Annotated in this window: 94 protein-coding genes and 1 pseudogene (2 of these 95 running past the window's edge); 53 read left to right on the plus strand and 42 right to left on the minus strand. The window is 51.7% G+C overall.

The window, feature by feature from the left end:
- Positions 1-345 carry the 5' portion of an RNA polymerase sigma factor gene (locus FH871_RS00475; protein ID WP_229316892.1) on the minus strand. Its footprint begins 261 nt before the window's first position, so only the first 345 of its 606 coding nucleotides appear in the window; the start codon lies at positions 343-345; its stop codon lies off the left edge, out of view.
- A gap of 441 nt (positions 346-786) precedes the next feature.
- Between FH871_RS00475 and FH871_RS00480 the strand changes: the two genes are divergently transcribed.
- From FH871_RS00480 to FH871_RS00500, 5 genes are all read left to right on the plus strand, one after another.
- Positions 787-1,365, plus strand: a complete 579-nt coding sequence (locus tag FH871_RS00480; protein WP_138989387.1) for a Crp/Fnr family transcriptional regulator — start codon at positions 787-789, stop codon at positions 1,363-1,365.
- A gap of 83 nt (positions 1,366-1,448) precedes the next feature.
- Positions 1,449-2,066 (plus strand): hypothetical protein, encoded by a 618-nt coding sequence (locus FH871_RS00485; protein ID WP_138989388.1) that lies wholly within the window; start codon positions 1,449-1,451, stop codon positions 2,064-2,066.
- A 201-nt stretch (positions 2,067-2,267) separates the two neighbouring features.
- Positions 2,268-2,639 carry a DUF6567 family protein gene (locus tag FH871_RS00490; RefSeq protein WP_138989389.1) on the plus strand — a complete coding sequence of 124 codons (372 nt, stop codon included), beginning with the start codon at positions 2,268-2,270 and terminating at the stop codon, positions 2,637-2,639.
- 129 nt (positions 2,640-2,768) lie between these two features.
- Positions 2,769-3,392 (plus strand): hypothetical protein, encoded by a 624-nt coding sequence (locus FH871_RS00495; protein WP_138989390.1) that lies wholly within the window; start codon positions 2,769-2,771, stop codon positions 3,390-3,392.
- A 10-nt stretch (positions 3,393-3,402) separates the two neighbouring features.
- The gene (locus FH871_RS00500; protein WP_138989391.1) at positions 3,403-3,834 is read left to right on the plus strand and encodes a DUF6326 family protein; all 432 of its coding nucleotides are present in this window, start codon (positions 3,403-3,405) and stop codon (positions 3,832-3,834) included.
- Between the two features lie 169 nt (positions 3,835-4,003).
- Here FH871_RS00500 and FH871_RS00505 read toward each other — a convergent pair whose 3' ends face one another.
- The 5 genes from FH871_RS00505 to FH871_RS00525 form a co-directional block, all read right to left on the minus strand.
- Positions 4,004-4,915 (minus strand): dienelactone hydrolase family protein, encoded by a 912-nt coding sequence (locus FH871_RS00505; RefSeq protein WP_171062720.1) that lies wholly within the window; start codon positions 4,913-4,915, stop codon positions 4,004-4,006.
- Positions 4,916-5,409: 494 nt separating this feature from the next.
- Positions 5,410-7,419, minus strand: a complete 2,010-nt coding sequence (locus tag FH871_RS00510) for a beta-L-arabinofuranosidase domain-containing protein (RefSeq protein WP_138989393.1) — start codon at positions 7,417-7,419, stop codon at positions 5,410-5,412.
- Positions 7,420-7,474: 55 nt separating this feature from the next.
- Positions 7,475-8,554, minus strand: a complete 1,080-nt coding sequence (locus FH871_RS00515; protein ID WP_138989394.1) for a glycosylase — start codon at positions 8,552-8,554, stop codon at positions 7,475-7,477.
- Between the two features lie 276 nt (positions 8,555-8,830).
- The gene (gene rhaM / locus FH871_RS00520; protein ID WP_138989395.1) at positions 8,831-9,145 is read right to left on the minus strand and encodes an L-rhamnose mutarotase; all 315 of its coding nucleotides are present in this window, start codon (positions 9,143-9,145) and stop codon (positions 8,831-8,833) included.
- Positions 9,146-9,230: 85 nt separating this feature from the next.
- The gene (locus FH871_RS00525) at positions 9,231-11,894 is read right to left on the minus strand and encodes a cation-transporting P-type ATPase (RefSeq protein WP_138989396.1); all 2,664 of its coding nucleotides are present in this window, start codon (positions 11,892-11,894) and stop codon (positions 9,231-9,233) included.
- A 198-nt stretch (positions 11,895-12,092) separates the two neighbouring features.
- Here FH871_RS00525 and FH871_RS00530 point away from each other — a divergent pair, with 198 nt between their 5' ends.
- Positions 12,093-13,994: a glycoside hydrolase family 88 protein gene (locus tag FH871_RS00530; RefSeq protein ID WP_138989397.1), complete on the plus strand. Its 1,902-nt coding sequence runs from the start codon at positions 12,093-12,095 to the stop codon at positions 13,992-13,994.
- A gap of 199 nt (positions 13,995-14,193) precedes the next feature.
- On the opposite strand, the gene FH871_RS00535 is transcribed toward FH871_RS00530, so the two are convergent.
- Complete coding sequence (locus FH871_RS00535) at positions 14,194-18,249, minus strand: two-component regulator propeller domain-containing protein (protein WP_138989398.1); 4,056 nt, start codon at positions 18,247-18,249, stop codon at positions 14,194-14,196.
- A gap of 259 nt (positions 18,250-18,508) precedes the next feature.
- On the opposite strand from FH871_RS00535, the gene FH871_RS00540 reads away from it, so the two are divergent.
- The 11 genes and pseudogenes from FH871_RS00540 to FH871_RS00585 all read left to right on the plus strand — a co-directional run bounded on the left by FH871_RS00540 (position 18,509) and on the right by FH871_RS00585 (position 32,257).
- A complete protein-coding gene (locus FH871_RS00540) occupies positions 18,509-19,126 on the plus strand; it encodes a TetR/AcrR family transcriptional regulator (protein ID WP_138989399.1) in 618 nt (205 codons plus the stop codon).
- Positions 19,127-19,195: 69 nt separating this feature from the next.
- Complete coding sequence (locus tag FH871_RS00545; RefSeq protein ID WP_138989400.1) at positions 19,196-20,461, plus strand: TolC family protein; 1,266 nt, start codon at positions 19,196-19,198, stop codon at positions 20,459-20,461.
- 20 nt (positions 20,462-20,481) lie between these two features.
- Positions 20,482-21,411 carry an HlyD family secretion protein gene (locus FH871_RS00550; protein WP_138989401.1) on the plus strand — a complete coding sequence of 310 codons (930 nt, stop codon included), beginning with the start codon at positions 20,482-20,484 and terminating at the stop codon, positions 21,409-21,411.
- A gap of 112 nt (positions 21,412-21,523) precedes the next feature.
- Positions 21,524-22,447: an ABC transporter ATP-binding protein gene (locus FH871_RS00555; protein ID WP_138989402.1), complete on the plus strand. Its 924-nt coding sequence runs from the start codon at positions 21,524-21,526 to the stop codon at positions 22,445-22,447.
- 5 nt (positions 22,448-22,452) lie between these two features.
- Positions 22,453-23,187 (plus strand): ABC transporter ATP-binding protein, encoded by a 735-nt coding sequence (locus tag FH871_RS00560; protein WP_138989403.1) that lies wholly within the window; start codon positions 22,453-22,455, stop codon positions 23,185-23,187.
- Positions 23,188-23,190: 3 nt separating this feature from the next.
- On the plus strand, positions 23,191-24,297 hold the full coding sequence (locus tag FH871_RS00565; protein ID WP_138989404.1) for an ABC transporter permease: 1,107 nt from the start codon (positions 23,191-23,193) through the stop codon (positions 24,295-24,297).
- A complete protein-coding gene (locus tag FH871_RS00570) occupies positions 24,294-25,409 on the plus strand; it encodes an ABC transporter permease (RefSeq protein ID WP_138989405.1) in 1,116 nt (371 codons plus the stop codon). Before FH871_RS00565 ends, FH871_RS00570 begins: the two co-directional genes overlap by 4 nt.
- A gap of 170 nt (positions 25,410-25,579) precedes the next feature.
- A complete protein-coding gene (locus tag FH871_RS00575) occupies positions 25,580-26,908 on the plus strand; it encodes an MFS transporter (protein WP_138989406.1) in 1,329 nt (442 codons plus the stop codon).
- A gap of 10 nt (positions 26,909-26,918) precedes the next feature.
- Positions 26,919-27,368 (plus strand): annotated as a pseudogene (locus FH871_RS33725) (polysaccharide deacetylase family protein); the annotation flags it as partial.
- 309 nt (positions 27,369-27,677) lie between these two features.
- The gene (locus tag FH871_RS00580; RefSeq protein WP_229317053.1) at positions 27,678-29,324 is read left to right on the plus strand and encodes a beta-xylosidase; all 1,647 of its coding nucleotides are present in this window, start codon (positions 27,678-27,680) and stop codon (positions 29,322-29,324) included.
- A 113-nt stretch (positions 29,325-29,437) separates the two neighbouring features.
- The gene (locus tag FH871_RS00585) at positions 29,438-32,257 is read left to right on the plus strand and encodes a glycosyl hydrolase (RefSeq protein WP_138989408.1); all 2,820 of its coding nucleotides are present in this window, start codon (positions 29,438-29,440) and stop codon (positions 32,255-32,257) included.
- 54 nt (positions 32,258-32,311) lie between these two features.
- Here the strand turns inward: FH871_RS00585 and FH871_RS00590 are convergent, their stop codons facing one another.
- The gene (locus tag FH871_RS00590) at positions 32,312-33,952 is read right to left on the minus strand and encodes a glycerol-3-phosphate dehydrogenase/oxidase (protein ID WP_138989409.1); all 1,641 of its coding nucleotides are present in this window, start codon (positions 33,950-33,952) and stop codon (positions 32,312-32,314) included.
- A 159-nt stretch (positions 33,953-34,111) separates the two neighbouring features.
- Between FH871_RS00590 and FH871_RS00595 the strand changes: the two genes are divergently transcribed.
- The 3 genes from FH871_RS00595 (at position 34,112) to FH871_RS00605 (ending at position 36,894) form a co-directional block, all read left to right on the plus strand.
- Positions 34,112-35,005 (plus strand): LysR substrate-binding domain-containing protein, encoded by an 894-nt coding sequence (locus FH871_RS00595; protein WP_138989410.1) that lies wholly within the window; start codon positions 34,112-34,114, stop codon positions 35,003-35,005.
- A 203-nt stretch (positions 35,006-35,208) separates the two neighbouring features.
- On the plus strand, positions 35,209-36,372 hold the full coding sequence (locus FH871_RS00600; RefSeq protein WP_138989411.1) for an acyltransferase: 1,164 nt from the start codon (positions 35,209-35,211) through the stop codon (positions 36,370-36,372).
- Between the two features lie 99 nt (positions 36,373-36,471).
- Positions 36,472-36,894, plus strand: coding sequence for a hypothetical protein (locus tag FH871_RS00605; RefSeq protein WP_138989412.1), 423 nt, complete (start codon positions 36,472-36,474; stop codon positions 36,892-36,894).
- 43 nt (positions 36,895-36,937) lie between these two features.
- On the opposite strand, the gene FH871_RS00610 is transcribed toward FH871_RS00605, so the two are convergent.
- Positions 36,938-38,005 (minus strand): DUF3500 domain-containing protein, encoded by a 1,068-nt coding sequence (locus FH871_RS00610; protein WP_138989413.1) that lies wholly within the window; start codon positions 38,003-38,005, stop codon positions 36,938-36,940.
- A gap of 346 nt (positions 38,006-38,351) precedes the next feature.
- Here FH871_RS00610 and FH871_RS00615 point away from each other — a divergent pair, with 346 nt between their 5' ends.
- The gene (locus tag FH871_RS00615) at positions 38,352-39,638 is read left to right on the plus strand and encodes a citrate synthase (RefSeq protein WP_138989414.1); all 1,287 of its coding nucleotides are present in this window, start codon (positions 38,352-38,354) and stop codon (positions 39,636-39,638) included.
- 181 nt (positions 39,639-39,819) lie between these two features.
- Here the strand turns inward: FH871_RS00615 and recA are convergent, their stop codons facing one another.
- Positions 39,820-40,890: a recombinase RecA gene (gene recA, locus FH871_RS00620; protein ID WP_138989415.1), complete on the minus strand. Its 1,071-nt coding sequence runs from the start codon at positions 40,888-40,890 to the stop codon at positions 39,820-39,822.
- 246 nt (positions 40,891-41,136) lie between these two features.
- Here recA and FH871_RS00625 point away from each other — a divergent pair, with 246 nt between their 5' ends.
- The 3 genes from FH871_RS00625 to FH871_RS00635 all read left to right on the plus strand — a co-directional run bounded on the left by FH871_RS00625 (position 41,137) and on the right by FH871_RS00635 (position 44,134).
- On the plus strand, positions 41,137-42,156 hold the full coding sequence (locus tag FH871_RS00625; RefSeq protein WP_138989416.1) for a hypothetical protein: 1,020 nt from the start codon (positions 41,137-41,139) through the stop codon (positions 42,154-42,156).
- Positions 42,157-42,184: 28 nt separating this feature from the next.
- On the plus strand, positions 42,185-43,228 hold the full coding sequence (locus FH871_RS00630; RefSeq protein WP_138989417.1) for an aminopeptidase: 1,044 nt from the start codon (positions 42,185-42,187) through the stop codon (positions 43,226-43,228).
- Positions 43,229-43,330: 102 nt separating this feature from the next.
- A complete protein-coding gene (locus tag FH871_RS00635) occupies positions 43,331-44,134 on the plus strand; it encodes a DUF3108 domain-containing protein (RefSeq protein ID WP_138989418.1) in 804 nt (267 codons plus the stop codon).
- 20 nt (positions 44,135-44,154) lie between these two features.
- On the opposite strand, the gene FH871_RS00640 is transcribed toward FH871_RS00635, so the two are convergent.
- From FH871_RS00640 to dnaA, 3 genes are all read right to left on the minus strand, one after another.
- The gene (locus FH871_RS00640; RefSeq protein WP_138989419.1) at positions 44,155-45,192 is read right to left on the minus strand and encodes a GNAT family N-acetyltransferase; all 1,038 of its coding nucleotides are present in this window, start codon (positions 45,190-45,192) and stop codon (positions 44,155-44,157) included.
- The gene (locus tag FH871_RS00645) at positions 45,162-46,121 is read right to left on the minus strand and encodes a GNAT family N-acetyltransferase (protein WP_138989420.1); all 960 of its coding nucleotides are present in this window, start codon (positions 46,119-46,121) and stop codon (positions 45,162-45,164) included. The genes FH871_RS00640 and FH871_RS00645 overlap by 31 nt, the downstream gene beginning before the upstream one ends.
- Positions 46,122-46,193: 72 nt before the next feature.
- Complete coding sequence (dnaA, locus tag FH871_RS00650) at positions 46,194-47,603, minus strand: chromosomal replication initiator protein DnaA (protein WP_138990207.1); 1,410 nt, start codon at positions 47,601-47,603, stop codon at positions 46,194-46,196.
- A gap of 464 nt (positions 47,604-48,067) precedes the next feature.
- Between dnaA and FH871_RS00655 the strand changes: the two genes are divergently transcribed.
- Genes FH871_RS00655 through FH871_RS00665 form a run of 3 tightly spaced genes read left to right on the plus strand, consistent with a single transcriptional unit; the run spans position 48,068 to position 52,336 of the window.
- Positions 48,068-49,423 (plus strand): methylmalonyl-CoA mutase family protein, encoded by a 1,356-nt coding sequence (locus tag FH871_RS00655; RefSeq protein WP_138989421.1) that lies wholly within the window; start codon positions 48,068-48,070, stop codon positions 49,421-49,423.
- Positions 49,424-49,444: 21 nt separating this feature from the next.
- Positions 49,445-51,625 carry a methylmalonyl-CoA mutase gene (gene scpA / locus FH871_RS00660; protein ID WP_138989422.1) on the plus strand — a complete coding sequence of 727 codons (2,181 nt, stop codon included), beginning with the start codon at positions 49,445-49,447 and terminating at the stop codon, positions 51,623-51,625.
- Positions 51,626-51,670: 45 nt separating this feature from the next.
- A complete protein-coding gene (locus FH871_RS00665) occupies positions 51,671-52,336 on the plus strand; it encodes a Uma2 family endonuclease (protein ID WP_138989423.1) in 666 nt (221 codons plus the stop codon).
- Between the two features lie 6 nt (positions 52,337-52,342).
- On the opposite strand, the gene FH871_RS00670 is transcribed toward FH871_RS00665, so the two are convergent.
- Positions 52,343-52,783, minus strand: coding sequence for a hypothetical protein (locus FH871_RS00670; RefSeq protein WP_138989424.1), 441 nt, complete (start codon positions 52,781-52,783; stop codon positions 52,343-52,345).
- A 392-nt stretch (positions 52,784-53,175) separates the two neighbouring features.
- Between FH871_RS00670 and FH871_RS00675 the strand changes: the two genes are divergently transcribed.
- Both FH871_RS00675 and FH871_RS00680 read left to right on the plus strand, forming a co-directional pair.
- Complete coding sequence (locus FH871_RS00675) at positions 53,176-53,553, plus strand: response regulator (protein WP_114405595.1); 378 nt, start codon at positions 53,176-53,178, stop codon at positions 53,551-53,553.
- Positions 53,554-53,616: 63 nt separating this feature from the next.
- Complete coding sequence (locus FH871_RS00680) at positions 53,617-54,378, plus strand: MBL fold metallo-hydrolase (RefSeq protein ID WP_138989425.1); 762 nt, start codon at positions 53,617-53,619, stop codon at positions 54,376-54,378.
- Positions 54,379-54,384: 6 nt separating this feature from the next.
- On the opposite strand, the gene FH871_RS00685 is transcribed toward FH871_RS00680, so the two are convergent.
- Positions 54,385-55,569 carry an AGE family epimerase/isomerase gene (locus tag FH871_RS00685; protein ID WP_306439221.1) on the minus strand — a complete coding sequence of 395 codons (1,185 nt, stop codon included), beginning with the start codon at positions 55,567-55,569 and terminating at the stop codon, positions 54,385-54,387.
- Positions 55,570-55,809: 240 nt separating this feature from the next.
- Here FH871_RS00685 and FH871_RS00690 point away from each other — a divergent pair, with 240 nt between their 5' ends.
- Complete coding sequence (locus FH871_RS00690; RefSeq protein ID WP_306439222.1) at positions 55,810-57,342, plus strand: NFACT RNA binding domain-containing protein; 1,533 nt, start codon at positions 55,810-55,812, stop codon at positions 57,340-57,342.
- Positions 57,343-57,346: 4 nt separating this feature from the next.
- Positions 57,347-58,807 carry a BNR-4 repeat-containing protein gene (locus FH871_RS00695; RefSeq protein WP_212768189.1) on the plus strand — a complete coding sequence of 487 codons (1,461 nt, stop codon included), beginning with the start codon at positions 57,347-57,349 and terminating at the stop codon, positions 58,805-58,807.
- A 102-nt stretch (positions 58,808-58,909) separates the two neighbouring features.
- Here the strand turns inward: FH871_RS00695 and FH871_RS00700 are convergent, their stop codons facing one another.
- Both FH871_RS00700 and FH871_RS00705 read right to left on the minus strand, forming a co-directional pair.
- Entirely contained in the window at positions 58,910-60,928 is a 2,019-nt protein-coding gene (locus FH871_RS00700; protein ID WP_229316893.1) for a M1 family metallopeptidase, read from the minus strand.
- Between the two features lies 1 nt (position 60,929).
- The gene (locus FH871_RS00705; protein WP_138989427.1) at positions 60,930-61,613 is read right to left on the minus strand and encodes a DUF4230 domain-containing protein; all 684 of its coding nucleotides are present in this window, start codon (positions 61,611-61,613) and stop codon (positions 60,930-60,932) included.
- Between the two features lie 102 nt (positions 61,614-61,715).
- Here FH871_RS00705 and miaA point away from each other — a divergent pair, with 102 nt between their 5' ends.
- Positions 61,716-62,636, plus strand: a complete 921-nt coding sequence (gene miaA, locus FH871_RS00710) for a tRNA (adenosine(37)-N6)-dimethylallyltransferase MiaA (protein ID WP_138989428.1) — start codon at positions 61,716-61,718, stop codon at positions 62,634-62,636.
- Between the two features lie 34 nt (positions 62,637-62,670).
- Here the strand turns inward: miaA and FH871_RS00715 are convergent, their stop codons facing one another.
- The 7 genes from FH871_RS00715 to FH871_RS00745 form a co-directional block, all read right to left on the minus strand.
- Positions 62,671-63,066 (minus strand): type II toxin-antitoxin system VapC family toxin, encoded by a 396-nt coding sequence (locus FH871_RS00715; protein WP_138989429.1) that lies wholly within the window; start codon positions 63,064-63,066, stop codon positions 62,671-62,673.
- Positions 63,048-63,248 (minus strand): hypothetical protein, encoded by a 201-nt coding sequence (locus tag FH871_RS00720; RefSeq protein ID WP_138989430.1) that lies wholly within the window; start codon positions 63,246-63,248, stop codon positions 63,048-63,050. The genes FH871_RS00715 and FH871_RS00720 overlap by 19 nt, the downstream gene beginning before the upstream one ends.
- A 195-nt stretch (positions 63,249-63,443) precedes the next feature.
- Entirely contained in the window at positions 63,444-63,752 is a 309-nt protein-coding gene (locus FH871_RS00725; protein WP_138989431.1) for a rhodanese-like domain-containing protein, read from the minus strand.
- A gap of 42 nt (positions 63,753-63,794) precedes the next feature.
- Positions 63,795-65,573 (minus strand): T9SS type A sorting domain-containing protein, encoded by a 1,779-nt coding sequence (locus tag FH871_RS00730; RefSeq protein WP_229316908.1) that lies wholly within the window; start codon positions 65,571-65,573, stop codon positions 63,795-63,797.
- Between the two features lie 128 nt (positions 65,574-65,701).
- Entirely contained in the window at positions 65,702-66,490 is a 789-nt protein-coding gene (locus tag FH871_RS00735) for a PASTA domain-containing protein (RefSeq protein ID WP_138989433.1), read from the minus strand.
- A 55-nt stretch (positions 66,491-66,545) separates the two neighbouring features.
- Positions 66,546-67,151, minus strand: a complete 606-nt coding sequence (locus tag FH871_RS00740) for a riboflavin synthase (protein WP_138989434.1) — start codon at positions 67,149-67,151, stop codon at positions 66,546-66,548.
- 75 nt (positions 67,152-67,226) lie between these two features.
- A complete protein-coding gene (locus tag FH871_RS00745) occupies positions 67,227-67,595 on the minus strand; it encodes an FdtA/QdtA family cupin domain-containing protein (RefSeq protein WP_138989435.1) in 369 nt (122 codons plus the stop codon).
- A gap of 242 nt (positions 67,596-67,837) precedes the next feature.
- Between FH871_RS00745 and FH871_RS00750 the strand changes: the two genes are divergently transcribed.
- On the plus strand, positions 67,838-68,464 hold the full coding sequence (locus FH871_RS00750; RefSeq protein ID WP_138989436.1) for a DUF1684 domain-containing protein: 627 nt from the start codon (positions 67,838-67,840) through the stop codon (positions 68,462-68,464).
- A gap of 18 nt (positions 68,465-68,482) precedes the next feature.
- Here the strand turns inward: FH871_RS00750 and FH871_RS00755 are convergent, their stop codons facing one another.
- Positions 68,483-69,340: a hypothetical protein gene (locus tag FH871_RS00755; protein ID WP_171062721.1), complete on the minus strand. Its 858-nt coding sequence runs from the start codon at positions 69,338-69,340 to the stop codon at positions 68,483-68,485.
- Positions 69,341-69,444: 104 nt separating this feature from the next.
- Between FH871_RS00755 and FH871_RS00760 the strand changes: the two genes are divergently transcribed.
- The 9 genes from FH871_RS00760 (at position 69,445) to rny (ending at position 78,752) form a co-directional block, all read left to right on the plus strand.
- The gene (locus tag FH871_RS00760; RefSeq protein ID WP_171062722.1) at positions 69,445-70,392 is read left to right on the plus strand and encodes a caspase family protein; all 948 of its coding nucleotides are present in this window, start codon (positions 69,445-69,447) and stop codon (positions 70,390-70,392) included.
- A gap of 33 nt (positions 70,393-70,425) precedes the next feature.
- On the plus strand, positions 70,426-71,253 hold the full coding sequence (locus FH871_RS00765; RefSeq protein WP_138989439.1) for a hypothetical protein: 828 nt from the start codon (positions 70,426-70,428) through the stop codon (positions 71,251-71,253).
- Between the two features lie 15 nt (positions 71,254-71,268).
- The gene (locus tag FH871_RS00770; RefSeq protein ID WP_138989440.1) at positions 71,269-72,156 is read left to right on the plus strand and encodes an outer membrane beta-barrel protein; all 888 of its coding nucleotides are present in this window, start codon (positions 71,269-71,271) and stop codon (positions 72,154-72,156) included.
- Positions 72,157-72,186: 30 nt separating this feature from the next.
- Positions 72,187-73,176, plus strand: a complete 990-nt coding sequence (locus tag FH871_RS00775; RefSeq protein ID WP_138989441.1) for a hypothetical protein — start codon at positions 72,187-72,189, stop codon at positions 73,174-73,176.
- Between the two features lie 5 nt (positions 73,177-73,181).
- Positions 73,182-73,634 (plus strand): hypothetical protein, encoded by a 453-nt coding sequence (locus FH871_RS00780; RefSeq protein ID WP_138989442.1) that lies wholly within the window; start codon positions 73,182-73,184, stop codon positions 73,632-73,634.
- A 175-nt stretch (positions 73,635-73,809) separates the two neighbouring features.
- Complete coding sequence (gene pheT / locus FH871_RS00785; RefSeq protein WP_138989443.1) at positions 73,810-76,242, plus strand: phenylalanine--tRNA ligase subunit beta; 2,433 nt, start codon at positions 73,810-73,812, stop codon at positions 76,240-76,242.
- A gap of 80 nt (positions 76,243-76,322) precedes the next feature.
- Complete coding sequence (locus FH871_RS00790; RefSeq protein ID WP_138989444.1) at positions 76,323-76,682, plus strand: hypothetical protein; 360 nt, start codon at positions 76,323-76,325, stop codon at positions 76,680-76,682.
- Between the two features lie 15 nt (positions 76,683-76,697).
- Positions 76,698-77,039 carry a cell division protein ZapA gene (locus FH871_RS00795; RefSeq protein WP_138989445.1) on the plus strand — a complete coding sequence of 114 codons (342 nt, stop codon included), beginning with the start codon at positions 76,698-76,700 and terminating at the stop codon, positions 77,037-77,039.
- A gap of 141 nt (positions 77,040-77,180) precedes the next feature.
- Entirely contained in the window at positions 77,181-78,752 is a 1,572-nt protein-coding gene (rny, locus tag FH871_RS00800; protein WP_138989446.1) for a ribonuclease Y, read from the plus strand.
- A 100-nt stretch (positions 78,753-78,852) separates the two neighbouring features.
- On the opposite strand, the gene FH871_RS00805 is transcribed toward rny, so the two are convergent.
- Entirely contained in the window at positions 78,853-80,775 is a 1,923-nt protein-coding gene (locus tag FH871_RS00805) for a tetratricopeptide repeat protein (RefSeq protein WP_212768190.1), read from the minus strand.
- Between the two features lie 169 nt (positions 80,776-80,944).
- Between FH871_RS00805 and FH871_RS00810 the strand changes: the two genes are divergently transcribed.
- Positions 80,945-81,502: a VOC family protein gene (locus tag FH871_RS00810; protein ID WP_229316912.1), complete on the plus strand. Its 558-nt coding sequence runs from the start codon at positions 80,945-80,947 to the stop codon at positions 81,500-81,502.
- Between the two features lie 149 nt (positions 81,503-81,651).
- Here the strand turns inward: FH871_RS00810 and FH871_RS00815 are convergent, their stop codons facing one another.
- Positions 81,652-82,497, minus strand: coding sequence for a hypothetical protein (locus tag FH871_RS00815; RefSeq protein ID WP_138989447.1), 846 nt, complete (start codon positions 82,495-82,497; stop codon positions 81,652-81,654).
- Between the two features lie 109 nt (positions 82,498-82,606).
- Positions 82,607-83,080 (minus strand): peptidoglycan-binding protein LysM, encoded by a 474-nt coding sequence (gene lysM, locus FH871_RS00820; protein WP_114405577.1) that lies wholly within the window; start codon positions 83,078-83,080, stop codon positions 82,607-82,609.
- 233 nt (positions 83,081-83,313) lie between these two features.
- Here lysM and FH871_RS00825 point away from each other — a divergent pair, with 233 nt between their 5' ends.
- Positions 83,314-84,099, plus strand: a complete 786-nt coding sequence (locus tag FH871_RS00825) for a porin family protein (protein WP_138989448.1) — start codon at positions 83,314-83,316, stop codon at positions 84,097-84,099.
- Between the two features lie 54 nt (positions 84,100-84,153).
- Here the strand turns inward: FH871_RS00825 and FH871_RS00830 are convergent, their stop codons facing one another.
- The 3 genes from FH871_RS00830 to FH871_RS00840 all read right to left on the minus strand — a co-directional run bounded on the left by FH871_RS00830 (position 84,154) and on the right by FH871_RS00840 (position 88,755).
- A complete protein-coding gene (locus tag FH871_RS00830; RefSeq protein WP_138989449.1) occupies positions 84,154-84,489 on the minus strand; it encodes a helix-turn-helix domain-containing protein in 336 nt (111 codons plus the stop codon).
- 133 nt (positions 84,490-84,622) lie between these two features.
- On the minus strand, positions 84,623-85,018 hold the full coding sequence (locus FH871_RS00835) for a RidA family protein (RefSeq protein ID WP_138989450.1): 396 nt from the start codon (positions 85,016-85,018) through the stop codon (positions 84,623-84,625).
- Between the two features lie 14 nt (positions 85,019-85,032).
- Entirely contained in the window at positions 85,033-88,755 is a 3,723-nt protein-coding gene (locus tag FH871_RS00840; RefSeq protein ID WP_138989451.1) for a PAS domain S-box protein, read from the minus strand.
- A 226-nt stretch (positions 88,756-88,981) separates the two neighbouring features.
- Here FH871_RS00840 and FH871_RS00845 point away from each other — a divergent pair, with 226 nt between their 5' ends.
- The 3 genes from FH871_RS00845 to FH871_RS00855 are packed head-to-tail and all read left to right on the plus strand — an operon-like array spanning position 88,982 to position 90,892.
- On the plus strand, positions 88,982-89,314 hold the full coding sequence (locus FH871_RS00845) for a PKD domain-containing protein (protein WP_138989452.1): 333 nt from the start codon (positions 88,982-88,984) through the stop codon (positions 89,312-89,314).
- Between the two features lie 41 nt (positions 89,315-89,355).
- The gene (locus FH871_RS00850; RefSeq protein ID WP_138989453.1) at positions 89,356-90,171 is read left to right on the plus strand and encodes a hypothetical protein; all 816 of its coding nucleotides are present in this window, start codon (positions 89,356-89,358) and stop codon (positions 90,169-90,171) included.
- A 10-nt stretch (positions 90,172-90,181) separates the two neighbouring features.
- A complete protein-coding gene (locus FH871_RS00855) occupies positions 90,182-90,892 on the plus strand; it encodes a hypothetical protein (RefSeq protein ID WP_138989454.1) in 711 nt (236 codons plus the stop codon).
- Here the strand turns inward: FH871_RS00855 and FH871_RS00860 are convergent.
- The 8 genes from FH871_RS00860 to FH871_RS00895 all read right to left on the minus strand — a co-directional run bounded on the left by FH871_RS00860 (position 90,889) and on the right by FH871_RS00895 (position 102,134).
- Positions 90,889-91,746 carry a WG repeat-containing protein gene (locus FH871_RS00860; RefSeq protein ID WP_138989455.1) on the minus strand — a complete coding sequence of 286 codons (858 nt, stop codon included), beginning with the start codon at positions 91,744-91,746 and terminating at the stop codon, positions 90,889-90,891. The two genes, FH871_RS00855 and FH871_RS00860, sit on opposite strands and share 4 nt — an antisense overlap.
- A 208-nt stretch (positions 91,747-91,954) precedes the next feature.
- Positions 91,955-93,004 carry a hypothetical protein gene (locus FH871_RS00865; RefSeq protein WP_138989456.1) on the minus strand — a complete coding sequence of 350 codons (1,050 nt, stop codon included), beginning with the start codon at positions 93,002-93,004 and terminating at the stop codon, positions 91,955-91,957.
- 117 nt (positions 93,005-93,121) lie between these two features.
- Complete coding sequence (locus FH871_RS00870; protein ID WP_138989457.1) at positions 93,122-94,396, minus strand: hypothetical protein; 1,275 nt, start codon at positions 94,394-94,396, stop codon at positions 93,122-93,124.
- Positions 94,397-94,423: 27 nt separating this feature from the next.
- Positions 94,424-98,008 carry a hypothetical protein gene (locus tag FH871_RS00875; RefSeq protein WP_138989458.1) on the minus strand — a complete coding sequence of 1,195 codons (3,585 nt, stop codon included), beginning with the start codon at positions 98,006-98,008 and terminating at the stop codon, positions 94,424-94,426.
- 130 nt (positions 98,009-98,138) lie between these two features.
- Positions 98,139-99,635 carry a hypothetical protein gene (locus tag FH871_RS00880; RefSeq protein ID WP_138989459.1) on the minus strand — a complete coding sequence of 499 codons (1,497 nt, stop codon included), beginning with the start codon at positions 99,633-99,635 and terminating at the stop codon, positions 98,139-98,141.
- 94 nt (positions 99,636-99,729) lie between these two features.
- The gene (locus FH871_RS00885; protein ID WP_114405564.1) at positions 99,730-100,104 is read right to left on the minus strand and encodes a hypothetical protein; all 375 of its coding nucleotides are present in this window, start codon (positions 100,102-100,104) and stop codon (positions 99,730-99,732) included.
- A 52-nt stretch (positions 100,105-100,156) separates the two neighbouring features.
- Positions 100,157-101,428: a hypothetical protein gene (locus FH871_RS00890; RefSeq protein WP_138989460.1), complete on the minus strand. Its 1,272-nt coding sequence runs from the start codon at positions 101,426-101,428 to the stop codon at positions 100,157-100,159.
- Positions 101,429-101,513: 85 nt separating this feature from the next.
- On the minus strand, positions 101,514-102,134 hold the full coding sequence (locus tag FH871_RS00895) for a hypothetical protein (protein ID WP_138989461.1): 621 nt from the start codon (positions 102,132-102,134) through the stop codon (positions 101,514-101,516).
- A 121-nt stretch (positions 102,135-102,255) separates the two neighbouring features.
- Here FH871_RS00895 and rsmA point away from each other — a divergent pair, with 121 nt between their 5' ends.
- The 6 genes from rsmA (at position 102,256) to FH871_RS00925 (ending at position 111,859) form a co-directional block, all read left to right on the plus strand.
- Positions 102,256-103,104 (plus strand): 16S rRNA (adenine(1518)-N(6)/adenine(1519)-N(6))-dimethyltransferase RsmA, encoded by an 849-nt coding sequence (gene rsmA / locus FH871_RS00900; RefSeq protein WP_138989462.1) that lies wholly within the window; start codon positions 102,256-102,258, stop codon positions 103,102-103,104.
- Positions 103,105-103,171: 67 nt separating this feature from the next.
- Positions 103,172-104,524 carry a magnesium transporter gene (mgtE, locus tag FH871_RS00905; RefSeq protein ID WP_138989463.1) on the plus strand — a complete coding sequence of 451 codons (1,353 nt, stop codon included), beginning with the start codon at positions 103,172-103,174 and terminating at the stop codon, positions 104,522-104,524.
- A gap of 137 nt (positions 104,525-104,661) precedes the next feature.
- Complete coding sequence (gene dtd, locus FH871_RS00910; RefSeq protein WP_138989464.1) at positions 104,662-105,114, plus strand: D-aminoacyl-tRNA deacylase; 453 nt, start codon at positions 104,662-104,664, stop codon at positions 105,112-105,114.
- Between the two features lie 697 nt (positions 105,115-105,811).
- A complete protein-coding gene (locus tag FH871_RS00915) occupies positions 105,812-109,108 on the plus strand; it encodes a TonB-dependent receptor (RefSeq protein WP_138989465.1) in 3,297 nt (1,098 codons plus the stop codon).
- 19 nt (positions 109,109-109,127) lie between these two features.
- Entirely contained in the window at positions 109,128-110,900 is a 1,773-nt protein-coding gene (locus tag FH871_RS00920) for a RagB/SusD family nutrient uptake outer membrane protein (protein WP_138989466.1), read from the plus strand.
- A gap of 116 nt (positions 110,901-111,016) precedes the next feature.
- Complete coding sequence (locus FH871_RS00925) at positions 111,017-111,859, plus strand: endonuclease/exonuclease/phosphatase family protein (RefSeq protein ID WP_138989467.1); 843 nt, start codon at positions 111,017-111,019, stop codon at positions 111,857-111,859.
- Between the two features lie 171 nt (positions 111,860-112,030).
- Here FH871_RS00925 and FH871_RS00930 read toward each other — a convergent pair whose 3' ends face one another.
- From FH871_RS00930 to FH871_RS00940, 3 genes are all read right to left on the minus strand, one after another.
- A complete protein-coding gene (locus FH871_RS00930; protein WP_138989468.1) occupies positions 112,031-113,299 on the minus strand; it encodes a twin-arginine translocation signal domain-containing protein in 1,269 nt (422 codons plus the stop codon).
- A gap of 146 nt (positions 113,300-113,445) precedes the next feature.
- Positions 113,446-114,888 (minus strand): RagB/SusD family nutrient uptake outer membrane protein, encoded by a 1,443-nt coding sequence (locus tag FH871_RS00935; protein ID WP_138989469.1) that lies wholly within the window; start codon positions 114,886-114,888, stop codon positions 113,446-113,448.
- Positions 114,889-114,900: 12 nt separating this feature from the next.
- Positions 114,901-115,343, minus strand: partial view of a SusC/RagA family TonB-linked outer membrane protein gene (locus FH871_RS00940; protein WP_229316917.1) — the 3' end only. It continues 3,157 nt past the right edge of the window; the window shows 443 of its 3,600 coding nt (coding positions 3,158-3,600); its start codon lies beyond the right edge, outside the window — the gene reads right to left on this strand; the stop codon is at positions 114,901-114,903.

A 115,343-nucleotide genomic window follows, 5' to 3' on the forward strand; every position in this document is an offset into this window, starting at 1 on the left:
CAGCACTTCGTTGTTCAGTCCAAACAAACTGGTCAGGACCGAAAACCGCTTTTGTGCCTTCCGTTTCCGGTGGTGCGCAAGGGCTTTGGTGGTGGTGATGCGATACAGCCAGGTCGTCAGTTTGGCCTCCTCCCGAAAGTGCTGAATGGTTTGGTACACTTCAATAAATACCTCCTGGGCAATATCCTCTGCTTCTTCGGGATGCTGCACGATCGCCAGCGCCAGGTTGTAGACCTTGTCCTGATGCCGTTCGACCAGCATCCGAAAAGCCGACGCACGGCCTGCTTTCAGCTCAGCAATCAGTTCGGACTCCTGCAAACGGGCGGTATCGTTAAAAGTGAACACATGGCATTAGGTACGAAAGATTGGAAAAACCTGCGGGAATGAGGTATTTTTTTTAGCTAACCCCAAAAAAGCCACCATGCCGGGCATCAAGCTTTCTTAAGGTCGTCCCGTTGCAGAAGCAAGTTTTGGTCTGGCGTTGATTCGCGGACGTAGTCGATCAGCCTAATTTGTCTCACCAACTCAGGCAAAAATACGATGATAAGACCTAGATTTGTGAGATGTCAATTGGAGACCTTTTCAGTCAATAGTTAACCGGCCTTGCTGGCTATTATTGCCGGCTCGGTAAACGGCCTTTGGTAAGATGACCAAATGGGCTGCATGGGTATATATTCCCAATAGGCTTACTATAACAATACCATACGCATTGCGTCTTTAGTGCGTCAATCGGCAAGTTGGTATCATGTGTAACAGAAGGCAATATCATAACAACCTATAAAAACTATGCAAGACATATTATTTGACTTTATATCAAAATACGTTTCTCTGACAGAAGATGAGAAGAACGTACTGCTTTCGTTGGACCTATTTCGCTCGGTAAAGAAAGGAACTACTTTACTCAAAGAAGGACAGAAATCACAAGATTTCTATTTTGTTTTAAAAGGCTGCATACGAAAATATTATATCATAGATGGTGACGAAAAAACAACCGCTTTCTACACAGAAATGGAAGCTTTAACACCCCATTGTGTAATAAGTAAAACGCCGTCCGAATATTTCATTGGTTGTGTTGAAGACAGTATTCTTTTAGTCTCAAATTCTGACATGAGCGAAGAAGTTAACAGTAAATTTCCAAAGTTTGACACAATGTGTAGACTATTGTCGGAAGAATTGTTAGCCAAACAACAAATCAATTTTGACGAGTTCAAGACTTCTTCACCAGAACAACGATACCTGAACTTACTGCAAAATAGACCAGACCTTATCCAACGTGTTCCACAACACCAATTAGCGAGCTATTTAGGGATCAAACCTCAATCATTAAGCAGACTACGGGCAAGAATCCTTGAAAAAAAGAGCTAAAGTGTATTTCTTAACTTAAGTGAACGAGTTATGGTAACTCGCCAATCTACTTTTGCAGTATCGTTTCACATAAAAAGAAAGCAATGCAAAAGAAAGTTTTATGGATTGGACTTGCTATAGCTTTGGCAGGCAATTTACAGGTGAATGCGCAATATGACAAGCAAGATAGTACTTATAAAAAGTGGTTTATTGGGAGTTCGCTCTTTATGTTAGGAAATCTTGACAAAAAAGACAACCCTGAGTATATACAATTAAATATTGGCTATAGGATCACACCTAAAGATGTTGTTTCCTTTGAATTTAAAAGGTCCGTTTATTCCTGGCCCATAGGTATCCCTTTTGGACCATCATTTCGTAAACCAGGAGGCAACTATCCCGGGCATGCGCGCATACTTGCACCTACATTAGGATACCAGCGTTTTTGGTGGAAAGGAGTCTACACATCCGTTTATGCATTGAATGCTTTTGAAAAATACTTGGATGAGAATAAAAATAAAATTGGAAATGGATACACGTTATATCTGAACTTTCATCTGGGTTACCAGTTTAAGTTTTTTAAAAACCGGTTCTTTTTTGAACCAGCTATTGGATGTAGTTATTGGCCGGTAAGAACGAATGTTCCAAATACTTTTAAATTAGTAGAACAAAAATGGCCCAACTACTTTATTCAACCTGGACTTCATTTTGGGTTTAACTTTTAGCTTCCAACATAATCAAACTACCAACAACCGCTTTCCCTATTCAAGAATTGTTTTTTATAAAACCTTCTTTCGCGGCCACTTTCTATCCCATAAAGATCCGCATACCGGAAATTTTTAAAGTACAAGACAACAAGTGGAAAGAGTATTTTATCGTTCCGGACATAAGTTTTAATCCATGTATAACAATAAATAATTACTCCAATGAAAAAGATCGGCATTTATTCCGTGTTGTTATTGCTCTCGGCATTTTTGAGTTCATGTGGCATCGGCACCGCCCTTGTTACCAACCACAATCAAAACGCCACTCAGGTACACTTAAGTGGGAACAACTTCAAAGTAATTGATCAGGTAAGCGGAAGTTCAGAGGTCTCTTATGTATTGGCGATTGGAGGTATGAAGAAAAGGCAACTGTACGAAAATGCGTATTCAACGATGATGAAGAAAGCCAACTTGCTGAATGGTTCCAAAGCCATAATCAACGTGATGACAGAGGAACACGTCAGTGGTTTTGCCCCTTTCTTTGTCAGAAGAACGATAACTGTGAGTGCTCAGGTAGTTGAATTTACAAGGTAAGTTCAAAGATCTCCTAAGAGCAGGAATCCTTAAAAAAAAGAGCTAAACCGTATTTCTTAACTTAAGTGAACGAGTTATGGCAACTCGCCAATCTATTTTTGCCGTATCGTTTCACATAAAGAAAAGGAAATGCAAAAGAGAATTTTATTCATTGGTTTTGTCTTCTTCATGACAAGCACGCTCCAACTCTACGCGCAATATGCTAAAACAGACAGCACGTATAAACGGTGGTTCGTTGGTAGCACGATCTTTTTATTAGGTAATTTGGATTCTACAAACCCTCCCGGCTTTGCTCAGCTCAATGTTGGCTATCGGATTACAGGGAAAGACGTAATTTCACTTGAACTAATAACTTGGAAACATGCCTGGCCTCTCGGTATTAACCCATTTTATAATAAGGCATACGGAACACCTGAAGAGAAATTTCCTGGTTATATAAGAGAATATGGAATTGGCGTAGCTTATCAAAAGTATATTTGGAGAGGCCTTTACGTAGCAGTACATGCAATGCCTATTTGGCAAACATTTAAGAATGAAAACGGTGATAAGGTGGGCAATGGTTTCATTATATTCAACACTAATCGAGTTGGCTATCACATTAAACTCCTGAAGGATAGGTTTTTTATAGAGCCTTCTCTTGGTATTGCTGGTCGTGCTTTTTACACGGAAATGCCCAATGGATTTAAAGAAAAAGATGATAACTGGCCAAAATATACGCCTGAACCAGGGCTACATTTCGGATTTAATTTTTAATTGATAATTTATGAATACACAAACAATAGCACAAAATGCATTGGAAGACATCAAAGTTAGTTTGAGACTGAAGCTTGCTACGCTGTGGACGAGTTTAATGTTTCTAATTATCTATCTTGATTATTTCCACTTATATATGCCAGGTAAGATAGAGGATATTCTGAAAGGGAGGGTGTTTGAATTTGATATTACGCAAGGATTTCTTTTGGCAGCACTCTCCTTAGTGACAATTCCGGCACTGATGATTTTCCTTTCTGTTGCCCTGCCGGCTAAAGTAAATCGCTGGACAAATATCATTACTGCTGCGGTGAATATTCCCTTTATATTGTTTAATTTGGCAGGAGAGGCCTGGATACACATGGTGTTTGGCGCTGTTGTAGAAGTCGTTCTGCTTTGCCTGATTATCCGTTATGCATGGAAATGGCCTCGTATTGAAACATGAAAAACCTAACAAAATGTCTTACGCCAATAATAAAGACAGATAGAACACCAACCACCAACACAGGTTTTGCTGCAAGTGTGGCTTGACGTTGTCGTCTTCGGCTGTAGTTTGCTATCAGCAGCGGTTTCGGCGGACGGAATTCTGATGAGACCACTACCCCATCGGCCCATTAAATCGACAGCTTAGCAATGGTCTTCGAACTGAAACCATTTTCCTCACTTGAATTCTGAAGCACTCTTTTGGCTTTTTTATTATCCTTTAAATAAGCATCAAAAAAAGATAATGTATAGTGGCATATGGCCCGGTAACTATCCGTTTGGTAATTAGTAGTCGGCTTGATAGAAGCATAGAAAGACCAATAGGCCGTAAATTCCGCATGTTCTAACTTCTTAAGCCTGTATAAATGCTTCGTGGTGTTGGCTAACGAACGAAAGAAAGGGAAAGTTGACCAGTCCTCATTTTGATTGCAGAGATACAGGTAAGGCCCTGTTAATTTGGCCGGGTTGAAATCGCGAACGGTTTTGATCAGATCGTAATCCTGATACTCGGTGCTACCATCCCAGCAGGCCAACGCTTTTACATTCGGGTTCCGCATCTGATAAATGACAGTAGCCATACTTCCCCAACTGAATCCAAACGTACCAACTCTGGACGTATCAACAGCAGGGAGTTGGTAAGCCTGAGCCATGATGTATTCTAGGTCCCTAACCTGAGCCATTATACCCGCCGTGTCCTTGGTCATTGTTTGCCCTTGTTTCCCGGCTGACGCGGCTGAAATGACTATATAGCCGTGGCTGGCCAAGTACTCACAGGCCATATGGTTCTGATTGGCTGGTTTGCTCAACGAAGGTGCATAGATGATCGCCGGAAACCGTTGATTAACCGGTGCTGCGTTATAAACCGCCTTCGTCGGTGCCTGTAGAATGTCATCTACGCTGACGGTGAGATTTTTCATAAACGTTGTGGCGTATTGGCGATAGCCCCCCACGATAGTGGTACAAAACGCACGGACCTGGTTAGAATCGGTGATGGCAAATTCCTCCCGTTGGGTTTCCAGCCCAATATACGTTCTGTAAGGCATCAGATTTTCCGTTGAGGATTTCCGGGCAGGGTACCAAATATGAACAGACAGCGGTCGGTATGGTATGCCCCTGTCCGGTTGATAGCTCCGGGTGCTATCAACCTGTTGCTCAATCCTAAATCCAACCTGATAGGGTCCGTAGCTCAATGGCTTTGTTTGCAGTTCAATGGGTCTATAGATTGACCAGTAGGTTAGTAGACAAAATCCGATGTATAACGCCTTTCCCATACGGAGTTGGTTTTTTAGCGCAATATAACTAATAAATTAGTTAGAAAATTAATCTTATAGTTACCATCAACAGAACTAGCAGAAAAAAGTTGTAAAATCATGACAAGCGAACGCATTTCGCGCGGAGAACAACGACTGAAGCAGGCCAGCGACCTAGGATAAATTAATCGTTCGTGTGCAGGCTATTCTGAAACGGAAAAGAAAGTGGGTGCCGCTCGGGGATGAAGCTACTGAATAAGGTATGCTACAGATTGAGCCGAACCCCTTTACCTCACCACCGGAAACTGGGAAATCCGCAAACGGGTACAGCCATACGGCACCAGCGTGATTTCTTCTTCCTCAGAGCTGGCTTCCAGTTGATACATGACGCTGTAGGGTATGGGGCCGGTCATTTCGTTGTAGAGCTGCCAGGACGGAATGCGCCGGGCCTTCGTTTTAATCTGAATCGGCGCATTTTCCAGATTCCACGGAAACGTCGAAACCGCTCCTTTCTTTTCAATTTTGTAAGCCGCTTCGAGATTCTTGTCCGCGACTTCCACTAAACCGTAATTCCAGGGCGTTGTGGGCCGTACTTCCTCATACGAATCGCCATATTCAATCGGATCTTTGTCATTTTTCACCTTCTTCACTTCCTCACCCATTTTCAGCGCGTAGGTGATCGGGCCCCGTTCTACCGATACGGAATTTTCGTACCAGGTATTTTTAAACAGATGCATCGGCAGGTTCAATTCAACAACATCGCCGGTTTTCCATTCCCGCTTGATCTGCACAATCTGGTTGCCGTTGACTTCCTGCCAAACCCGGCCGTTAATTTTGATCGAGGCTTTTTTACACCATTCCGGAATGCGCAGGTGGAACGGGAACGCAATGGTTTTCCCGGTGGTCAGCGTAAACCTAACGGTTTCTTCGAAGGGGTAATTCGTCTCTTCTTTCAACGAAACTTCCGTGCCATTCGCCACGGTTATTTTTGCTTCACTGGGGGCATACACCAGAGCCGCCACGCCTTTGTCCGGGGTAGCATACCACAAATTCTGCGTGAATTTCGGCCAGCCCTGGTGCATGTTCGACGTGCAGCACGGGTACCCGGATAGCAGGCCAAAGCACAGATCCGTTCCGTGGTGGTTGACGTCGAAATTGCGCATGTGCCGGGTCGCCATCACCTGGTTGGCCTGCTGAAAATACTGGCGACCCATAAAATCGTCGGAAATCTGGGCGGGCAGCGCGTTGAAAGCAATTTTCTCGATCTGATCGGCAAAATTCACATTGCCGGTAATTTCCAGCATACTTTCCAGCGAAAACAGCATTTCCACCGCCGAACACAATTCGGACCCCTGCGTTGGATTGTTGCCGTGCAAGGCTTCGTCGCCCCCGTACAGCCCGTGCGCCATGCCGTTGAATTTGCGAATGTCCGCAAACCCCTTTTTTGTTGCCTCCAAATACTTTTGTTCCGGGTGGTGCTGGTAATAAATAATCGGAGCTTTCATGCCCTGCGCCAGATTGACACAATGGATGCTGCCTTCTTTGGAAAGCAGGTCGGTGTTTAGAAACGCATTCGTGTAATCAAACGTCTGTTTATGAATCAGATCGCCCAGTTCGAGCAGAAATTGATCGCCGGTTTGGTTGTAAAGCCAGTACACGTTCATCAGGTTGTCGCCCCCCCGATACCGCGCCCAGAACGTCCAGTGATCGAGCGGTTTCCGGGGTAGTTCTTTCAGTTGGTACCTGAAATAATTCGTCATCAGGGTGATGACCCGCTGATCGCCGGTCGCGGAATGATATTGCTTTAAAATCTTGAGCATCACCATTTTGGGCCACCAGTCGCGGCTGTTGTTCCGTTGCACACCCGGTTCGGGGCCGTAATCTTTCGAAGGACCAAAATAGCCGTCCGGCTGCTGGCTTCTAATGGCCCATTCCACCCACGGTTTGGTTTTGGCAATCAGCTCTTTATCCTCCAGAATATACGCCAGCGGCAACAGCCCGTCGATCCAGTAGGGTCCCCGCTCCCACTGATCGCCGTCGCCCCCCAGCCAGCCGTTTCGTTCATTCATGACCAGCGGGTAGAGCTTATCCAGATTCCCGGTAGCGCCGTTTTTCTGGCGAATCAACATTTCGCGCAGCCAGCCTTGTGGTTTAATGGCGCCCAATGGCAATTCCAGATACGGATTTTGTCGCAACGGAGCGCGGCTGTTCATATACATTGCCGGCTTTTTTACCTGCCCGACGGCCGTAAAAGCAAACGCTGCAAAGAGAATGGAAAGAATCGATTTCAGTTTCATGTTGAGCCCCTGCGATGGTTTTATTCCTGCTGAACTGCCGCTCCCGCGACAGAATCTATTTCCCCAATTCACTCTTTCCCAGATCTTTCGAAGTGGCCACGGCAATGACGCGTCCCTGGTCGCCAACGGCATTGTAGAAATGATAGACGACGCCTTTCCACTTGATGACCCACGGTTTATGGGCGTAGGTTTTGTCATACGGTTCTGAGGGCGCAATCAGATCGTCCCCCTGCCAGTCGGTCCAGTTGACGAGGTCGTAGGAACACGCAAACCGCTCGAACGCGCCCGGTTTCCAGAACGCACCGAAGTAAAACATCACGTACACATCACCGATTTTAGCAATCTGCGCATCGCCACAAATGCCGGTTTTTCGGGTAATCAACGGCTCCTGCCCAAAACGTTTCCAATGCGTCATGTCGTTGGAAACCGCCATCGCGATGTTTTCGAAACCGGCTCCTTTGTTGTCCGGTTTTTCACCTTTGGCGTTGTAATACATCACAAACGGATGCCCGGTTTTCTTCGCCTTGTCCTGAATGATCAGACTCTTGTAGATGGTTTGGTTATCGTACCAGCGCACATCCTGATCCACCGCCGACAGCACCGGTTGCGGCAACCGGGTGGCTTCTTTCGGTGTGGTCAAATCGGTCGTGTTTGCGATACCAACCCCTAACCGACCTGCTTCATAGCCTTTTTCGGAGCCGCCCAAATACGACAACCAGTAGCGATCCCGGTATTTTTCGGGTTCGTAGGAGCCGCCCCAGTCCGTGTCGATCAAAGCGACATAACCGGCTTTCTGCGTGGCATCCCAGTCTTTATCGGCAAATGACATCAGTTTCCCCAGGGTGTTCCAGTGCAGCAGATCGGCGCTTTTTGCCAGCCAGGTTTCGTAGCCCTTTCCATCAAAAATGATGTAGGTCATGTACCAGCTGTCGCCTTTTCGGAAAACCGTCGGACTATCGACCATCCGGCCTTTGTCGGGCTGGGGCAGCACAATCCCGTATTTGTAAGGCGTTTTCACTTCCTCAAAAACCGCCCGCATCTTTTCGTCCGGGACGGTTGCCGCAGGATTTTTTGGCTGGCCAATGCCCGGCAAGGCCATGACCACGAAGAAAACACCGGCAATCCATTTTTTCATTTTAATTGACCAAAAGGTAAAACGATCCAATTCCCCAACTGCCATTCCGTGAACGGATCTATGCTCATCCCGAAGGGATCCAACCGCGCAGCGTCGGTAGAAGTAAGTTCGGTTATCTCCACATCTGCGTGCCGTCAGGTACGCGACCGTTGGATTTCTGCGAATCGTTGCGTACCTGACGGCACGCGGAAGCATGATATACCCATTTTCTACCGACGCTGCGCGGTTGAATCCCTACGGGATAATTAGCAGATTTGATTTGATCCACAATTGGGTTTAATCCATATGGAAAACCCGCTCCAATTGAATCGCAACCGGCGACTGATCCGGATTGGTGTCCATTAAATCGGCCATATACGCCCACCAGCGTTTCATCACGGGCAAACCCGGCAACTGATCGGCGGTATGATTCTCCTCGCGCTTCTGTACACCGAACAGAATCCCGCTCGACCGATCGAGAAAAATGGAATAATCCCGGATACCGGCCTCGGTCAGTGCCTGCGACAATTCCGGCCAGATTTCATCGTGACGGCGTTGGTACTCAGCCTCCACGCCGGGTTTGAGTTTCATGGTAAAAGCAACTTCCTGCATTTTAATTGGGTCTAGAAAAGTCCTGGTTTTGCGTTCGCGGCCCCTGGTTGACTTGAATTACCAAAAGCGATTCGTTTGCGTTATTCTATTTGGCTAATCGCATTATTCCTTTGACCAACTGCACCAACACCACCGGTGCCAGACCGGCTGCGGCAATGAGCCAGAGTTCGGTGCTGGTCATGGGCTGAATGCTGAGCACCTGGTTTAAAAACGGCACGTAGTACGTCAGAACCAAAATCACCAGACACAACAGCAAGGCGTACCAAATATACCGGTTTCGCGTAATCTCGTTGACAAAAAACGAATGGCCGGACCGCAGATTGAAAACGTGCAGCAATTGCGCAAACGACAGCGCGTAGAACGTCAGGTTGTTGCCTTCCTTTGCCGTCAGCCCCAGTTGGGTTGTGCCGATCCAGTAGGCACCCAGCACCGAAACCGTCATGGCCAGGGCATAAAAAACCACCATGCGCCAGTCACGGGTATCCATAATCGGCGTTTTCGGGTCGCGGGGCGGCTGGTGCATCAGGCTTGAATTCTCGCGCCCCACCCCCAGCGCCAAAGCCGGGAACACGTCGGTGACGATGTTGATGAACAGAATCTGCAACGGCAGCAGCGGATTGCCAACGTTCAGAAAACCCGCAAACGTCACCACAAAAATCTCGCTCAAATTACACGACAGCAGGAACAGCACGAACTTGCGGATGTTCTCGAAAATGACCCGTCCCTGGGCAATAGCGGCCACAATGGACGCAAACGAGTCGTCTTTCAGCACCATGTCGGCGGTTTCAGCGGCCACCTGCGTACCGCGCAAGCCCATCGCAATCCCGATGTCCGACTTCTTCAGCGCGGGCGCATCGTTGACGCCGTCACCGGTCATGCCCACAATATCGCCCTGTTGTTGATACAGGTCGATCATGTCCAGCTTCTGGGCCGGGCTGACGCGGGCAAACACCCGGCATTCCAGCAGTTTCTTTTTGTCGGCTTCCGTCAGTTGATCCAGCGGTTTGAGGTCTTTGCCCGTCAGGACAATTTCTTCGCCGGGTTCGATCAGGTTCACTTTGGACGCAATCGTCAGGGCCGTTGCGGGGTGATCGCCGGTCACCATGATGACCTTGATGCCCGCAGCCCGGCAGGCTTTGAGTGCGGGCGTTACTTCGGTGCGGGGCGGATCGAGGAAACCGATCAGGCCGACATACGTCAGGTCGCCATCGGTAAAATCGTCACCCGGTTTTTCGCTGGTTTCCCGAAACGCAAACGCCAGCGTCCGCAGCCCGTCGACGGCCATTTTCTCGGAAATGTCATAATAGGCCTTCCGGTCTTGTTCGTTGAGCGACCTGCAGCGCTCCAACACTTCCTCTGCCGCGCCTTTCACGGCCACAAAATAACCGCCGTCGTGGGCGTGGAGCGTGCCCATAATCCGGGTGTCCGAGCTAAAGGCCTGTTCGGCTTTGCGCGGAAAATTCTGGATGATGCGGTCGGGGTTGTGACCGGCGGCAATGGCGAATTTCAGCAGCGAAACTTCCACCGGATCGCCCACTTCCTTGGGTTTTCCCTTTACGATGTCGTAGTCCGCATTGTTGCACAAAACGCCCACGCGGATGAGTTGCTGGTAGGCATCGGATTCCGTGACGGCCTGATCACCCTCCACCACTTCCAGCTTTTTGGCTTCTGCATCGGCCCTGATCTCGGCGTGAAAATCCGGCAATTCGAGTGTGTTGACCTCAATGCGGTTTTGGGTCAGCGTGCCGGTTTTATCCGTAAAAATAACGTTGGTTCCGCCCAGCGTCTCAACGGCCGACAGCCGTTTGACGATCACTTTCTTCTCCGCCAGCCGCAACATGCCGTAGGCCAGCGCAATGGTAGCCACCACCGACATGCCTTCCGGAATGGCCGCAATGGCCAGGGCCAGCGCGGTTTCGATCAGCCGCAGCGGTTCTTCTTTGCGGATCAATCCAACGATTAGAAACAGAGCCGCCAGTCCGACGGTCACCCAGATCAGCACTTTCGCCAGCGAATCCAGCTTCGCTTCCAGCGGTGTGGCCGACCGTTTGGCATCTTTCACCATCGTGGCAATTTTGCCCAGTTCCGTCTGCTGCCCGATGCCCGTCACGATGGCCCGGCCGTTGCCCGCCGTCACGGGCGTTCCTTTGAACAGGCGGTTGTGCTGGTCGCCCAGGGGAGACTCGTCCGGCGGAATTTCCGTGTTTTTGTCAACGGGCAGCGATTCACCGGTGAGGGCCGATTCGTCAATCTGCAACTGACTGATCTCGAACAGGTTGCCATCAGCGGCTACCAGATCACCGGCTTCTACGACCAGGATATCGCCGAGCGTGACTTCTTCCGACGAAATTTCCCGGATGCGGCCGTCGCGCAACACCCGCGCGGGTGTGGTGTCCATTTTTCGCAGCGCATCCATCGACTGCCGGGCGTTCCATTCCAGCAAAAAACCGGTTACGGCGTTGACGAGCAAAACCGCAATGATGGCAAAGCCTTCGACGGTTTCGCCCAGAAAAAACGAAATACCGGCTGCTGCCGCCAGAATGTAGACAATGACGCCGGTGAACTGCCGCAGCAGAATCGTTACGGCGCTTTCGCGTTTAACTTCCTGCAACGCATTCGGTCCCAATTCGTCGTAGCGGTTTTTGGCTTCTTCAGCGGTCAGCCCGGTTTTGAGATCGACGTTCAGATCCTGCAGCAACTGGTCGATGGGAATTTGATGCGGATGTTCGGGAGTTGTAATCGTAGACATAACGTGGATAGGAAAATGAGGCTTGGGTAATAACCAATTTTCTGGCGAAACCGCCAAATTAACAGCGCTTTGAATTGGTAGAAAGTCGTAGAATTTACTTTAAGTGGTATCGCGGAGTTGAGCGGAGAAAAAAGGAGTTGAGCGAAGTTATTCATTTTCTCTGCTCAACTCTGCGATACCACTCAATTTAAACATGCCATGAAATATCTATTTCTGATCCTGTTCACTACCTGCGCTTTCGCCCAGCAAAAACCGTATTCCCAGCGCATGGCCGATTCGTTCATGACGTGGCACAAAGATTCGATTCTGATTGGAAACCACAAAACCGCCCGCTGGGATTATGAACAAGGACTGGTTCTGAAAGCCTTTGAACGGGTTTGGTACCGCACCGGCGACAGCAAATACTATTCGTATATTCTGAATGACATCAACCAGTTTGTGCGCGAAGACGGCAGCATCCGCACTTACAAAATGGACGAGTTCAACATCGACAACGTCACGACCGGACGCGTGTTGCTGATGCTCGCCCAGCAGTCGCTGCCGGGCAAGGAAAAATTCCAGAAAGCGGCTTTTTTGTTACGCGATCAACTGGCCAAACAGCCGCGCACGAAAGAAGGCGGTTTCTGGCATAAAAACCGCTATCCGAACCAGATGTGGCTCGACGGGTTGTTCATGGCCGAGCCATTTTACGCCGAGTTCAGCCGGGTGTTCAACCAGCCGGAAAACTTCGACGACATCGCCAAACAGTTTGCGCTGATCGAAAAACACCTGGTCGATGGTAAAACCGGGCTGCTCTACCACGGCTACGACGAAAGCCGCGAGCAGAAATGGGCGAATCCGAAAACCGGGCAGTCGCCCCACTTCTGGGGCCGGTCGATTGGCTGGTACGGCATGGCGCTGGTCGATGTACTGGATTATTTCCCGACAAACCACCCCCAACGCGCCAATCTGGTGAGCTACCTGCAACGGCTGGCAACCCCGATGGTAAAATACCAGGACCCCAAAACCGGCTGCTGGTACCAGATGACCACGCAGGGAACCCGGAAAGGCAATTACATTGAGGCTTCGGCGTCGTGCATGTTTGTGTATACGCTGGCGAAAGCCGTGCGGATGGGATACCTGGACAAGTCGTTTCTGGCTTCGGCGCAGAAAGGCTATCAGGGAATTCTGAAAAATTTCATTGAAGAAGCCCCGAACGGGACCCTCAACCTCAACGGCACCGTCAGCGTGGGCGGCTTGGGGGGAACGCCCTACCGCGACGGCAGCTACGAATACTACCTGAGCGAACCGATCCGCAAAAATGACTTGAAGGGCGTTGGGCCGTTTATCATGGCGAGTCTGGAAATGGAAATTGCCCCGGAACTGACCCTCGGTGCCGGCAAAACCGTGGCCGTCGATTACCACTTCAACCACGAATTTCGCAAGGATTTACTCGGTCAAACCGAACAGTTTCACTACACCTGGGAAGACCGGATGCACTCGGGATTCTGGCACTGGGGCAATACTTTCCGTGAACTGGGCGCCAAAACCGTCCCGGTTCGAACCGCGCCGACCGCCGAATCGCTGAAAGGCATCGGCGTATACATCATCGTCGATCCCGATTCGCCGAAAGAAACCGCCAAACCCAACTACATCCAGTCGGCAGACATCCAGGCAATTGACGAATGGGTGAAAGCCGGTGGGGTGCTGGTGATTATGGCGAATGACACCGCCAACTGCGAAACGAAGCACTTCAACGAACTGGCGCAGACCTTCGGCATCCGGTTTACCGACAAAAACCGCAACATGGTGAAGGGCAAAAACTGGGAGCAGGGCAAGGTGACGATTCCGGCTGGCAACCCGGTTTTTAAGGAAACGAAAGCGGTTTACATCAAGGAACTGGCGACGCTCGATCTCAAAGCCCCGGCCAAAGCCCTCGTTTCGGTAGAGGGCGACGTCATCATGGCGGTGGCGAAAGTGGGAAAAGGGACGGTTTTTGCCGTCGGTGACCCCTGGCTCTACAATGAATACACCGATGGCCGGATCATTCCGGCGGTTTACGAAAACTACAAAGCAAGTAAAGAGTTGGGAGCGTGGCTGCTGGAGCAGGTACGGAAGTGAAGTTGGCTTTCCGGTCGGCTGTTTCGCAAGGGCAGCAAAGACTAAAAGGATACGGTGGGTTTTTGAAAAAAATGGTGTGGATAGCACACATTATCAACAGGACAAAGGTGCTGTTTTGCCGGCTGGCAGGCTGTCGGATTGGGGACAGATGCTGTCAAATTGGGGACATTTACCCGGAAAAGGCCGGAAAGTCAGGGCATCAGGGGCTTTTTGGAGGACTGGTCATGAACTCGGTGGGAGTTTGCTGATACACCTCTTTGAAAACCATGGCGAAATGAGAAGGAGTGCTAAAACCAACCAGGTCGGCCGTCTCAGACACCGTATGACCCGCCTGGAGCAACCGGGCCGCTTTCCGGATCCGATACTGCCGGATGAGTTCGTTGGGCACCCAGGGCGTTAAGCTGATTACTTTCCGGTGAAGCGTACGACGGCTGATGGCGAGTTGATCGGCCAGCCACTCGACACTCAGTTGCGGATCATCGAGTCGCTCATCCATGAGTTCATAAATCCGTTCCAGCAAGGGGTGTGTGACCTCCCCTTCCACCAATGGAGCGGTAGCGCTTGCCAAAAACTGTTGCTGGTAGCGTTCACGGAGTCGTTGCTGTCGATTGAGCAGATTTTGAAGCCGCAGACGCAGTTCGGCCATGCTGAAAGGCTTGGTCAGGTAATCATCCGCTCCTTCCTGTAGCCCCTGTAGCCGACTCGGCTGGGCGGTTTTGGCCGTTAGCATCACAACGGCAATATGATCGGTATCCGCATGGCCTTTGATGAGTCGGCTCAATTCATGGCCATCCAGTCGGGGCATCATCACATCCGTCAGAACGATATCGGGCAGTTCAGCCTGGGTTACCTCCCACCCCTGCTGCCCGTCAACCGCCTGTAAAACCTGATAGGAAGCGGTCAGTTCACCCACCAGAAACTCCCTCAACTCCTGATTGTCTTCCACGATCAAAATGCGGGGAGCGGTCTTTCCCTCCGGTGACGGGCTCGTACCGGAAAGGTGATCAAGCGGTATCGGTGGGTCGGCAACAGGCAACGGCTCACCAGACACCCGGATCCGGGGATGGTCGATATTGGTGACCGGGCTGACAGGCAGCGTCCAGTTGAAGCGGGTTCCTACCCCTACCTCACTCTCCACGGCAATGTGGCCACCGAGTAACTGAATCAATTCGTGAACCAGCGCCAGCCCGAGGCCGGTGCCCTCATGGGTGCGGGTAGTGGAGGTGTCGGCCTGATAAAACCGGTTAAATATATGCGGAATATGTTGTTGAGCCATGCCGATGCCCGAATCGACCAGTTGAAATTGAACCCCCGTCATTTCGTCCGCTGCCCACACGGGCGCGACGGTCAGGGTGATGCTTCCCCCCGCCCCGGTAAATTTGAGGGCATTGGCGAGCAGATTGGTCAGAATTTTCTCCCACTTGTCTGCGTCGAAAAGCTGCGCCTGGGCGGGAAAGTGGTCCATCGTACAGGTTAAAGTGATGCCTTTTTGCTCGGCGGCCCGCTGGAAAACCGCGACGATGGGGTGGATGAAGTCGCTGACCCGGCCCTGCATGGGCGAAACCGTCATGTGATTCCCCTCCAGTTTGGCAATATCCAGCAATTGGTTGATCAGCCGCAGGAGCTGTTCGGCATTTTGGTGGATCAGCCGGAGCATCGGACCATCGAACCGGCCTTCCTGGAGCAGTTTCTCCACCGGCGCGATGATCAGCGACAGAGGGGTACGAAACTCGTGGGTCATGTTGGAAAAAAAGTGCGTTTTCAGCTCATCGACGGCTTTGAGCTGCTCGGCCTGCCGACGGTTCAGTTCAAGCTCTTGGCGTTGTCGGAACCGGTTCGTAGAAATCCGGATATACCCCCAGATTGCTCCGGCAACCGCCAGTCCGTAAAGGCTGTAGGCCCACCAGGTGGCCCACCAGGGCGGCTGGACAATCACCTGAATAGCGGCTTCGTGCGGGCTCCAGAACCCATTGCTGTTGGCGGCTTTTACCCGGAATGTATAGTGGCCCGGTGGCAGGCTGGTAAAATTGACCACGGTACGGTTTCCGTTCTGAACCCAGTCGGGGTTGATTCCAACGAGTTGGTAGGCATACTGGTTTTGCCGGGGTTGCTCATAGGCCAGCGCGGCAAAGGCAATCGACAAAAAATTCTCGTCGTGTTGCAGATGAATAACGTCTCCGGTGATTTTCCGGGGTTTGTCCATGACCGTCAGGCCGGTAACATAAACCGGAAAAGGACGGATGTCATCGCGAACCTGGTCAGGGTCGAACTGGACAATGCCATTCTCACTGCCGAAAATGAGTTGATTGCCGTGTCGGAAGACGGCATTTTGCTTGAAGTTGTTGCTGGGTAAGCCGTCCGAAACCTGGTAGCTGCGAATGGCTTTGGTACGGGGATCGATCCGGCAAAGACCGTCGTTGGTACTGAGCCAGAGATGCCCCGACGCATCTCCGGTGATGCCGACGATGGTGTTGCCGGGGATGCCTTCCTGGTGGGTGATCGTAGAAAACAGGCCGGTCTTCGGGTCGAACCGGTTTAAACCGCCCAGGTAGGTGCCGATCCAGATTATTCCGTTCGGATCTTCGTAGATGGTTCGAACGTCGTTGCTGCTCAGGTGTCCTTTGGGGCCGGCCGCATAGCGGGTTATTTGGCCCGTTTCGGGATTTAGCCGGCACAGGCCCAACCGGTGGATCAGGATCCATACCGCACCGGTCTGGCTCACCAGAAGCCCATACACAAACCGGTCGGGGATGCCACCCGGTTTTCCCGGTTGATAGCGGTAGTAAGTGTATCGATGCGTCCGGACATTGAAAGAAGCAAAACCGCCATCGCCCCCAATCCAGACATCACCCTGCGGTTTCCCTTCCTTTTGCTGAACCGCAATAAACTGGGCCGGCATTTCCGACGGATATCCCGTAAACTGTCCGGATGCCTGATCAAAGTGGTACAAACCATCGTACGATCCCAGCCAGATTCCGTTCTTCCCGTCGGGTAAGAACGATCTCACCTCGTTGTAGTGATCTCCCACGGCGCCCAGCTTTTCGGGCGGTATGGGGTCAAGCCGTTTTTGATCGGCGGAGAGTCGGTATATTCCGGGTGAATTGTTAAACCAGAGCTGACCGTGCCTGTCTTTAAAGACGGCGTATGCTCTGTTCTCGGGTACATGGGCCCTCCGCTCATTGGCCTTTACCTGGTAGGTGGAAAAAGGCTTGGTGTTCACAGCCTGCCGGTCGATCCCGTTGTTGGTTCCGATCCAGATCATGCCCGACCGGTCGTGGCAGATGGCCTGTATGCTACTGCTGGCCAGGCCTTTGTACCGGTTTGGGTCAGACTGGTACGTAAAAACCTGATCGCTGGCCGGGTTGATTCCCTGCAATCCTTTGGTGGTTCCGATCCAGATAATCCCGGTGGAATCCCGGTGGATGGTGTTCCGCCACACGAAGGAATGAAGTTCTCCACGCGGGTTGTAGGGAACCAGGTTCCACGGCTGGCTGCGCAGATCGAGTTTGAACAGACTGTAGCCCGCCAGGGCCGTACCCAGCCAGAGCACATCGTTCTCATCGAGGTAAAACGATTGGAAGGAGGGCTGGGGTCCCTTCAATCCCTGAACCGCCACCGGGGTGAATTTTCCGGTCGGGCGGTCGAAAAGGTACAATCCCTGGTGGGTGGCGACCCAGAAACGATGCTGTCGGTCTTCAAAAGCCGTAATTACCGGCACATCGGCAACGGGAGACGGGTAGAGGGTGAAATGGTGTCTGGCCGGGTCATAGCGGGCCAGACCCGCATAGGCGCTGATCCAGATGATGCGCTGCTGGTCGATGAAGATGGAATGCTGGTTATTCCACCGGTTGGCCTGGTTGGCCTGAATGGGATGCGGAATGACGCCCCCCGTTTTCCGGTTGATTTCATGCAATCCGCCCCCCCTGGTAACCGCCCAAAGCTGGGTCGAATCGCCTTCACACAGGCCCATGATGTAGCCATTCTGAAAGCTGCGGGTTGGCCGATTGGGATCCGGTTTAAAAACCGTGAAGGAAGAACCATCGTATTTATTGAGGCCCTCCCCCGTCCCAAACCACATAAAACCGTCCCGATCCTGGAGAATAGCCGTTATGAAGTCATTGGATAAGCCATCTTCTACCGACAGATGCTCAAATTGATTGGCGATCGGGGATTTTTCAGAAAGACGGGGAGGCAGATTCGCGTAGGAACGCAGGAACGGTATGACTAAAAGGATGAGCCAGTACGGACGTACCATACAGAATGCCGACAGTTTTGACATGACTAAATACGACTATGGATGCTGTACAGCTTAGTATTCTATCCCCTGGTTTATCACAAATATAGCCCACTTGCTACAAGCGACAACCGATTGAACCGGTTATTGCGTAAACGGGACCGCCCGGCGGTTTTTCCCGTATTAACCAGCAATTTTTTCCGATCACCTCTGTGCTACAATTAAAAATATTTATTAAAAAAGTTTTTAACAAATTGACTCTATCCATACCTTTGTGCCGATGAAACCGAAACAGACCGAGCAAAACACCGAGCAGAAGATCAAGGAAGCCGCCAAGAAGGTATTTTTGGAGCGCGGATTCGACGGGGCGAAGCTGCGTCACATTGCCGAGGAGTCCGGCACGACCATGGCGATGGTGAATTATTACTTTCGGGGGAAGGAGCAGCTTTTTCAGAGCATTTTCATGGAAACGATGGGTTCGTTTCTGGGCCGGATAACGTTTATCCTGAACGAAGAGGTGCCGCTGGAGATTAAAGTCTGGAAAGTAGTCGATAACTATACTGATTTTCTGCTCGATAACCCGCATATGCCGGTTTTTGTGCTGTCTGAACTTCAGAAAAACAGCAGCGAAATATTTGAAAAACTTAATATAAAGTCCGTTGTTGAGTCGTCCTTTTTTACCAAACAATTGCAGGTGGAAAGCGAAAAAGGGACAATCCGGAAGGTGAAGCCCTTGCAACTCATCGTGACGCTGCTCGGCAGTTTGATCTTTCCGTTCATGGCGAAACCCATTGTCGCTTACATCGGCAGCCTGGACAGTACGGCCTACCGCGCTTTCCTGGAAGAACGGAAAGTAATTGTTTTTGAGACTGTTATGGCGTACCTGAAACCCACCTGATTTTTTTTGGATGGTTATTAAATTACTTTTTAGAAAAACAATTTAGAATAAATTTTTAAAGCTGATTGTATGAAATCGATCTCCGCACTTTTACTGGGATTGTGGCTGACGGGGGCGGCCCGGGGGCAGTCGGTGGTGACGCTGGCACAAGGCTATGCCGCTGCCCTGACCCATGATCCGCTGAACCGCCAACGCGAACTGGTGCAGCAAACCGGCGATCTGACCGTAGCGAATCTGGACAAAAACCGGCGGCTTCCGCAGGTGGGTGTCAACGGGCAGGCAAGCTGGCAATCGGAAGTGACCAAACTGCCCATCGAATTGCCAAACGTAATGATTCCGCAGCTCAGCAAGGATCAGTATAAGCTGACGGCGGATGTCAGTTACACGCTGTTCGACGGTCAGCAGACGACGCTCCAGAAACAGGTTCAACGGGCCAGCACGGCGGTGAGTTTGCAGCAGGTAGCCGTCGATCAAAACCGCCTGAAAGACCAGGTAAACGCCTATTTCCTGAACAGTCTTTTAACCGACGAAAACACCCGCCTGACCCGAAACCGGCTGGAAGAACTGCAAAACCGCCTTGTAAAAGCCGAGTCCGGGGTAAAGTTTGGCGCCGTTGCCACCGTTACCGTGGCTATTTTAAAAGCCGAAGTGCTGAACGCCGAACAGCAACTGGCCCAGTTGGCAGCCACCCGCCGGGGCCTGCGCGACCAGCTCGCCATGCTAACCGGCCTGACGATCACCGACAGCACGCGGCTCGTGGTGGAAGAAGCGCAAACCCTATCGGCAAATCTGTCGCTAAACCGCCCGGAGCAAAAACTTTTTGAGTCGCAACGGACGCTGCTCGATGCGCAACTGCAACTAATGAACAACCGCCTGAAACCCCGGCTGAGCGCGTTTGCCCAGGGCGGTGCGGGCCGACCGGCACTGAACTTCCTCAACAACGACTTTCGGGGCTTTTTTATCGGGGGCATCCGGTTGAGCTGGAACCTGTCGTCGGCCTACACGCTTCGCAACGACCGGACGGTCCTGGCGCTCAACCGGGAGCAGATCGGCGTTCAGCAGAAGGTGTTCGACCGGAACCTGTCGCTGCAACTTCGGCAACAGCAAACCGAGATTGACCGCATCGGCGCCCTGCTGGACAAAGACCGGGAAATTAGTGCCTTACGATCGATAATCAGGCAAACCGCCAGCGTGCAACTCGACAACGGAACCCTGGCCGCCCGCGATTATGCGTCCGAACTTAACGCCGAAAGCCTGGCCCTTTTGAACCAGAAAACCCACGAACTGCAACTGCTGTTGGCGAAGGTTCAATACCGTACGCTAACCGGAAATTAACCACACAGACCAGCCATTCCATGAAATCCACTCTAATTACTTCCGCTTTTCTGATCGGTATGTTGGGTTGCAAAACCGAGCCGCAATCAGACGCGTACGGCAATTTTGAAGCCGTCGAAACCATCGTCTCCGCCGAGGCCACCGGCGCGTTGCAACAATTGTCGGTTGAGGAAGGCCAGACGCTCAAAGCCGGGCAGGCCGTCGGGCAGATTGACCCGTTGCAACTCCAGCTTCGGAAAGCACAGTTGCTGGCCAGTCGGCGGGCGGTTTCCAGCCGCTCCCCGAACATTCCGGCTCAACTGTCGCCTTTTAACCAGCAGATTGCCGTTCAGGAACAGCAACTGAAAACACTCCAGCGCGAGAAAATCCGTACCCAGAACCTGATTGCCGCCGGGGCGGCTCCGACGAAACAACTGGATGACCTGGTTGCCCAGATCGACGTCATCGAGCGACAGATTGCGCTGATTCGTCAGCAACGGGCGGCCCAGCAATCGGCCCTGACGACCCAGCGGAGCGGAACGCTGTCGGAAGAAGCCCCTTTGGAAGAACAAATCCGGCAGATCGACGACCAGATCAAAAAAGCAACGATTGTGAATCCATCGGCAGGTACGGTTACCGTCAAGTTGGCCGAAACCGGGGAGGTGGCGAGTTACGGAAAACCGCTGTACAAAGTGGCCGATCTGAACCAGATCACGCTTCGGGCCTACATCAGTGGCGACCAACTCGTGCGGGTCAAAACCGGTCAGCCGGTGAAGGTGCTGGTCGATGCACCGAACGATCAGTTCAAAGAATACACCGGAACCGTGACTTGGATTTCGAGCAAAGCTGAATTTACGCCCAAGGTGATCCAGACCAAAGACGAACGTGTCAATCTGGTGTACGCCCTGAAAGTGAAGGTAAAAAACGACGGCGGATTGAAGATCGGGATGCCGGGGGAAATTCGGTTATGAGGTCGGTTTTCGGTTTACAGTTTTCGGTAGCTGACGCATTCTTCGCTAATACAGAAATTCTAACGCGTCAGCCACCGAAAACCGAAAACTGTAAACCATAAACAGTCAAATCATGGACGCAATTAGCATTGAAAACCTCTCGAAATCGTACGGCGACAGGCCGGCGGTGTCTGACGTCTCCCTGTCGATCCGGCCGGGCGAGTTGTTCGGGCTGATCGGGCCGGATGGAGCCGGGAAAACCACCCTTTTCAAAATTCTGGTGACGTTGTTGCTGCCTGACCAGGGCCGGGCAACGGTGGCGGGGTATGATGTGGTGAAGGACTACAAAGCATTGCGGCAACTGGTGGGGTATATGCCGGGGCGGTTTTCGTTGTATCCCGACTTAAGCGTACAGGAAAATCTGGCGTTTTTTGCGACGGTTTTCGGAACCACCATCCCGGAAAACTACCACTTGATTCAGGAGATTTATTCGCAACTGGAACCGTTCAAAGACCGCCGGGCGGGACAACTTTCCGGGGGCATGAAGCAGAAACTGGCCCTCTGTTGTGCCCTGATTCACAAGCCCGAAGTCCTGTTTCTGGACGAACCGACTACCGGCGTCGATGCGGTTTCCCGCAAGGAATTCTGGGATATGCTCCGCAAACTCAACGAACGCGGGCTGACGACGCTGGTTTCCACGCCCTACATGGACGAAGCCAGCCGCTGCGACCGGGTGGCCTTTATGCAGACCGGAACCGTGCTGGCGGTCGATACGCCGTCGGCGATTACGACCCGGTTTACGAAACCGTTGTACGCCGTTCGGGCAGCCGATACCTACCAACTCATTCAGGATCTGCGGCTGGCTCCGTTTGCGGAATCCTGCTATGCGTTCGGCGAGTTTCTGCACCTGACGGTGAAATCGGCCGACGTTTTTGACTGGCAGATCGGCTCGTATTTGCTGGACCATAACCATCGAGACATTGAAATCCACCCCATTCAACCGGGCATCGAAGACACGTTTATGGCGTTGATGACCCAACCGGAGGTAACCATCTGATAATCATGGAAAACGCAGTTCATACCCACCAGTTGACCAAAAAATTCGGCAGTTTCATTGCGACCGACGCGATCACCTTCGACGTGGCGCAGGGCGAGATTTTTGGCTTTCTGGGCGCGAACGGAGCCGGAAAAACCACGGCGATGCGGATGCTCTGCGGTTTGCTGAAACCGTCGTCGGGCGAAGCGACTGTCGCCGGTTTTGACGTCTATCGCCAGTCTGAAAAGATCAAGCAGAACATTGGCTACATGAGTCAGCGGTTTTCACTCTACGAAGATTTGACGGTTCGTGAAAACATCCGGTTTTACGGCGGTATCTATGGATTACGCCGGGCGGACATTCCGGTGAAAACCGACCAGATTTTGCGGAAACTGGGCATCGAAACCGTTGCCGATTCGCTCGTGGCGTCGCTGCCGCTGGGCTGGAAGCAGAAACTGGCCTTTTCGGTGGCGCTGATTCACGAACCCAAAATTGTGTTTTTGGACGAACCGACCGGTGGTGTCGATCCCATCACCCGCCGACAGTTCTGGGATTTGATCTACGAAGCCGCCCACGGCGGAACGACGGTTTTTGTCACCACACACTACATGGACGAAGCCGAATACTGCCACCGCGTGTCGATTATGGTGGATGGGAAAATGAAAGCCCTAGACACGCCATCGGGTTTGAAAACCGCCTACAATGTGGATTCAATGGATGCTGTTTTCCAGATTTTAGCCAGAGGAACGTCGACGAAATAACCCATGAACCGCTTCATCGCATTTGTCAAGAAAGAATTCTTCCACATCCTGCGCGACCGCCGGACGCTGTTGATCCTGTTCGGGTTGCCGCTGGTGCAGGTGTTGCTGTTTGGATTTGCACTCACGAACGAAATCAAAAACGCCGGTATTGCGATTCTCGACAACGACAAAAGCCCCCATTCGCAGCAGATTACCAACAAGTTACTGGCTTCCGGGTATTTTCAGTTGCGGGAAAACCTGCGCTCGAACGGCGACATCGAACGGGCGTTTCGGAAGGGTACAATCAAACTGGCGGTGGTGTTTCCGGCCGGTTTTACGGAAAACTACGAACACGGCCGCAGCGCGCAGATTCAGTTGCTGGCCGACGCCACCGAGCAAAATACCGCCATCAGCCTGACCAATTATGCCACGGCGATCATTCGGGATTACACCACGGACCTCAACCCAACCGTTCAGCCGCCATTGACCATCGACGTTCGCAGCCGCATGGTGTTCAACCCCGAACTGAAGGGCGCGTTCGTGTTTGTGCCGGGCGTAATGGCCATGGTTTTGCTGCTGGTTTCGGCCCTGATGACCTCCGTGACCATTGCCCGCGAACGCGAAACCGGCACGCTGGAAGTGCTGATGGTATCGCCACTGAGTCAGGGGCAGATTTTGCTGGGAAAGGTCGTGCCGTACCTGTTCCTGTCATTTTTGAACGGCTGCATCATCATCGCACTCGGCGTTTTTGTCCTGAAAGTACCGCTGAATGGCAGTCTTGTGCTGTTGTTGTCCGAAACATTGCTGTTCATCTTCCTGTCGTTATCGATCGGCATTTTCATCTCGTCGATCGTTGATACCCAACTGGTTGCGATGTTCGCGTCACTGATGGCGCTGTTGCTGCCGACCATTTTTCTGTCGGGCTTTATGTTTCCCATCGAAAGCATGCCCAGACCGCTTCAGCTCGTTTCCAACCTCATTCCGGCGAAATATTTCATCAGCATCGTGAAAGGCATCATGATCAAGGGCGCCGGTTTGCGGTATCTCTGGCAACCCACGCTGGTGCTGGTCGGAATGTCGGTTTTATCCATGGGCCTGAGCCTGCGCAACTTAAAAACCCGCCTGTCATGAACCGGATTTGGTATATGGTTGAAAAGGAGATTCGCCAGCTTCGCCGGAATCCGGTGTTGCTCCGGATCATGATTTTGGCCCCGATCATGCAGTTGATCCTGCTGTCGTATGCGGCCAATTACGAAGTCAAAAACCTGAATATTGCCGTGATCGATGGCGATCATACGACGTATTCGCAACGGCTCGTCGGCAAATTCCGGCACCTCGACAATTTCAACCTAACCGGTTATCTATCATCGGACAAACAGGCCCGGCAAACGCTGCTGGCGGGTGATGCCGACCTGGTTCTGGTGATTCTACCCCATTTTGAGCGCGATCTGGAAAAGGCGGGAAGCACCGCCGTTCAGTTGCTGGTCAACGCCATCGACGGTTCCAAAGCCGGGATTGCCAACGGCTACGCAACGGCCATCATCCGGGATTTCAGCAGCGATATTGTGGCTGAGACCAGGGCGGTTTCGCCGGGCGGGGGGCCGCAACTAACGATTGAAAATCAGTACTGGTACAACCCGAAACTGGAATACAAAACGTTTATGGTGCCGGGCGTTCTGTTCGAACTCCTGTTGCTGGTGGGCGGGTTGGTGTCGGCCCTCAACATCGTGCGGGAAAAGGAAATCGGAACGATGGAGCAGTTGAACGTAACGCCCATCCGCAAGCACGAGTTTATTCTGGGAAAATCGATTCCGTTCCTGATCGTCGGACTGGGTTTATTCACGGTTGGTTTGCTGCTGGGGCGGTTTTTATTTCAAATCCGGATCGAAGGCAGCGTTGCGTTGATGTACGTTTTTGCCCTCCTCTTTCTGATTTTGTGCGTGGGGCTGGGCTTGCTGATTTCCACCCTGGCCGAAAACCAGCAACAGGCGCTGTTTGTCTCGTTTTTCCTGCTGGTGCTCTTCATTCTCCTGAGCGGTTTGTTTGCGTCGACCGAGAACATGCCGGTCTGGGCGCAGTGGCTCAATTGGTTTAACCCATTGAAATACATCATCGAAGTAGGCCGGAATGTGATGCTGAAAGGCAGCACCTTCACCGATGTCAGCCGCCCGTTTTTCGTGCTGGCAGGCATGGCCGTCGGGCTGTTGCTGCTGGCGTCGTGGCGGTATCGAAAAACGGTCTGAGACGCGCTGTTGTCACACAGAGTTAATCGGAGAAAGGGGGGGTTATCAGAGTTATAGAACAATTTCTCTGATAAACTCCCTTTTTCTCCGATTAACTCTGTGTAGCAAATTTTCAAAGTAGATAACCACTACCACCTGCTTTCTGTACCTGAATTCTACTCTTTTTTCTCATGAATAAAGCCATTGGAAGGTACCGCTGGACGATTTGTGCTCTGGTGTTTTTTGCAACGACGATTAATTACCTGGATCGGGTTGTCATCAGTTTGCTGAAAGGCGACCTGGAAAAAGATTTTAACTGGTCGGAATCAGACTATGCAGATTTGGTGGTGGTTTTCCAGCTCGCCTACGCCTTTGGGATGCTGGGCGCAGGAAGTCTGATCGATAAATTCGGAACCAAGATAGGCTATACCATTTCGCTGACCGCCTGGAGTATTGTGGGTGTGCTGACGGCTTTTGCCAAAACAACCTTCGGCTTTGGCATTGCCCGGGCCGGTTTGGGACTGAGTGAATCCGGCAACTTCCCGGCGGCTGTCAAAACGATTGCCGAGTGGTTTCCCAAAAAAGAACGCGCACTGGCCACCGGTATTTTCAACTCCGGTACCAACGTCGGGGCCATCCTGGCGCCCCTTTCCGTGCCGTTCATCGCTGAATTCTGGGGCTGGCAATGGGCCTTCATCATTACCGGTGCGATTGGGTTTCTGTGGTTAATCCTGTGGATTACCATATACGATACGCCCGCGAAGCACAAGAAAGTCAGCCCGGAAGAACTGGCCTACATCAACAGCGATCAGGATGAGCAAACGGAAGATCAAACTTCGACCGAAAAAGTCTCCTGGTTTAAACTCCTGACGTTCCGCCAAACCTGGGCGTTCGTGATCGGCAAAATGCTCACCGACCCCATCTGGTGGTTTTATCTGTTCTGGTTGCCCGCCTTCCTGAAAGCCGAATACGGACTGGAAGGTAGTGCGGCTTCGTTGCCAGTGGCCGTGGTCTACACGATTGCCAGTATCGGCAGTATTTTTGGCGGCTGGTTGCCTCTAAACCTGATTAAAAAAGGGTTTCCGGTGTTCCGGGCGCGGAAAACATCCATGTTCATTTATGCCCTTTGTGCCATTCCGGCGGTTTTTATCCAGTATCTGGGCAGTATGGGCCTTTGGCTGGCGGTTTTGAGCATCGGGTTTGCTACCTCGGCCCACCAGGCCTGGAGTGCCAATATTTTCACGACGGTTTCGGATATGTTTCCGAAAAAAGCCGTGGCCTCCGTCATTGGGATTGGTGGGATGGCGGGTGGACTTGGTGGGATGGCTTTTTCGAAACTGGCGGGAAAACTGTTCGACCATTACAAGGCACTCGGGCACCTGGAAACGGGCTATTACATCATGTTCCTGATCTGCGGGTTTGGGTATCTGCTGGCCTGGCTGGTGATGCACCTGCTGGTTCCGCGCTATAAGCTGATCGAACTCTCCAGTTCAAGTACGCCGGTAGCACCCGTGGCTTAATGGTTTTCAGATGAAACGAATCGGCATTGTCATTTTTCTGATCATCAGTTTCTTGACTGGAGTTGAAGCCCAAATTGTTCGCAAACCAATTCCGGACAAACTCGTGGTTTTGACGTTTGACGATGCCCCCGTTACCCATGCGACGGTGGTGGCTCCGTTGCTGAAGAAATACGGGTTTGGCGGCACATTTTACGTTTGCGAATTCCCGCCCGACTTTGCCGACAAGCAGAAATACATGAGCTGGGAGCAGATGCGGGAACTGGACCGCATGGGATTCGAAATTGCCAATCATACGCTGACGCACAGCAACGTGGCCAAACTGTCGAAAGCACAGTTTACGGCGCAGCTCGATTCCCTCGAAGCGCGCTGCAAAACGCATGGCATCGACCGGCCGCTCACCACATTTGCGTATCCCGGCTACGGCACCAACCCACTTGCGTTTGAGGTTCTGAAAGAAAAAAACTACCAGTTTGCGCGGGTTGGCGGGGCGCGGGCCTATGATCCGACGACTGATTATCCGTACCTGATTCCGAGTTTCAGCACCACCGAACCCAATAATTTCGACAAAGAGCGGATTTTCAAGGCCTTTCAGGAAGCAAAAAACGGCAAGGTTGTCGTGCTGACGATCCACGGTGTTCCCGACTACGCGCACGATTGGGTGACCACGCCCCCGGCTATTTTTGAAGCCTATCTGAAATACCTGCACGACAACGACTACAAGGTCATTGCGCTGCGGGATCTGGCGCAATACGTCGATTACAAAGAGGCCCTGCGGATCATTCCGACGCCCCCGCCCCCGGTTTCGATTCAGGTGGATCTGAATAAGAAAAAAGGCAAAATGGAGCCCGTCTGGGCGTGGTTTGGCTACGACGAGCCGAATTATACGTACATGAAAGACGGCAAAAAACTGCTGTCTGAACTGGCCGAACTGAGTCCGGTTCCGGTGTATGTCCGGGCGCACAGCCTGCTGGTGACCGGCGACGGAAAACCAGCTCTGAAATGGGGTTCGACCAACGCCTACACGGAAGATGCCAAAGGGAAACCGGTGTATGACTGGACGATTGTTGACAAGATTTTCGATACGTACGTCGAGCGGAAAATGAAACCGATGGCGCAGATGGGGTTCATGCCGGAAGCGTTATCCTCCCAACCGCAACCATACGGTCATGACTGGCAACCCGGACAACCCTACGAAAAGATTTACACCGGCTGGCGGTATCCACCGAAAGATTACCGGAAATGGGCCGAGTTGATCTACCAGTGGGTCCGACATTCGGTGAAGCGCTACGGCAAAAAAGAAGTCGAAAGCTGGTATTGGGAACTCTGGAACGAGCCCGACAGTCCGTACTGGGGCGGCACGGTCGATGACTACAACAAACTGTATGACTATTCTGTAGACGCCGTTCGGCGGGCCTTGCCCACGGCCAAAGTCGGCGGTCCGCACGTCACGGGGCCGCAGGGGAAACGGGGCGCGACTTTCCTGAAAGCCTTCCTGGAGCATTGCCGGAGCGGCAAAAATTACGTCACCGGCAAAACCGGTACGCCCCTCGATTTTGTGGCTTTTCACGCGAAAGGGTCGCCCAAACTGGTCGATGGCCACGTTCGGATGAATCTGGGAACGCAATTGCGCGACATTTCCAGCGGTTTTCAGATCGTGGCTTCGTATCCTGAATTCAGCAAACTGCCCATCATCATTGGCGAGTCCGACCCGGAAGGCTGCGCGGCTTGTGGAATGCAAACCAACCCGGAGAACGCCTACCGCAATGGTACGATGTATTCGAGCTATACGGCGGCCGCGTTTGCCCGGAAATACGAACTGGCGGATGCGCATCGGGTGAACTTCAAAGGCGCGGTTTCCTGGTCGTTTGAATTTGAAGACCAGCCCTGGTTCTACGGTTTTCGCGATCTGGCGACCAATGGCGTCGACAAACCGGTGCTGAACGTATTTCGGATGTACGGCATGATGCGCGGAAACCGGGTAGACGTTACCGGTAACATGGCCTACCACACGATGGCAATCCGCGACTCCAGCGTTCGGCGGGCCGAACCAGACGTTAACGCCCTGGCAACCCGCGATACGGCTTCCAATACCGCGGCTGTGATGGTCTGGAACTACCACGACGACAACGTTCCGGCGGCCGCTTCGCCGGTCGATCTGGCTATCAAAGGCTTACCGGCCCAACAGGTGACGGTGACGCAGTACCGGATCGACGAAAATCACAGCAATTCCTACGCGGTCTGGCTAAAAATGGGTTCGCCAAAGCAACCGACGGCGGAACAAATTGCGACGCTGGAAAAAGCCGGAAAGCTGGCCCAATTTGAAGCGCCCGCGCAGGTGGCGGTTACCAACGGCACCCTCCGGCTGAAAACCGACCTGCCGAGGCAGGGGATTTCGTTGTATAAACTGACGTGGTGAAGTGGCTATTACACAGAGTTAATCAGAGGACATCAGCGTTTATCAAAGTTTTCTCTGTTAAACCCTGATGTCCTCTGATTAACTCTGTGTAATAGCTCTTACTCTCAAAACACATGAAAAAATTACTTTTTTTACTTCTCCTCAGCAACGCCTTACTTGCCCAACCCCGCTGGCCAGCCATCACGCAACAGGCCAAACCCTGGACCCGCTGGTGGTGGATGGGGAGCGCGGTGAACCCGAAAGACCTGACGAGCCTGATGACCCAATACCAGAAAGCCGGGTTGGGCGGAGTCGAAATTACCCCCATTTACGGGGTCAAAGGCGAGGAAAAACAGTTCATCGACTTTTTGTCGCCGAAGTGGATGTCAATGCTGGATCATACCCTGAAAGAAGCCAACCGGATTGGCCTGGGCGTCGATCTGGCCCAAGCGTCGGGCTGGCCGTTTGGAGGCCCTTGGGTGACGCCGGAAGATGCCTGTAAGTACGTCGTTCACAAGACGTTCACCCTGAAAAGTGGCGAAACCCTTAATGAGCCCGTCACTTACATCCAGAAGCCGATCATGCGGACGGTGGGCGAGAAGATTGACATCAAAGAAGTAGTCGAACCGATTGCAAAAAATCCGAACCTGCAACGTCATGCGTTCGATCAGGTGCGGTTTGAAAAACCGCTACCGCTGGTCACGATGATGGCGTATTCGGACAACGGCAGGGTCATCAACCTGACCACGAGCGTCGACAGTACGGGAAAACTGAACTGGACTGCACCGGAGGGCACCTGGATTCTGTATGCGGTTTTTCAGGGCTGGCACGGCAAGATGGTGGAGCGGGCCGGACCGGGGGGCGAGGGTGACGTCATCGATCACTTTTCCAAAACCGCCACGCAGAATTACCTCAAAAAATTCGATACGGCTTTTAAAGGGCACGACCAGAAAAACATCCGGGCGTTTTTCAACGATTCGTATGAGGTGGACGACGCCCAGGGCGAAAGCAACTGGACCCCGGCCCTGTTCAATGAGTTTGTGAAACGGCGCGGCTACGACCTGCGGCACCAACTGGTGTCGTTCTTTGCAAAAGGCAAAAATGACCGTTATCAGCGCGTGCTGACCGATTACCGGGAAACCATTTCGGAACTGCTGCTCGAAAATTACACGAAAACCTGGAGTGATTGGGCCAAAGGGAAAGGCAAGATTATCCGGAACCAGGCGCACGGTTCGCCCGCGAACATTCTGGATTTGTATGCCATCACCGACATTCCCGAAATTGAAGGCACGGAGATGCTGCGCATCAAATTTGCTTCGTCGGCGGCTAACGTGACGGGCAAAAAACTGACCTCGTCGGAGTCGGCGACCTGGGATAACGAACATTTCCTGTCGAAGCTGAGCGACATCAAAAAAGACATGGACCGGTTTCTGCTCGGCGGGGTGAACCACACGTTTTACCACGGCACCAACTATTCTCCGCAGGAGGCTGCCTGGCCCGGCTGGCTGTTTTATGCCGCCGTGCATTTCAATCCCAACAATTCCTTCTGGACGGATTTTGGGAAGCTGAATCAGTATGTAGCTCGTTGTCAGTCGTTTCTGCAAGCTGGAAAACCGAACAACGATGTACTGGTCTACCTGCCGATCTACGATGCCTTTGCCCGCCCCGCCCGGGACCTGCTGCAACATTTCGACGGCATCGAACACGGATTCAAAGGTTTGCCGGTGGAGAAACACGCCGAGGCTCTCCTGAAAAAAGGCTACGGTTTTGACTTTATATCGGACAAACAACTCATGAAGGTGACAGCCATCGGCGGGAAATTGCAAACGGGCGGTGTAACCTATCAGACGATTCTGGTACCCGAAGCGCAACTGATTCCGCTGGAGACGCTTCAGCAGTTGATGAAGCTGGCGCAAAGTGGGGCGAAGGTGGTTTTTGCCAACGAACTGCCGCAGGATGTTCCCGGTTGGGGCAAACTGGCCATTCGCCAGAACGCGTTCAATGCACTGATTACGTCGATTAACTTCGAAGACGCTGAGGATGGCTTGCAGAAAGCCCGGGTCGGGAAAGGCGCTTTCTGGGTGGCGAATGATCTGGAGGCTATGCTGACAGCAGCGGGTGTCAGGCGCGAGAAAATGGTCGATACCGGGCTTCAGGTGGTGCGCCGGAGCCACGCAACCGGTCATTATTATTTCATCGCCAACTGGGGCAACAAAGCTGTAGACGGCTGGGTGCCAATCAGCGTAGCTGCGAAGTCGGTGGCGTTGTATAACCCGATGACGGAGAAACTGGGCATGGCCCGGTTTCGGACGACCGGCGGGGTTGGGGAGGTATATCTGCAACTGGCACCCGGCGAGTCCTGCCTTCTGGAAACGTCGCGAACGGCCGTCAATGGTCCGGCGTATGCGTATTTGAAACCGTCAGCCGCCGGGACTGAAATCAAGGGAACCTGGACGATCAACTTCGTTGATGGAGGGCCGCAGTTGCCGACCAAAAAAGAAACCGATCAACTGGATTCATGGACGGAACTAGAGGGCGATGATGTGAAAAAGTTTTCGGGAACCGCCACCTACACGATTTCTTTCCCGAAACCGGAAGGAACCGGTGACGGCTGGCTGCTCGATCTGGGGAAAGTGGCCGAAAGTGCCCGCATCCAGCTCAATGGCAAAGAAATCGGAACGTTGATCGGGCCGACGTATCAGCTTTTTATTCCCAAAGACCAACTGAAACCGACCAACACGCTGACGGTTTTTGTGTCGAACAGCATGGCCAACCGGATTGCCGATATGGACCGGGAACACGTAAACTGGAAGAAATTTTACAACATCAACATGTCGGCCCGGCTGCGCGAAAACCGGGGTGCGGACGGAAATTTTACCGCCGAAAAATGGAAACCGCTGGCGTCCGGTTTGCTCGGTCCGGTGATGTTGACACCCGTAGTTTCGGGGAAATAGGATTGATCATTTCCCCGAAACTACGGGCCAGACCACTCGTTTATCCAATTTAAATTAAAGCACCAGCCCCGCCGATTTCCGAAACCAGTCGATCTCGGCATGGTAGTCGGCCACGGCTTTCCGGCGCTCGTCCTCGGTCCAGCCCAATTCGGCGGCCATGAGGTCGGCGACGGTTTCGGAAATCTGGTCGGTAGATTCCCAGTCGGTGAGTTCCAGCCCAAACCGCCGGGCCAGCACGTCCTTGAGGGTTTGCGCCATTTCGGCCCGTACCACAAAAACCACTTCGGCTTTGGTGTGTGGCAAACGATCTGAAAGCCGCTCGGCCCAGTCGGGCCGGTCGTGCATAAGCTGGGCAATTTCCAGACTTTCGGTGCCGTACTGCCGGTTCAGGTGTCTGGCAATGGTTTCCGGAACGGCATATTTATTGACCAGCACTTTCCAGAAATCATCCGCGTAGCCTTCGGCCCCCACCAGTTTGATGTGATCCGTAACGCAGGGTTGTTCGGGCCATTGCTGCAATTCGTAGAACTTGTCGATGGTGTCTTTCGCCATGAGTCGATACGTTGTCCATTTGCCACCGAGAATGCTGACGAGACCCGACGCCGGATCCACTTCCACCTCGTGATCGCGCACCAGTTGCTTGGTATCGGCGTTGGGGTCGGCCTGTAACAAGGGTCGCAATCCGGCAAAACCGGCAATGACCTGATCGGCAGTGATCGGTTTTTCAAAATACCGGTTGACGTAACTGATCAGGTAATCGACTTCCGCCCGCTCGACCACCGGCTCCGTTTCGCCCAGTTCCGACTCGGTTTCGGTCGTCCCAATCATCAGTTTTCCGTTGTAGGGAATGATGAAAACCACACGTCCGTCGTCGGTTTTCGGCACCAGAATGGCAGCATCCGATGGCATCAACTCGCCCGGCACAATGATGTGTACACCCTTGCTGACCCGCATCCGAATGCCCATTTCGGGGTTCGCCAGCAGTCGGATGCGGTCGGCAAACGGGCCGGTGGCGTTGATAAACCGTTTGGCCCGCACCCGCAACAACCGCCCCGTCAGCGAATCCCGCACATACAAAACCACCAGTTGACCGGCCGCGTCCTTCTCAAAGGTGCGGGCTTCGGCGTGGTTGAGGGCCACGGCGCCGTATTGCATGGCGGTTTTGACCAGCGACATGTTGTAACGCGCATCGTTCAACTGACCGTCGTAATACAACACCGCGCTGTGAATTTTATGGGTGAGCGAGGGGTTGCGTTTCAGGGCTTCTTCCTTGTTGAGCCACTCGCTTTTCCCGATGCTCAGGTCGCCGGAAAGCGTGTCGTACATTTTCAGTCCGGCGGTGTAGTAGATGCCTTCCATCCAGCTCATGCAGGGCGTCAGCAATGCCAGCGGGTGCGCCAGATGCGGAGCGTTCCGGATGAGCGTCAGGCGTTCGCGCAGGGCTTTTTTCACCATGTGATACTGGTTCAGATCGGCCTGTTTGACAGCCTGTTCCAGATACCGCACCCCGCCGTGAATCAGTTTGGTCGATTTACTGGAGGTTTCGGAAGCAAAATCATGCTTCTCGATGAGAATGGCCTTCAGACCCCGGCTTTGGGCATCGAGCAGACACCCGGCGCCGGTGGCTCCTCCGCCAATGATGCAAATGTCGAATTCCTGATTTTCGGCTTCTTTGAGATGGTCGGTACGCTGCATAGGACTGTTAATTATTTCGCAGAGTTTAGCGGAGAGCAACAAAGGTAAGCAGAGTCTCCGCTTAACGTTGCAAGTCTTTGCGTAACTCTGCGAAATAACTATTTAATATCTGGACTTCCCATTACCTTTGGTTATAACTATAGCTTATTTATTGTTCAAATGGAAGATTTTCGGCTGAGGGTATTCTACAGCGTTGCCCGTCACCACAGTTTCACCAAAGCCTCATCGGAGTTGTTCATCACCCAGCCCGCCGTTACCAAACACGTGAAGGCCCTGGAAGATATGCTCGGCCTGCGGCTTTTTGACCGGAAAGGCAATACCATTGTGCTGACGCCCCCCGGCGAGGTGTTGTTCCGGTATGCCGGGCAAATCTTTGATCTGTATCAGGAAGCCCTTTTTGAGCTCAATACTTTTAAAAATGACCTGAAAGGCAGTCTACGGCTGGGTGCCAGTACCACCATTGCTCAATACCTGATTTCTCCCCTCCTGGCTTCCTATTACGAACGGTATCCAACCATCCAGCTCAGTTTGCAAACCGGCAATACCGAGATGATCGAACACGCGGTTTCGGCCAAAGAGATCGATTTGGGCATTGTGGAAGGCAAAAAACACCATGCCGGGTTGAAATACCACGATTTTCTGGAAGACGAACTGGTGGCCGTCGTGCACAGCAACAGCCGCTACAGCCGTCTGAAGGAAATCTCGCTGGAAGAACTGAGCGCCATTCCGATGGTGTTGCGCGAACGGGGTTCCGGTACGCTCGAAGTGCTGGAAACGGCACTCCAGGCGCGGGGCATCCGGCCTTCTGCGCTAACGGTGGTCATGCACCTGGGCAGTTCGGAAAGCATCAAATCGTTTCTGGAACACGCCAATTGCCTGTCCATTCTGTCTTCACGCGCCATCGAAAAAGAAGTCAAGAGCGGAGTGCTCAAAATTGTCACCATCAAGGATTTTCGCCTGCCCCGAACGTTCAGTTTCGTCCATTTGCAGGGCTTACCAGAAGGGTTAGCCGCTGGTTTTATGACATTTGCCCGGCGGTATTATACCTCGTAAGCAGAAACCAAGCTGTTGACACCCTCTTTAATACACACAAAATCAACACGTTATTTTTTATTTACACTTACTATGTTACCATTTGGACATATCATCATCTTAATAGTAACCTTATGCATGTAACCTGATAAGATAGCCTATACTCATGAACGGGAAATGCAGGGGCCTTTCAACTCGAAACGTGTAACCAACATTTCCTTTTCATGCCCCTCTGTTCTACCATCCGTTTACCAAAATCGTTTGCATCCATCCAGGCTTTGCGCGCCCTGGCGGCCCTCCTGGTCACGCTCTTCCACGTATCGATGAAAATGGAAGATGTCGCGATTTATTCCCCCTTTTTGCGTTGTTTCAAAGCCGGTTTTGGTGGTGTCGATTTGTTTTTCGTGATCAGCGGTTTTATCATCACCCACACCAGCCTCTCGAAAATAAATCGACCGCATCAGTTGCTATTTTATTTAAAAAAACGTTTTGGGCGTATTTATGCCATCTACTGGCTGGTACTGCTGCTGGCCGGTATTTTATCCCTCTGGCTTAAAGCATTTGCGCCCTCGTTACAATGGCTTTCGTACTCCTTCAACCCCGCCGGAATTGTAAAAGCGGTAACGCTCTTCCCCACGCACGACAGCCTGTTACCGGTAACCTGGACCTTGAGCTACGAACTTTATTTTTACATGTTGTTCGGTTTGGTGATTGCTTCCAGTTACTTCCTGATCATCCCGATTGCCCTGGCGGCTGCTACGCTACTCAACAGTCTGGCCAGCGTGGCCGGACTGCCTGTTTTGTTCGAATTCGGTTTTCACTCGTTTCTGCTGAGCCCATTTAATCTGGAGTTTTGTTTCGGCATTGCCGCTTACTTTCTTGCCCGCCGGTATGCCTTCACCATTCACCCGGCGTTACTAGCCCTTTCCGTCTTTCTGTTCTTCCTGGCTGGCGAGTGGATTGACCCTTCTGAAATTGGATTGAGAATCTGGGGCTTTGGTGTGCCCGCCACCGTTATTTTGCTGGGTCTGGTCCGCTGTGAATTAACCGGTTCTTTCTCCTATCCGGGATGGCTCTTAAAATTGGGCGACGCTTCCTACCTCCTGTATCTCATTCACATACCCGCCATTATGATGCTTACGCAAGCTTTGATGATCCTGGGCTTTTCAAACTACGTGGTGCCAGCGAACGTCCTGCTGGTCGGCTTCCTGGCCTGGTTCAGTTGGCAGATGCACCACCGGGTCGAAAAACCGCTTTTAAGCTGGCTCATGACCAGCCGCCCAAAAACCGCTGCCCCCGGAAAAACGCAATCTGAAATTATTCTCTACGAAACGCCCCCCGTAGCCGGTGTTCATACACAAAAAGACAACGCGGCAGCGTTATCCTGAGACGGTCGCGGGATTCTTTCTATCCGGAAGCCTCTTTTGAGGCTTTTTTTATTCGTAAAAACTCCCGAAGATTGGGCTTTCATCACCTTTTGCTCTCCAATGCGCAACAACCAGTTTTATTACCTCGTCCTGTTTGTATTAGTTATCGTCGATGCCTGGCTGCTGGCCCATCCGAATTTGATTGGCCAGATCAGTATTTTCTGGTACGACCATGATTACCTTGAAACGCTGCCCAAAGCGATGGCCACCGTAGCGGTCACGGTTTTGGTGGCCTTGCTGCTCAGCTTCCTCATCAGCCGGGCCCTGAGCGGTACGCTGGCGACAGTGCTGGCCGTCACATTGTTTGTGGTCTGTCTGTTTGCGATTTTTCAAACCTATACCCGGTTTTCGACCGGTACCTACCAATTGATGGGTTCAGGCTTTAAAACTGGTGCGGTTCTGCTTCCCGTGATTCTGGCAATTATCTTCGGAAAAACGTCGTACGATGTTTTAACGACGAAAACGCCTAAAAACCGGCGGTAAAAGGATCGATTTATCACAACGGTTTTCGATAGATTCAGGCCGGTTATTTGTGGCTTTCCAGGTAGTGCTGCTTCAGCATATCTTCGCCGAAGTCGTTCCCTTTTTCCCGTAGAATGGCGTGGATGTGGTTGCCATCATTCTGAAAACCAACATTATCGTATTCGATCAGAAAATCGGGGCCATTGATGATGTAATAATGCGGTTTGTTGTTTTCGTGGCTACCAATCCAGGCAAAATAAACCTTGTCGATGCCCGACTTTACGATTTTATTGAAAAGCTGGTGGGCTTTCCAGTGTTCGAAATTGTGGGTATACTCCTGAATCAGCAGCGTCAGCAACGCCTTTTGTCCCTCATCGAATTGCCGGGCGGAAATGCCGTAATACTGCGTAATGCGCTGGCTGCCCTGCGGACTGGTTATGATGTCTTTCGGTACGTCCTGCCTGAGGGTAGCAAGGGCTTTCTGCTTGTCGGTCAGCGCGTTGATGAGCATAAATCCATAATCCTCCTCCTTGCTCAACACGCGTAGTCCTGCATATTTGGCGGATTTTACCTCCGATGGATCAGTACCGATAAAATAGGGCGACATCGACACCTGCTGGCCGTCGGCGGTAAGACTGAGCGCCAGGTGGTGTCCGCCAAAATTGAGCCCCCAGGGTTCGGTAGTCTGCGGTTTTCCCCAGACCGAAATGTAGTAATTACCGTGTGACCACTTTAGGTTCTGGACCATGGTGAGCGTTTTCTGGTCGATCTTGCCCTGATCGAATGCCTGTTGGTAGAGGGTATTCAGAATGTCGTCCAACTGCATGATACTCGTCGTTTTCAGGTAGCCCTGCGAGCTCAGCATCGCCGACAAAACCCGGTGAAAAGCCAGACGGCTCTGGTCGGATAAGGTTCCGTAGGCAATACCAGGCCGGGGCACCAGGCCCACCGGCAGGTTGGTCCATTTTTTTCGAAGACTGTCGGCAAAGGCAAACTGCGTTTTTTGCAACTCTCCGGCATCAAGCGTGCTGAGAAATTGCGAGGTCGTTTCGATCAGTGTTTTGGTCGACTGGGCCCATGTAAACGGAGTCAGGAATCCGCAGAGTAACAGGAGGATAAGATTTTTTTTCATCGCCAGCGGTTTGAACCTAAAATTAGAATATCTTCCACGAACTTACTAATCGGATTCCGCCGATCGGGATTTTCCGGAGGGTGGGGCTGGCGGTCAAAAATGATGACTTCATCCAATTATAGTCGCAACTATTGGCATCCATTTCGGGTTAAACAAGTAGATTTTGCAGAATCCTTGCGTTTTTACCAAAGTAATCACTTGTCGTTAGTGGTTTTTGGCTAATTTCGCCCGGCGACTCCTCGCCCGGCGTTGTCCATTCGTTGCGCAGGGTCGTCACTATGGAGGATAGATAGCCAACCTGAACGATTAAGTTTACCATAACCGATTTACTCTACCCCAAATACGTATGTCAAACACTGCCGAACTGTCTGTTGATGGTAAAACCTACCAATTTCCAATCGTTGTTGGTAGCGAACAAGAAAAAGCCATCGACATTTCTAATCTCCGCGACCAAACGGGTTATGTTACGTTAGACAAAGGATACAAAAATACCGGTGCGACCCAGAGCGCGATCACTTTCCTGGATGGTGAAGAAGGCATTCTGCGGTACCGGGGCTATTCCATTGAAGACCTTGCCGACAAAGCCAGTTTCCTGGAAGTGGCTTACCTCCTGATTTACGGTGACTTGCCGACTCAGCAGCAATACGCCGAGTTTGAAGACAGCATCCGGCGTCATACGATGGTAAATGAGGACATGCGGAAAATTTTTGAGGGTTTCCCCAATAATGCCCACCCGATGGGCGTATTGTCGTCCCTGGTGAGCGCTCTGAGTGCGTTTTATCCGGATTCATACGACGACAAAGCGCCGGATCAGACGCAGATGCACATCATCCGGCTGCTGGCCAAACTGCCGACGATTGCCACCTGGTCGTTTAAAAAATCGCAGGGCCATCCGGTCAATTACCCAAAAAATCAGCTCGACTATTGCTCGAATTTCCTGCACATGATGTTTGCGCTGCCGGTGGAAGACTACCAGGTTGATCCGGTGGTTTCCCGCGCATTGAACAAATTGCTGATTCTTCACGCGGATCACGAACAAAACTGCTCGACTTCGACGGTTCGGCTGGTTGGTTCGTCACGCGCCAATATTTATTCCTCGATTTCGGCTGGTATCAACGCCCTGTGGGGGCCGCTCCACGGTGGTGCCAATCAGGAAGTGATCGAGATGCTGGAAGAAATTAAGGCCAATGGCGGTGATGTTGCGAAATACGTCGACATGGCGAAAAATGCCAAAACCACTGGTTTTCGGCTTTTCGGCTTCGGCCACCGGGTTTATAAGAATTTTGATCCCCGGGCGCGTATCATCAAAAAAGCGGCCGACGATGTGCTGAGTAAACTCGGCGTGAACGATCCGGTGCTGGAAATTGCCAAAGGGCTCGAAGAAGCGGCTCTCCACGACGAGTATTTCGTGTCGCGGAAACTGTATCCTAACGTCGATTTTTATTCCGGAATTATTTACCGCGCCCTTGGCATTCCGACCAATATGTTCACGGTGATGTTCGCCATCGGCCGTTTACCCGGCTGGATCGCCCAATTCGTTGAAATGCGGGCGCAGAAAGAGCCAATCGGCCGTCCCCGTCAGATTTATACCGGCCCGACGCTGCGCGAGTTTAAAGCCATCGGCGATCGGTAGAATTCACGAACGGTAATTAATTATATTATTGCAGGAACCCCGTATGTATGCGGGGTTCTTTGCTTTTCCACCAGTCACAAAAAAGAGGTGGTCAGCAACGGCCAACCACCTCTTCATTTGTCAAACAATACTGAAAATTTTCCGGTATGAAGCCGCAAAACCGGCTCCCGGCGGTATCTTCTTAATCGAGTGTCTCGTCACCTTCAATAGCAGCGCCAACAGGATCGACCAGCGCATCTTCGTTGGCATTCACCATCGCCCGAATTTTAGCTTCCAGTTCGGCCATCAATTCGGGGTTGTCGGATAACAGATTTTTCACGGCATCGCGTCCCTGTGACAGCCGGTTGCCTTCGTAGGAGAACCAGGAACCGGATTTTTTCACGATTTCCAGTTCAACCGCTAGGTCCAGCACTTCACCGACTTTCGAAATTCCCTGTCCGTACATGATGTCGAATTCGATCACTTTGAAGGGAGCAGCCAGTTTATTTTTGACCACCTTCACTTTTGTGCGGTTCCCCATGATTTCATCGCCGTCCTTGATCTGTCCGATCCGGCGAATGTCCAGCCGAACCGACGAGTAGAATTTCAGGGCATTTCCACCCGTGGTCGTTTCGGGATTGCCAAACATGACCCCGATTTTTTCGCGCAGCTGGTTGATAAAGATGCAGCAGCAACCGGTTTTGTTGATCACGCCTGTCAGTTTCCGCAAGGCCTGCGACATCAACCGGGCTTGTAGACCCATCTTGCTGTCCCCCATGTCACCTTCCAGTTCAGCTTTCGGAACCAGCGCGGCCACGGAGTCGATAACGATGATGTCGATAGCCCCGGAACTAATCAGGTGTTCGGCAATTTCGAGCGCCTGTTCACCGTTGTCGGGTTGCGATATTAATAAGTTTTTGGTATCGATTCCTAATTTTTCAGCATACGAGCGGTCGAACGCGTGCTCGGCATCGATGAACGCAGCCAGCCCACCGGCTTTCTGAGCTTCGGCGATGCAGTGCAGGGTCAGCGTGGTTTTCCCCGACGACTCCGGCCCGTAGATCTCAACGACCCGACCCCGTGGAACACCCCCGATTCCCAACGCCAGGTCCAACCCCAGCGAGCCCGTCGAAATGACCGGAATATCAACGACTTTGCTTTCACTCAGCCGCATGACCGTGCCCTTGCCATAGGCCTTGTCCAACTTTTCGATGGTCGTTTGCAGGGCTTTCAGTTTGTTCTCAGTAGCCGTACTAGCGGTTGCTTGTGCCATGTGATGTGTTTTTCCTCAAAAAATGATTTTTAGTATGTTTAGCCTTATAAAATTACGATTTTGCAGCCAGATTTGCAAGCCCTGTTTGTAAAATAATCAAAATATATGAAGCGTAGTATACGCTCGGTAACCCGACAAAAGATAACACAGGTTAAACATTTTTCTGCAATACCCCCGTGTAACCGAACGATTACTACTATAGTTGTATGGTATTTATATTTTATATCCCATACAGTTAGCGCGCAGTTGGACAACCGGCCCTTCGATCAGCGCTTTCGGCTCGACAGTACCCAAAAACTGAGTTTTCGCTTCACGGGTTTGGGATTTGTCCGGAATAATGAGTTTTTCGGCCCCATCGCCGACGGTTATACGCTCTTTGGTTATCAGCTTAATCCCCGGATTGCCTACCAGCCTGCGCCGAACGTAGTACTGGAAGCCGGTGTGTTTTTCAGGAGCGATTTTGGCCAGGAACGCATCACGCAAATCGCGCCGACGTTCACCGTCAAATTTCGCCACCACAACTGGAATTACCTCTTTGGGACGTTGGAAGGTTCAGTAAGTCACAACCTGATCGAGCCGCTCTACAATTTTGAACGGCTGCTGCAACAGCGCATCGAGAACGGCCTGCAAATCAACCACCAAACCGACCGCACTTTCTTCGACGGCTGGATCAGCTACCTCCAGAACACCCGGCCCGGCTACACGCGTCAGGAGCAGTTCTGGGGCGGAATTTCGGCCGAGTTTTCGCTGCTGTATTCCCCCGATTTTCGGCTGAGCGTGCCGCTCCAGTTCACGGTTTTTCACGCTGGCGGCCAAAACATCAACAGCCCGCTCCCCGTGCGAACGGCCTTGAACACGGCCGGCAGTCTGCGTTTGACGTGGCAGAACGCAGCGTCTGGTTTTCTGCGCTCGGCCCGGTTGGACACCTATGTGGTCGGCTATTCTGAAAATGCGGAAAAGTCCTACTCCGGTGGTGCTTTTTATCCCAACCTGACGCTCCAGCTCAAACCGCTGACGGTTTTGGTTAGCTACTGGCGCGGAAACGCCTACCGGGCCGAATTGGGCGGGGATTTGTACCAGAGCGAAACACGCCGGTACAACAGCAACTACGAGGAGCGCAACCGACAACTGTTGATGCTGCGTTTTTTAAAAGATATTTCGATCGCCCATGGGCTTTCGGTAACCGTCCGTTTCGAGCCGCATTATGACTTTGGAAACGGAAAATTTGAGCATTCGGAGGGGGTTTATATCAACTTCCGGCACTAAAAACCAGGAGAGTCTGCTACTTTTGTCTATGATTCGTAAAATCCTGCTGGCCCTTTTGGGCGTATGTATTGTGCTGGGAATCTGGTACCACGACCTGATCGGGTATGGCTGGATGCAGGCGAAGGGGCAATTCCGGATTTTGTGGCACACGCGACCGGTCGAGGAGGTGCTGGCCGATGCGTCGTTTCCGGATTCGTTAAAGCAGAAAATTGAACTTATTCAGGAAATCAAGCGTTATGCAGTTGATTCTCTGGGCATTAATCCTTCCAAAAACTACACGACATTTTACGACCAGCACGGGCAACCGATTCTGTGGGTCGTGGTAGCTTCGGAAAAATACCGGCTTGTAGCGAAGGAATGGGAGTTCCCGGTCATCGGGACGTTTGTGTATAAAGGCTATTTTGAACGCGACCGCGCTGACAGGGAACGCGATGCACTGAAACAACTGGGCTACGATACGCGTTTAAATGAAGTATCAGCCTGGTCGACGTTAGGATTTTTCCGTGACCCTATTTTGTCATCCATGCTGAAACGATCGGAAGGACAGTTGGCCGAATTGATCATTCACGAATTGACGCATGGCACGCTGTTTGTAAAAGATAATTTGGAATACAACGAAAACCTCGCGGATTTTGTCGGTGAATATGGCGCTTTAAAATTTTTGACCCAGAAATACGGAGCCAACGCACCGGCGACTCTTGGCTATCTGGATTCGAAACAATACGGCGAAAAATACGACGAACATATTTTGCGTGGCACCCGGAAACTCGATAGTTTGTATGCGACTTACAACCCTCAAACGCCCGAAAGGGTCAGGGAGAAGAAGAAGTGGCAGTTGATCGATCAGATTGTCGAAACCGTCGATACCCTGGAAACGAGGCCATTGGCGGGCGCGCCGGTTCCTAAAAAGCGCCGGTTTAACCCGCAAAATTTGCCAAATAACGCGTACTTCGTAGGCTATAAAACCTACCGACAGCAGCAGAACCGCTTCCGGCGCGAATTTGAAGAGAAGTTTAAAAGCAATTTTAGTCAGTATCTGGCGTATTTAAAAAGGACATACCCGTCCTTGTAAGTTTGATGACGGTTGAGCCATATTTTATGGCGGTTCACCCGTTTCCAGTTGGAAGTACCTATCTCTAATCCTGACATTTGCGGGGCCAAGGGTCAAGCGATCATGAAAAAAGTAGTCCTTATCCTATCCATCCTAACCACAGCGGCTCTGTCGCAGGTAGCGCTGAAACCGGAAAATGCGTACCGTCGCGTACCCAATTCCAGTTTTGGGGCCGGTGAGCACCTGGAATACAAAGTCCATTACGGCATTTTCAACGCTGCGGAAGCGGTTGTCGATGTGGCTCCGACGCTTTATAAAGTCAACGAACGGCCTTGCTACCGCGTCAACGTGTATGGCCGAACCGTCGGTGCCTTCGACCTGGTCACCCGGATTCGCAACACCTGGCGGTCGTACATCGATACGACGGCGATTCTGCCGCAGAAATTTTTTGCCCACATCGAAGAGGGAAACCACCGCAAGGAAGAGAACGTCACCTTCAATCACTTTGCCAATACCGTTCGGGCCGAAGAAAAAAACCAGAAGGATGTTTTTAAAGTGCCCGATAACGTCCACGACGTCATTAGCGGCTATTATTACTTACGAACCATCGACTTTAGCCGGGTCAACACGAATCAAACCATCGAAGTACCCGCTTTTTTCGACGATCAGGTCTACAATATGAAGGTGCGGTATCGGGGCCGGGAGGTGGTAAAAACCCGGTTTGGTCACATCAATGCCATCAAACTCAACCCGGTTTTGCCGGAAAATAAATTGTTTAAAGGTGAGGACGCGATTCGAATCTGGGTGTCGGACGATGCCAACAAAGTTCCGGTGAAAATCGAAGTGGAACTGTGGGTAGGTTCCATGGAAATGGATCTGAAAAAGCACTCCGGTCTGCGAAACGATCTGAAGTTTTTTAAGCAGTAAAATATCTGCGAACCGGTCCGTCAAGGCCGGTTTTTCCATTCAAGAATAGTACGAACGAAAGCTCTGGTGTAGGTAATGAACCAGGGCAAATGGTCGTAGGAAATTTCGGTGTAGGGGCGGCTTTCGGCTCCAAAGCTCTGGTAATACGCCTTCACCGACTCCGCTCCCACCGCCGGACTTTCAAAATCAAATTCCACAGGTTGTCCGGCAAACTCCTCAATAAGTTGATTGATCATCCACAACCGCGCCTGTTGCTTCCGCCCGGTCGGTGATGCGCCGTTGAAAAGATAAATAATCCGGTTGCGATCCAGCACAAACAAGCCACCTGCTTCGGCGTTTTTTTCGCCTTCTTTCCGGGCCAGCCAGATGCGCGCCAGTCCCCGGTTTTTCAACTGATCGACGGTTTTCACAAACCGGTCGTAGATCGTCAAATCCAGTTGAATACCGCCAACCGCCTTTTCTTCGTTGTGTTCCCGATGCAGTTGAATCAGCAGCCGCATGTCCGGCTTTTCTTCCACCACCCAGCCCACATTGCGCGCCCGGTTGAGGTTGGTTTTCCGGTCGGTTGCATATTGCCGGTAGATTTCTTCGTAGGGCTTATTGAGTGGTAAAACGTGGTTATTACGCTTGATTACGGAAAAACCGGTTGGAAATCGCAGGTCATTTTCATTTTTTTCGTTAAAGCGGTACGAAACCACCCACCGAAAAGACCGGTTTAATTGATCGAAAAATTCGGAAGACCATAAAGCCAAATCAATTCCGGCCCGGCTAAAAATTCCCAGTTGCTGGCAGTAATCGGGCTGGTAGACGTACCGAATTCCGTATTTCTGTTTGTAAACCACCGGCATCACGGCCACATACTGCCCGGCCTGTTCGGCCACGATGCCACCCCAATGCGGAGCACCAACACCCGTGGTCAGGGCATCCAGGTACCACGAAAACGCATAGATCAGCCGTTGGGGCGATTCGGCAACGCAAGCATCCCAGCGAACCGCGTCGAGGTCGGCGCGATCGAGATACCGGACGGTCATCGGGGGAAAAGCGTTTGCTGCAGCCATTGCTTCAACCGGTGCAAGAACCGCACCGAATCCGGCAGTTGGTTGCTCACCAGTCGAACATACGGTTCCGATTCGGCGCCGAAACCCCGGTTAAAAGCCGCCAGCGATTCAACTTCGGGACTTTCAAAATCAAAACAGAGCGGCTGCCCGGCGTATTCCCGAATGAATTGATCCAAAATAACGGTTCGGGCGTTGCCCCTCCGCCCTTCCGGACTGGCCGCACAGAAAAGGTGGATAATCCGGTTGACATCCGTTACCAGCAGACAACCCGCTTCGATCCGACCGTTTTGCATCGCCACGCGGATGGTTACCTGCTGCCGGTTTTGCAAAACCGCAACCAATTGCCGGAGTTGATCATAGGCCTGGGGGGCAACGCGGCCAATGCCAGCGGTGTTATACTTCCGAAACAAGTCGATCAGCGGCTGGATATCAGAAGTGTCCACAAACGTCCATTCCTGTTGCAAACCGTGTTTCAGATTATACTTTTGGCCTTTGGAATACCGTTTGGCCAGTGCTGCATATGGTTTTTGGAGATGCAGAACATGATTGGTCATCGGTATCAACTGTACCGATTCACCTGCCAAAGCCGGGGCGTTAGCGGCATGCAACTGATAGGAAGGGGTGTAGCGGATATGGTGTTGGAGAGCGTCCAGAAACCGGGACAAAACCGCAGCATCAGGTGTTTCTCTGGCCGAAAAAACACCAAGCTGGTGGCAGAATAAAGGCTGAATAACGGACTTGACGCCATAGCGATTGCGAACAGGCAACGGCATCACTCGCTCATAATCACCTTCTACCAGCAACTCCCAGCCGGGCGAAACGACATCCAGGTACCACGAAAAGGCATAGACCAGCCGCTGCGGGGAAAGAGCCACACAGCGATCATACGCAGCATCGTCGATGTGTTGTCGGGAGAGCAGGCGGACCAAAGGAGTGTTTAATTTGGTGTTAAGGGTTAAAAGTGATGAGTTGCGTGCGTCAGCCAACTCATCACTTTTAACTTATTTCAACGAGCCCTTCAGCTTTTCGACGGTTTCGCGGATTTGCGGGTTCGTGTTGGTGATGTCGCTGATCGTTTGAATGGCGTGAATAACCGTGCTGTGGTCACGTCCTCCGAAATGATAGCCAATCGATTTCAACGACAGTTCCGTCAGGTCTTTGGCCAGAAACATGGCAATCTGACGCGGAAAAACCGCTTCTTTCTTCCGGCTTTTGCTTTTCAGATCAGAAACGGCAATCTTGAAGTGATCGGCCACCACGTCCTGAATGGTATCGATGGTTACTTCCTTGTCCGAGTCGATGATGAGGTTCCGCAGGGTGTTCCGGGCCAGATCCAGATCGATTTCCCGGCGGTTGAGCGACGCCTGTGCCATCAGCGACACGATGACGCCTTCCAGTTCCCGGACATTCGTGTTAATGCTGTGCGCCAGGTACTCGATGACGTTATGTTCGATAAAGATGCCTTCGCCCAGCAGTTTTTTCTGAATAATGGCCGTCCGCGTTTCCAGATCCGGCTGGGTCAGGTCGGCTGTCAGGCCCTGCTTGAAACGCGACTGAAGCCGGTCCTGCATACCCTGCAAGTCGCGGGGGGCGCGGTCAGACGTCATGATAATCTGCTTTTTGGCGCCGTGCAGGTGGTTGAAAATATGGAAAAACGTCTCCTGGGTTTTTTCTTTTCCCGCCCAAAACTGCACATCATCAATGATTAGCACGTCGACCTGCATGTAAAAACCCATGAAATCCCGCAGCGAATCGGTACGGATGGAGTTGATAAACTGGGTGGTAAACTTTTCGGAAGACACGTACAGGACAAATTTATCCTGGTTGTTATTTTTGATATAATTGCCGACGGCCTGCACCAGGTGGGTTTTGCCCAACCCCACCCCGCCGTAGATCATCAGCGGATTGAAGGCCGTTGTTCCCGGATTCTGGGCGATGGCGAAACCCGCCGAGCGGCCCAGCCGGTTGCAGTCGCCTTCAATAAAGTTATCAAATGTATAGGCCGGATTCAGGTACGAATCCAGTTGCAGCGAGTCCAGGTCTTTCATTTCGAATGGACTCTTCAAAATATCGGCGTCGACGTTATCCGGTTTGGCATTCTGGGGCGATTTTGACGTCGGCACGTTGACCGTCAACGGTTTGCTGCCTTCGTCGCCTTTGTCGACAATGATCGAATATTGCAACTGCCCGTGATGACCGATGGCAAAGTCGAGCGCTTTTCGCAGTAGATGAACATAGTTTTCCTCCAGCCATTCGTAGAAGAACTGGCTGGGTACCTGGATGGTCAGTTCACTCCCATTCAGGCGCAGGGGAACAATCGGCTCGAACCAGGTCCGAAAACTCTGGTCGGGAATGTTCTCCTGGATCACCTGCAGGCAGCGGTTCCAGACCGTCACTGCTTCGCGCTGTATGCCGGGTACGGATATGTTCACAGTTTCATTTTACCAAATCATAAAGCCAAATTGTCCAAGACAATCAGCCCGGTGGGTGAAAAAAGGGAGACAAAAGTAGGAAAAAAAATAGAGCAGACAAGGTGACTTGCCAAACTCCGGTCGGATAAAAATACAGCCCCATTTTTTATCTATCAATACATTGAAATAGATTATCAAAATAATACAACCCAACAATGAACGGTGAAGCCTTCCGCTGTGGCTTTACTCCGAAAAGACCTAACTTTGGAAAAGAATGGATTGGATGGATGAATGGTTGAAAACGGTTTGATGGTTAAAGCGGTTTGATGGTTAAATGGCTGACGGCTGCTTGTGAAGGTCGTCCTTTCTACCCGAAAAATCATTCATCCAACCATTTTAATCATTCCAACCATTTTAACTATCCCAACCATTTTTAACCATCAAACCCTCCAGCCCTTGATACTATGTTTTCTATAAAATCGCTCTTTCCACCCGTGACGAAAGCGGAGTGGACCCGGCAGGTGGTGGCCGACCTGAAAGGGAAACCGGTTGAATCTCTGAAGCGGCTCACACCCGACGGCCTGGAGACGGAGCCGTTTTATACGAACGAAGACCTGGCGAAGCTGCCACTTGCCACCAACCAGCAAAGTCAGCGAACGGGCCGGTCGCTGGGCTGGCTGAATGTTCCGGGTGTGCGGTTTGAAACGGAAAGTGAGACCAATACGGTTCTGCGTACGGGTCTCACCAAAGGAGCCGACGGTTTTCTTCTTGATTTGACCGCGGCAAAAATCGAAAAAATTCAGTGGAGTCGGCTGCTGCATGGCCTGAAACTGAGCGACACGCCGGTTTGGTTTCGCGTCGATGGGCAGTCGGAAAACGTGGTGATGGCGTTGAAGCAGATGCTGCCGTATCAACTGAAAGGCGGTATTTTTGACGAACCGGTGGCCCGTTCCCTCCAGTCTGGCACCCATCCCGACGCGGCTCTGGCGCAAATGTCGGAAGCGACGCGCCTAACGCTGGATTCACCCCACTTTCGAACCATCACGGTCGGCAGCACGGTTTTCCACAACGCCGGTGCCACAGCCCCGCAGGAACTGGCCTTTACGCTTAATTCGGTGGTGGAGGTATTCGATCACCTGACCAACGCCGGTTTAAGGATGGAGCAACTGATTTTCAAAACCGCCTTCGCGGTTTCGGTCGGAACGAGTTACTTCTCCGAAATCGCGAAACTCCGCGCCCTCCGCATCCTCTGGCAACGCTTGTTACTTCATTATTCGATATCCGATATTCATCATTCAGTATTCATCCACGCCCAAACCTCCACCTTCTACGACGCTACGGCTACCCCTTATAACAACCTGCTCCGGGCTACGACGGAAGCCATGTCCGCCGTCATCGGGGGCTGCGATGCGCTGACTGTTCATCCCTACGATGCGGTTTTCAGCGAACCCGATGAATTTTCTACCCGCATTGCCCGGAACATTTCTATTTTGCTGAAAGAAGAAGCCCATCTGGACAAAACGTTCGACCCCTCGGCGGGTTCGTATTACCTCGAAACCCTGACGAACGAACTGGTCGAATCGGCCTGGGCATTGTTTCTGGACGTCGAAAACCGGGGTGGTTTGTTGAAAGCAACCGAAAGCGGTTTTGTTCCGGGCGAACTGGAGAAAGCGTATCAGGCCAAAGTGGAAGCGGTGAAGAACGGTCGGATTTTGGTGGGTGTGACGAAGTTTCGGGTCGATGGAGAAGTAAGGGTGGCCAAACCGGTAAGACTTCAAAAAACCTTCCCGGATTTCCGGTTGTCCCAAGAATTCGAGTAATTTCCAGACGAGAAAACCGGTATGAGACCTGATTTCAATACGCCACATCATCAAACGACACCTGACAACCTTCCCTCGTCAGTTAGCCCGTCGCGCCCTTTCGTGACCTCTGAAGGCATCAAGATAAAACCACACTACGAAGCTGCTGACCTTGCCGACGCCCAGCATCTGGGTTCCGTTGCTGGTATACCGCCTTTTCTGCGCGGCCCCTACAGCAGCATGTACCTGACCCAGCCGTGGACGATCCGCCAGTATGCCGGTTTTTCGACCGCCGAAGCGTCCAATGCGTTCTACCGCCGGAATCTGGCGGCCGGGCAAAAAGGGCTTTCCGTTGCGTTCGATCTGGCGACGCACCGGGGCTACGATTCCGACCATCCGCGCGTGGTGGGTGACGTGGGCAAAGCCGGGGTTGCCATCGACACGGTGGAAGACATGAAAACGCTGTTCGACCAGATTCCGCTCGATCAGATGTCGGTATCGATGACCATGAACGGGGCGGTTTTGCCCATTCTGGCATTTTACATCGTGGCGGCTGAGGAACAGGGCGTCCGGCCGGAGCAATTGGCAGGCACCATTCAGAACGACATTCTGAAGGAGTTCATGGTACGGAACACCTACATCTACCCGCCCGAACCGTCGATGCGGCTGGTGGGCGACATTTTTGCGTATACGAGTCGCTACATGCCCAAATTCAACTCCATCAGCATCAGCGGCTACCACATGCACGAAGCGGGCGCACCTGCCCATATCGAACTGGCCTATACGCTGGCCGACGGCCTGGAATACATCCGAACCGGTTTAAAGGCCGGGATGAGCATCGATGATTTTGCGCCCCGTCTGTCGTTTTTTTGGGGAATCGGTATGAACCATTTCATGGAAATCGCCAAAATGCGGGCAGCCCGGGTGCTTTGGGCCACGCTGGTGAAACCATTTGCGCCCAAAAATCCCAAATCGCTGGCGTTGCGAACCCACTGCCAGACCAGCGGCTACAGCCTGACGGAACAGGACCCGTTCAACAATGTGGCCCGGACGTGTGTCGAAGCGCTGGCGGCTGTGCTGGGGCATACGCAATCGCTGCATACGAATTCGCTGGACGAAGCCATTGCGCTGCCCACCGATTTTTCGGCGCGGATTGCCCGAAATACACAGCTTTATCTGCAATATGAAACCGATGTAACGTCCGTTGTCGATCCGTGGGGCGGTTCCTATTATGTCGAATCGTTAACCGATCAATTGATTCAGAAAGCCTGGGCGTTGATTCAGGAAGTGGAAACCCTAGGCGGCATGACCAAAGCGATTGAAACCGGCCTGCCCAAACTCCGCATCGAGGAAGCGGCTGCCCGCAAACAGGCCCGGATCGATTCCGGTAAAGATGTCATTGTCGGCGTCAACCAATACCGTCCCGATTCAGAAAAGGAACTGGAAGTGCTGGAAGTAGATAACCAGGCCGTTCGGGAAGGACAGATCCGGCGGATTAACGAGGTGAAAGCCCGGCGGGATCAGTCCAAAGTGGAAGCCGCGCTGGAAGCGATTACCGCAGCCGCTCGTTCAGACCGGAACGCCGGAACGTTGCAATCCGCAACAGCGTCTATGTCTGACAACCTCCTGACCCTCGCCATCGAAGCCGCCCGCCACCGGGCTACGTTAGGAGAAATTTCATACGCTATGGAAAAAGCATTTGGCCGACATAAGGCCACCATTCGTTCCGTGTCGGGCATCTATTCCGCCGAGGTGTCGGATGATGAAAACTTCCGGCTCGCCCGTCAGCTCACCGACCGGTTTGCCGAGCGGGAAGGCCGACGTCCGCGAATTCTGGTGGCCAAAATGGGCCAGGATGGTCACGACCGCGGGGCCAAGGTTATTGCCACCAGCTTTGCCGACCTGGGCTTCGATGTGGATATGGGGCCGCTGTTTCAGACACCGGAAGAAGTGGCCCGGCAAGCTGCCGAAAACGACGTCCACCTCGTGGGCGTGTCAAGCCTGGCCGCCGGGCATAAAACGCTGGTGCCGCAACTGATCGAAGAATTGAAAAAGATTGGCCGTGACGACATCATGGTCATTGCCGGGGGCGTCATTCCCGCGCAGGATTACCAGTTTCTGTATGATGCGGGGGTTAAAGGCGTTTTCGGGCCGGGAACGGTTATTTCAATAGCGGCTCAGAAAATACTGAAGGAGCTGATGCCCGGGTTGGATCAGCCCTAGATCGTAAACCGTTTTTTCGTATTTTTATAAAAATTGATTTTCGCTATGATCACAAGCCGGGTTGCTGATTTACTGGAAGCGCCGGATGCCAGACTGGTTATCGAACGGGCACAGGCTATTTTGGACGACGAAGCAAAACGGCGTAAAGAATTCCGGGAGTGGCTGTGCGATGATGTAAAAGCGGAATTTATCAATGGTGTGGTTGTGATGCACTCGCCGGTTAAGCGACAACATTTAAATGCCAGTGAAAACCTCCTGATGCTGTTAAAAGTCTATGTTAACAAACAGGATTTAGGTGAAGTGAATACCGAAAAGGCGCTGGTTGCCTTGTCCCGAAACGACTACGAACCCGATATCTGCTACTGGAACAAAGAAATAGCGGCATCGTTCTACGATGATCAGATGGAACATCCCGCCCCGGATCTTATTGTTGAAATTCTCTCCCGAACCACTACGGGCCGTGACAGAGGCATCAAATTCGAAGACTATGCCGCGCATGGCGTCCGGGAATACTGGATGATCGATCCGGTTCGTCAGTCGCTGGAACAATATAAACTGGACGAGGATTTGATGGCTTTTGAAGAAGCTGCGGTTCTCTTTGTGGATGATACCCTCGAAAGTCTGACGATTCCCGGTTTCCGGATTCCGGTTCGGGCTATTTTCGATAAAGATGTAAACCTGATCACCCTGCAAGCGTTGATCAGGGAGTAATACCGATCAGTCCCGCACCGGGAAACGCCCCAATTGCCCTTCCAGATCCGAAATAGCCCGCTCCAACTCATCGTTGTTGGGGCTGACCGATAACCAGAACGGTTTGTTCGGATCACTGTACCAATCCGGCGCGGCTTCCTGGTCAAGCTTGATCCCGAATGAATATCCACTCAAGCCTTTCGATGAATTGCTGAAGCCGAGGCACGGTTCTACAAACGAAAGCCGGGGTGAAAGCTCCCTCTGGGAAGCCACCGAGCGCATCCAGTTGATCAACAACTCAATTTCCCAGGTCGATAACAAGGGGGCCGTCGTCGTATATTCTTTGTTTCGATACCGGGTTTTCAAACTGATCAACAGCCAGTTACGATCCATAAAGTACTGCGAATCGCTGTATTCATAGTCAAGAATATCCAATTCAAAAGAAGCTTCGGGGCCAGTCAGTTTCATGGGTTAGAATATCAGGCGGTCTGTTTGCGGCAAACCGAAGTACAATCAACACAATCTCACAGCGCAGTTCAGGCACGGGGCAGCCAGGGCAAATCGCAGAACCGAATCCGGTAAAACCGGGTCTCAACCGAAAGCCAGTAGCCATTCAAACACAACCAACACGTAGGTATAAACGTAAAGTAAAAATACAAAAGGGATAGAATTATATAGCATTTTTCATTTAAAAAATTTAACTAGACAAGAAATAATTCAAAGTCACCTCTTTATCGTCTGATAAACGAAATTAAGTAGGGACTGTACACGAACATTTTTTTTGTGTTATTGGAATAGTCGTTAATTTCACCTGTCCAAACTTCCTGTGAAGATACAGTTCACCACAAGCCATTGACTTTATGTCTACCAAACGAGTACTGATTGCCGAAGACAGCTCCGTTATCCAGAACCTTGCCCGTAAAATTCTTGAATTCCAGAATTACGACATCACCTCCGTTAAAAACGGGGAGCAGGTCTTGCAAATTCTGGAAAAGGAAGATTTCAGCATCATCCTGCTGGATATTAACATGCCCGTGATGGATGGCATGGAGTGCGTACGCCGGGTGCGGGCGCTCGACGACAAGGAAAAAGCCGCGGTTCCCGTTGTAGCCATCACCGGAAACGCGAAAAATTATACGGAGGAAGAATTTAAAACCGCCGGTTTCAACGATGTGCTGGTGAAACCGCTGAACTTCGACCGGCTGGTCGAAGTCGTGAATCAGCTAACGGATAAATAAGGTGTGAAGAGATGGAGGGGTGTCTATTAAATCACTCCTCCACCTTTCTTTCCTTCAATCCTTATGATTGTTACGCTCCTCGGAACAGGAACATCCTCCGGTGTGCCGCTGATTGGTTGTGCGTGTGACGTATGCCGCTCGATTGACTTCCGGGACAAACGGTTGCGGACCTCCGTTCATCTTGACATTGATGGAAAAAGCTTCGTTGTCGATACCGGCCCGGATTTTCGACAGCAGATGTTGCGCACCGGCATCCAACGGCTCGATGCGGTGCTGTTTACCCACGAACACAAGGACCACACCGCCGGGCTGGACGAAGTTCGGGCTTACAACTTTCTGCAGGGGCAGGATATTCCCGTTTATGCCCACCAGCGCGTCCTGAACCAGCTCCAGACCGAATACGCCTACATCTTCGCCGAAAAAAAATACCCCGGCATTCCGCGCCTGCAACTGAACGAGATCAGGAATGAACCGTTTGAAATTGAGGGGGTTCTATTTACACCGATCGACGTGTTACACCATCGGTTACCGGTTTTTGGCTACCGCATTCACAACTTCACCTACCTGACCGACCTCAATTACATTTCCGACGAAGAGTTGGAAAAGGTGTATGGAACCCGGATTCTGGTGCTGGATGCCCTGCAAATCGAGCCCCATATTTCCCATTTCACGCTCGAACAGGCCCTCGCGCTGGTCGAACGGATTCGGCCGGAACAAACCTATTTTGTCCACATGAGCCACAAAATTGGTCTTCACCGGGAGATCGAAAAACGACTGCCGCCGTCGATCCGATTGGGATACGACGGACTAAAAATTGAGCTGTAGGCGATCTCACCCCAACCGGTCCACCATTTCGATGCACGCCCGGCCGTTGTGATACGGGCATTTCCACATGCTGATCTTGGTATTTCCGAGTATTTTGTGGTTTTCGTCGATGCCGCTATACCATTCGCCATTCTTCTTGTCGAGCATATAGGTTTTGATGAAATCCCAGGTTTTCAGCGACTTATCCAGAAACTGCTGTTCTTTCGTTAACTGATACGCATTCATAAAACCGACCATCGCTTCGGCCATCACCCACCACGAGCGTTCGCGGTTTACATGGTTTTCTTTGGGATCATACTCGTAGTTCATCCCGCCGTCGGCTTCCAGACCGGTGGCAGCCGCCCGCGCCATTTTGACGGAAAGCGTCTTGATGCGTTTGATTAACGCTTCGTCGTGGAGGGCTTCGGCCGATTCGACCAGCAGCCACGACGCTTCGATGTCGTGGCCGTAGGAAATGGCGGTTTTGCGGATCTTCCAGTCATCATCCATGAACAGATTCATCCGGTACGTTTTCGGATCGACGATGTATTTTTCAAAATTGCCGATCAATCCGTGGATGTGCTGATTCAGCCCCTTGTCCGGCCAGGCGCGGTATAAATTAGTGAATGCCTCCAGAATGTGGAGGTGCGTATTCATGGTTTTGCTTTCGTGATTGTCTTTTTTGCTGATCACGTAGTCGTCGGCCATGCCCGACCAGTCGCAGGTCATCGACTCGTAAAAACCGCCCCGTTTGGGATCGTAGGCGTGTTTGATCATGCGTCCGTAAATCTCTCTGGCAAAATCCAGGGCGGGCTGGTGCTTGGTGGCCCGGTAGTATTCGCTCAAGCCATAGATTGCAAACGCCTGACCGTATTGTTGCTTGAAAGTTTGCAGCGGCTCACCTTTGTAATCGACGGCCCAGTACACGCCACCGTGTTCCTTGTCCCGAAAGTATTTTTCGATGTAGTTGTAGGCCCGTTCGGCGTAGGGCAGGTATTCGTCGTGCTGCATGTGCCGGGCGGCAGCGGCAAACGTCCACAGAATGCGGCTGTTCAGCACAATGCCTTTGGCGGCATCGGTTTTTGGCACATTCTGGTAATTGACCTGACCGTAATACCCCGCAACCGGGTCGGGGCCGTATTTCTGCCAATAGGCCAGAATGTCTTTTAATTCCTGATTGAGTTCCTGACGGATCGCTCTAAGGTCAATCATAAAAAGGTTAGGAAAGTATAAAGAAATATCGAATAGTGAACATCGAATAACGAATATCGAAATAATGAACGGAATTATCCTACTTCGCTATTCAATATTCGATATTCAGTGTTCGTTATTCGCTATTCTTTTCGCGGCCAACCTTAATTTCCGGTACTTTTGCATCCTATGCACACCAATTATTATTTTCTCCGTCAGCTTGCTCCTGCCCTGAAACCACATTTGGTTGGCCTGAAACTTATGGAATGTTTCAGCCAGGATCGGGACGAACTGGTGCTGGTGTTTGCTCACGCCCGGGGGAAAGTTAACTTTTACCGGCCGTTTTTCATCAAAGCCACCCTCCGACCCGATTTTTCGGGCCTGCTGTTTCCCGAAACCATCCAGCGCGCCCGCATCAACAGCGTCGATCTGTTCGAGAATTTGTATGATCAGCCGGTGATTGACGTCCGCTCGTTTCTGAACGAACGCTGTCTGGCGATTACGCTGGAAGGCGGTTTTACGTTGTTGTTCAAATTCTTCGGAAACCGCCCCAATCTGTTAATCTTTTCGGACGATGCAGTGATCGACCTGTTCAACAACAAACTGGCGGCCGACACGCAACTCGTGCTGTCGGCCCTCGACCGGCCGCTCGATCAATCGTGGGAAGCCTACCAACAAAGCGGTTTCGACCACCGGAAGCTGTTTCCGACCTTCGGGAAACTCGTCAATGCGTATCTGGCGGAGAAAGGCATCAACGAAAAAGACGAAAGCGGAAAGTGGGCGTTGATTCAGGAAACCGTTCGGCAACTGGAACAACCGCGCTTTTACCTCACGACGTTTCAACACAAACCCGCGCTCTCGCTCCTGCCCTTCGGCGACCCCATCCGACAGGAATTTACCGATCCGCTCGAAGCCAGCAACCGGTTTTTCGCCAGCTTCATGGGGCAGAATACACTGGAACGCGAAAAAGGCGAAGCCCTGCGGTTACTGGAAAAGCGGCTGAAACGCACCAAAGCGTCCATCGACGCCAACCTCCAACGGCTCATTGGACTGGATGAATCAGTTAAAAATGAGGAAGTTGCCAACATCCTGATGGCCAACCTGCACCAAATTCCCGAAAGTCCGGGAGCGCGTTCGCCGGAGGTGGTGGAGCTGGAAGATTTTTACCGGAACAAACCGATTAAAATCAAGCTCAAAACCGACCTCAGTCCCCAGAAAAACGCTGAACACTATTACCGGAAAGCAAAAAACGAGAAAATTGAAACCGGTATTCTTCAGGAACAAATCGAAAACCGGGAATTGGAAGTGCAACAGCTTCAGAAACAAATCGACCTGATTCAGCCGGTGGAATCGCTGCGGGAGTTACGGAAATACCTGAAAAAGAATCCGATCAACGAAGAAAAAGCCGCTGATGGAACCGCACCTCTATTCAAACAGGTGATTCACGAAGGTTTTGTGATTCTGATTGGCCGCAATTCCAAAAACAACGATCTGCTGACGCAGCAATACGCCTACAAAGACGATCTGTGGCTGCACGCCCGCGACGTGTCGGGTTCGCATGTCGTGATTAAATACAAAGCCGGGAAGACGTTTCCCAAAACCGTCATCGAACGGGCGGCTGAACTGGCGGCCTGGTATTCCAAACGCCGGACGGATTCGCTCTGCCCGGTTATTTATACACCCAAAAAATTCGTCCGCAAACCCAAAGGGCTGGCGGCTGGTCAGGTAAAAGTAGAAAAAGAAGAAGTAATTCTGGTTGTACCGAAAGATGAAGGACTGCTCAAAACCGTTTAACCCCATGATGTTCCGAAGTATATTGCTTATCACCAGTTTTCTGGCTTCCATTTCCGTTTACGCTCAGGTTGAAACGCTCAATCAAAAAGCATCCGGCTACCGCGGCATCTGGTATTTTATTGGTGACACCAAAAACGACTATGTGTACAAATACAGTGGCGGTTTGGGAACGTATCCGGCCAATCACTATCCATTCTCAGTTTACGCCCCGACGGTCGGGCGCACGTTTTTCTGTTATGGGGGCGTCACCGACTCCAGTTCCCGCGCGTTGTGTCATATGGTCGGGTTCTTCGATCACAAAACCGGCATGGTGTCGCGCCCCACGCTGGTGCTGAACAAACAAACCGGCGATGCACACGACAACCCGGTTATTCAGTTGGATAGTCAGGGATACATCTGGCTTTTTTCCACTTCGCACGGCACCGAACGTCCGTCGTTCATTCACCGGAGCCGGAAACCGTATGACATCAGCGCCTTCGACCGCATGGAAGCCACGCGCCGGGATGAAAACGGGCAAACCGTTCCGTTCAATAACTTCTCTTACCTGCAAACGTATTACCAGCCCGGCAGCGGTTTTTTCAACCTGATGACCCATTACGACCGGGGCGTTTTACCCTACGGCGCCAAAAAACCCCGCCGGACGATTTCCTACATCACCAGCCCGGACGGCATCACCTGGTCGGCCTGGCAGGATATTGCGACCATCGAGGAAGGCCATTACCAAAGCAGCGGACAGCGGGGCAGCAGGATTGGCAGTGCGTTTAATTACCACCCCAACACCAAAGTCGGTGCCGGACTCGATTACCGAACCAATGTCTATTACGTCGAAACCGATGATTTTGGCAAAAGCTGGCATACCGCCGATGGAAAACCGGTTCAGTTGCCTCTCAAAGACACCCTCAACGCAGCCCTGGTGAAAGACTACCGGAAATTGGGCCGTAATGTATACATCAGCGATGTCAACTACGATGCCGCCAACCGACCGATCATTCTGTATGTCAGCAGCAAAGGCCCGGAACCGGGACCCCAGAACGGCCCGTATGAATGGCAGGTAGCCCACTGGACCGGCAAGCAATGGGCGATCCACGCCGTGGCGCAATCGGATCACAACTACGACATGGCGTCGCTGGTGGTAGAAGGCAATACATGGCGCATCATCGGCTCCTTCGAAGCCGGGCCGCAGCCGTTTGGCACGGGCGGAGAACTCACCATCCTGGAAAGCCGGAATGCCGGAAAGTCCTGGAAAACCGTGAAAGCCGTTACGCAGAACAGCGTCCGCAACCATGCCTATCCCCGTCGCCCCGTGGTGGCCCATCCCGGTTTTTACGCGTTCTGGGCCGATGGCAACGCCCGAAAACCGTCGGCTTCTTTTCTCTATTTCTGCAACCGGGAAGGCCAGGTGTTTCAATTCCCGGCGGAAATGAAAGCGGAGATGGAAAAACCAGTGCTGGTGGGAAAAAATTAAGTTCAAATGTAAAATATCGAATGCTGAATGTCGAATGTAAAAGTGAATAGCGTCAGGCTACTTTTACATTCGACATTCAGCATTCGATATTTTACATTCCTCTTATTTAGCTATTAAAACCGCTTTCGTCAGCCGCCGGTCGCCGGTGGTCAGCGTCAGGTTATAGCGTCCGACCGGCAGGTCAAGCACCGGCCAGGTAACCGTATGCCGTCCGCTGGTAAAAGGCCGTTCGGACAGGGTAACGACTTCCTGTCCCGCCAAATTGGTCAACACCAGCCGCCCCGTAAACGCTCCGGCCACATCGATTTGAGCCGTCAACTGATCGCGGGCAGGATTCGGCAAAACCGTCAGTTGCGTCACCGGAACCGGGTCGTTCAGGGCCGTAATGACTTCCGTCACTTCGACCTGCTTCAAAATCCAGCCATTCGGATCAATCTGAATTTCAGTCGGTTGCCCCTTCACGGTAAGCTCAAACGTCTGATCGGCACTGTTGTTCACGACGGTAATCAGCGTATCGCCCACCGATGTTTTCACCAAAACCGGGACTGGCATCGTGAAAAAAGTTGGGTTGGCCGTGCCGGTGGTTTGTTCCAGCCGCAGGCTCACCCGGTATTGATTGGCTTGACCCGCCAGGGCTCCGCTGCTCCATTTCACGCGGTAGGTCGGGTAATTCTCGCCGTAAATCCATTGCTTGAAAAAATAGTCGAGCGGTTTTCCGTATACCTGCGACGCAATGGCGGCAAAATCTTCGGTGGTAGCAGCTTTGTAGGCAAACTCCGAAGCGGCATATTTCTGCAAAATCTCCCGGAATTTCTGATCGCCCACGATGCCCCGAAGCATGTGCAGAACGGTAGCGCCCTTGTAATACGTCCGGTTGGAATCAAAGATGTTGTTTACATTGGCCAGATCCTGCACAAACAGCGTCCCGCGTGCCCGGCGAGCCAGCAGCATGTAGGAATTCATGTAGGAACGAAGCGCGGGAGTTCCCCCGACGGATTCCCGGTACAGCACTTCCGCGTAGGACGCAAACCCTTCATTGAGCCAGATGTGTTCCCAGGTTTTACAGGTAATCTTGTTGCCAAACCACTGATGAGCCAGTTCGTGGGCAATCAGATCGGTGTTGAAAGCCCCCATCGAACTAATGGTCTGGTGTTCCATCCCTCCGCCCCAGCCAAACTGGGCATGGCCGTATTTCTCCTTCAGAAACGGATACGGCCCAAAGTAATTCGTAAACACCTCCAGCATGGCCGTGGTCTGATCAAGCGTCTTTCGCACGTTGTCGGTCAGGGCTTCGGGGTATAGATAATGCGTGACCGGCATCGAATCCGTGGGCGATGAGCGAAACCTCTGTTCATAGAGAACGTAATTCGACATGGCCACCGAAATCAGATAGTTGGCAATCGGATAGCGGTTTCGCCAGCGGTACGTACGGGTGCTGTCGGCATTGTCGATGACCCGTTCCAGCCGACCGTTCGAAACCGAAACAAATTGCTTCGGGGCCGTAATCCAGACATCCGACGAATCGGCTTTGTCGGCGGGGGAATCTTTACAGGGAAACCAGTCGCGGGCACCGTAGGGCTCACTCAAACTCCAGATAGCCGGTTGATTTTGTGAACCATGCGTACCAAACGTAAAGCTTCCCAAACCCGTTGCACCCGGTTTGCCCTGGTAAAAAACCGTTACGGTCAGCGTCTGACCTTTGCCCAGTGGCTGGGTGGGCGTAATGGAAAGCTGGTTGTTTTCCTGCGAAAACGCGAGTTTCTGCGTACCGGTTTTCACCGAATCCGCCTTCATTTCATTGGCCAGATCCAGAAAAAACCGGTTAAGGTTATCGCCCGTGCTGGTGAGTTTGATCGTCGCAGCTCCGCGCAGGTAATTGGGCGTGTAGGTGATGTTCAGGTCAAGTTTGTAATAGGTCACGTCGATGGTTGCATCGCCGGGGTATTGAATGCGCGCCGACCGGCTGGTTTTCGCCAGCGACCCGAAATAGTTCAGGCGTGTATGCTGGCACGTGGCAACGCCATTGTCGGGTAATTGGGCAGACGCGGTGAGGCAAAATAAAAACAGGACCACCGCGTGAACCTGCTTCCGGATCATTTTTTCAGCGAAATGTGTGTTCATGCTAGTCTTCTTCATCCAGAATATCCCCCGGCAACGCCTTGGGTTCGGCTTTCAATGAATCGTATTGCTGTGTCAATTCGGTCAGTTTGCGCTGTTCTGCTTCGGGTAATTCGAGCTGCCAGCCCATCGATTCGGCCAACTGGTACATCATAAACTGAATCTGGTTATTGGCAATCCGGGGTAAATCGCTCTCCATCGCGCGATCGAGCATCGTTTGTTTGGATTCGTCCAGCAGCCGGGTGTAATCCTCGCTCCGGAAGTGATTCAGATAGCCCGGATCGATGTCGTAAAATTTGTAGTCGGTATCGATGGACAGCACCTGTGGTTCGGGAAACGATTCGATGATGAGCTTTTTCTCCCCCGACTCCGGCTGCCGAAACCGGATCTTCGCAAAGTCGAATCCAACCAGCACTTTGGCCTTCGCAATGATTAACGCTTTTTTGGGGTCGTTTATGAAATACAGAAACTTTTTATCGTCCTGATAACTCAGAATTTCCGTAAAATACCCTTCGGCCATCACCACTTTAAAGACTTTCTCGATCCGGTCCAGCAAAATCGTGGACTCCTTGCGAACGTCGGTGATCGGATTCGCCTTTTTTTTGCGCCACCAGTTGGAGATTGCGACACCGCCAAAACCGCCCAACAGCAGCGTGATGAGAATGAATAACGTATTCGAAGACTCCATAGAAGAGTTGGATAGTTGACGAAAGGTACAGACTTTTGCAGTTCTACCAAACAGGGCCTGCTTTCCTTTAAGACGCTAAAAAGGGGATTTGGTTTCTACTCCATGACGAATAAATTATTGATTGTCGTTGCCGGCCCCACCGCCGTCGGAAAAACCAGTCTGTGCGTCCGGTTGGCGAAGGTGCTGCAAACCGACGTTGTTTCGGCGGATTCGCGGCAGTTGTACCGGGAACTCAACATCGGAACCGCCAAACCAACCGCAGCGGAAATGCAGGGCGTTCGGCACCATTTCGTTGACTCCCACAGCATTATGAACCCGGTCAGTGCCGGGCAATACGAGCGGGAAGCCCTGGCGGTGCTGGATGACTTGTTTCAGACAAAGGACGTCGTGATTTTGTCGGGCGGAACGGGGCTGTATATCAACGCGGTCTGCTTTGGCCTCGACGATGTTCCGCAAGCCGATCCGGAGCTACGTAACGAACTCATGAACCGGCTCGAAACCGAAGGGCTGGAGCCATTGCAGCAACAACTCCGGCTGCTGGATCCGACGTATGCCGAAACCGCTGATCTGCAAAATTCGCAGCGCGTGATCCGGGCGCTGGAGGTCTGCTTGAGTTCAGGAAAACCCTATTCGTCTTTCCGAAAACAGGAAGTTGCGGGTTCTTCGTCGCCCCGGCCCTTTCAGATGGTCTTCATTGCGCTGGATCGCCCACGGGCAGAGCTTTACGACCGCATCGACCGCCGGATGGATGCCATGCTCGCCAGCGGTTTGATCGAAGAAGCGCGCTCGCTCCTGCCCTACCGGCATTTCACCGCTTTGCAAACCGTTGGTTATAAGGAAGTTTTCGGGTATTTGGATGGTGTGTATGACACGACCGAAATGGTGCGACTCCTCAAACGCAACTCCCGGCGCTATGCCAAACGCCAGTTGACGTGGTTCCGCAATCAGGGAAATTACCAGTGGTTTGGAGCGGAGGAGGAAGAAGAAATCGTGAAGTTTATTGAATATCGAATAGCGAAGTAAATTCAGTTCTGGGAGGAATTGGCTTTTTGTGAATTTAAATGGCAAGCATCCTCGGATTGATATACTTTAGACCGATTATCTTTTTGAAGTCTTTATCGTTGTCTGCGATAAGTACCCAGCCATTTATGAGCGCAGTGGCGGCTATAATGGCATCGGGTAGTTTCACTTTAAAGTCTTTGCGAATCCGTATGGTTTCGCTTACTATGGCGGGAGAAATACCAACTACGGTTGAATTGGTTATAAAAGCCTGATAAACTTCAAGGTCTTCGGGATTGGTAGGATTCCACACTTGAAGTTCAATCTCCGACACAAATGAAACACAACTTTTTCGATCTACTATTTCATCTATAAACAGAAGACCATTGTCTGGCAACGTTCCGTTCAAATACTTGATTACAGCACTGGTATCAATTAAATAGTCCTCTGCCATTCGTCGCGTAGCGTTGCTAACTGGTTGTCTATTTCTTTTTCGTTCATCTGAGTTTGTATTTTACCACGCAGAGACGACACCTTTTGCTTTCTTTTTATAACTCTAATCAGATTAAGCTCTTCCATATCCTGCAAAAGTTTCAGTGCCTTTTGATTAGTAAGTTCTATTTCTATGGTTTCCATAACAACTTTTTTTGGGGTGACTAGTCAAAAATACTAAATCCATACCTTAATCAAGAAAACCGCTTTTTGTATAAAAATGGCTATTTGGTTAGTTGAATACTATTGAATAACGAATAGCGAAATAGGGGTATTCGATTCTCTTTTCCTGCTTCGCTATTCGTTATTCAATATTCATTATTCGATATTCCTCAACACTTATTGCGATTTCCGCTCATTTTCCCGGTACGCCAGAATGCCGCCGATCAGGTTGCGGACGTTGGAAAAACCGTTCTGCTCCAGGAACTGCTGCGCGCGGGCGCTGCGGGCTCCCGACCGGCAGTGGATAATAACTTCTTCGTCTTGCAACTCTTCCAGTTCATCGATCTGGCTGGGAAGACTGCCGAGCGGATACAGTTTTCCCCCCAGGTTATCTTCGTCAAATTCGTATTCTTCGCGAACGTCGATCAGGTTGATTTTTTCGCCTTTGTCTAATCGTTCTTTAAGTTCCTGTACGGTAATGTCCATGTCAATCGTGTTTTGTCATTCATCAGAAAGGCAAAAGTAGGGTTACTTTCGGATAATTAATTTCTGGACTACGGTCTTTTTGCCATCTGACAGCCGAACGAGGTAAAAACCGTCCGCTAACTGACTGACGTTTAGCTGATTTTGCCCAGCCGCCGGACGGGCATCGACCATCAGCCGACCGTTCAGGTCGAGGATTTCAATCTGCTGAATGGCCGGGTTTTTCCAGATCAGCACACCGGAACTGGGATTCGGAAACACCAGCAGTTGGGATATGGCTTCCGCGTCATCCTCAATCCCGGTGATGGGCGCGTCTTTTCCGGTTCCCATCACCGGCCGGATCATCGGCACCCCGCCCGGATTGTTGGGGTCCCAGGAAGATCCCCGGCCTTCAAATACCTGATTACCAAACGGGCTGTTTTTGTCGAAACCAATGGCCACAATATAGTCTTCACTCACCTGCGTCCACCCAACGTAGAAGGTATCCGTAACGGCCACGCTATACTCGAACGGAATTTCAACAAAACCGCTGCGGGAATTGGCGTAACTGATGACGGCGGCCTTTTGATACAGCACTCGCCCCGGTCTTCCCCGGTCGTCGGCATACAGGCTAAAAACCGCCACCTGCCCGGTGAGATTCGTTTTCACCGGCGCAAAACTTACCTGGAGCGCCGACACCGCATCGGGCTTGTTCAGCAAAAACCGCATGGCCACCCGCCCCTGCCGCTGGGTATTTTGAATGGCGGCTTCGGCGGTGCCATCGTCGTAGGCATAATAATTGTCCAAAACCGTTACCGACGCAATCGTGTCGTTCCGGCGGAGGTTGACGCCGGGAATCGTATCGGTGGTCTGAACCGCAAACTGGGTTTGCAACCACGCTTTCTCTCCCGTAAAACTGGCGGGCAGCGGTTGTGGTTTTACGGTTTTCGGCTGCGAACTCAGCGAAGCAATTCCTTCCGACGGTGACTGGTATTGCTGAAAAACCGTACCGCTTAGCTGGTCTTTGACAACCGTTCGGAAAGTCGTAAAGTTAAAGTTATTGAACAGATTGACGATGTCTGTTCGGATCGTATCGGCGGTTTCACCCACGGGGTTCAGTCGGTATTGCTTCATGGGCATGGCCGAGTAGCGTTTCAGAAACGAAGAAACCGGTTGCCGGGTCGCAATGTCTTTGATATACAGATTGGTAGCCGACCGGCCCTTGTCCATATAAATGTAATCCAGGTGCCAGGTATCGAATGCACCCGACGTCCGGCCAAAGGCCTCGAACCGGAACTGAAAGGCTGCGTGCAGAAACCGGGCCTGGTCGACGGCGACGAACGACTGCGTAAAATTATTGTTGGCGGTATCCCCTTCCTGTTTCCAGACCGTTTCCCAGGTTCCGGCATTGTTCAGAAACTGAAGCCGCAGCGAATCCTCGGCGTCGGGCAGTTCGCCCAGGCCTTTGCGTTGCCAGTAAAAACTGAGAAAAATCGCATCCGCAGCCGACGTTCCCGCCAGGTCGATCGGGTTGGCCGTCAGCGTATCGGTTGGCCCATTCGCGTCCTGGTCCAGAAAATCGTAGGGAGTTCCGTTGGCTTTCAATCCGTCGAAGGTGGCAACGTTCAGCGAAGGGTGGTTGATGGGGAGTGTGTTGTTGATGTAGACGTTGCTGGGTTGCCACAATGCCGGGTCAGGCCGGTCAACCGCCGTTGCAAAATCGTCGAAAAAGGGCAGTTTCAGCGCCTGAATGCGGGCTCCGGCGGCTACCGGTTTGGAAGGTGGAAGGGCGTTCGGAAAAGATTCAATCGGGACAACCCGAATCTGCGCGGAAGCGGTCGGCAACCCAACAATAGCTGCGAAAACCAGACTATAAAAAACCGCCGGGCTACATGCATGACTAACCAACCGTAGCCAGCCGGCAACAGCCGATGGATGACAAAAAACCCGTCTGATGCTTGCTATAGGGTGCTTCATTCTTCCTGCGTATCATCATTTTCGACCGGACCAACCACCCAGAGGTCAATCACATCGCCCACGCGAATGGTCGCACCGGGTCGGGCAGCCGGGTTTTGGCGAACCACCGTGCCAACTTCCTTCTCAGGATCTTCTACAGGAAGAATCGTGCCAACCTGCAAATTTGATCCCCGAATTAACATTTCGGCTTCGTCGCGTGGTTTCCCTACAACGTCCGGAACGGCAAACATAGTATTGCCCAGGCCGTCGCCCACCACAATGTCGATTTTTGATCCTTTGGCAATCCGCGTACCCGGCAGAATTTCCTTGCCTTCGTAGAGTTGCTGCAAAACCGTACCCTGCGCCAGATCGGGAACGTATTTCAGTTTCCCCATCTGTAACCCGTTGCTCGACAGGGCATACTGCGCGCTAACGTACGTCTGATCCACCAGCTTGGGCATGGGAATCATCGGCGGATTTTCGGTCGTAATGGTGATGTAGATTTTTCGTCCTTCTTTGACTTTAAAACCGGGTTTGGGATATTGCGAAACCACCGTCAGCGGCTCGGCACCGGCCACATAAGTAGAATCTTCCACTTCAAACCGGAGGTCATGATCACTTAAAAAATCCTCCAGTTCCGACGTATTCATCCGGCTCAGATCCGGAACCGTGATCGTCTGACCGTGGTGGGTAGTAAACGGGAGATACAGGAAGAAAAAGCCTAAAAACAGAACGGCCACCAATCCGAGCATAATCCCTATATGGGTAAGCAGGTCGGTCGTCGAACGGGTGCTGATTTTCGTCATGAAATCAAGGTATGATCGCTGGGTTAAACCACAATATTAGCGGTTTGCCGGGCGGTTATTGATACAGGCCCAGCATTTTTTTTATGTATTTCCCCACCACGTCGAACTCCAGATTGACCACATCGCCCACCTTCAGGTCTCGAAAGGTTGTGTGTTCGTAGGTATAGGGAATGATGGCTACCCGAAACGAATCCGGTTCCGAATTAAAAACGGTCAAACTGACGCCATTGATACAAATTGACCCCTTCTCAACGGTAATATTGTTTTCTTTGGGATCATCAGACAAGGTATGGTATTGAAAATCGAACAGCCAGCTTCCATTCTGGTCGGCAATACCGGTAACAATTCCCGTCTGGTCGACGTGGCCCTGAACAATATGGCCGTCGAACCGGCCGTTGGCGGGCATACACCGCTCCAGATTGACCCGGTCGCCGGTTTTAACCTGCCCCAGATTGGTTTTCTTCAGCGTTTCTTCCACCGCCGTAACGGTATACGTGTCTCCGCTTACCGACGTCACCGTCAGGCAAACGCCGTTGTGGCTCAAACTCTGGTCCACTTTCAATTCGGGGGCAATTCGGGATTGCAGATGGAAGGTGAGGTTGGTACCCTCGGCGGTGATGTCGGTCACCTCGCCGGTCGCTTCAATGATTCCGGTAAACATAGCACAAGCTTGAACTGGGATTACATAGATTAAGGGATGAACAGGATGCAGCGACGAAGAATTCCTTCGGCGGATTCACGGATTGAAGTTTGCGGGTCCGTAATCGGCGGGGTCATCATATTCATTGGAGATTACCAGCAGGAAAGCACCGCTCGTCAGTTCCTCAATCTGATGCCAGTCTTCGGGCTCCAGAAGCAGGCATTTCTGCGGATCATCCAGCACAAACCGGGTCGACTGCGACCCGCTCATCGCCTGGATCCGGCAACTTCCGTTCAGGCACAGAATCGCGTGCCAGGCCTGGTGATACCGACGACCAATTTGCAGCATTTCTTCAGTTTCGTAGATGTAAAAAACGCGTTTGATCGATCCCGGCATAATTTTTTCAATCACTGTCAAATTTCCAGAATCGGATTCAAACGTATCCAAAAACAAAAGTTGAGCCATATTTTCCCTTTACTCGCGTCAATTTGGCGTTAAACTACTGAGAAATTTGGCAAAATTTTAACAAAACAAGCCTTTTGAGTGAAACCCCAAAAGCACCCTTCCTGCACGGTATTTTCCGGTTCTGGCGACTTGTTTTTGCTCACTTATGACACCAACCATCGAATGAAGCTGTAAAAGGAATGTAATTTCCCTGCAAAAACCCGTCCTGAATCTGTAATTTCACGGCTCAAAACCATCCTGTTATGCTTCGGAATCGTTTTTTGCTGGTGGGCCTGTTCCTGATTGTGCTGGCGATCATCTACTATTCTTTTTTCGACGCCGGGAATACCGACACGCCGGCGGTGACCAACCCGGAATCCTATCGCCTGGAAGTACTCCAGAAGCGGAAAGACAAAGAGGAATTTTTCCGAACGAGCAGCGAGTCGCCCTTTACCGATAAAACCAAATTCAAAAGCCTGGTTTATTTCAACCCCGATCCGGCCTACCGCGTCTCGGCCCGGCTGGAGCCTTTTGCCGACAAAAAGAAACTGGTGGTTCCTCTGACCGATGGCAGTGAGGAAGTCTATGAAAAATACGCCCATGCGGTTTTTACGATCAACGACGAGTTGTGCCGTTTGCTCGTGCTCAAACACGAGAATACGCTGTCGGTTCTCTTCAAAGACCAAACGAGTGGCAAGGAAACCTACGGCGGGGGGCGCTACCTGGATTTCAGTCCCGACGACGTGAAGGAAAACCGCCTGGTGATCGATTTTAACGAAGCCTACAACCCGTATTGCGCTTATAACCACGAGTATGCCTGTCCGCTGCCCCCAGCCGAAAACAGCCTCCCGGTCGCCGTTCGGGCGGGGGAGAAATATGTTGAAAAATGAGCCTTTCCTGTGGGGTTTTCACTGTTTTAGGCTAACGCTATATAAATTCCTGGCGTCATTTCGGGCGGTTTCAATCTTGTGAGTTAATAACGGATCGGTCAGGACTTGCGCTCGCGTTTGAATGTTTTTTAAAAGCTGCTTATTTCTGTAAGCTTTGTTTCCAAACGTGTTGTAATCGTACATTTTGGGCAATACGTCATCATTTAACGGGAGTATATGCTCACGATGCATTCTATCCAAAATAGTTGTAAAAAACGTCTCGGCAATAGCGGTTTTTGTCTCGTCTTTCCATAGCTGCTGGACGGTTAATTCAAACGTCCGGCGATTTTTCAGAAGCGTGTTGTAAGCAGCATTCAATAGTTTGCGCTGCTCATCCAGATTTCTGAGAGCCGATTGACCCGTGACAGCACCATCGGAATACCCACGGAACAATTTCGCTGTATTATAGACTTCATTTAAATACGCATCGATCTGACTGGTTAAATCCATAATCAGAATTGCTTTCCGGTCTTCAATTGTCAGGGACTTATCATTCCACCCACCAATTGGCGGATTATATTCGCTTGCAGCCAGGGTGAACGTAATCGAGTCGCCCACCAGCCCAATTTCCATATCATTCAGAACCCGCCACTTAAGCTGGTGATTGCGGCCCGGTTTAACGACCGTGAGGCCCTGAATTGACTTTAGCTCCGTCTTTCCGATACCATCCCAGCAGGACGCGCGAATTTTATAGGATTGGCTGGGTGATCCTCCCACCAGATCATACGAGATAAGGATGGTATCTCCAGATGCGAAAGCCCGAATCTGTTCGATGTGCTGGGCATAGACCGGCGTCATCATTACGAGATAAAGCCCTCCCCAAAACAGCTTTTTCATACCGATCAATAAATAGATTAACAGTTTACCAGTCAGGAATTTATAATTTCCTATCGAAGGAAATACATCGAATCTACAAGTTGTACAACTTTTTATCGACCGGTATGAAGATCCAACTCCTGGTAATTCAGTTGTGCTTGCTACTGGTGCTGACGGAGGGGCAATCCGGTTTCGCCCAGACCTCGGAATTTGAGGCAACCAGTCCACCCTTCCGGTTTGATATTCGAAAAACCGGCCCCCGCCCCCCCGTGCATTCGACCGCGATCAGCACCACCAGTCCCCCATACCATTTCAATATCCGACCGCTCTCGAACCGGCGGCTGGGCCCGAACAGCCATGTTCTGCTGGTTGCCAATGAGAAATACGACGACGAGCGGTTTCGGGATCTGCCCGACGCCACCTTTGATGCTGCAGAAATCGGCAAAATCCTGAAAGACCGGTTTGGGTTTCGGACGGACCTGCTTCTGAATGCGACTCGTCGCCAACTTGAAATCAAACTACAGGAACTGAACAAACGAAGCTGGCAACCGAACGAACAATTGCTGATCTACATTTCGGGGCATGGTGAACAGGACAACGGGCAAGGTTACCTGATTATGAAGGATTCCGACAAAGATGATCAAAACAATTATTTCCCAATGGCTTATCTAAAAAGCCTGGTAGACCGGCACAAGTGCAAGCATATCCTGCTGATACTGGATACCTGCTATGGAGGAGCCATCAGCCACACTTCGCGGTCAGGCGGAGATGGTCCACTGAAGCCAACCGCCTGCGAGGAATGGCGCAAAGACCTGAACGCTTATTTTTCCTGCGTCATAAAGGACCAGACCCGGCTGTACCTGTCGTCCGGTAGCCTGGACGTAGTGCGGGGTGGGCGGAAAGGGGAGCATTCGCCGTTTGCAAAAAGTTTGCTGCAAAAGTTATCGGACACCACCGAAAGTACGACTAAAACCGTATCCATTTCTGAACTGATACCGCATCTCGCAAAAGACAATCCGCAGTTGACGTTTACCAGCGAAGCCGAGGGCGGCTTTCTTTTCGTAGCTTACTAAAACCAACCAGAACCACAATTTTCACCGTCTCTTATGAAAGCACTCTACCATTTACTAGTCTGTTTCGGCTTGCTAACCGGACTCACTACCTGCAAAGACCGCGATAATGATTCCGATTCAGCCGAACCGCTGGCCGTTATTGAAACCGCGATCCCAAACGGTTTAATTCCGGGTTCGGCCCTAACACTGAAAGGGCGAAATTTTCTGACCGTCACGTCGGTCAAACTGGCCAATACGACGATTCCGGCCAGTGACTTCATCCGCACGGCTCCCGACGAGTTATCTTTCAAAGTGCCGATGGGCACGACTGCTGGCAAAATCTGCGTAGTCAACCAGAACGGGCAGGGCGAATGGAAGGACATGGCCCTGATCACCAGCGGAGTATTAACAGCCGACAATGTGGGTGTAAACGTCGGCAGCCTGGTGCAGGGTTACTACAGTGATGCCTGTTCTCCGCAGTGGTTTATGTACTGTCTCAATGGATCGTGTCTAATCTATCGACGTCATACACGCACCGTACCAGTTGGTGCCCCTGCCGGAGCAACCTGTGAAAAATACTATTCTGTCGAACAGATTTCGGGCTCCAGCTATGAAGTATACCCGAACGAGAAGGTAACGCTGAAATTCGAGTTAAAAAAGAACAGTCAGGAATACACCGGTATGGTCATCATGGTCATGAATGGAACGACTTTTCTGGGTAATATGGTGAAGAAAGCAAGTGGCGGCAGTATCATCGGATATTCAGTTGCGGATGGTCAGACGCTGAAACTTTGCAACCCTTATCCCAATCCACCTTCTGGGTTTTACGGGCAGCCCGCACAGCTTTGTGCCGAGTTTAAACCCTGTACCAACTGCCAGTGACAACCAAAAATTCCCGTGAAAATCCTCTTCGTTTTCGGTATAGGCTTGCTGATGGTTACGAGTGGTTCTGCGCAGCAAAGCCGCCAACAACGGCTCGATTCGTTGTATACCGAACCTTTCCAGAATCCGACGGTATCGGCGGTTCTGTTGCCCCAGGGCTATGTGGAACTCAACAATACAGCCGCGCTTCAGACCACAAATCGGCTTTTCAACGGTGAATCCCGGCCTGAAAAGCTCAACGCGCGGGTCAGCACCTTCAGCGACCTGTTTCAGGTCACCTACGGTATATCTAAATCGGGCCGGTTTAACCTGGGCCTTGACCTGCTCTACAACCGGTTTCGAGTAGACCTCGACCCGGCTTCTGCGCCCTGGAAAGTTTTCGGTAGCGACTCGGCACTGTCGCAGGCCAGTTCCTTCAATACCCTCGGAGCGCGGTTTCGGTGGAAGCCCAAAGGCATTCCGGATGCCCGCCAGTTTGTGGTACAGGGGTTTCTTTACCAACCGATTTACAAACCGCGCGAAAGCCAGACGAGTTTCCGGCTTCAGGTGGTGACGGTTTTTGACCTGGGTCCATATATTTATCTCTATGCCCAAGCGGGTATAGGGTATGCCATTCCTAAAAATAACCTTTCCGGATCGTTATCCCTACCAGTCACAACGGTGTTGCAATACCAGTTAAAGCCCACCATTGGCCTGCTGGGTGTGATGACCCACGCAATGTCGTTTGGCAAAACCGGCGAAACATCTACCCGGCTCACCGCCTTCGGCACCCAACTCGGAGCCGGTTTGCAGGTTCAGCCTTCGCTGCGAATCGGCGTCAACGTTTTTTATACCCGGTATCTGCTGGGGAAAAATTCCGGTGCTTTCGATACGATTACACTGGGAATCCGCTCTATTATCTAGAAACGTTCAGAACTTAAAAAACGTCAATCGATGAAAAAAACGCCTGGTTTTCAGATAATTACAAAGGTGATAATTCTGATAAGTCTACTGGCCGGAAGCGTTTCTGCACAGGTCCAGCCCGACAGTGCAACGCAGTTCGTTATTGTAAAAGGAACCGTCGATTCAAGTTACCACCCGCGGGCCGGGGTGTTGATATCAGCCCAACGATCCGGCAAAACCACCCGGACGGATGGGGTTGGCAAATATGAATTGCTGATCCTGCGCACAGACACGCTGACGTTTACCTACTCCGGTATGCCAGTGCGCTCCTACGCCTTTTTCCAATTGACCGGTGATGTAGCCCTTTCGTTTGATCTGGTGACCGGTGAAGGGAAGCAAGTCGCCATCGAAAATGACAAGGGCGATGCCCAAACCGTCGATCAAAACGCGCTGCCGATGTTCCCCTGGCCGGTTCCGCAACCTTCCGCCCGGTATACCCTTGAAGACCGCTATTTCGCAACCGCCCGCACGCTCTCGCAGGTCGACAAGCAGCTTTCGGCCGCCCTGCAAAAAAGCCACTATCCAAGTTCTTCTTATTACCTCATTCCAAACGGCTTCGCGATGGTTAACCAGATTGAGCAGATTGAGCCGGATGGTGCACCAAAAGCCGATCCGGCCGAACGCTGGTCGTTGCAGGTGCAGCCCCTCCGAAAGTTTGATCTTGGCAATTACCTGCGCCTTCTTTTTACGTCGGCAACCGGCCATTTCCGGGTAGTGGTTTTTCTGGTAACCAACGTAATGACTCCGCCCAGCTCCTCTGAACCGGACTTGCCCATCGCGAAGGCTTGGCTCAACCGGGGAGGAGATTTTCTGCCGGAGGCAATCGGCAGGCAACCCTACGGAAGCGGTTATCACGTCACGGCACTGATTTATGAATTTCAGAAGCCCGAAAATGGCCACGCCCGTCCGGTCGATCCAAGCAAGAACTCCGGGCAAATACACCTGACAAAATCTAATTTTATCCCCAATTTAGGCCGGTAACTTATATGGAAAATGATCGAATTGCCAAATCAGATGCTCAAAAGAATCTGGCGGTTACATGGGTGGTTGCTACCGCCGTTTTAATACTACTTTTTTTCATTCAAACCCTGGTGGGGAATAAATATCCGGGCCAGAGCGACGAAGCCTGGGACTGGCTGATTCCACAGGTATTTCCCACGCTGACGTTGATGTTTGGCGTGATGGTTGCCCGGGCCCAATCGGCTAAACGCCGTGACATTGTCGTTCGTCGGTCATATTACCGATTGACACTGGGAGTAGTTATTTTCTACTTTATCATTCTCTTTGGCGTGGTTTTTACCGCACCCCTCGATTTTGCCTTCAACGAAACACCCGCCCTGGAACATCTAAAACGATCCACCAAAATTGTGAGTGTCGTGCAGGGCTGCGCTACAATCACCCTGAGTATTTTCTTCGTCAGTGAGGCCCCTGCCAGGTAGATTGGCGGGCCAGTTTTGCAAATGCAAGTCCCATTCTGCCCGGTCAAGGGGCTGGTTTGCGAACCCCGAATATAAAATCACTCCCCTTAATTATACTAGCAACTAACCACTAATTCCTATCTTTGGGATTCCATTTGAATCGGCCCGCTTCGAGCGGCTTTTTTCCAGTTGCTGTATGAAGATTTCCTATAAATGGCTCAATCAATTGATTAGCCTGAGTGAAAGCCCCGAAAACGTCGGTAAAATTCTGACCGATACGGGCTTAGAAGTTGAAAGTATCGAAAAAATAGAGTCTGTTCCGGGCGGTTTGGAAGGGGTCGTGATCGGTGAAGTGCTGACCTGCGAAAAACACCCCGAAGCCGATAAACTGAGCCTGACGACGGTCGATGCCGGTCAGGCAGCGCCATTGCATATCGTCTGTGGCGCTCCCAACGTGCGGGCCGGTCAGAAAGTGGTTGTTGCACTGGTGGGGGCCACCCTGCACCCCGTCAGTGGCGAACCGTTTACCATCAAAAAAGCAAAGATTCGGGGGGCGGCTTCCGAAGGCATGATTTGCGCGGAAGACGAAATTGGACTGGGAGTCTCCCACGCCGGGGTAATGGTGCTGGATACGGACCTGCCAAACGGAACACCCGCTGTCCGTTATTTTGGCCTGGAAGCCGACTACCAGATTGAAATTGGACTGACGCCCAACCGCGCTGACGCAGCCTCGCACCTCGGTGTGGCCCGCGACCTGAAAGCCGTGTTGCAGCGACCGGTTCAGTGGCCGTCGGTCGATGCGTTCAAAATTGACAACCAGAATCTGCCGATTTCTGTTACGGTTGACAGTCCGGAAGGCGCTCCCCGCTACGCCGGGTTGACCATCGACGGTCTGACCGTTGGCGAGTCGCCCGACTGGCTGAAGCTGCGGCTGCGGGCCATTGGTCTGAACCCGATCAACAACATTGTCGATGTAACCAATTACGTCTGCCATGAACTGGGCCAGCCGCTGCACGCGTTCGACGCCGACCAGATTACCGGCAATCAGGTGATTGTTAAAACCGTGGCCGAAGGCACGCCGTTTGTGACCCTCGATGGCATTGAACGGAAGTTGTCGGCCAACGATCTGATGATCTGCAACGCCAGCGAACCGATGTGCATTGCCGGTGTTTTTGGCGGTCAGCAATCGGGCGTAAAAGCGCAGACGACCCGGATTTTTCTGGAATCGGCCTTTTTCAGCCCAGCCTGGATTCGGAAAACTTCACAGTACCACGGCCTGAAAACCGATGCGTCGTTCCGCTTCGAACGCGGCACGGACCCAAACATGCCGGTTTTTGCGCTCAAACGGGCGGCCCTGCTCATTCAGGAAGTGGCTGGCGGAACCGTCAGTTCGGAAATCATCGACCTCTATCCCACCCCGGTTTCGGACCGTACCGTAGCGATTCGCTACAAGAACGTTGACCGGCTCATCGGCATTCCAATCGACCGGCTCGAAATCAAGCGGATTCTGGAAAGTCTGGATATTCAGATCAGTGACCAAACTGATCTGGGCTTCACGGCGCTGGTGCCGCCCTACCGCGTCGATGTGGAGCGGGAAGTGGATGTGATCGAGGAAATTCTGCGGATTTACGGACTCGGTAATGTCCCGCTTTCGGATCATCTCTCCTCAGATTTCCTATCGGAGTTCCCCGAAACCGATCCCGATCAATTGCAGGAACGCGCCAGCCAGCTTCTGGCGGCCAACGGTTTTTACGAAACCCTGAGCAACTCGCTGACTCGCCCGGCCTACCACGAAGCCATTCGGGCGAGTTTGCCAAACGCGGATGTGCAGTTGTTGAATCCGTTGAGTGAAGAACTCTCGGTGATGCGTCAGACCTTGCTGTTTTCCGGTTTGGAAACGTTGGTATACAACATCAACCGGCGGCAGAAAGACCTGAAAATTTTCGAGTTTGGCAAGACATACAGCCGCGACGGCGAACGGTTTTTCGAACGCCCACGCCTGGGAATCTGGATGGCCGGACGTCTGCAACCCGAAAGCTGGCTCACCGGAAACCAGCGTTCCGGCGAAACGGCCTTAAACTATCACGACCTTGCGGGTGTTGTACAAAAAGTTTTAACTTCGTTTCGGGTTAAAACAACTGATAACCAACCCGCTGACCCGGCTATCTTCCAGTATGGCTTGACCTTGCTGGTTAACAAAAAACCGCTGGTCTCGTTGGGTCTGGTAAAGGCTGGTTTAACGAAACGGGTTGAACTGAAGAACACCCCGGTTTTCTACGCAGACTTCGACTGGCAATACCTGTTGAAGTTATACAACGCCAAAGTGGTTTTCGAGGAAGTGTCACGGTTCCCGGAAGTTCGGCGCGATTTGTCGCTGGTGCTGGATACCGGCGTCACCTACGCACAAATCAGCCGACTGGCGTACCAAACCGAGCGGAAGCTGCTTCGGGACCTGAACGTGTTCGATGTGTACGAGGGCGAAAACCTGGAGCGCGGCAAAAAATCGTATTCGGTCAGTTTTATCCTGCAGGATGCCGGGCAAACGCTGAACGATGCGGTCATTGACAAAACGATGAACCGGCTGATGTCGGCTTTCGAGCGGGAACTGGGGGCCGTGATCAGAAAATAAGATTCGATGGGTAATTCCTTTCTGGTTCAGAAAGGAATCCGTTCCAACTGGTACTTTAGCCCGGAAATTTCAACGCAACCATGAGCAATACGTCGTCGGTTTTATCGCAACTGGACTCCTTCGAGGACAAGGCGAATCGCCTGGTCGAACTGGTCAAAGCGGGTCGGCAACGGATTAGCGAACTGGAGCAGGAGAACAGCGCCCTGGAGCGTGAAAAGGCCAAATTGACCAATGAGGTAGCAAAACATCAAAATCAATTGAGGCAATTGGAAAAAATGGTGAATAATTCATCAAAAGAGTTTTCTAAACCAACAAATATTCCTAAGATTGTAAATAACAAACACAATGACGCAGGGACTACTGCCGAATTGAAGCAACAGCTCACGGTTTACATCGAAGAATTGGATCGGTGTATTGCCTATTTGAGTGACTTGTCATAAATCACTTGCCGGAGGTTGGAAACGCCTGATGCGTTTTTGGCACCGGATGGACAAGCTGTACGGATGGAAGAGTTATTGTCAATAAATATCCGAATTGCAGGCCGGAACTACCCGCTTAGCGTTCTTCCAGAAGACGAAGAAACTGCCCGGGAAGCCGGACGTCTCGTCAATGAACGCTTTTTAGGGGAGAAGAATAAGAAAAAAAAGCGTGATGACATGGATATTCTGGCGGTAATTGCCGTCATGAATACCGTACGATGGCTAAACGCTCGCAGTGAAAAACTGGCGCTGCAAGAAAAGATAACACAACGGATAACCCGTTTAGACGAGTTAATTGACTCGACTTTAACTACTTAATTAGTGAGTAGAAAACTAAACGCGAAAACCGCCTTCTTCCCGTACTCCCGATGCTGACTGCCTGAACAGTCGGCTTGCTTTATTTCTTCGGCACTGTAGTGGTCTGTGAAAACTATATTTTTCACACAAACGTCTACGGACATGAATAAAATTGATTTCTGGGTGATGCTCCTGTCGGATATAATCTCGATCGCAGTGGGCATCTACATTGGCAGAAGGCTTCTAGGCCGCCTGTTTGCCCAGCGTGAGAAGGATGCCGAAACCCGATCGGCAGAGATCATCAAAAACGCCGAATTGACGGCTGAAAATATCAAGAAAGACCGCATTCTCGAAGCACGGGAAAAGTACCTCAAATTAAAAGCGGAGTTTGAAGAAGACACCAACCGGAAGAAGAACATTCTGATTACCAACGAAAACAAGCTCAAACAACGCGAGCAGCAGCTTCAGCAACAAGCCGACCAGAGCAAACGCAAGGAAGCCGAACTCGACCAGCAGAAACAACAACTGGCCCAGCAACAGGAAGCCATCGGCAAACGCCGGGAAGAAGCTGAGCGCATGCGCCTGCAACAGGTCGAAGCCCTGGAGAAAATTGCCAACCTCACCGCCGAACAGGCCCGCGAACAACTTGTGGATGCCCTGAAAGCCGAAGCCGATTCGCGCGCATCGTCCTACATCAAAAGTGTGGTGGAAGAAGCCAAACTGACGGCAACGAAAGAAGCCAAAAAGGTGGTGATCGAAACCATTCAGCGGACGGCCACGGAACACGCCATCGAGAACTGCGTGTCGGTTTTCAACATCGAAAGCGACGACATCAAAGGGAAAGTGATTGGCCGCGAAGGGCGAAACATCCGGGCGCTGGAAGCGGCTACGGGCGTTGAAATCATCGTCGACGACACGCCGGAAGCCATCATCATTTCCGGTTTCGATCCCGTTCGGCGCGAAATTGCCCGGCTGTCACTCCACCGGCTTGTTCAGGATGGCCGGATTCACCCCGCCCGGATTGAGGAAATTGTGGCCAAAACCCGCAAGAACATCGAAGATGAAATTGTCGAAATTGGCGAACGGACGGTGATCGACCTTGGGATTCACGGTTTGCACCCCGAACTGATCAAGATGATCGGCCGGATGCGTTTCCGCTCCAGCTACGGTCAGAACCTGCTGCAGCACTCCCGCGAGGTGGCCAAACTCTGCGCCACGATGGCCGCCGAACTGGGTTTGAATGCCAAATTAGCCAAACGCGCCGGATTGCTGCACGACATTGGGAAAGTATGGCCCGAAGAAGCCGAACTGCCGCACGCGGTTTTGGGGATGGAACTGGCCAAGAAATACAAAGAACACCCGGAAGTGTGTAACGCGATTGGGGCTCACCACGATGAGATCGAGATGACCACCCTGATTTCGCCCATTGTGCAGGTGTGTGATGCCGTTTCTGGATCTCGGCCGGGCGCACGTCGGGAGATGATGGAGTCGTATATCCGACGACTGAAAGAACTCGAAGAACTGGCGATGAACTTCCAGGGCGTTATCAAGTGCTACGCTATTCAGGCGGGTCGCGAACTGCGCGTGATGGTGGATGCAGAGAATGTTACGGACGAAAAAGCCAACACCCTTTCGTTCGATATCTCCCAGAAAATTGAAAAAGAAATGCAGTATCCCGGTCAGATCAAAATCACAGTCATCCGGGAAATGCGTTCAGTGGCATACGCGAAATAAGTGCTGGTTTACTGGTTAAAAGTTTAGGGTTTATAGTTGCTGACGCGGACTTTGCGTGAATGGCAACTATAAACCCTAAACTTTTAACCAGTAAACCGTTTTACCTCACCGGAAATCGCAGGGCGGGAACCGCCGTTGGTGTGGGAGCACCGGGTAACACGGCTTCATGTTTCAGGCTGTCGGGCAAAATCTTCACATCCAGCCCCAACTGTTTTTTCAGGCCTTCCCAGTTGTTACGGCCATCCTGATAGGCTGGGTTGACCATCATCGACATGTTGTAGAAGTACGAAGCGAGGTGGTAGCGACGTTCGTTCTGGTAAATCACGCCAAGGTTATTATAGGCCGGTGCATAATTGGAGGATGCCCGAATCGCCTGTTTGTAGAAATACACCGCCGAATCCCGGTTTGGAATCAGCTTCTGATACGAATAGGCAATCGAGAAAAAGGCTTCTCCGAAACCGGGGTAAATTTCCGTCGACCGTTGCAGGTGATAAATGGCTTTGTTGAAATAAAACCGCTTTTGCTTCGGGTCTTTTTCCTCCGCACACTTGTTGATCCACTCATTGGCTACGTGCCGATTGACCTGGCAACTGTTGGAAGCATATTCCAGGCCGCTGTTGAAAAGCGTGAAGTTATCCTTCCAGTCTTCATTCCGAACTACCGTCCGAAAACTGAACAACCCGCCAACCACCACACACAGGCCGATCAACACACCGTATCTTTTCAGCACCGGCGCACTGTCGGGCAAGTTCAGCCGTTTGGCCAGCAACAGATCCAGCCCGGCCACGACGGCAATTACAAAGCCCAGAATCGGGGAATACAAAAACCGTTCGGCCAGAATACCACCCCGGAACAGCACGAAGCCCAAACCGGGAGTCATGGTGATGAACATCCACGTCAGCCCGAAGCCCCAGAGTGACCGTTGCCAGAACCCTTTCCAGGCCAGCCAAACCAATCCACCGAAAGAGAATAGACCCAATAAAGTCTCCCAATCGCTCAGTTTACCGGAAGGAATGACGTTATACGAGTAGTCGTAGGACAAATGGAGCGGGAAAATGAGCAGCCGCGCATATTGGGCAAAAAATTTGAAGGTGGTCAAAAACTTCGTGTTTTCGAGCGCATACGGATAGTTAGCCCAGTCGACCGGCGGATTCCCGCTCAGGGTTCCGATCATTGTCTTTTTCTGCCAGAAAAATAGCGCGGTCACCACCAAAAAGGGCCAGATGCTGATGAGCGACTGAAAGAAATTCCGTTTGGCAAAGGTATACTGCATGATAACGATCAGCCCCAACCCCACCAGCGACGATTCTTTCGAGAGATACGTCAGATACATCCAGAAGGCCGAAAAGACAATCCAGCCTTTCTGCTGGGTTTCCAGGTATTTCCAGTAGGTCAGCATCACCAGCGTGATGAACAGGAAACTCAGCATTTCATCCCGGCTTTTGATGTTGGCCACCACCTCGGTATGAAGCGGATGCGCCATAAAGAGCAGCGCAATCAGGGTGGTCAGCACGGTGCGGCCCGGCAGCCATTTCTGCAACAGAATCACCAGAAACAAACCGGTCAGGGCGTAGATTCCTCCGTTGATCATGTGGCTAATGTGCGGATCACCGTTAAAATATTCTTTCTCCAGCGCAAAGGTGATGAGTGCCAGCGGGCGGTAATAGCCGAGCGAAATGTTGCTAAAATGCCAGAACTCGGTTTTAAGCAGATCCGGAATGCCTTCGATGCCCTTCTGGACGAACAGGTTCTGCGTAATGGCCGCAATGTCGTCCAATGCCAGCCCGTGGTTGAATGTGTTGGCGTAGAGGGCGAATCCGGCGACGGCCACCAGCAATGCCCAGGGCCATTGAATGGGCCGGGGTGTGAGTGGTTCAGGGCCGGTTGGGGGCGTCTGCTTAGTCGGGGAGGCTGCGGGGCGTGAAGCCGCCGTTACCGGGCGGGGTGTGGGCTTGGTTCCCCCATTGGGTGTAGGCCGAATGAAGGGTTTTTGACTCGACGAGGATTGATTCTTCTTGGACATACGAACGGGTCAGGTCAGTTTTTTGTAGCGATGGTATGTTTGTTTAGTAAAGCAACCTTTCATTTCGATAGTTATTTGTAAAATTGGCAAGATTCCACCAAATATCAATGAAGGATGGTGGGCGAATCCCAACAATTGATTGCTAAAGTCAGTTAAACCAGTACACTAAGTGGCCTGCAAATACCTTGCCGGGCGAGTTTCGGAAGTGGGTTTCCTGCGCCCGAACCCGACGGAATTGTCCATTTCCCGGAATGGGTATAAACCGGAAAAGAAATTCTATGGACGGTATTTGATCTTTTTTCTTATTTTTCCATTTCATTTCCATCCGGCTTCTGCCAGTTGGGCAACTGATCTGTTTTATATGGCATCCGCTTTTCTGGGCCTACGGACTATAATTTACGCGGCACCTGATTTACTCAACGCGAAAAACTGGTACTCGACCATCCTGGGCATTGATCCTTATTTTGACGAACCCTTTTACATTGGTTTTTCCGTGGGCGGCTACGAACTCGGACTCGATCCGGCGGCCAAACCCGCCGATGGCAGCACGATCACGTACTGGGGCGTGCCTGACATCGAAAAGGCCTGGGAACACCTGATCAGCCACGGTGCCAGTGTCCATTCGGGTATTGAGGAAGTGGGTGGCGACATTAAAGTCGCCAGTGTGAAAGACCCGTTTGGCAACGTGTTCGGAATTATTGAAAACCCGCATTTCAAGGCGGAGTGAGCTGAATTTGTATGCAAGAAAAGCCGTTTCCAGTCCATTCTGGAAACGGTTTTTTAATGCAATTCGCAAACCCTACAACCGCGAAATCCGCAGTACCTGACCTGGATAAATCAGATCCAGGCTTTTGAGCATTTGAATGCCTTTAATTATTATCGACACTCATACTCATAACCAGTTATGAGTATATTTTTATAATCATCGGCTGACTTGATAGCAATTTTCCTAACTACTTTCCCTTCCTTATCGAACATATATCGATACTCTGTGATATACTTATATCCTTCATAGTTCCCTGTAGTTCTTTGCCTGAGATTGCGATCGACCTCGCCGAAAAATGGAAATGGGTTAGGAAAATTAGCTTTTGTCAAAAAATATTCATGATCAATAGTAAACTTCCCGAACACTCCTCCTTCGCTTTCTATTTTAACTAAGTTACCATCAGAAATAATGATACCTGTAGAGCTATTATTATTTTTACGATGCACAAACCAATCATATTCAGTATAGATATAAGGTTCACCCATTATTATACCATTTTCATCCAAATCATAAGTTATGGTACGTGTTTGATCTGGAAATCCTAAATGGTCATACTTCTGGGTGAGTTTATTTGGAAAAGAATAATCAAAAGACCAGACATCAGCTCCTTTTGCTCCTCTGAGACCATAAAAATGCTCAACAAGCCTTTTCTTTGAATCGTATTTATATCTATGATAAACGTTAGTAGTTGATCCCAAAGCATATTTTTGACCATCAATAACAATAACATCAACAACTTTGGAAAAATCTGGATCCCAACTATATAATGGATCGCCTATTTTTAATTTTGAATCGGCATCTATTTTAGTAAAATCCACATCAAAAACTTCTTTTAGCAGACAGTTTTTATACGGATTCGCTGCCGGCTGTAAATGATCCTGAACACTACATGACTCAAGTATAATTAGTAAACTAATTACTGACAAGCCAAACCGGAGGGAGAAATTTAAGTCCATTATTTTAAAAAATGGGTGTAGACATTTCATTTTTAAATGTACAAACAAGTTTTTAAAAAATAAAAAGACGTCTCTGTTTGGAGACGCCTTCCTCTAAACTCAAGAAAATCTACAACCGCGGAATCCGCAGCACCTGACCCGGATAAATCAGGTCCGGGCTTTTCAGCATCGGTTTGTTGGCTTCGAAAATAATACCGTATTTCATGGCATCGCCGTATACTTTCTTAGAAATCGCCGACAGGGTATCGCCCGACTCGACGGTGTGGTACTGACCTTCAGGCTCCGGAGCCTCCACCACCAGGCGGTTATCGACCTGATGAACGCCTTCAACGTTTCCAACGGCCAACGCCAGTTTTTCGGCGTCTTCCTGCGTAGCGACTTCGCCTTCCAGCACCACCGTGTCGCCGGCGGTTTTCACCGTCAACTTCTTGTACGACAACCCGAGTTGCTTGACGTGGTTGAGCAACGCGCTTGCTTTGAGCGGCTCTACTTCCGCAGCCTTGGCCGGTTCGGCAGCCGGTGCTTCGTGTTCTTTACCGAAAACTTTTTCCCCTACACCTTTGAAAAAACTGAGCAGTCCCATGGATTTTGTGTGTTTGATTAACAATGAATTGGGTTTGAATAGAACAACTGCGAACAAGCCGGAACTGTTTGTCCGCCAAGCCTCGCAATCCTATTTTAGACGCTAAATGTATCAGTTAGTAATCAATTGTCGACAAATTATTTTGAAATCTATTTACGACTTGGCAGAGTTTTCCGTTCTTGTGGCAAGGAGTGGCGCAATGGAGCACCAAAACCGTAACGGCTTTATTCGGGATGAAACTAATTAGGGTCGCTTGCCTTGTCTTTCTGGTAGCCAGCAAAGCACAAGCTCAGGGCGGTATAGAGTTGGGAATCAGAGGGGGAGGCACTTTTACACACGGGTATACGGTTATTCCGGCCCAGACGCTGTCGCCGGGTCTGGAACTTCCCCGGATCCGAAATTCCAACAACGGCATTGGCATCGGGTATTTCGGGAGCGTGTGGGCGCGCAAACACTTTGACCGGTTTTTCCTACAGGCCGAAATCAGTTATTCGTCACTTGCGCTGAAACAGAAAGCCCCCATCGACCGCATCGACGTGGCCGCAGCAACGGAGTTTGGCGTCAACCTGCCCAATATTCGGCCCGGAACTCTTTACGCCCGGTTGAATACCACCACTGAACCCACTCTCACTTCGTTGAATGTTCCCCTGTTTATTGGCAAACAAGGGAATGAAGGCAAATGGCGTTTCTACGGTGGCCCTACTTTTCTGTTCACTTTGAAGGCAGAAGCAGCTCGAACCGCATCTGGCAGGGTTGAAGCCAGTTCCAGTTTGCCGAGCTTCACCATTTCAGAGGTTTCCGACCAGGTTGATCTGACCAATCCGGATCAGGCCGGCATTCTACAGGTAAAAACATTTAATTTTGGGGCTGAATTTGGCGCGGGCCTTACACTCCTGAAACGGCTTGAAGTCGATGTCCGCTACGGATTACCCGTAGGGGGCGTTTTCAACGACAGCGGGATTACCGGTTTTATCGGGTACGTGACGCTAACGCTGGGCTATAAACTGGCTCATTTCTGAGAAATATTTGATTCCGGACGCAAAAACAGGTGTTTCTGCGTCCGGGGTAAAAATTCACATAAAGGCCTGACCCACTTCGCGGAGTAGATCGATGACGGGCAAAACCGTACGCCCTTTTTCATTAAGACTGTACTCCACCCGGGGCGGAACTTCACCAAATGACTGCTTGTCGACCATTCCCAGTTCGACCAGTTGTTTCAATTCATGAACCAGCACTTTCTCACTGATTCCGGGAACCCCTCGCTTAATTTCTCCGTATCGCAGGGTTTTCTCGCGGAGCAGATGGATGATAATCAGCCGCCATTTTCCACAAATAACTTCAACTGCTTTCTTGATAATCAGTTCGGTAGAGATAATTTCTTCGCTTGTTTGTTTTAGTTCGGGTGTCATTGGTTAATAGTACTTACCTTTTGGTGGGTAAACCACTGATTAATAGATTATTATGTGCAACCGAAACAAAAATACAGCATTAACAACTAAGATGGAATGAGTTCTGAAAAATGATTTTCAATTTGGAATTAAGTCATTTCACGGGGGTCAATAAAGCGGTTACCTCGATCTCTACCAACAAATCTGGATCGATCAAAGCACTCACCTCAACCATGGAAGTTGCGGGCCGAATGTCCTTAAAAAATTCCCCATGCGCCCGTCCCACATCTTCCCATTTTGAAATATCCGTAACGTACATCCGTGTACGCACAACGTCGTTCAGCGTTGCACCAGCCTCCGCCAGCACCTTGCTGATTTTTTGCAGTATAAACCGGGTTTGTTCGTAAATGTTATCGCGACCAATCAAGTGGTCGCCGTCCATAGCGGTAGTACCCGAAATTTCGATTAGATTGCCGACACGAACGGCACGACTGTAACCGACCACCGGCTCCCAGGGTGTGCCGGAAGAAATGAGTTGACGAGAAGACATGATGAGTTTATCATTTAGCCGGCTTTTTCGGCGACCAGCTTTTCCAGTGTATTTTTATATTCGCTTAAAAACAGTTTGAATTCTTTATCGAGCAGGTGCAAATCATCCGCCAGGGTGCTGCTGTCACTCACCTTTAGTTTGCCTTCGGCTTCCCGGGCTACCTGCGCAATACGGGCGACTCCAATGGTCCCGGCACTCCCTTTGAGCGTGTGAAGATGGCTTTTGACGGTCGGAATATCGCCAATGGCAAAGGCATCGAGCGATTCCTGCACGAGGGTGGTGGCTTCGATTTCAAAATCTTCGTAAATCGACGTCACCAGATCCCAGCCACCCACCTGCTCCAGTTGACCAATAATTTCGGTGTCGACCATCGGCATCTCCAGTTCGCGAATGGTTTCCAGTTGTTTGGAACGCATCTGGGCCGCTTCCTTGAAATCCTTGCGGGCATCTACGGTTTCCTTCACTTTGGAAATCAGGCTCTGGGCCCGAATCGGTTTGGCGATGTAGTCATCGAGACCCTGGCTCAGAAAACGGTCCCGGTCTTCGCGCATCGAATAAGCCGTCATGGCAATCACTGGCGGCAACTGCGTGCCGAACAGACTGCGCAGTTTCACCGTCGTTTCCACCCCGTCCATATCCGGCATCTGAATATCCATGAAAATCAGTTCATACGGTTTGCCGTTTTCGGCCATAGCCACCGTCACTTTATCGATGGCTTCCTGTCCACTCGATGCGGTTTCGACCTGACAGCCCGATTTTTTCAAAATTTCGGTCGCCACCTTTCGGTTTACCGCGTTGTCATCGACCAGCAATAAATACGGATGATGGTCTTTGAACACATTTTGCAGCGAGATTTCGGCCTGATCGGACTTCTGGTTTGTGGGGCTGATCAGGGTTTCTTTCAACTCTATCGTAAACCAGAAGTTACTACCCTTCCCGGTTACCGATTCAACACCGATCGTTCCTTTCATCAGAGCCGCCAATTCCTTCGAAATAGCCAGACCGAGGCCCGTTCCGCCGAAGGATTTGCGCGACGACATTTCGACCTGGCTGAATGAATTGAACAGAAGGCCTAAATCGTCTTTTGCAATCCCGATGCCCGAATCCTTCACCTCTACCTTAATCCGGTTAAATTTACCCTTCTTACTGACCAGTGAAGCCTCGACCGTCACCGCACCATTTTCGGTAAACTTAATGGCATTTGAGGTCAGATTAGACAGAATCTGCAACAGCCGCGTTTGGTCGGCTATCACAAACCGGGGCAGTTTTTCGTCCAGATGGTAACTCAGTTTATTTCCTTTCACGCTGGCCTGCTGCCCAAAAAGCGACACCAGTTTGTCAAAAACCTCCTGGAACAGAATGGGTGCTTCGTGCAAAACCATTTTCCCGGCTTCGATTTTCGACAAATCCAGAATATCGTTCAGGATGTTCAATAACGTTTCCGAGGACTTCTTGATCGTTTGCACATAATCCTTCTGATCCTGATCCAGGGGCGTATCGTTCAGCAGGTCGATCATGCCGATTACGCCGTTCATCGGCGTCCGGATTTCGTGACTCATGTTGGCCAAAAACCGCTCCTTCACCTTCAGCGACCGCTCGGCTTCGTCTTTGGCCTTCATCAGTTCCTGGGCGTTGCGCTTCAGTTCGGTGATGTCGCGGGCCAGGGCGGCCACTTCGTCCACCCGGCCATTCTTATCGTTGAGCGTCAACATGTTGAGCATGATCTGTCGGATCGTGCCATCTTTCCGGTGCAGCGTGGCCTCGAAGTTTCGCAGGCTCTTGTTCCGAATCAATCGCACGAGCGCCCGGCGAATATCCTGCTTATCGATGAAGTTGGTAATGGGCTGACCCAGAACCTCTTCGGGTGTGTATCCGGTTCGTTTCAAGACCGACGGGCTGATCATCGTGACGAGTCCTTCGCGGTCGACACGGCAATAAATATCCTGGAGATTGACAAAAATACCCCGGAATTTTTCTTCACTGCCGCGCAGTTCCAGTTCCGTCCGTTTCCGGGCAGTGATGTCGCGGGCGATCCCCGAAACCTCCTCGATGACGCCCCCCGACAGCAGAATTGGATTCAGATGCACCTCCAGCCAGGCTTCACTTTTGGTGGTCTGGTAATGCAGTTCGACCGTTTGCGGCAAGCCCCGGAACGCCAGCCGGTATTTTTCTTCCAGCAACCGCCGGTTTTCGGCCCCGATGATCCGCCAGCCCAGCTTTTCGGTCGTCACGTTCAACTGTGGAATTTCGCCCAACTGATTTTCAATCAGCCGCGTGTAATTCCGGTTGAACGATGTCAACTGAAAGCTTTTGTTGACCGACCAGATCAGGTGGGAACTGCTGTCGAAAATCGCATTCAACCGGGCGGTTTGCTTGTTAATGGCAGCTTCGTCCTGCTTCCGGGCAATGGCCAGTGCCACCTGACCCGAGATAAATTCGAGCAATTCCAGGTCACGGATGTTGTACGTATCGGCTTTGTCGTAAGCTTTCACCCCGATAATTCCCGTAATCCGGTCGCCAATCCGGAGCGGAACGCAAAGCATGGCTTTCGGAATCTGTCCGTAGAGGTAGAGATTTTGCGTGTCTGCCAGTTGCTGAATATCCTGTTCGTAGAGAAACAGCGGGCGGTTGGCGCGGATGGCGTATTCGGTCAGGCCGTTGCCCAGCCTCCGTTTCGTAAACCGCATTCCCGTAAAATATTCATCGACGTAATACGGGAAATACAGGAAGCTTTTGCTCTGGTCATACAGCGCAATAAAGAAATTCCGGGCATCGATGATGTTGCTCAGTTCATCGTGAATATTCTGGTACAACTCGTCCAGATTCGGCGCGTTGAGCGTCCAGTTGGCAATGCTGTAGTAGAGTTTCTGGGCTTTTTCCGCGCGGATGCGGCTCGTAATGTTGTGCAGAATGCACCGGTATGCGGTCGGTTTTCCCTGATCGTAGCGGCAGTTGACGCTGCCCGACACAAAGACGGTTTTGCCTTTCTTACTCTGAAAAACCGTCTCGAAATACGGAAATTTCTCCCCATCCCGCACCCGTTGCAGTCGCATGAGCGTACTTTCGGCATAATCGGGGTGCAGGACGTCCTGCAAGGTCAGCGAGGCAATTTCGTCGGAACTGTATTCCAGCACCTCACGCCAGGCGCGGTTGACAAACATAAATTTGCCGTCGAGCGTCACCAGTTGAATCAGGTCACTGGTGTTATCCACCAGATCCTGCAACTGCGAGTTTGAATATGACAGGGCGGAAGCAACACGCTTTTTATTGGTGACATCTTCGCCAATGAAGGTGTACGACGGAACCGCCGTATGATCGGCTACGGTGTTGATAATGAACGAATTCAACTGAACATTTCGCACGGCACCGCTCTTGGCCAGGAGGTTGATTTCTTTCTGTTCCACCACGCCCCCGCGCGCAATGGCATCGTCGAAATCCCGCTGCATCTGCACCCGCTCGCCCGCCGGAATAAAAATCTCGAAAAAGTTTTTTCCGATGACATCGGTCGGTTGCCAGGCCGTAATCCGCAGGGTATACTGGTTACAAAACGTCACCGTACCGTCTTTCTCGATCGTTAACCCGATGAGATTCAATTGATCAACCGTTTTGCTGACGTCGAAAACCGACGCATGCGGCAGTTGTGAACTTCCGTCCAGGGAGTTCCGTATATCGACTTCTTTGCTCAGCCGCCGAATCTCGGCGACCAGCTCATTTTTTGTTTTCGCAGTCCAGGACATTATCAATGTGTGGGTGTTTGGAATTCGGCGTATTTCAGGCTTACGGCTCCGGTTCAAAACCTGGTTTCCAGGCAGACGGCCTACCCTGAAACACGGCAACAATACAGAATAAATTTACAAAAAAATACCGGCAATGTGATAAACGTTTGTTTGCTTATCGGAATGGCATTATTTTGGAAGGGCATTTCTGTTAATTTGATTAGTTTCGCAAGCCTATTAAACGACCATGATGAAAGTCTTTATTGCGCTGGTTCTGATCAGCCTGTGCTGTGCCGCCTGCGAACCGTTTGACCTGGATCAGAAGAATTTTCCGATCTGTGAAAAACCCGAAGGAACCATCGGTTTTACGGCCGCCAAACTGGAAGTTACTTTTTTTCTGGAAAATAAGAAAGGCGATATTGGAGCGGTAGGCTGGGATTTGGGCGATGGGCGCAATCGTTCCGGGAATCAGTTCACGGTTTTTTACGAAAAACCCGGCACCTACAACGTTACGATGGTTCTTGCGAACCAATGCGACGATAAGCTTTCCGTTTCGCGCCTGGTTACTGTCACCAATTAGCCTTCTTCTCCGCTATGCATGAGCCATACGCACTTCTCTGGTTGAAACGATGGGTTGCTTTCTTTCTGGTGATGTCTGCGTTACCCGCTGTCAGTCAGGTTGCTGTAACCAATATCCGCATCAACGTGATCGAAGAGTCGTCGGTCGAAATCCTGTACGACATTACCGGAAACCAACCCGCCGATTCGGTATATTTTCGCCTTCGCAGTCAGATTAACGGCGTCCTGAACCCCGCTCCACAGTTTATTTCCGGCGATTGGGGGCAGGATGTTTCGCCGGGTACCAACCGGCGCATCGTCTGGAGAGCACTGGAAAACGGATTCGAACTGGATGAAAATATTCGGGCAACCCTGCTGGTCAAAGTGATTCCGGGGGCCGTGCGCAAACCGACCGAGTCCGTAACACAAATGCCCATCGATCTTCCGAAAAAGAAATACCGGCCCGGTGGCCCCGAATTCGCCTTGCTGTCGGTGATTGCCCCTGGAGTTGGCAATATTTTTGTTCAGTCGCCCAAACCCGTCATTGGCCACCGCCTGGGCATTACGGCTACTTGCTACGGCCTGATGCTCTACGGTTTTATGGAACGTAAAAAGTCGCGCGACGACTATGCGCTGTATGAACAGCAACGCAACCGCACAGCCGCACAACCGTTTTACGACAGTGCTAACGACCACCACCACCGGTATATGATTGCCACCCGCCTGTCGGGAGCCATCTGGATTACGGACATTGTGGCCACGTTGATCAAAGGCGTACGCAACCAGAAACAGCGCACCAGAACCGCCGAACCGAAGGTCAGTCTGAAACCCGGTTACCAATCCGGGTATCCGGTTGCGGTGTTCAACTACAAATTTTAACGACTATGGTATGATGCGTTTTGCACTCATTTTGGGAGTTCTGTTCAGTCTGCTGGGAGAAAGTCAGGCGCAGGTTGGGGTCTATTCGGCGTCCGGCTCCTGGGTACACGTGAAAACCAAGGCAAAGAATGCGGCATCCGCTTCCAACCGGTTGTTTACGGAAAATTTCACCGATAACCGGAATCGCTGGCTCATCGGCCGACGGGGGGCTTACGGGTACGACATGTCCCAGAATGCCTACCACATCTACAAACAGGCTGATGACTCACCGGCATCGGCCTTTAGCTACGTCTCGATTCCGGCGGCCCTCAATCTGAACAAACTGGATACGTTTATGGTCCAGGTCGATCTGGCCGGACCCAGCGGCATCATTCCCGATGCAGGCTTGCTGATTGGCGTAAAAGACTCGTTAAATTATTGCCACTTTCGGATCAACAACAAAAACCAGGTGTCCGTCAAATACGTGATCAACGGATTGAGCTACACCATCTACATGCGGGGGGATTATGTACCGGCGGGCATTCCGCTCTCGACGACCAAGAATACGCTGACGGTTCGTAAAAAAGGAGAGCAGATTCATTTTTACCTCAACGGGCGGGAAATACCGACGAGTCCATACCAGTTTCGGCAGTATCAGGGCAATGGCATTGGCTTTGTTGCGACGACCGACGGCACGCAGTTTCGGAACCTGACGGTGAGCGCCGGAGCCGGTCCGCGTTAGTTGTCGTCCCGAATACGTCCTCCGTCCCGGTCGACCACAATTTGCTGACCATCCAAAACAACCGTCGCCTTCCCGTTCAGGAAAGGGGTCACGTCGTCATACACCGGGTCGATATGCCACTTATCCTTTTGATCGACATAGCCCCATTTCCCTCCCTTTCGGGCTGCCCGCAAACCAAAATCTCCAATTCGGGTATCTACCGAATCGTACGGTTTTGTTTGAACAGCCGTTGCCGGTTCGACCATTCCTGAAGCAGCAGGAACGGGAGTTGGACTGAGATCGGTGGGCGTAAGAAGGGGATTGTTGTTTTCTACAATAGACTCGGCGGGCAGCAGCACGACTTTCTTTGCAGCTTTGCCCACATTGGGCTGGCGAATGGTCTCTTTGACCTGGACAGCACCGCTGCTCCGGGTTTGTTCCAGTTCAGCTACCTCCTCGCGACCGGCTCCGCTGTCGATTTCGGTTAATTTCCCTTTCCAGAGCCACAGCAAGATGCTTACAAAAACGATCACCAGCGTAATCAATACTTTATTGGACTGGCTGAATGGCGTGGATATGGGATGAACCGACACATCGCCGGATAGCGCGGCTACAGGTTGCTGGGACTCCACCAACCACGTTTTTGCCTCTTTTTGCCGCCAATCGGTCGAAATAAGCTGTTCCCGCAGGGACTGACCTTTGGGTGTTTCGAGGGCTTCGTAATTATGTTCGAGCAGGTAACCCATGATTTCCTGCGTCAATGTGGTTTCATCGGATGGAATGGCAACAAACAGCCGGTTGATCACGTGGGCTGGGACGTGCCGGTCGTAAGGGCTAAAAACCTCCTGTATTTTCAGACGAATGGTATCGATCATTTCATGCTTCAGTTAGTAAACGAGGAAAGCCATTCTTTTTAGACCTTCAAAAGTTACGAAAAGTCAAATAATCTTCATAATTTTTTACGCGATCGGTTTCAACGTTCATTCAGACAACAGTCTGACACCGTGTCTGTTTATTTTTCTGATCATTCGGTATCTGATTCCAATCAGGCTTGGGAGGTCTTTCAGGATCTCCAGGTCTTCATCACGATAGAAATACTTTTGGGTAGGGGTAGGCATCCAGTTGCTGGCTCGTCTGTTTCTTTGAGCTTTTTCGAGTCGGTTCCGGCTCCGGTTCTTCGCCCCGCGTCATCCTTAACACCACCCAAATCAGCACCAGGGCTGATAAAATGGCCAGGCCAATCAGAGCGGCATCCGAAAAGCTGCTTTTTTTAGGCGGTTCCGGCGACACGACCGGAGGTGGCAGAATCGGCTGCGGGTTTCCGGGTAATGGCCCCCCACTCGCAGGAAACCGGCTTGCCGGATTCACCCCCGCCGGAGCAGGCGTTGTGGTATACCCGGTCTGGGTTTTCACATAGTCCGTCGATTGCGGTTTGGCTTGCTCCTTTTCCCACCAGCTCAGGTGCCGCCAGTCGGTCGAAATCAGTTTTTCTTTCAGGCTATTTCCCCGGGGCGGGTTCACCGATGCGTAATAATGCTCCGACAGATACAGCCGGATTTCTTCGGCCAGTGCCGCTTCATCATAATCAACGGCTTTGAACAGAAATTTCAGACTCTGCGCCTGAATGTGCTTGTCGTAATCGTCCAGAATACTCTTGATTTTTCGCCGGACCGACTCCACTTTTTCAACAACCGGTACCGGGATGGGGGGATTTTGCGGGTTTGTTTGCGAAGCCGCTGCACCGGGTCCGTGGCTGGCTGGGGAAACGGCCTCTTCGCTTGCGGACGAAACCGGCAGGGCTTCCAGAATAGCCGGTATCCACTGTTCGGTTACAAAAGCCCGCGACAACTGAACCCGTTCGGCTTCGGCGACAAACTGGTTGATATCCGTTTCCGACAACTGATTCTGACGTTGCAGGGCCACCGCGACCATCTTCTTTTTCAGATCCAGAATCTTCCCAAAATCACGGTTTACCTGACGGCTGATGTCGTTGACCAGGCGGGTAAAATCCGTGATGCCCAATGCGTTGGCCTCCGCCACGAGCCCTTTTTGTCGCCATTGCCAGTCAGCCAGTTCGCCCTCATACAGAACGACTTCATTTTTAATTCGATCCCGTAATTCTTCGAGTGTCATGATCTCCGTAAATCCCTGTTCATTGTAGCGAAGACCGGTTACAAGGCAAACGGCTATCAGAATAGTTCAATTAAATACTATCTTGTTACCAAATAATCCGGGCTGGGTATTAAATTACTAAATAAATCTAATTTTTGCTTTTTCTGTAATCTTCCATTTGTCGCCCTGAAGTGTCAACCGACCCACCTGCTCCGTCCGAATCCGGCTATTCGGATTGGGCTGCGTCAGATACTCACAGGCATCGTTGAGGTATGAATACGGATCGCTCAGCGCCAGTCGCTGGGCATCCGCATTTTCCGAAACCTGGTAGGTGGCCTGCGTATCACTTTGCAGGCTGATGTCAAAAACCGTATCACGTTCGGGGGTAGTCAACAAACCGCCGGCGCTAAACCCATCGCCCAAATCCGCCGTTCGGGCGTAGAAAGCCGTCGGTTTAGCGGGCAGGGTCGGCGTGCGAAAACGATTAGACGGGCGGGCGGCTGATTCCGGCTCGGTTGGCGCATCCTGAACCGGTGTTATCACTTCAAGCGGTACTTTAACCGCCGGAGCAGCCGGTTTTTCAGCCCGGTTTTGTTCCAGTAACCGAACGGCCCTTTCGAGGGCTTCCAGTTGTGCATTCAACTGAAAATTTTCATTCGTCTGGTTTTTGCGTACTTCAAGTTTACTGATCCGGTCAGACAGTTTCGCCAATTGGGAGTCAAACTGCACATCGCGGGCCGATTGCTGCGGCTTCTGGTTTTTTATGACAAGATACGCCAGAAAAGCGACGGCAATGAGACTCAGTATTGATAAAATAAGCGCAAAACTATCCATAGCATTCCAGTTTGATTGAGTGGGTGATGGGGTGGTTACCGGTGTTTTTTCAGTATTTTCTATCGAATCGGCAGGTGCATCTTCTTCCGCCGAAGCAACCGGCTGCGGGGGTGCAACCACGGCAGGCCCGGCGCCTAAAGCACTGGTAATGATGCCGTCCAGGGTGGATTGAAAAGCCGGATAACCTGGCAACGTCTGTCGGGTTATCCGATCTCCGGTGGCAACTTTCTGGACCAGATAATCTTTGACGCCTTCCAAGGCAGTCCGGGGCTGGTTAATCTGCGCGATGTTCTGAGCTGCTCTTTTCCTGGCGTCATCGGTCAGTTTATCCGCCCCGACAAGGTCGTTTTGCGCGATGAATTCCTTCAGCCCCTCATACGAATCACAGGCACATTGTTTCGACTTGACGTTCGGAAAGGTTTGGGCATCCGTCGCCAGAAACTCCACCGTCGCTTTGGTCATCAGAAAAGCCGCCTGATCGAGTTTTCGGCGGTATTCCGCATCGTTTTGGGCAAAAGCCGGTCTGTTTAGAAGCAACACGCCAAGCAACAAAATCCAGCGGGTAGTTTGACAGATCATCCTTTGAAAAGAAAGTTTAGTTGAGGATTACGATTCGGCAATGAACTTCGATAGCTCATACAACGCGTGTTTGAGCGGCAGAAAAAAGTAGGTTTCACCCAGCGCATCATTTGGCCGTTGTTCAAAACCCATCCGTGCCAGCATGTAGCTGTCGTAGAGCCGTCCCCCGCGCGTAATGTCCGCACCGACGAGGTAATCGACATACCGCTCGGGCGTCTGAATGTTGTATTCGCTCAGGAAATAAGCAATGTCGCGGTCGTGCAACGTCAGTTCCAGAAACCGCTGCATGTTGTGCAAAACCGAGTGGTGAAATGCCTGCTGCGGACTGACTTCCCCAATTTTCGTCCGGCGGTATTCAAAAGCAAAGGGGTTTGCCTGCTCCTGCCCTGCTTCGTCGGCGGTTGCGGGTTCGTTGCCCCAGTAACAGGTCGTTTCCCGGTTTTCGTACTGCGCTTTTTCGCCACCGGCATTTTCGTACAAAACCGCTCCGTTGGCCGTCGTTTCCTTCGGATTGTCGGACAGAATCACCTCAAAATCCGACGGCACCGACTGTTTGGAATACGCCTTGAACAGCATCTTGGTAAACTGAATCAGACGCGACCGCGACCCGAGCATTGCCAGATACTGACTACCCCGGCCCGTAAACGTCAGGTAGCGCGGCAACGCCAGGTTGTGCGACTCCAGCAACTGAACCAGGTGATAGACAATCGAGCTGTAGTGCAGGTAGAGTACGATTCGCAGGGCCGGTTTTCCGTCCTGAATCGACTGCGTAAACTTGAAGTGACTGTCGTACTTGAACAGCAAACTAACAATATCCTCAGCGGTCAGCTCCGGTTTGTTCAGGAAGGTGTCAAGAATCGAATCTTCCCGGGCGGGCGTTTGATTCAACGTTCGGCGGTAGGCCAGATAGTTCTTGACAAAACCGCTGTCTTTCCGGTGCGACGGGTGGCCCTGTTCGTCCAAACCGCCCCCCCAGATGTCGTAACCGGCAAACCGGAACGACGTATTCAGATACCGCCCCTGCTGTTTCATGAACAGCATGATGTCGGCCGTTCCGCCACCGATGTCCACGTTGACGGTGTCGGCAAAGGACTTGACGCCGTTTTTGACAAGATAGAAGTATGGAGCCAGCGACTCCGGTACCGGTTTGACCCGGAAGTTACTCGTGGTGCCAAAGACATTCCGGGCGGCCTGTTCCCACTCATGCACCAGATTATCTTCCGTGACGGCCCGCATGCTCGAAGGAGCCAGCCACACGATGCCCGTCTGCTGCACATTGCCCTGATTCAGAATCACTTTGTTCCGGATTAACAGAAACAGGGTTTCGAAAAAGGCGCGTACGCGGGGGCGGTTGAGTGTATCGCCCGGCTGGTTTTCAAACAGCCATTTCAGGTTCGTTACGTAGTGATTGACGCCCGTGCTACCCTCTTCCAGATCGATGTTGAAGCCCAGGTTGACTTTGGAAAACAGGTTGTTACCGCTGTCGGTAAAACCACTTTTCTCGTACACCGTCGTCCGAAGCGGGAACGCGAACGGCGAGCCAAACTCCTTGCCGATGATGGCCGGAATGAACTCCCGCCGAACCAGTTGATCGAGCTGCACAAGCCCGCCAAAGCTGACCCGTTTTTCGTATTTGTCGTACACCGTCTGCGCTTCGTAGCCTTCATACGGTTTGTTGAACAACACCATTTGCAGCTCGTCCTTGTTGAGCGACGTGTTCTGATCGCTCACCGTCAGGGCTTTCGGCTCCACATCGCCCATCGCGGCATCGGTGTAAGCGATGTGGGTATTGGACGTTCCAAAGTCGATGGCAAACGTAAAGTTCTTGTAGCCTTTTTCCGTAATGGTCGTAAACTGCGGCAACACCAGCCCCCGGTACGGAATACCACCCCGTTCCAGCCGGATTTCCATGACGTCGAATGCCTGCGGAACTTTGTAATAATACGAAGCCGGCAAGGGATCGACTTTGGGTGAACGGGCCTCGGGAGCCGGAACATTGAGCGGTTTTCCCGCAATAATATTCGGTAACTCGTAGAAATGCACCGAGTTGTGCGCCCGAAAACCGATGTTGGGATCGCTCACATCGGCCAGCATCACATAATACTGGTTCATGGACTGCAAATCGGGAACCGTAACGCGGTAGAACGGAAAAAAAGCCAGCCCCGCCCGGAAGTCGATCACGGTTTCCGGTCGGGCCAGATTGTATTCTTTCCGGAATTCAATTGTCCGGTTGTTCCGAATCGGAATGCGAAGGATGGCGGTTATGATTTTATCGGTTCCCCGGTGTTCCACCGAAAAGGCAAACTGCTTTTGCAGATCGTCGATCCGGAAGAAATTAAAATACTCTTTCCGAACCGGCAGCAAAAACTCACATTCGCCGATGGTTCCGGTAAAAAACCGCTTGTTGTTGATTTTAAACGGTACCTGAATCAGAAAATCTTCCAGAAAATCGTCGGTTGTCAGGAACGGATACCGCACGTTGTCGACGCCCGGCAAATACCGCTCGGCGAGCAAACCGCCTTCGCTGAGGTTGTTGAGCAGCGAGCGCATGATGACCGTCTGCGGGTTCCAGTTGGTATTTTTCACATACCGCCCGGCCACATCCATCCGCGACGCCAGTGCCAGCGGTTTCCGAACGTTGGTCGGTGCGCCGTTGCGGCTTTCCTGCTGGTAATACGAAACCGTGGGCTGCATCACGAAATCGCTGTTTTCCTCAATATCATCCAGCACATCATTTTCACGCACCTTGTACAAGGCCAGTCCCGGGAGCACCTGCAGAGTCGAATTGCCTTCGCCACCAATCTGAATCGGCTCGAAGTTCGACAGCGTCGTATTCGCTTCGACCGGGAGTTGGGTGGTATTGTCAAAAAACGCTTTGTACAGGAATTCGGAAAAACCGCCTTTCGATGGCAGCAAGTCTTTATACTGATCATAGAGCCGTCGCAGGTAGGTCACAAAAGCCGTGTCCCGGTCCTGCAAAGGCACATATTCATTCTGAAACAGCATCCGGCCCGTTGTGCTTTTGGGCGGATCGATGAACTTGTTCTGGCGTTCCTGCTCCCAGTTGGGCGACGTAAACACCAGCGACAAGGGTGACGTACCACCCAGCAGCGCACCTTTGTAATAGATCAGCGTAAACTGTTGCAGGGTACCCAGTTCGTTGCGAAAATCCAGTTCCAGGGCTTTGGCCAGAATCTGGTGCGCGTGTCGAACGGTGGTCGAGGGGTTGGCTTTTTTCCGCAGGGCGTCCAGCCGCTCGGCGCGGTTCCAGACCCGGTACGTCAGATCGGCACTGTTCCCGGCCTGAAACAGCAGCTCCAGCATGTCGAGGGCGTGCGAAACCAGGACGTGATACAACGACAGTTCGCGCGGAAGCTGGTTGTTTTTGATCATCCGGAAAGCCGTATCGAACAGATACAACCGCGCAAAGGGCGACGGAATCGATGTCCCGGCTTTGGCTGCGGCTCCGGCAGCACCACCAGCCGCCCCGGAAAGCGTATCAGGAATGTGTTCAATGCGGTTGCCCGTCAAGCCGGTGTGTGAACCCGTCCAATCCTGGTGGTTCTGCTGGCTGACGTTGGGGTCATTATCGATTCTGAGAATATGTGGCATGAGTTTCGAGAGATCTAAAAAGGGGTTATTGCGCGGAGTTGAGCGGAGTAACAAAGAGGTAAGCGGAGAAAATTTTAATGAAACCCTGCTTAACTCCTTTTTCTCTGCTCAACTCTGCGAAACAACTTTTTTAAACAGCAGCGTCCGACAGTTGCCGGTTGAGCGGGCCGAGTTTTTCGCGGGCTTTCTCCGCAATTTCAATCAGTAATTGCATAAACCGTTTTTCCGGTTCGGGAAAGGGCGTTTGCAGTGTATTTTCAATCTTCCCGGCCTGGTCCCGCAGGAATTTTTCACTGAGTCCTTTGTCGAAGAAGCCGGTTTCGATCCGCTTCGAGCGCACCATGGCATTGAAATCGTTCAGCATATCGAACGGATAAAACGCCCGATCGTTCTGCGCCATTTCGCTCAGCCAGTTTTTGAAGTGGTGGGTCATGAAATTCTCCAGCGACGTATAAAACGTGTTGGTCCGCAGGTTCTGGGAAAGCGCCAGGTTTTTGGCAAACGCTTCGCCCAGGTTGGTCGGCACAAAGTCGGTAAAGAACTTCGTCGCGTAGGCAAACCGGATGAGGGGTTCGAGAATACCGTTGTAGGTCTGGTCGTGAAAATGGGGCAGGTCGAGCGTCCGGTCGTTGCGTTTCAGGCCGTATTCAAAATACCGCTTGGCGTCGCTGAACTCGGCTTCGGGTTTATTGGCAAAATCCAGAATGGCCGCAGCCGCCAGCATCTCCACCACGTGGGCGTTGTTGGTCTGCTTCGAGCCGCCTTCCACGTTGGGATAGAGCTTGCTGCCAGGCCGGTCGCCGATGTAATAGAGCGCATCCAGATTCACCTGCGTCTGGTAATACGAAAGCGCGGCCTTGGTTTTGGACAAAAACCGGTTCTGGTCGATGGCACTCTGGCTGTTTTCTTCCAGCGCAAAATACGGCATCACCGTCACCGCGCCTTTTTTGGCGTTGCGGATCTGGATTTTCTGACTCGGATGCTGCAACAGCTTGACCAGTTGCGGAAAACCGGCTGAACCCGTACCGCCAAAAATGGAACTGATGACAAAAATCCGGTCGGTCTGGTCGTTGAAAGCGCCGGTGAAGTATTTATACACCGCCGAGTCTTCCAGCGCGTTGAACACCACACTGCCAATGTTCGGATTTCCTTTGAAACCCACCGACAGATTCAGCTTCAATTCCGCACTCGTGGGCCGGGCCGAGTTGTCATAGAGCAGTTTGAGCAGTTCACGGTCGATGTCGTCCATGCTGCTGACGCTCAGAAACTCTTCAAAAGTTCCTTCGTGATCGGTCAGTTTGGGCAACACCGAATCGCCGATTTTCTCCTGCGCATTTTCGGCCTGAAGCGTCCCGAGCGGTTGCAAAGGCGTGGCAAAAAAAGTCCGCCGTTCGGTCTGGCTACCCTGACTGGCTGCGGTGTCTTTATACGCCGTCCGGCGGATGGCGCGGTAGAGTTCAACCTCCCGCAACGCCCGTTCGGTGTCACCGTTCTGCATGTCCATGTCGAGCAGAATCGGGATAATGGTCAGGTCGGCGGGGGTTTTAGACCCGGCGGCCAGTAACATGGTCAGCGAGCGAAGGACGCGGGCGCCCGTACCACCGATACCAAAAAGAAATAGTTTCATAGAAAAAAGGTCTGAATCCGGATTGAGCTGATATTACTGGAAATACAATTCCTGAATTGTATCCGTTGAATCAGAAAAAACAGCTAAATCCCGGTCAAAAGGGGGTTCTCTTCGCAAAAATGGAGAACCGTTTCAGGAGTAACGAAAAAACGAAAAAGTAAATTAGCGCGTACAATAAGTTTACGCCCCCAAATCCCTGCATGTAACTGTCGGTATCCTCGGCACCGGTGGCGTCGAGGGCGAACCAGACCGCATACCCAAATCCGAAAATACCGGCAATCACCAACATGATGACCCAGTGAGAAGTGCGGTAAAAAATGGATTTCCAGCGTCCCAGAATCAGGTAAAACAAGGCCGCCAGGCCCAGCGAAAACAGGAGGGTAAGCAGACCAACGGGCGTAAAGATTTCGTCGGCGTAGATAGGGTCATTGTTCTGGCCCAGCCAGAGTTCATACAGGGTTACAAACATGGGGATGAAAGTTAGTATTTGTGTGTTGTCGCACAAGTAAGGGCATTTTTCCTTACTTTTCTAATTTTAAATTCAGCACCAGAAAATCGTTGTTCGACGATTGGTAGGCTTCCTTGACGCCATTCATCAGGTGAACCAGCGCAAAGGTTTTGTTAAACCGGCTGGTGGAAGTCCGGTCGTCCATGGTCGACCAGCCAGCGGCATACCAGTCATCAAACCGCACCGGCAATTTTATAGCAACGTCTGCTTTGTCGTCATACAGATTTTCCACCCGGAACGTCAGCACGTGGGAGTTCTGGTTGAGCAGTTTCAGTTCCCGTTCTTTCAGTCGATTGGTAGCGACTTTTTCTTTTTTCTGAACGTTGATCAGCTTGACCGTGGCATTAGGGGCCGTTACGACCAGATTTTTCCGGATGAAATCTTCCGCCTGTGCGTAACTCGGTAATCCGTTCAGGTTGACACCCACCGCAAATTCAGCGGGAGCCGCCGGTTTTACGGTCAGTTCGGCAAGACCCGCTTTTTCGGCGCGCCACTCGCCTTTTTTGTTCAGTGAAAAGAACAGATCGAACTGTTTCAGCGCCCCGCTGGCTCCAAAATCCAGTTGCTTGGCGGGTTTGGTGATCATCAGTTCGCTCAGTTTCCGGTTCAGATCGCCGACCAGTTCCTGTTTGCCAATAATCCAGATGTAAAACGGCCGGGATTCACCCGTCAGCTTGTGTTTGTTATTCTGGTAATCGTAGTAGGTGCCATTGAAACCGGAGCTGTAAGCCAAAACCGTGGCACTGATGCCCTGCTTTTTCAGGCTGGCAAACTGGTCGTTGATCTGGCTTTTCAGGACGCTCTCGGCATTTTGCCGGTTGATCTCCGGGTTCTTCCTGATTTCGGCATCCGGAAACGACAGAATGCAATCCGATACCAGCAGCGCGACGGTGTTTCCTTTCGCCTTCTCTCCTACTTCCTTGAATATTTTGTGCAATTCCGAACTCCGCTCGGTGGCCAAAGGCGTTGTTGCCAGATTGACGACAAATTGATTATAGCCCTCTACAACGGGCTTGGGCTTTCCGGCGATGGTCCAGACTTCCACCGGTGCAATCTGGTTCAGTTTCGTCACTACTTCGGAAATCGCGACTTTAAAATTCGTTTCTCCTTTCAGATACCCGCCCATGCTGGCCGAGGTTTCCATGAAAAACAGGATGTTGCTGATACCGGCGGGTTTGGCTTCGGGCGGTTTTTCGGTCTTTTTTTCTTTCCGGCCGCAGCTTTGGAAAAACAGGAGGAGTACCAGAAAAAACAGGCTGGTGGCCCGAAGGGGTGATTGATTCATTCGTTTGTGCACGTCGTATGGTATCTGGTTTGAAACCGGTTCCCGGCCGGTTACTTCCTCTCTAAACGGTTATAAACCGAGGTTGTTACCCGTTTTTTTGTTTAGGCAATAAATAAACGATCAGTAATAAAATCGCCAACACAATGGTATAAACGTCAGCGAGTTTGTCGGCTTCGTAGTGATCGCAACCCCTCATTAACAGGCTGGCAAATACTGTACAAACGACGATACCCCAGTAATTCGTACGTATGCGCCAGCGAGCCGCGCCCACACTGAAATAAATAAGCTCGATCAGCAACAGCACGCCCGCCATAACGGCCCACATGGAGTCGATCAGTTTCGGATTGCTGCCCACGCCGTCTTTGCGCGGCTCTCCCCCGATGTTGATCAGCAACAGCAACGCCAGTCCGGACAACGCCATCCCAATCCAGTTGAGCAAACCCACCCGGGCAGACGGCAATCCCGCCGAACCCATCCGGGGCATGGCTTCCAGCGGTTTTTCGACCGGCAGCGGTGGCCCAAACGGTCGGCGATCAGGCTGAATAACGGGCATTACAGCGCCTGTCGGCGGTTTTTCGGCGATTTCATACGTCCAGACATGCCGATAGACTGGATCGTCCTTACGAAAAATATGAATCTGACCACTTGCATCCTTGAACAGCCCACATTCCGTCAACTCATCGTAATGAATAACACCTCTGTGCATGAATAAATGACGTATTACTCCGAAAGCGGTAAAATTAACCAATTCCCTCAGGAAATGCCACGAATTTTATACGGTTCCATCAACGGTCGGTGTACCTTTGCAAGATCAAAATTAGCAAATCATGCCTGTGCGATCTTACGGAAAACCTTCAAAGCGAACCACGTCAGACCGGGAACAATCCTTCCGGGGTGATGCCGTTCGCGCTAAAAAACACCTGGGGCAACATTTTCTGAAAGACCTCAGTATTGCCGAACGCATCGCAGGGCTGCTTTCCGGCCACAATGGTTACCAAACCGTGCTGGAAATCGGCCCCGGTATGGGTGTGCTGACCCAATATCTGCTCGGCCCCGACCTGCCGTTCACGACGCACGTCATCGAGATCGACACCGAATCCATCGCCTACCTCACCGCCCATTTCCCCATGCTACGCGGCCGGATTCTGGACGGCGATTTTCTCAAAAAAGATCTATCGGTTCTGTTTCAGGAGCCCGTTGCCATCATTGGCAACTTCCCGTATAACATTTCGTCGCAGATTTTATTCAAGGTTCTAGACCACCGCCAGCAGGTGCAGGAAGTCGTGTGTATGCTGCAACAGGAAGTGGCTCAACGGATTGCCTCCCCACCGGGCAACAAGGACTACGGGATTCTGAGCGTTTTGTTGCAGGCTTACTACGACATCCGGTATGAATTTACGGTGGATGCCAGCGTGTTTTCGCCCCCGCCGAAAGTGCAGTCGGGGGTCATCAGTCTTCGTCGAAACACCGTCGTTGCCTTGCCCTGTGACGAGAAAAAATTTGTTCAGGTTGTTAAACAGGGCTTCAACAACCGGCGAAAAACACTGCGAAATGCCTTGAAACCGTTAAACCCTCCGGAGTCGATGTTGTCTCACCCTTTACTGGATAAACGCGCGGAACAACTGGGCGTTGCCGACTTTGTTGAACTAACCACTTTAATGATGAATGATGGATGATGAACGATGAGTGGGCTGACGCGCGCACAATTCATCATCCATCACTCATCATTCATCGTTCCAATACATGACTTTCGAGCTTACCAAAGAATACGTAGAGCACATTCAGACGGCTATCGAAACCCACGACGACGTAACGTTGCGGGCGGAAATGGAAGAACTATATCCAGCCGATATTTCCGGAATCCTCTACGAACTGGATACCGAAATGGCCCGGTATCTGCTGGCCTTGCTCGATAAAAAAGTGGGTTCCGAGATCCTGACGAACCTGGAAGTGATCGATCGACGGGAATTTCTGCAAAGTTTTACGTCGGAAGAATTAGCGCAGTACGTCGATGAGATGGATTCCGATGATGCCGTCGACTTGCTGAACGAGCAGCCCATCCAAACCCGCGAAGAAGTCATTGCCCTCCTGAGTGACCGCGAACAGGCCCGATTTATTCTCGATCTGCTCCACTACGACGAAGATGTGGCCGGTGGTTTGATGCAGAAAGAGTTGATCAAGGTCAACATCAACACAACGGTCAATCAGTGTATCGAAGAAATACGGCAACAGGCTGAGAATGTGGAGAATGTCTATTCGGTGTATGTCATCGACGATGCTGATAAACTGCTGGGCCGGGTTTCGTTGAAGAAAATTGTGCTGGCGCGGAAAAACGCCAAAATCGCCGATATTTACGAGGAAGACGTCATTTTTGTCGAAACCTACCGCCCGGTTCAGGAAGTGGCCGAAGTGATGCAACGGTATGACCTGGACGCGGTGCCGGTGGTGAACGTGCAGGGACGGCTGCTGGGTCAGATCACGATTGACGACGTGGTGGACGTGATCACCGAACAGGCAGAACTCGACATTCAGGCGATTACCGGGATTACGGGGGACGTCGAAGAAGAGGATGATACAATCTGGAAACTTGTCGGTGCCCGGCTGCCGTGGCTGATTGCCGGGGCCGTCGGGAGCCTGATGGCGGCCACCGTCATCAATACATTCAATGTCCAGTTGAGCAAAATCGCGGCCCTGGCGGCTTTCATTCCCATTATTGGCTCCACCGGTGGCAATGTCGGCATTCAAACCGCGTCGCTGATTGTGCAGAGCCTGGCGGAGAAGTCCGGCCTGAGCGCGACCGTGGGGCAACGGCTGGCAAAAATGGTGCTGGTAGCCCTGATCAACGGTCTGATTATCGGTTCGTTAGCCGGTTCTTACTGTATGCTGATCGGTGAACCGCGTCTGGTTCCGGTGGTATCGCTGGCGCTGTTGGCGGTGGTTTTGCTGGCGTCGTTTATGGGCACCATCACGCCCATCGCGCTCAACCGGTTCGGGATCAATCCCGCCATCGCATCCGGTCCGTTCATCACCACCGTCAATGACCTCATCGGCATCGGCGTTTATTTTCTGATTGCCAGTTTGGTGCTAAGTATTTAACCACTTCGTTATTCAGTATTCGATATTCAATGTTCGTTATTCAACCCCTTCACAACAGCCGTTTAAATACAAATAAACGAAATATCGAATACTGAATTTTGAATACTGAATAACGAAATAACAACGCCACTACCCACTTGATTGCTGTCATCCAACGCGTTTCTGAAGCCTCCGTCACCATCGGCGGACACGTAAAAGGCCGGATCGGTACCGGTTTTCTCATTCTGCTGGGCATTACCCACGCCGACACCCGCGAAGACCTCGACTGGTTGAGCAAAAAAATTGTCGGGATGCGGATTTTCAGTGATGCCGACGACAAAATGAACCTGGACCTGAAAACCGTCGACGGTTCGATTCTGCTCATCAGCCAGTTTACGCTCCACGCCAGCACCAAAAAAGGCAACCGCCCCTCCTTCATCGATGCCGCCCGGCCCGAGGTGGCCATTCCCCTTTATGAACAAATGATCCGTCAACTGTCGGCCGAGTTAGGAAAACCGATCGAAACCGGCGAATTCGGAGCGGATATGAAAGTAGCCCTGGTCAACGACGGCCCGGTGACCATTGTCATCGACTCGAAAAACCGGCAATAATGTTACCCCCGGTTCAAACCGGGGGCTACAACATGGGTCATCCCTCCGGGATTTTAAACCTCCATCGTTCATTTTCATCCCGGTTCAAACCGGGGTAAAGATCGAGGAGGGGCTAAAATCCCGGAGGGATGACCCATCAAAAAGAACGGATTTCCCGAAAATCAACGAGTCCGTATAATCATCACGGTTTCTGACGTGAAGCAACTGCAAGCATCTCAGCTAATTAGCCGACTGAACGTGTCTACGTGAATTTTTCTTGACTATTTATAGAATGAAAATCACAATTTGTTAACTCGCTTCAGCATAAGTAAAATTCAATTTTCCCCTTTCTTCGCAGCCGAATTGAAACCGTCGACCCGGAGGTCTTAAAGGCTCAAATATCCGGACAGAAGACACCGTAATTCAATTACGGCCGAAAACTAACGCACTAGTTTGTGATTCCTGCTACTAAACCCTTCCTAAGCGAACCCACAATGGGTACATGTTAAGACCACATGGTAATCTTATTATCAAATCAGGTGATTGCATAGAGTAAAATAATCTAAGAAAGTCTTTTTTTAATCACACAATTCTGGTGTCTAATTATCAGTACCGTAATCCCGATCGCCGATGAAGTGTCGGGCTCTGTTCCTTTGATTTCACCGGATCGTTCAACCGTTGCAGAAACAAACTAACCAATTTTTTATCTATCCATTTTATGAAAAAACGCATACGAAAAACCGGTCTGCTGACCCTGCTGCTGACCGGTTGTCTGGCTTCGGGTTACAGCCAGACGACGCTCGCCTTTGGCGGGCAAAACCGATCGGTGTCGGACCGGAAAGCGGTGGAAAAACCGGCTCCCGCTGATGTCAACATCGAAGGACGCGTAACGGAAGGCGAAAAAGGCGAGGGAATACCGGGCGTCAGCGTCGTGCTGAAAGGAACGACCAAAGGAACCACGACCAGTGCCGATGGCTCCTACCGACTGGTTGTTCCGAACACCGACGCGGTGCTCGTGTTCAGTTTTGTGGGCTACGAATCGCAGGAAGTGGCGGTGGGCAACCGTACCAGCCTGAACGTTGCGCTGAAACCGGATACCAAAACGCTGAACGAAATCGTGGTGGTGGGCTACGGAACGCAGAAAAAAGTAAACCTCACGGGTGCCGTCGATCAGGTGACGAGCGAAGTGCTCGAAAACCGGTCGCTGCCCAACCTTACACAAGGATTGCAGGGTACGATTCCGAACCTGAACCTGAAAATGGGCGATGGAAAACCGACCCAATCACCCTCGTATAACATCCGGGGAACCACCTCCATTGGTCAGGGCGGCAGTGCGCTGGTGCTGATCGACGGGGTGGAAGGCGACCCGAGCCGGCTTAATCCGAACGATGTTGCCACGGTTTCGGTGCTGAAAGATGCGGCTTCGGCGGCCATCTACGGCGCCCGGGGTGCGTTTGGTGTGGTGCTGATTACGACCAAAAGCCCGACCAAAGACCGCACCAGCGTCACCTATTCGCTAAACCATTCGATCAAAAGCCCGACGAGCGTGCCGGATTTCGTAACGAACGGTTACACGTTTGCCAAAATGTTCAACGAGAGCTGGTCGGCCTGGAACGACTACTCGCAAACGCCCCAGAACGTCAACAAAACCGTGCGGTTCTCGCAGGCCTATCTGGCGGAACTCGAACGGCGCAACAACGATCCGAGCCTGCCCCGCACCGAAGTCGATCCGGCCACGGGCGAGTACGTTTATTACCACAGCACCGACTGGTACAAAGAACTGTATAAGAAGCAGAACAGCGCCACGGAGCACAATTTGTCGGTATCGGGAAGCAGCGGCAAAGCCGACTTCTACGTAACCGGGCGGTATTACAACCAGGAGGGGTTATTCCGGTATAATTCCGATGATTACAAGATCATTAGCTTACGCGCCAAAGGATCGATTCAGGTGTTTCCGTGGTTGAAAGTGTCGAATAACGCCGACTTTTCGTCCATGAAATACCATAACCCGCTGAACGTCGGCGAAGGGGGCAGCATCTGGCGGAACATCTCGGACGAAGGCCACAACATGTCGCCGATGTTCAACCCGGACGGAACGCTTTCGTATTCAGCGGCTTACACCGTCGGCGATTTCTGGTACGGCAAAAACGGCATCGATATGGACAAGCGCGTGTTTCGGAACACCGCCGACTTTGCCACCAACTTCTTCGACAACCAGTTTCGGGTGAATGGGAACTTCACATTTCAGAACACCGATGATAACGAATACCGCACCCGCGTTCCGGTGCCGTATAGCCGCAAACCGGGTGTGATCGAATACGTTGGCGTCAATACCAACGACCTTCAGAATATTTTCCGGGAAACGCTCTATACCGCAACCAACCTCTACGCCGAATACGAACCCAAAATCAACGCGAACCACTACGTGAAAGCACTGGTGGGCTACAACTACGAAACCTCGAATTACCGCCGGTTGGAAGCCGTTCGGAATGGGTTGATTTATGAAGATGCCCAGGACATCAACCTGGCCCTGGGGCAGGCCATCACCACCGCTGGGGGCATGGAAAAATGGGCGATTGTCGGCGGTTTTTACCGGCTGAATTATTCGTACAAAGACCGCTATCTGCTGGAGGTGAATGGCCGCTACGACGGATCTTCCAAGTTTCCGTCCGGCCAGCGGTATGCCTTCTTCCCCTCGGTTTCGGCGGGCTGGCGCGTGGCCAACGAGCCTTTCTGGAAAGTGTCGCCAAAGTTGATTTCTGACCTGAAAATCAGAGGTTCCTACGGTTCACTGGGCAATGGTACGATCGCTTCCTATGCTTTCCAGGAAAAATTTTCCATTTCGCAGTCAGGGCGGATTCTGAACGGCGTGCGGCCCCAGAAAACCGGTCAGCCGAGTGTCATTCCCGACGGGCTGACCTGGGAAACGTCCACCACCGCCGATCTGGGTGTTGATCTGGGTATGTTGAACAACCGCCTGACGCTGACGGCAGATGCTTACGTCCGGAAAACGACGGATATGTTTACGGTTGGCATGACGCTGCCCGCCGTTTTTGGAACCGACGTGCCAAAAGGAAACTACGCCGACCTGACCACCAAAGGCTGGGAAGCGGTTCTGGCCTGGCGGGATAAGGCCAACGTGGGCGGCAAACCGTTCGGCTACGAAGTCCGGCTGACGATGGCCGATTATACGGCGAAGATCGACAAGTACAACAACCCCAACAGACGGCTGACGGATTATTACGCCGGGCAGACTGTGGGCGAAATCTGGGGCTATACAACCGAAGGCTTTTTCACCTCCGCCGACGACATCAAAAACTCCGCCAAGCAGACGCTGTTCAAAGCCTCCAACACCAACCAGTTGCTGCCGGGTGACATCAAATTCCGGGACATCAACGGCGACGGCGTGATCGATCCGGGTGACAATACCGTGGACAAACCGGGGGACAAAACCATCATCGGCAACTCGACACCCCGTTACACCTACGGAATTATGCTGAACGCCGACTGGAACAATTTCTTCTTCTCGGCTTTCTTTCAGGGCGTTGGCAAACAGGACTGGTGGCCGGGTGCAGAGGCCGGCACATTCTGGGGAGCTTACAACCGCCCCTACAACCGGATTCCGACCTGGCACCTCGACAACATGTGGTCGGAAGCTAACCCGAATGCCTACTTGCCCCGGCCCCGGGGTTACGTAGCCCAGAACGGTGCGGGTGAACTGCGCCAGGAGCAAACCAAGTACCTCCAGAGCCTGGCTTACCTGCGGCTGAAAAACGTTCAACTGGGCTACAGCCTGCCGAAACTGCTCATCAGCAAAGCCGGTATGAGCAGCGCCCGGGTGTTTGTGTCGGCCGAAAATGTCCTGACGTGGGCCGCGCTCTACAAACGCACGAAAGATCTGGACGTGGAAAGTGCGACGGAATCGGACCGCGTACTGACCAACGGATCAAGCGGAAACGGCCACAATTACCCGATTCTGAAGAGTTTCACGATGGGTCTGTCCGTTACTTTTTAATCTTACAACCAGCAACACCATGAAATTACAACACATAGGACTTCTTCTGGCCGGTCTGCTTTTCGCCGGATGCAGCGAACTGGAGCAGATTCCGGAATCTACGGCCTCTAAGAACTCCGTTTTCAGCAGTGAACGAGGACTGGAATTATACGCCAATTCGTTTTACGATAACCTGCCAACAGCCAACGACATCATTCGGAGCGACGAAATGGCCGATTTTGCGGCCCGGACGCAGGTGCCGGATTTGATTCGCGACGGAGCTTACGGACCGCGTCAAAGTTCCGGCTGGTCCTGGACGGCTTTGCGAAACATCAATTATTTCATCGAAAACGCGACCAATCCCGCCATTCCGGCCGACGTCCGGCGGCATTACATCGGAGTCGCCCGTTTTTTCCGCGCCCTGTTTTATTTCGATAAAGTGAAGCGGTTTGGGGATGTCCCCTGGATCAACAAGGCGATGGGGGTGTCGGATCAGGATTTGTACAAAGGCCGGGATTCGCGCGTGATGGTGATGGATTCGGTGCTGGCCGATTTGACTTACGCGACGCAAAACATCCGCACGACTTCCGACAACTCGCGTACGCTCATTACCAAATCCGTCGCCAACGGTTACAAATCCCGAATCTGTCTGTTTGAAGGCACATTCCGGAAATACCAGACGTCGTATAAACTCGAAAGCACCGCCGAAAAGTGGCTGACGGAATCCGTTGCGGCTTCCGAAGCGGTGATGAAAGACGGCGGTTTTTCGCTGAACGAAGCCGGTGGCACCGACAAATCGTACCGGCAATTGTTCATCAACAAAACGCCCGTAACGAATGAAATCATGTTATCGGCCGTTGTCGATCCGGCGTTAAGCGTTTTTAACGATGCCAACTGGTGGTGGACCAGTGCGACCTACGGTGCCCGTGTCAGCCTGACCCGGACGTTTGTCAATACGTATCTGAACCTCGACGGAACGCCGTTTACCAGCAAAGCCGGGTATAAAACCCTGACGTTTATGGAAGAAGTGAAAGGGCGTGACAAACGACTGCCCCAAACCATCCGGTCAGGTAATTACACCCGCGTCAATGGCGGAGCGGTGGAACCCGCCCCCCCGGTTTTCTCGTACACCTATACCGGGTATATGCCGATCAAATGGACGCTCGACGACACCTACGCCGACGGCGGAACCCGGAACGACAATTCAATTTCGATCATGCGGTATGCCGAAATTTTGCTCAATTATGCCGAAGCCAAAGCGGAACTCGGTACCTTTACGGATGCTGACTGGACCAAAACCGTGGGTGCGTTGCGGAAGCGGGCCGGTATTACGGGCGGTTTAACGGCCAAACCAACCGTGGCCGATCCGTACCTGCAAGCCAACTATTTTCCAGGCATTTCGGATCCTTCGCTGCTGGAAATCCGGCGCGAACGGGGTATCGAACTGGCGCTGGAAGGCTTCCGTTTTCCGGATCTGATTCGCTGGAAACGCGGTGAGTTGATGGAGCAGGTCTGGAACGGTTTTTACGTCCCGGCCCTCGACAAACCGATGGATTTGAACGAAGACGGCAAAAACGACGTGGTGTTCTACAAAGTGAAACCGGCGACGCAACTGGCGGGCGTCACCTACATCAACGTCGCTGAAACCGTCAATGGCGTTCCGAATCCGCAGCGGTTGTCGAACGACACCTCGGGCGAACTGACGTGGCTGAGCAACATTCCACGGAAGTGGAATGACAAATATTACCTCTACCCCATCCCGGAAAACGACCGGCTGCTGAACCCGGCCATCGGCCAGAATCCGGGGTGGTGAGTTAGTACACAGGGTTAATCAGAGGACATCAGAGATACACAGAGAAAAACTCTGATTAACCCTGATATCCTCTGATTAACTCTGTGTAACAGTCTTTTAAAACCAATCCTCAAAACATGAAACAAACAATCCTACTCCTGCTTTGCACCTTTCTAATCACTCAAGACGGTTTTTCCCAGAAAGACACGCCGATTACCATTGCCACCTACAACATCCGCTACAACACCAAAAATGACGGCATCAACGCCTGGCCCAACCGGAAGGAAGAGGTCAAAGCCCTGATCCGTTTCCACGAATTTGATATTTTTGGCACCCAGGAAGCCCTGCGGGATCAATTGGACGGCATTGCTGAACTGCCCGAATTCGCCTTTTTTGGTGCCGGTCGCGATGATGGGCAACAGGCGGGGGAACATTCGGCCATTTTCTACAAAAAAGACCGCTTCGAAATCCTGAAATCCGGCAATTTCTGGCTGAGCGAAACGCCCGACAAACCCGGCAAAGGCTGGGATGCCACCTGCTGCAACCGCATCTGCTCATGGGCACAGTTTCGGGATAAAACCACGAAAAAGAAGTTCTACTTTTTCAGCGTTCACTTCGACCACCAGGGCGTGAAAGCCCGGCAGGAGTCCGGCAAACTGATGGTGCAGAGAATAAAGGAAATCGCGAAAGATGAACCCGTCGTGCTGGTGGGCGACCTGAACTCGACGCCCGAAACCGAGCAGGTGAAAGCCATTGAAACGATCCTGAGCGATTCGTATAAGGCCACAGCCCAGCCGCCCTACGGCCCCGTCGGTACCTTCAACAGCTTCAAGTTCGACGCGCCGATGAAAAACCGCATCGATTATATTTTCGTCAAAAAAGGCATCGACGTGCTGAAATACGGCGTTTTGACCGACGCCAAAGACCAACGGTATCCTTCCGACCATCAGCCGGTTGTGATCAAGGCCATTATCCGCTAACCTGGACGATCGCTACGATAGACATGCCGGGGGCTTTCGTTTAACGTGTAAAAAAAGGGAATTAGAAATTTAAAATGATGAACGCCAAATGTAAAAGTTAGGAGCTAAGCGCACACCACTTTTACATTTGGCGTTCATCATTTGTCATTTTACATTATTTTACATTCCTTTCTATCCCTTCCAAACCGCCCGTAAATCCAGCAGGTAGAATTGCCGTCCATTGCCGCCGTGGGTGGAGTCGATGCAGACGAAGTTGCCGTCGTTGCTCGTGCGGGGGTGCAGATCGCAACGCCACTCGGCCACATAGCTCTCCCCCGCCGGAAAATGCCCGAGGTCGATCCGCCGGTCGGTGGGCAGGTGATAGAGGTAGGGCGTCTGATTCCGGCTTTTGGCATTGGCGTAGTTGTCGTTCAACAGCCATTCGTTATTCCGTCCCGGCACATACGTCTGATGGCCGTTGACGGGCATTTTGTCGGACTTGATCGGCTCTATTTTTCCGGTTTTATCACCCAGCAAATAGAACGACTGCGGCTGGCCTTCCGGTTTTGTAAAGGCACAGATGGTGGTCGGATCGCGCCAGATGAAATGCGACGTAAAACCAGAGGGATCGATGATGAAGCGGTCGGTGCCGTCGGGATTCATCGTAAACATCCGGGTAACGAAGTTGGTCCGGGCCATCACCTGCCGGTCTTCGCGTTTAGCCCGCCAGCGGTGCAGAAACGTCAGCCGGGTTCCGTCCGTATTGACCAGTAAGTGATTGAACCAGTGAAAATTATCCTCTACCGATGCGCCGTTGTGCGGAATGGAAGCCGCGTCGGCCAGCGACAGAAGCAGTTGGGTTGCCCCGGTTTTTAAATCCATCCGATACAGACCAATTTCTTTGGGTGCCTTGACATCGTAATACGGATCACGAATTCCGGCATAACCGTAGCCGGGCCGCAGATCCTGAATCCGGCTAAACTCCGTGCCAATGGCCCAGTTCCCATCCGGGCTCAGGGCGTACACCGCCATCGGCAACGTCCGTTTTTTGCGGGTGAACACATCGACGATGTGGCTGACATACTGATTGCCCACGCGGTCGTTCCAGATCACTTCCGACGCCGAACCCGGCACCCACTGCAACATGCAGCCCTGCTGCCAGCCCCACGCCCGGCTTTCGCCCAACTCCGTCCAGGAATCGTTTTTCTGCAAATCGATCAGGCCAATTTTGATGACATCATCGCCCACCGGCGAACGTCCTTCGAAACCGACTTTCATGCCCAGCACGTAGCGGTTCGACGGATCGAATTGCCGTTTGTCGTAATAGCCAAACCAGTGAAAACCGGGGCCTTTCGTCAGAGCCCGAACCGGAACCTCCAGCGGTTGTCCGGCAATCTGCCCGAACGTCAGTCCGCTTAAACCCGCCACGGCGGTTGTCTTCAAAAAATTGCGTCGATGCATACGAAAGCGGCTCGCGGTGCTGATGATTCAAACACCCAAAGCCGCTGATGGTCAATAATCTACTGGCTGGAACAAAGAGATGAGACAAAAGAGGTGAGCGTATTATTTTGTCTCACTTCTTTTGTCTCATCTCTTCTCACATCCAATCAATACCCCGGATTCTGGGTAATTTTTGTCGGGTTGATGTCGATCTGGCTCTGCGGAATGGCAAACACCAGGTTATTTTCAGTCAAATTCGTCTGGATGCCAATGGCCGTTGCCTTGGCCCTCAGCACCGGCAGCGCCCGGCCCGTGCGCACCAGGTCGAACCAGCGATGGCCTTCGAAAGCCAGCTCCACCCGCCGTTCCTGTTCCAGGGCCAACCGCATCGCGGCTTGTGTTCCGGCATCGGTGGCGGTTTTGGCGGCCAGTCCGGCGCGTTGCCGGATGCGGTTCAGGAAGGGCAGGGCCTGGGCCGTATTGCCGGTTTCATTCAGCGCTTCGGCGTACATCAGCAAGACATCCGCATACCGCAAAACGGGCCAGTTGTCTTCCGAATCGCCGGAAATAACGGGCGCATCGCGGTATTTGCGAACAAAATTATAATCCACCCGCACCCCACTGGCATTGGTGTAACTGGTGGCCAGCGACACATCTTTCCGCAAATCACCGGGTTCATAAGCCGCGATCAGATCGGCCGTGGGCTGGTTGTTGCCCCCACCCCCAAACTGAATCACCGCGTTGCCCGAGTTTTCGGGCGCATAGGCATTGGCAAAACCGCTGCCCTCGCCGATGCTACCTTTTTTATACTGGACATCAAAAATGGACTCCCGGTGGTTTTTCCCGGATGCCTGGAAAACACTGGCGTAGCTGGGCAGTAAATCATACGTTCCGGCGTCGATCACCTCTTTCAGTTTGGCCGCGGCTTCGGCATACCGCCGTTGGGTCAGATATACTTTTCCCAACAACGATTTGGCCGCTCCGCGCGTGGCCCGGCCCACATTGGCTCCAGTATAACTAACGTCCAAAACCCCTTCCGCATCCGTTAAATCCTGAATAATCTGCGCATACACTTCCGCAACCGGTGTGCGTCCGTAATTATAGCCTTCCTGTGGGTCGACCACTTCCTGAACCACCAGCGGGACATCGCCAAAAACCCGGACGAGGTTGAAATACATCAGCGCGCGCAAAAATTTCGCTTCGCCGACGATGCGTTTTTTCTGGTCTTCGTTCATGGTCACCCCCGCGCTCCGGTCGATGATGGCGTTGCAGCGGTAGATGCCCCGGTAGCCGTCGCTCCAGCGGGTGGCCACGAAAGGATTGGTGGTCCGCATGTAAAATTTATCGAACTCGTCCTGATCCGTTACCGAACCGGATAATACCGGGCGGGTATCGTCGGACGGTATTTCCGCCACCACGTAATACTGACCATACTGACCGTTGGACTGCAAAGCCCCGTAGGCTCCGTTCAGGGCATTCAGCAGGTCAGAACCGGTTCGGTAAAACGTCGCCGTACTGGCCTGTGAAATGGGCGACAAGGCTAGAAACTCGTCCTTACAGCTTGTCAACACAAGGCTCAAAAAGGTGATATACAAATAGTTCCGTTTCATGGAAGAGTGAGATTAAAGACCAATGTTTACGCCAATCGTGTAGGTACGGGCCAGCGGGTAGCTGCCGTAATCGACTCCGCCGGTCAGCGGACCTTCATACCCGCTCACTTCCGGATTGTAGCCCAGGTATTTCGAGATCGTCAGGGCGTTCTGCACCCCGCCATACAACCGCAGACTTTGCACCTTCACACGCTGGATGAGCGTTTTCGGGATGTTGTAGCCCAGCGTAATGTTCCGGATGCGGAAGTAACTGGCATCTTCGACCCAGCGCGACGAAATGGCGTTGTTGTTCCCCGTCGTACGCGTGTTGGCGCGGGGCGTGGTGCCATCGCCGGGTTGTTCCGGTGACCGCCAGCGGTTGAGTGCTGTGGTCAGGGAGTTGGCATTTCCTTCGAGGTTTTCATAAAACCGGCGGGACAGATTCAGAATGGTCGACCCCTGAACGCCCTGGACCA

This window comes from Larkinella sp. C7 (assembly GCF_006149005.1).
GTDB lineage: Bacteria > Bacteroidota > Bacteroidia > Cytophagales > Spirosomataceae > Larkinella.

Coding starts and splice junctions, on each gene's coding strand:
- FH871_RS00825 (WP_138989448.1), top strand. CDS start 83,314: ATGAAACTAATTAGGGTCGCTTGCCTTGTCTTTCTGGTAGCCAGCAAA.
- FH871_RS00675 (WP_114405595.1), top strand. CDS start 53,176: ATGTCTACCAAACGAGTACTGATTGCCGAAGACAGCTCCGTTATCCAG.
- FH871_RS00805 (WP_212768190.1), bottom strand. CDS start 80,775: ATGTCCAAGAAGAATCAATCCTCGTCGAGTCAAAAACCCTTCATTCGG.
- FH871_RS00585 (WP_138989408.1), top strand. CDS start 29,438: ATGAAAAAATTACTTTTTTTACTTCTCCTCAGCAACGCCTTACTTGCC.
- rsmA (WP_138989462.1), top strand. CDS start 102,256: ATGCCTGTGCGATCTTACGGAAAACCTTCAAAGCGAACCACGTCAGAC.
- FH871_RS00560 (WP_138989403.1), top strand. CDS start 22,453: ATGGAAAACGCAGTTCATACCCACCAGTTGACCAAAAAATTCGGCAGT.
- FH871_RS00915 (WP_138989465.1), top strand. CDS start 105,812: ATGAAAAAACGCATACGAAAAACCGGTCTGCTGACCCTGCTGCTGACC.
- FH871_RS00590 (WP_138989409.1), bottom strand. CDS start 33,952: ATGCAGCGTACCGACCATCTCAAAGAAGCCGAAAATCAGGAATTCGAC.
- FH871_RS00890 (WP_138989460.1), bottom strand. CDS start 101,428: ATGAATCAATCACCCCTTCGGGCCACCAGCCTGTTTTTTCTGGTACTC.
- FH871_RS00565 (WP_138989404.1), top strand. CDS start 23,191: ATGAACCGCTTCATCGCATTTGTCAAGAAAGAATTCTTCCACATCCTG.
- FH871_RS00555 (WP_138989402.1), top strand. CDS start 21,524: ATGGACGCAATTAGCATTGAAAACCTCTCGAAATCGTACGGCGACAGG.
- FH871_RS00865 (WP_138989456.1), bottom strand. CDS start 93,004: ATGACACTCGAAGAATTACGGGATCGAATTAAAAATGAAGTCGTTCTG.
- FH871_RS00510 (WP_138989393.1), bottom strand. CDS start 7,419: ATGAAACTGAAATCGATTCTTTCCATTCTCTTTGCAGCGTTTGCTTTT.
- FH871_RS00740 (WP_138989434.1), bottom strand. CDS start 67,151: ATGTTTACCGGAATCATTGAAGCGACCGGCGAGGTGACCGACATCACC.
- FH871_RS00515 (WP_138989394.1), bottom strand. CDS start 8,554: ATGAAAAAATGGATTGCCGGTGTTTTCTTCGTGGTCATGGCCTTGCCG.
- FH871_RS00920 (WP_138989466.1), top strand. CDS start 109,128: ATGAAATTACAACACATAGGACTTCTTCTGGCCGGTCTGCTTTTCGCC.
- FH871_RS00885 (WP_114405564.1), bottom strand. CDS start 100,104: ATGTTTGTAACCCTGTATGAACTCTGGCTGGGCCAGAACAATGACCCT.
- FH871_RS00685 (WP_306439221.1), bottom strand. CDS start 55,569: ATGATTGACCTTAGAGCGATCCGTCAGGAACTCAATCAGGAATTAAAA.
- FH871_RS00695 (WP_212768189.1), top strand. CDS start 57,347: ATGATGTTCCGAAGTATATTGCTTATCACCAGTTTTCTGGCTTCCATT.
- FH871_RS00500 (WP_138989391.1), top strand. CDS start 3,403: ATGAATACACAAACAATAGCACAAAATGCATTGGAAGACATCAAAGTT.
- FH871_RS00600 (WP_138989411.1), top strand. CDS start 35,209: ATGCCCCTCTGTTCTACCATCCGTTTACCAAAATCGTTTGCATCCATC.
- FH871_RS00870 (WP_138989457.1), bottom strand. CDS start 94,396: ATGATCTGTCAAACTACCCGCTGGATTTTGTTGCTTGGCGTGTTGCTT.
- FH871_RS00665 (WP_138989423.1), top strand. CDS start 51,671: ATGATCACAAGCCGGGTTGCTGATTTACTGGAAGCGCCGGATGCCAGA.
- FH871_RS00595 (WP_138989410.1), top strand. CDS start 34,112: ATGGAAGATTTTCGGCTGAGGGTATTCTACAGCGTTGCCCGTCACCAC.
- FH871_RS00630 (WP_138989417.1), top strand. CDS start 42,185: ATGATTCGTAAAATCCTGCTGGCCCTTTTGGGCGTATGTATTGTGCTG.
- recA (WP_138989415.1), bottom strand. CDS start 40,890: ATGGCACAAGCAACCGCTAGTACGGCTACTGAGAACAAACTGAAAGCC.
- FH871_RS00505 (WP_171062720.1), bottom strand. CDS start 4,915: ATGCCTTACAGAACGTATATTGGGCTGGAAACCCAACGGGAGGAATTT.
- FH871_RS00680 (WP_138989425.1), top strand. CDS start 53,617: ATGATTGTTACGCTCCTCGGAACAGGAACATCCTCCGGTGTGCCGCTG.
- FH871_RS00780 (WP_138989442.1), top strand. CDS start 73,182: ATGGAAAATGATCGAATTGCCAAATCAGATGCTCAAAAGAATCTGGCG.
- FH871_RS00880 (WP_138989459.1), bottom strand. CDS start 99,635: ATGAAACTATTTCTTTTTGGTATCGGTGGTACGGGCGCCCGCGTCCTT.
- FH871_RS00755 (WP_171062721.1), bottom strand. CDS start 69,340: ATGAAAAAGCTGTTTTGGGGAGGGCTTTATCTCGTAATGATGACGCCG.
- FH871_RS00655 (WP_138989421.1), top strand. CDS start 48,068: ATGTTTTCTATAAAATCGCTCTTTCCACCCGTGACGAAAGCGGAGTGG.
- FH871_RS00935 (WP_138989469.1), bottom strand. CDS start 114,888: ATGAAACGGAACTATTTGTATATCACCTTTTTGAGCCTTGTGTTGACA.
- FH871_RS00765 (WP_138989439.1), top strand. CDS start 70,426: ATGAAAGCACTCTACCATTTACTAGTCTGTTTCGGCTTGCTAACCGGA.
- FH871_RS00715 (WP_138989429.1), bottom strand. CDS start 63,066: ATGGCAGAGGACTATTTAATTGATACCAGTGCTGTAATCAAGTATTTG.
- scpA (WP_138989422.1), top strand. CDS start 49,445: ATGAGACCTGATTTCAATACGCCACATCATCAAACGACACCTGACAAC.
- FH871_RS00540 (WP_138989399.1), top strand. CDS start 18,509: ATGAAACCGAAACAGACCGAGCAAAACACCGAGCAGAAGATCAAGGAA.
- lysM (WP_114405577.1), bottom strand. CDS start 83,080: ATGGGACTGCTCAGTTTTTTCAAAGGTGTAGGGGAAAAAGTTTTCGGT.
- FH871_RS00745 (WP_138989435.1), bottom strand. CDS start 67,595: ATGGCTCAACTTTTGTTTTTGGATACGTTTGAATCCGATTCTGGAAAT.
- FH871_RS00705 (WP_138989427.1), bottom strand. CDS start 61,613: ATGGAGTCTTCGAATACGTTATTCATTCTCATCACGCTGCTGTTGGGC.
- FH871_RS00720 (WP_138989430.1), bottom strand. CDS start 63,248: ATGGAAACCATAGAAATAGAACTTACTAATCAAAAGGCACTGAAACTT.
- FH871_RS00615 (WP_138989414.1), top strand. CDS start 38,352: ATGTCAAACACTGCCGAACTGTCTGTTGATGGTAAAACCTACCAATTT.
- FH871_RS00775 (WP_138989441.1), top strand. CDS start 72,187: ATGAAAAAAACGCCTGGTTTTCAGATAATTACAAAGGTGATAATTCTG.
- FH871_RS00830 (WP_138989449.1), bottom strand. CDS start 84,489: ATGACACCCGAACTAAAACAAACAAGCGAAGAAATTATCTCTACCGAA.
- FH871_RS00605 (WP_138989412.1), top strand. CDS start 36,472: ATGCGCAACAACCAGTTTTATTACCTCGTCCTGTTTGTATTAGTTATC.
- FH871_RS00635 (WP_138989418.1), top strand. CDS start 43,331: ATGAAAAAAGTAGTCCTTATCCTATCCATCCTAACCACAGCGGCTCTG.
- FH871_RS00525 (WP_138989396.1), bottom strand. CDS start 11,894: ATGTCTACGATTACAACTCCCGAACATCCGCATCAAATTCCCATCGAC.
- FH871_RS00570 (WP_138989405.1), top strand. CDS start 24,294: ATGAACCGGATTTGGTATATGGTTGAAAAGGAGATTCGCCAGCTTCGC.
- FH871_RS00670 (WP_138989424.1), bottom strand. CDS start 52,783: ATGAAACTGACTGGCCCCGAAGCTTCTTTTGAATTGGATATTCTTGAC.
- FH871_RS00490 (WP_138989389.1), top strand. CDS start 2,268: ATGAAAAAGATCGGCATTTATTCCGTGTTGTTATTGCTCTCGGCATTT.
- FH871_RS00930 (WP_138989468.1), bottom strand. CDS start 113,299: ATGCATCGACGCAATTTTTTGAAGACAACCGCCGTGGCGGGTTTAAGC.
- mgtE (WP_138989463.1), top strand. CDS start 103,172: ATGACTTTCGAGCTTACCAAAGAATACGTAGAGCACATTCAGACGGCT.
- FH871_RS00690 (WP_306439222.1), top strand. CDS start 55,810: ATGGAATGTTTCAGCCAGGATCGGGACGAACTGGTGCTGGTGTTTGCT.
- FH871_RS00875 (WP_138989458.1), bottom strand. CDS start 98,008: ATGCCACATATTCTCAGAATCGATAATGACCCCAACGTCAGCCAGCAG.
- rhaM (WP_138989395.1), bottom strand. CDS start 9,145: ATGCAGGAAGTTGCTTTTACCATGAAACTCAAACCCGGCGTGGAGGCT.
- FH871_RS00530 (WP_138989397.1), top strand. CDS start 12,093: ATGAAATATCTATTTCTGATCCTGTTCACTACCTGCGCTTTCGCCCAG.
- FH871_RS00860 (WP_138989455.1), bottom strand. CDS start 91,746: ATGATCGATACCATTCGTCTGAAAATACAGGAGGTTTTTAGCCCTTAC.
- FH871_RS00575 (WP_138989406.1), top strand. CDS start 25,580: ATGAATAAAGCCATTGGAAGGTACCGCTGGACGATTTGTGCTCTGGTG.
- FH871_RS00895 (WP_138989461.1), bottom strand. CDS start 102,134: ATGCACAGAGGTGTTATTCATTACGATGAGTTGACGGAATGTGGGCTG.
- pheT (WP_138989443.1), top strand. CDS start 73,810: ATGAAGATTTCCTATAAATGGCTCAATCAATTGATTAGCCTGAGTGAA.
- FH871_RS00725 (WP_138989431.1), bottom strand. CDS start 63,752: ATGGACATTACCGTACAGGAACTTAAAGAACGATTAGACAAAGGCGAA.
- FH871_RS00835 (WP_138989450.1), bottom strand. CDS start 85,018: ATGTCTTCTCGTCAACTCATTTCTTCCGGCACACCCTGGGAGCCGGTG.
- FH871_RS00840 (WP_138989451.1), bottom strand. CDS start 88,755: ATGTCCTGGACTGCGAAAACAAAAAATGAGCTGGTCGCCGAGATTCGG.
- FH871_RS00700 (WP_229316893.1), bottom strand. CDS start 60,928: ATGAACACACATTTCGCTGAAAAAATGATCCGGAAGCAGGTTCACGCG.
- FH871_RS00640 (WP_138989419.1), bottom strand. CDS start 45,192: ATGGCTGCAGCAAACGCTTTTCCCCCGATGACCGTCCGGTATCTCGAT.
- rny (WP_138989446.1), top strand. CDS start 77,181: ATGAATAAAATTGATTTCTGGGTGATGCTCCTGTCGGATATAATCTCG.
- FH871_RS00760 (WP_171062722.1), top strand. CDS start 69,445: ATGAAGATCCAACTCCTGGTAATTCAGTTGTGCTTGCTACTGGTGCTG.
- FH871_RS00735 (WP_138989433.1), bottom strand. CDS start 66,490: ATGACGAAAATCAGCACCCGTTCGACGACCGACCTGCTTACCCATATA.
- FH871_RS00925 (WP_138989467.1), top strand. CDS start 111,017: ATGAAACAAACAATCCTACTCCTGCTTTGCACCTTTCTAATCACTCAA.
- FH871_RS00545 (WP_138989400.1), top strand. CDS start 19,196: ATGAAATCGATCTCCGCACTTTTACTGGGATTGTGGCTGACGGGGGCG.
- FH871_RS00495 (WP_138989390.1), top strand. CDS start 2,769: ATGCAAAAGAGAATTTTATTCATTGGTTTTGTCTTCTTCATGACAAGC.
- FH871_RS00535 (WP_138989398.1), bottom strand. CDS start 18,249: ATGGTACGTCCGTACTGGCTCATCCTTTTAGTCATACCGTTCCTGCGT.
- FH871_RS00790 (WP_138989444.1), top strand. CDS start 76,323: ATGAGCAATACGTCGTCGGTTTTATCGCAACTGGACTCCTTCGAGGAC.
- FH871_RS00610 (WP_138989413.1), bottom strand. CDS start 38,005: ATGAAAAAAAATCTTATCCTCCTGTTACTCTGCGGATTCCTGACTCCG.
- miaA (WP_138989428.1), top strand. CDS start 61,716: ATGACGAATAAATTATTGATTGTCGTTGCCGGCCCCACCGCCGTCGGA.
- FH871_RS00855 (WP_138989454.1), top strand. CDS start 90,182: ATGATGCGTTTTGCACTCATTTTGGGAGTTCTGTTCAGTCTGCTGGGA.
- FH871_RS00845 (WP_138989452.1), top strand. CDS start 88,982: ATGATGAAAGTCTTTATTGCGCTGGTTCTGATCAGCCTGTGCTGTGCC.
- FH871_RS00750 (WP_138989436.1), top strand. CDS start 67,838: ATGCTTCGGAATCGTTTTTTGCTGGTGGGCCTGTTCCTGATTGTGCTG.
- FH871_RS00815 (WP_138989447.1), bottom strand. CDS start 82,497: ATGGACTTAAATTTCTCCCTCCGGTTTGGCTTGTCAGTAATTAGTTTA.
- FH871_RS00480 (WP_138989387.1), top strand. CDS start 787: ATGCAAGACATATTATTTGACTTTATATCAAAATACGTTTCTCTGACA.
- FH871_RS00485 (WP_138989388.1), top strand. CDS start 1,449: ATGCAAAAGAAAGTTTTATGGATTGGACTTGCTATAGCTTTGGCAGGC.
- FH871_RS00550 (WP_138989401.1), top strand. CDS start 20,482: ATGAAATCCACTCTAATTACTTCCGCTTTTCTGATCGGTATGTTGGGT.